The sequence below is a fragment of the Streptomyces sp. QH1-20 genome (genome assembly GCF_041283565.1).
Classification (GTDB): domain Bacteria; phylum Actinomycetota; class Actinomycetes; order Streptomycetales; family Streptomycetaceae; genus Streptomyces; species Streptomyces syringius.
In genome coordinates this window covers 4,407,150-4,519,244 of record NZ_CP166299.1, presented here as the reverse complement: position 1 = coordinate 4,519,244, position 112,095 = coordinate 4,407,150, and the positions used below count along the sequence as shown (strand labels likewise).

Annotated in this window: 109 protein-coding genes and 3 rRNA genes (2 of these 112 running past the window's edge); 40 read left to right on the top strand and 72 right to left on the bottom strand. The window is 70.8% G+C overall.

What is annotated here, in order from left to right; translation table 11 throughout:
* The 4 genes from AB8O64_RS20530 to AB8O64_RS20515 form a co-directional block, all read right to left on the bottom strand.
* Positions 1-435 carry the beginning of a serine hydrolase domain-containing protein gene (locus tag AB8O64_RS20530; RefSeq protein WP_370420521.1) on the bottom strand. The gene continues 759 nt to the left of window position 1, outside the view, so the window shows 435 of its 1,194 coding nt (coding positions 1-435); its start codon is at positions 433-435; the stop codon falls past the left edge of the window.
* A gap of 155 nt (positions 436-590) precedes the next feature.
* Positions 591-1,253 (bottom strand): response regulator, encoded by a 663-nt coding sequence (locus AB8O64_RS20525; protein WP_370420519.1) that lies wholly within the window; start codon positions 1,251-1,253, stop codon positions 591-593.
* Positions 1,250-2,437, bottom strand: coding sequence for a sensor histidine kinase (locus tag AB8O64_RS20520; RefSeq protein ID WP_370420517.1), 1,188 nt, complete (start codon positions 2,435-2,437; stop codon positions 1,250-1,252). The genes AB8O64_RS20525 and AB8O64_RS20520 overlap by 4 nt, the downstream gene beginning before the upstream one ends.
* Entirely contained in the window at positions 2,431-2,988 is a 558-nt protein-coding gene (locus AB8O64_RS20515) for a GNAT family N-acetyltransferase (protein ID WP_370420515.1), read from the bottom strand. Before AB8O64_RS20515 ends, AB8O64_RS20520 begins: the two co-directional genes overlap by 7 nt.
* 183 nt (positions 2,989-3,171) lie before the next feature.
* Between AB8O64_RS20515 and AB8O64_RS20510 the strand changes: the two genes are divergently transcribed.
* The gene (locus AB8O64_RS20510) at positions 3,172-4,146 is read left to right on the top strand and encodes a hydroxyacid dehydrogenase (RefSeq protein WP_370423908.1); all 975 of its coding nucleotides are present in this window, start codon (positions 3,172-3,174) and stop codon (positions 4,144-4,146) included.
* 72 nt (positions 4,147-4,218) lie between these two features.
* Here AB8O64_RS20510 and rrf read toward each other — a convergent pair.
* From rrf to AB8O64_RS20485, 5 genes are all read right to left on the bottom strand, one after another.
* A 5S ribosomal RNA gene (gene rrf, locus AB8O64_RS20505) occupies positions 4,219-4,335 on the bottom strand.
* 73 nt (positions 4,336-4,408) lie between these two features.
* Positions 4,409-7,532, bottom strand: a 23S ribosomal RNA gene (locus AB8O64_RS20500).
* A gap of 280 nt (positions 7,533-7,812) precedes the next feature.
* Positions 7,813-9,336 (bottom strand): 16S ribosomal RNA (locus AB8O64_RS20495).
* The 16S, 23S and 5S rRNA genes sit together here, the layout of an rRNA operon.
* A 699-nt stretch (positions 9,337-10,035) precedes the next feature.
* Positions 10,036-10,536 carry a hypothetical protein gene (locus tag AB8O64_RS20490; RefSeq protein ID WP_370420513.1) on the bottom strand — a complete coding sequence of 167 codons (501 nt, stop codon included), beginning with the start codon at positions 10,534-10,536 and terminating at the stop codon, positions 10,036-10,038.
* A 57-nt stretch (positions 10,537-10,593) separates the two neighbouring features.
* The gene (locus AB8O64_RS20485; RefSeq protein ID WP_370420511.1) at positions 10,594-10,920 is read right to left on the bottom strand and encodes an SH3 domain-containing protein; all 327 of its coding nucleotides are present in this window, start codon (positions 10,918-10,920) and stop codon (positions 10,594-10,596) included.
* A 178-nt stretch (positions 10,921-11,098) separates the two neighbouring features.
* Here AB8O64_RS20485 and AB8O64_RS20480 point away from each other — a divergent pair, with 178 nt between their 5' ends.
* On the top strand, positions 11,099-13,294 hold the full coding sequence (locus tag AB8O64_RS20480; RefSeq protein WP_370420509.1) for a PQQ-binding-like beta-propeller repeat protein: 2,196 nt from the start codon (positions 11,099-11,101) through the stop codon (positions 13,292-13,294).
* Between the two features lie 40 nt (positions 13,295-13,334).
* On the opposite strand, the gene ilvD is transcribed toward AB8O64_RS20480, so the two are convergent.
* The 4 genes from ilvD to AB8O64_RS20460 all read right to left on the bottom strand — a co-directional run bounded on the left by ilvD (position 13,335) and on the right by AB8O64_RS20460 (position 17,767).
* Positions 13,335-15,185: a dihydroxy-acid dehydratase gene (gene ilvD / locus AB8O64_RS20475; RefSeq protein WP_370420507.1), complete on the bottom strand. Its 1,851-nt coding sequence runs from the start codon at positions 15,183-15,185 to the stop codon at positions 13,335-13,337.
* Between the two features lie 181 nt (positions 15,186-15,366).
* Complete coding sequence (locus tag AB8O64_RS20470; RefSeq protein WP_370420506.1) at positions 15,367-15,990, bottom strand: TetR family transcriptional regulator; 624 nt, start codon at positions 15,988-15,990, stop codon at positions 15,367-15,369.
* The gene (locus AB8O64_RS20465) at positions 15,987-16,811 is read right to left on the bottom strand and encodes a sugar phosphate isomerase/epimerase (protein WP_130878251.1); all 825 of its coding nucleotides are present in this window, start codon (positions 16,809-16,811) and stop codon (positions 15,987-15,989) included. Before AB8O64_RS20465 ends, AB8O64_RS20470 begins: the two co-directional genes overlap by 4 nt.
* A gap of 23 nt (positions 16,812-16,834) precedes the next feature.
* Positions 16,835-17,767 carry a Ppx/GppA family phosphatase gene (locus AB8O64_RS20460; RefSeq protein ID WP_370420504.1) on the bottom strand — a complete coding sequence of 311 codons (933 nt, stop codon included), beginning with the start codon at positions 17,765-17,767 and terminating at the stop codon, positions 16,835-16,837.
* Between the two features lie 44 nt (positions 17,768-17,811).
* Between AB8O64_RS20460 and AB8O64_RS20455 the strand changes: the two genes are divergently transcribed.
* On the top strand, positions 17,812-18,672 hold the full coding sequence (locus AB8O64_RS20455) for a hypothetical protein (RefSeq protein WP_370420502.1): 861 nt from the start codon (positions 17,812-17,814) through the stop codon (positions 18,670-18,672).
* Between the two features lie 79 nt (positions 18,673-18,751).
* Here AB8O64_RS20455 and AB8O64_RS20450 read toward each other — a convergent pair whose 3' ends face one another.
* Complete coding sequence (locus AB8O64_RS20450; protein ID WP_361934923.1) at positions 18,752-20,356, bottom strand: sigma-70 family RNA polymerase sigma factor; 1,605 nt, start codon at positions 20,354-20,356, stop codon at positions 18,752-18,754.
* Between the two features lie 232 nt (positions 20,357-20,588).
* Between AB8O64_RS20450 and radA the strand changes: the two genes are divergently transcribed.
* Both radA and disA read left to right on the top strand, forming a co-directional pair.
* Entirely contained in the window at positions 20,589-22,004 is a 1,416-nt protein-coding gene (radA, locus tag AB8O64_RS20445; protein ID WP_184739292.1) for a DNA repair protein RadA, read from the top strand.
* A 126-nt stretch (positions 22,005-22,130) separates the two neighbouring features.
* Positions 22,131-23,255 (top strand): DNA integrity scanning diadenylate cyclase DisA, encoded by a 1,125-nt coding sequence (gene disA / locus AB8O64_RS20440; RefSeq protein ID WP_184739290.1) that lies wholly within the window; start codon positions 22,131-22,133, stop codon positions 23,253-23,255.
* A gap of 132 nt (positions 23,256-23,387) precedes the next feature.
* Here disA and AB8O64_RS20435 read toward each other — a convergent pair whose 3' ends face one another.
* A complete protein-coding gene (locus AB8O64_RS20435) occupies positions 23,388-24,209 on the bottom strand; it encodes a hypothetical protein (RefSeq protein WP_370420500.1) in 822 nt (273 codons plus the stop codon).
* Between the two features lie 215 nt (positions 24,210-24,424).
* On the opposite strand from AB8O64_RS20435, the gene AB8O64_RS20430 reads away from it, so the two are divergent.
* On the top strand, positions 24,425-25,012 hold the full coding sequence (locus tag AB8O64_RS20430) for a phosphatase PAP2 family protein (RefSeq protein WP_370420499.1): 588 nt from the start codon (positions 24,425-24,427) through the stop codon (positions 25,010-25,012).
* A gap of 53 nt (positions 25,013-25,065) precedes the next feature.
* Here the strand turns inward: AB8O64_RS20430 and AB8O64_RS20425 are convergent, their stop codons facing one another.
* From AB8O64_RS20425 to AB8O64_RS20415, 3 genes are all read right to left on the bottom strand, one after another.
* Positions 25,066-25,545: a pyridoxamine 5'-phosphate oxidase family protein gene (locus tag AB8O64_RS20425; protein WP_370420498.1), complete on the bottom strand. Its 480-nt coding sequence runs from the start codon at positions 25,543-25,545 to the stop codon at positions 25,066-25,068.
* An 84-nt stretch (positions 25,546-25,629) separates the two neighbouring features.
* Positions 25,630-26,292 (bottom strand): response regulator, encoded by a 663-nt coding sequence (locus AB8O64_RS20420; protein WP_370420497.1) that lies wholly within the window; start codon positions 26,290-26,292, stop codon positions 25,630-25,632.
* Positions 26,289-28,073 (bottom strand): sensor histidine kinase, encoded by a 1,785-nt coding sequence (locus AB8O64_RS20415; RefSeq protein ID WP_370420496.1) that lies wholly within the window; start codon positions 28,071-28,073, stop codon positions 26,289-26,291. The genes AB8O64_RS20420 and AB8O64_RS20415 overlap by 4 nt, the downstream gene beginning before the upstream one ends.
* A gap of 109 nt (positions 28,074-28,182) precedes the next feature.
* On the opposite strand from AB8O64_RS20415, the gene AB8O64_RS20410 reads away from it, so the two are divergent.
* From AB8O64_RS20410 to cseC, 5 genes are all read left to right on the top strand, one after another.
* Positions 28,183-29,076, top strand: coding sequence for an A/G-specific adenine glycosylase (locus AB8O64_RS20410; RefSeq protein ID WP_370420495.1), 894 nt, complete (start codon positions 28,183-28,185; stop codon positions 29,074-29,076).
* Between the two features lie 231 nt (positions 29,077-29,307).
* Entirely contained in the window at positions 29,308-29,856 is a 549-nt protein-coding gene (locus tag AB8O64_RS20405) for a SigE family RNA polymerase sigma factor (protein ID WP_130878261.1), read from the top strand.
* Positions 29,844-30,503, top strand: coding sequence for a hypothetical protein (locus AB8O64_RS20400; protein ID WP_370420493.1), 660 nt, complete (start codon positions 29,844-29,846; stop codon positions 30,501-30,503). Before AB8O64_RS20405 ends, AB8O64_RS20400 begins: the two co-directional genes overlap by 13 nt.
* A 7-nt stretch (positions 30,504-30,510) precedes the next feature.
* Positions 30,511-31,218 (top strand): two-component system response regulator CseB, encoded by a 708-nt coding sequence (gene cseB / locus AB8O64_RS20395; RefSeq protein WP_370420491.1) that lies wholly within the window; start codon positions 30,511-30,513, stop codon positions 31,216-31,218.
* Positions 31,219-31,341: 123 nt separating this feature from the next.
* A complete protein-coding gene (cseC, locus tag AB8O64_RS20390) occupies positions 31,342-32,640 on the top strand; it encodes a two-component system sensor histidine kinase CseC (protein WP_130878263.1) in 1,299 nt (432 codons plus the stop codon).
* A 21-nt stretch (positions 32,641-32,661) separates the two neighbouring features.
* On the opposite strand, the gene AB8O64_RS20385 is transcribed toward cseC, so the two are convergent.
* Positions 32,662-33,123, bottom strand: coding sequence for a VOC family protein (locus AB8O64_RS20385; RefSeq protein ID WP_370420489.1), 462 nt, complete (start codon positions 33,121-33,123; stop codon positions 32,662-32,664).
* A gap of 225 nt (positions 33,124-33,348) precedes the next feature.
* The gene (locus tag AB8O64_RS20380; protein WP_361934906.1) at positions 33,349-34,098 is read right to left on the bottom strand and encodes a M23 family metallopeptidase; all 750 of its coding nucleotides are present in this window, start codon (positions 34,096-34,098) and stop codon (positions 33,349-33,351) included.
* A gap of 436 nt (positions 34,099-34,534) precedes the next feature.
* Here AB8O64_RS20380 and AB8O64_RS20375 point away from each other — a divergent pair, with 436 nt between their 5' ends.
* Together AB8O64_RS20375 and AB8O64_RS20370 are read left to right on the top strand one after the other, a co-directional pair.
* Positions 34,535-34,870 carry a trypco2 family protein gene (locus AB8O64_RS20375; protein WP_370420488.1) on the top strand — a complete coding sequence of 112 codons (336 nt, stop codon included), beginning with the start codon at positions 34,535-34,537 and terminating at the stop codon, positions 34,868-34,870.
* 9 nt (positions 34,871-34,879) lie between these two features.
* Positions 34,880-37,891, top strand: coding sequence for an NACHT domain-containing protein (locus AB8O64_RS20370; RefSeq protein ID WP_370420487.1), 3,012 nt, complete (start codon positions 34,880-34,882; stop codon positions 37,889-37,891).
* An 88-nt stretch (positions 37,892-37,979) separates the two neighbouring features.
* On the opposite strand, the gene AB8O64_RS20365 is transcribed toward AB8O64_RS20370, so the two are convergent.
* A complete protein-coding gene (locus AB8O64_RS20365) occupies positions 37,980-40,505 on the bottom strand; it encodes an ATP-dependent Clp protease ATP-binding subunit (RefSeq protein ID WP_130878268.1) in 2,526 nt (841 codons plus the stop codon).
* Between the two features lie 499 nt (positions 40,506-41,004).
* Between AB8O64_RS20365 and AB8O64_RS20360 the strand changes: the two genes are divergently transcribed.
* Positions 41,005-41,691: an SCO3374 family protein gene (locus AB8O64_RS20360; RefSeq protein ID WP_365380725.1), complete on the top strand. Its 687-nt coding sequence runs from the start codon at positions 41,005-41,007 to the stop codon at positions 41,689-41,691.
* On the opposite strand, the gene AB8O64_RS20355 is transcribed toward AB8O64_RS20360, so the two are convergent.
* The 11 genes from AB8O64_RS20355 to AB8O64_RS20305 all read right to left on the bottom strand — a co-directional run bounded on the left by AB8O64_RS20355 (position 41,622) and on the right by AB8O64_RS20305 (position 50,379).
* Positions 41,622-41,960, bottom strand: a complete 339-nt coding sequence (locus AB8O64_RS20355) for an Lsr2 family protein (RefSeq protein WP_130878269.1) — start codon at positions 41,958-41,960, stop codon at positions 41,622-41,624. The genes AB8O64_RS20360 and AB8O64_RS20355 overlap by 70 nt on opposite strands.
* Before the next feature lie 162 nt (positions 41,961-42,122).
* Positions 42,123-42,659, bottom strand: coding sequence for an amino-acid N-acetyltransferase (locus tag AB8O64_RS20350; protein ID WP_184739267.1), 537 nt, complete (start codon positions 42,657-42,659; stop codon positions 42,123-42,125).
* 9 nt (positions 42,660-42,668) lie between these two features.
* A complete protein-coding gene (locus tag AB8O64_RS20345) occupies positions 42,669-43,064 on the bottom strand; it encodes a BlaI/MecI/CopY family transcriptional regulator (protein WP_130878271.1) in 396 nt (131 codons plus the stop codon).
* 140 nt (positions 43,065-43,204) lie between these two features.
* Positions 43,205-43,384 (bottom strand): hypothetical protein, encoded by a 180-nt coding sequence (locus AB8O64_RS20340; protein WP_356458336.1) that lies wholly within the window; start codon positions 43,382-43,384, stop codon positions 43,205-43,207.
* 66 nt (positions 43,385-43,450) lie between these two features.
* Entirely contained in the window at positions 43,451-44,170 is a 720-nt protein-coding gene (locus tag AB8O64_RS20335; protein WP_370420484.1) for a hypothetical protein, read from the bottom strand.
* Between the two features lie 112 nt (positions 44,171-44,282).
* Positions 44,283-44,945, bottom strand: coding sequence for a hypothetical protein (locus AB8O64_RS20330; protein ID WP_370420482.1), 663 nt, complete (start codon positions 44,943-44,945; stop codon positions 44,283-44,285).
* 140 nt (positions 44,946-45,085) lie between these two features.
* On the bottom strand, positions 45,086-45,883 hold the full coding sequence (locus AB8O64_RS20325) for a type III pantothenate kinase (RefSeq protein ID WP_130878275.1): 798 nt from the start codon (positions 45,881-45,883) through the stop codon (positions 45,086-45,088).
* Entirely contained in the window at positions 45,883-46,899 is a 1,017-nt protein-coding gene (gene nadC / locus AB8O64_RS20320; protein WP_370420481.1) for a carboxylating nicotinate-nucleotide diphosphorylase, read from the bottom strand. Before nadC ends, AB8O64_RS20325 begins: the two co-directional genes overlap by 1 nt.
* On the bottom strand, positions 46,896-48,599 hold the full coding sequence (locus AB8O64_RS20315) for an L-aspartate oxidase (RefSeq protein WP_370420480.1): 1,704 nt from the start codon (positions 48,597-48,599) through the stop codon (positions 46,896-46,898). Before AB8O64_RS20315 ends, nadC begins: the two co-directional genes overlap by 4 nt.
* Positions 48,596-49,462, bottom strand: a complete 867-nt coding sequence (gene panC, locus AB8O64_RS20310) for a pantoate--beta-alanine ligase (RefSeq protein ID WP_370420479.1) — start codon at positions 49,460-49,462, stop codon at positions 48,596-48,598. The genes AB8O64_RS20315 and panC overlap by 4 nt, the downstream gene beginning before the upstream one ends.
* Positions 49,459-50,379: a Rossmann-like and DUF2520 domain-containing protein gene (locus AB8O64_RS20305; protein WP_130878279.1), complete on the bottom strand. Its 921-nt coding sequence runs from the start codon at positions 50,377-50,379 to the stop codon at positions 49,459-49,461. The genes panC and AB8O64_RS20305 overlap by 4 nt, the downstream gene beginning before the upstream one ends.
* A gap of 179 nt (positions 50,380-50,558) precedes the next feature.
* On the opposite strand from AB8O64_RS20305, the gene AB8O64_RS20300 reads away from it, so the two are divergent.
* A complete protein-coding gene (locus tag AB8O64_RS20300; RefSeq protein ID WP_370420477.1) occupies positions 50,559-51,740 on the top strand; it encodes a low specificity L-threonine aldolase in 1,182 nt (393 codons plus the stop codon).
* Here the strand turns inward: AB8O64_RS20300 and AB8O64_RS20295 are convergent.
* Complete coding sequence (locus AB8O64_RS20295; RefSeq protein WP_370420476.1) at positions 51,660-51,989, bottom strand: hypothetical protein; 330 nt, start codon at positions 51,987-51,989, stop codon at positions 51,660-51,662. The two genes, AB8O64_RS20300 and AB8O64_RS20295, sit on opposite strands and share 81 nt — an antisense overlap.
* 99 nt (positions 51,990-52,088) lie before the next feature.
* Between AB8O64_RS20295 and AB8O64_RS20290 the strand changes: the two genes are divergently transcribed.
* From AB8O64_RS20290 to AB8O64_RS20280, 3 genes are all read left to right on the top strand, one after another.
* On the top strand, positions 52,089-53,177 hold the full coding sequence (locus tag AB8O64_RS20290) for a DUF5937 family protein (RefSeq protein WP_370420475.1): 1,089 nt from the start codon (positions 52,089-52,091) through the stop codon (positions 53,175-53,177).
* Between the two features lie 221 nt (positions 53,178-53,398).
* Positions 53,399-54,163, top strand: coding sequence for an SDR family NAD(P)-dependent oxidoreductase (locus AB8O64_RS20285; protein WP_130878282.1), 765 nt, complete (start codon positions 53,399-53,401; stop codon positions 54,161-54,163).
* 97 nt (positions 54,164-54,260) lie between these two features.
* Complete coding sequence (locus AB8O64_RS20280; protein ID WP_370420473.1) at positions 54,261-54,950, top strand: TetR/AcrR family transcriptional regulator; 690 nt, start codon at positions 54,261-54,263, stop codon at positions 54,948-54,950.
* Positions 54,951-55,001: 51 nt separating this feature from the next.
* Here AB8O64_RS20280 and AB8O64_RS20275 read toward each other — a convergent pair whose 3' ends face one another.
* Positions 55,002-55,418 carry a winged helix-turn-helix transcriptional regulator gene (locus tag AB8O64_RS20275; protein ID WP_370420472.1) on the bottom strand — a complete coding sequence of 139 codons (417 nt, stop codon included), beginning with the start codon at positions 55,416-55,418 and terminating at the stop codon, positions 55,002-55,004.
* A 266-nt stretch (positions 55,419-55,684) separates the two neighbouring features.
* Between AB8O64_RS20275 and AB8O64_RS20270 the strand changes: the two genes are divergently transcribed.
* The 7 genes from AB8O64_RS20270 to AB8O64_RS20240 all read left to right on the top strand — a co-directional run bounded on the left by AB8O64_RS20270 (position 55,685) and on the right by AB8O64_RS20240 (position 63,018).
* Positions 55,685-56,785: a DUF4097 domain-containing protein gene (locus AB8O64_RS20270; protein ID WP_370420471.1), complete on the top strand. Its 1,101-nt coding sequence runs from the start codon at positions 55,685-55,687 to the stop codon at positions 56,783-56,785.
* Between the two features lie 72 nt (positions 56,786-56,857).
* Positions 56,858-57,631: an SDR family NAD(P)-dependent oxidoreductase gene (locus AB8O64_RS20265; RefSeq protein WP_370420469.1), complete on the top strand. Its 774-nt coding sequence runs from the start codon at positions 56,858-56,860 to the stop codon at positions 57,629-57,631.
* 296 nt (positions 57,632-57,927) lie between these two features.
* A complete protein-coding gene (locus AB8O64_RS20260) occupies positions 57,928-59,103 on the top strand; it encodes a type III polyketide synthase (protein ID WP_356458311.1) in 1,176 nt (391 codons plus the stop codon).
* A gap of 137 nt (positions 59,104-59,240) precedes the next feature.
* The gene (locus tag AB8O64_RS20255; protein WP_356458309.1) at positions 59,241-59,987 is read left to right on the top strand and encodes an NADPH-dependent FMN reductase; all 747 of its coding nucleotides are present in this window, start codon (positions 59,241-59,243) and stop codon (positions 59,985-59,987) included.
* A 66-nt stretch (positions 59,988-60,053) separates the two neighbouring features.
* A complete protein-coding gene (locus AB8O64_RS20250; protein ID WP_370420467.1) occupies positions 60,054-60,743 on the top strand; it encodes an O-methyltransferase in 690 nt (229 codons plus the stop codon).
* 95 nt (positions 60,744-60,838) lie between these two features.
* Positions 60,839-61,822 carry a carbohydrate kinase family protein gene (locus AB8O64_RS20245; RefSeq protein ID WP_370420466.1) on the top strand — a complete coding sequence of 328 codons (984 nt, stop codon included), beginning with the start codon at positions 60,839-60,841 and terminating at the stop codon, positions 61,820-61,822.
* A 50-nt stretch (positions 61,823-61,872) separates the two neighbouring features.
* On the top strand, positions 61,873-63,018 hold the full coding sequence (locus AB8O64_RS20240) for an acyl-CoA dehydrogenase family protein (RefSeq protein WP_370420464.1): 1,146 nt from the start codon (positions 61,873-61,875) through the stop codon (positions 63,016-63,018).
* Between the two features lie 139 nt (positions 63,019-63,157).
* Here the strand turns inward: AB8O64_RS20240 and AB8O64_RS20235 are convergent, their stop codons facing one another.
* Together AB8O64_RS20235 and AB8O64_RS20230 are read right to left on the bottom strand one after the other, a co-directional pair.
* Complete coding sequence (locus AB8O64_RS20235; protein WP_370420462.1) at positions 63,158-63,832, bottom strand: response regulator; 675 nt, start codon at positions 63,830-63,832, stop codon at positions 63,158-63,160.
* Between the two features lie 77 nt (positions 63,833-63,909).
* The gene (locus AB8O64_RS20230) at positions 63,910-65,106 is read right to left on the bottom strand and encodes a sensor histidine kinase (protein WP_370420460.1); all 1,197 of its coding nucleotides are present in this window, start codon (positions 65,104-65,106) and stop codon (positions 63,910-63,912) included.
* A 121-nt stretch (positions 65,107-65,227) separates the two neighbouring features.
* Between AB8O64_RS20230 and AB8O64_RS20225 the strand changes: the two genes are divergently transcribed.
* Complete coding sequence (locus AB8O64_RS20225) at positions 65,228-66,229, top strand: SAM-dependent methyltransferase (RefSeq protein ID WP_370420459.1); 1,002 nt, start codon at positions 65,228-65,230, stop codon at positions 66,227-66,229.
* 85 nt (positions 66,230-66,314) lie between these two features.
* Positions 66,315-67,466 carry an NADH-quinone oxidoreductase subunit D gene (locus AB8O64_RS20220; RefSeq protein ID WP_130878294.1) on the top strand — a complete coding sequence of 384 codons (1,152 nt, stop codon included), beginning with the start codon at positions 66,315-66,317 and terminating at the stop codon, positions 67,464-67,466.
* Between the two features lie 82 nt (positions 67,467-67,548).
* On the opposite strand, the gene AB8O64_RS20215 is transcribed toward AB8O64_RS20220, so the two are convergent.
* The 4 genes from AB8O64_RS20215 to AB8O64_RS20200 all read right to left on the bottom strand — a co-directional run bounded on the left by AB8O64_RS20215 (position 67,549) and on the right by AB8O64_RS20200 (position 71,343).
* Positions 67,549-68,646 carry a hypothetical protein gene (locus tag AB8O64_RS20215; RefSeq protein WP_370420458.1) on the bottom strand — a complete coding sequence of 366 codons (1,098 nt, stop codon included), beginning with the start codon at positions 68,644-68,646 and terminating at the stop codon, positions 67,549-67,551.
* A 185-nt stretch (positions 68,647-68,831) separates the two neighbouring features.
* Positions 68,832-69,812 carry an ABC transporter substrate-binding protein gene (locus tag AB8O64_RS20210; RefSeq protein ID WP_370420456.1) on the bottom strand — a complete coding sequence of 327 codons (981 nt, stop codon included), beginning with the start codon at positions 69,810-69,812 and terminating at the stop codon, positions 68,832-68,834.
* 95 nt (positions 69,813-69,907) lie between these two features.
* On the bottom strand, positions 69,908-70,654 hold the full coding sequence (locus AB8O64_RS20205) for an ABC transporter permease (RefSeq protein ID WP_370420454.1): 747 nt from the start codon (positions 70,652-70,654) through the stop codon (positions 69,908-69,910).
* Positions 70,654-71,343, bottom strand: a complete 690-nt coding sequence (locus AB8O64_RS20200; protein ID WP_209516008.1) for an ABC transporter permease — start codon at positions 71,341-71,343, stop codon at positions 70,654-70,656. The genes AB8O64_RS20205 and AB8O64_RS20200 overlap by 1 nt, the downstream gene beginning before the upstream one ends.
* 129 nt (positions 71,344-71,472) lie before the next feature.
* On the opposite strand from AB8O64_RS20200, the gene AB8O64_RS20195 reads away from it, so the two are divergent.
* Entirely contained in the window at positions 71,473-72,642 is a 1,170-nt protein-coding gene (locus AB8O64_RS20195) for an ABC transporter ATP-binding protein (protein ID WP_370420453.1), read from the top strand.
* Between the two features lie 93 nt (positions 72,643-72,735).
* On the opposite strand, the gene AB8O64_RS20190 is transcribed toward AB8O64_RS20195, so the two are convergent.
* The 6 genes from AB8O64_RS20190 to AB8O64_RS20165 all read right to left on the bottom strand — a co-directional run bounded on the left by AB8O64_RS20190 (position 72,736) and on the right by AB8O64_RS20165 (position 77,892).
* Positions 72,736-73,230: a DUF3180 domain-containing protein gene (locus tag AB8O64_RS20190; protein WP_370420451.1), complete on the bottom strand. Its 495-nt coding sequence runs from the start codon at positions 73,228-73,230 to the stop codon at positions 72,736-72,738.
* Positions 73,231-73,283: 53 nt separating this feature from the next.
* A complete protein-coding gene (folK, locus tag AB8O64_RS20185) occupies positions 73,284-73,877 on the bottom strand; it encodes a 2-amino-4-hydroxy-6-hydroxymethyldihydropteridine diphosphokinase (protein ID WP_370420450.1) in 594 nt (197 codons plus the stop codon).
* Positions 73,874-74,233: a dihydroneopterin aldolase gene (gene folB / locus AB8O64_RS20180; protein WP_130878302.1), complete on the bottom strand. Its 360-nt coding sequence runs from the start codon at positions 74,231-74,233 to the stop codon at positions 73,874-73,876. The genes folK and folB overlap by 4 nt, the downstream gene beginning before the upstream one ends.
* Positions 74,234-74,575: 342 nt before the next feature.
* Positions 74,576-75,055, bottom strand: coding sequence for a nuclear transport factor 2 family protein (locus tag AB8O64_RS20175; RefSeq protein WP_370420449.1), 480 nt, complete (start codon positions 75,053-75,055; stop codon positions 74,576-74,578).
* A complete protein-coding gene (gene folP, locus AB8O64_RS20170; RefSeq protein WP_356451518.1) occupies positions 75,052-75,942 on the bottom strand; it encodes a dihydropteroate synthase in 891 nt (296 codons plus the stop codon). Before folP ends, AB8O64_RS20175 begins: the two co-directional genes overlap by 4 nt.
* Before the next feature lie 96 nt (positions 75,943-76,038).
* Positions 76,039-77,892: a phosphatidylglycerol lysyltransferase domain-containing protein gene (locus AB8O64_RS20165; protein ID WP_365211231.1), complete on the bottom strand. Its 1,854-nt coding sequence runs from the start codon at positions 77,890-77,892 to the stop codon at positions 76,039-76,041.
* Between the two features lie 171 nt (positions 77,893-78,063).
* Here AB8O64_RS20165 and AB8O64_RS20160 point away from each other — a divergent pair, with 171 nt between their 5' ends.
* The gene (locus tag AB8O64_RS20160) at positions 78,064-79,173 is read left to right on the top strand and encodes an alpha/beta hydrolase (RefSeq protein WP_370420447.1); all 1,110 of its coding nucleotides are present in this window, start codon (positions 78,064-78,066) and stop codon (positions 79,171-79,173) included.
* Positions 79,174-79,187: 14 nt separating this feature from the next.
* Here the strand turns inward: AB8O64_RS20160 and folE are convergent, their stop codons facing one another.
* The 6 genes from folE to dacB form a co-directional block, all read right to left on the bottom strand.
* Positions 79,188-79,793: a GTP cyclohydrolase I FolE gene (folE, locus tag AB8O64_RS20155; protein ID WP_130878307.1), complete on the bottom strand. Its 606-nt coding sequence runs from the start codon at positions 79,791-79,793 to the stop codon at positions 79,188-79,190.
* Between the two features lie 132 nt (positions 79,794-79,925).
* On the bottom strand, positions 79,926-81,956 hold the full coding sequence (gene ftsH, locus AB8O64_RS20150) for an ATP-dependent zinc metalloprotease FtsH (protein WP_356451552.1): 2,031 nt from the start codon (positions 81,954-81,956) through the stop codon (positions 79,926-79,928).
* Positions 81,957-82,222: 266 nt separating this feature from the next.
* Positions 82,223-82,762, bottom strand: a complete 540-nt coding sequence (gene hpt / locus AB8O64_RS20145) for a hypoxanthine phosphoribosyltransferase (protein WP_130878793.1) — start codon at positions 82,760-82,762, stop codon at positions 82,223-82,225.
* A gap of 89 nt (positions 82,763-82,851) precedes the next feature.
* Positions 82,852-83,868 (bottom strand): tRNA lysidine(34) synthetase TilS, encoded by a 1,017-nt coding sequence (gene tilS, locus AB8O64_RS20140; RefSeq protein ID WP_130878308.1) that lies wholly within the window; start codon positions 83,866-83,868, stop codon positions 82,852-82,854.
* A gap of 187 nt (positions 83,869-84,055) precedes the next feature.
* Positions 84,056-85,192, bottom strand: a complete 1,137-nt coding sequence (locus AB8O64_RS20135; protein WP_370420446.1) for a zinc-dependent metalloprotease — start codon at positions 85,190-85,192, stop codon at positions 84,056-84,058.
* 134 nt (positions 85,193-85,326) lie between these two features.
* Entirely contained in the window at positions 85,327-86,799 is a 1,473-nt protein-coding gene (dacB, locus tag AB8O64_RS20130; protein ID WP_370420444.1) for a D-alanyl-D-alanine carboxypeptidase/D-alanyl-D-alanine-endopeptidase, read from the bottom strand.
* Positions 86,800-86,933: 134 nt separating this feature from the next.
* Here dacB and AB8O64_RS20125 point away from each other — a divergent pair, with 134 nt between their 5' ends.
* A complete protein-coding gene (locus tag AB8O64_RS20125) occupies positions 86,934-87,431 on the top strand; it encodes an inorganic diphosphatase (protein ID WP_130878794.1) in 498 nt (165 codons plus the stop codon).
* Between the two features lie 53 nt (positions 87,432-87,484).
* On the opposite strand, the gene AB8O64_RS20120 is transcribed toward AB8O64_RS20125, so the two are convergent.
* Together AB8O64_RS20120 and AB8O64_RS20115 are read right to left on the bottom strand one after the other, a co-directional pair.
* The gene (locus tag AB8O64_RS20120) at positions 87,485-89,179 is read right to left on the bottom strand and encodes a threonine/serine exporter family protein (protein WP_370420442.1); all 1,695 of its coding nucleotides are present in this window, start codon (positions 89,177-89,179) and stop codon (positions 87,485-87,487) included.
* A gap of 160 nt (positions 89,180-89,339) precedes the next feature.
* Positions 89,340-90,038: a DedA family protein gene (locus AB8O64_RS20115; RefSeq protein WP_130878795.1), complete on the bottom strand. Its 699-nt coding sequence runs from the start codon at positions 90,036-90,038 to the stop codon at positions 89,340-89,342.
* A 222-nt stretch (positions 90,039-90,260) separates the two neighbouring features.
* Here AB8O64_RS20115 and AB8O64_RS20110 point away from each other — a divergent pair, with 222 nt between their 5' ends.
* Entirely contained in the window at positions 90,261-90,623 is a 363-nt protein-coding gene (locus AB8O64_RS20110) for a YbjQ family protein (RefSeq protein ID WP_370420440.1), read from the top strand.
* Positions 90,624-90,759: 136 nt separating this feature from the next.
* Positions 90,760-92,181 carry a glutamate decarboxylase gene (locus AB8O64_RS20105; RefSeq protein WP_370420438.1) on the top strand — a complete coding sequence of 474 codons (1,422 nt, stop codon included), beginning with the start codon at positions 90,760-90,762 and terminating at the stop codon, positions 92,179-92,181.
* Positions 92,182-92,197: 16 nt separating this feature from the next.
* Here AB8O64_RS20105 and AB8O64_RS20100 read toward each other — a convergent pair whose 3' ends face one another.
* The 6 genes from AB8O64_RS20100 to AB8O64_RS20075 form a co-directional block, all read right to left on the bottom strand.
* Positions 92,198-93,022 (bottom strand): ABC transporter permease, encoded by an 825-nt coding sequence (locus AB8O64_RS20100; RefSeq protein ID WP_370420436.1) that lies wholly within the window; start codon positions 93,020-93,022, stop codon positions 92,198-92,200.
* Positions 93,019-94,002, bottom strand: a complete 984-nt coding sequence (locus AB8O64_RS20095; protein WP_370420435.1) for an ATP-binding cassette domain-containing protein — start codon at positions 94,000-94,002, stop codon at positions 93,019-93,021. The genes AB8O64_RS20100 and AB8O64_RS20095 overlap by 4 nt, the downstream gene beginning before the upstream one ends.
* 145 nt (positions 94,003-94,147) lie before the next feature.
* Positions 94,148-94,744, bottom strand: coding sequence for a PadR family transcriptional regulator (locus AB8O64_RS20090; RefSeq protein WP_370420433.1), 597 nt, complete (start codon positions 94,742-94,744; stop codon positions 94,148-94,150).
* A 92-nt stretch (positions 94,745-94,836) separates the two neighbouring features.
* Positions 94,837-95,388, bottom strand: coding sequence for a DinB family protein (locus tag AB8O64_RS20085; protein ID WP_356451497.1), 552 nt, complete (start codon positions 95,386-95,388; stop codon positions 94,837-94,839).
* Positions 95,389-95,533: 145 nt separating this feature from the next.
* The gene (locus AB8O64_RS20080; RefSeq protein WP_370420432.1) at positions 95,534-96,991 is read right to left on the bottom strand and encodes an aldehyde dehydrogenase family protein; all 1,458 of its coding nucleotides are present in this window, start codon (positions 96,989-96,991) and stop codon (positions 95,534-95,536) included.
* A gap of 83 nt (positions 96,992-97,074) precedes the next feature.
* Complete coding sequence (locus tag AB8O64_RS20075; RefSeq protein WP_356451493.1) at positions 97,075-97,938, bottom strand: helix-turn-helix transcriptional regulator; 864 nt, start codon at positions 97,936-97,938, stop codon at positions 97,075-97,077.
* Between the two features lie 310 nt (positions 97,939-98,248).
* Between AB8O64_RS20075 and AB8O64_RS20070 the strand changes: the two genes are divergently transcribed.
* Entirely contained in the window at positions 98,249-98,737 is a 489-nt protein-coding gene (locus tag AB8O64_RS20070; protein WP_370420431.1) for an ATP-binding protein, read from the top strand.
* 47 nt (positions 98,738-98,784) lie between these two features.
* Here AB8O64_RS20070 and AB8O64_RS20065 read toward each other — a convergent pair whose 3' ends face one another.
* The 5 genes from AB8O64_RS20065 to rpmG form a co-directional block, all read right to left on the bottom strand.
* Entirely contained in the window at positions 98,785-99,024 is a 240-nt protein-coding gene (locus tag AB8O64_RS20065) for a DUF397 domain-containing protein (RefSeq protein WP_130878321.1), read from the bottom strand.
* A 129-nt stretch (positions 99,025-99,153) separates the two neighbouring features.
* A complete protein-coding gene (gene rpsR / locus AB8O64_RS20060) occupies positions 99,154-99,402 on the bottom strand; it encodes a 30S ribosomal protein S18 (protein WP_184739198.1) in 249 nt (82 codons plus the stop codon).
* 64 nt (positions 99,403-99,466) lie between these two features.
* Positions 99,467-100,684 (bottom strand): GTP-binding protein, encoded by a 1,218-nt coding sequence (locus AB8O64_RS20055; protein WP_370420429.1) that lies wholly within the window; start codon positions 100,682-100,684, stop codon positions 99,467-99,469.
* Positions 100,681-100,938, bottom strand: coding sequence for a type B 50S ribosomal protein L31 (locus AB8O64_RS20050; RefSeq protein ID WP_130878324.1), 258 nt, complete (start codon positions 100,936-100,938; stop codon positions 100,681-100,683). Before AB8O64_RS20050 ends, AB8O64_RS20055 begins: the two co-directional genes overlap by 4 nt.
* Positions 100,939-100,943: 5 nt before the next feature.
* A complete protein-coding gene (gene rpmG, locus AB8O64_RS20045) occupies positions 100,944-101,108 on the bottom strand; it encodes a 50S ribosomal protein L33 (protein ID WP_130878325.1) in 165 nt (54 codons plus the stop codon).
* Between the two features lie 75 nt (positions 101,109-101,183).
* Between rpmG and rpmB the strand changes: the two genes are divergently transcribed.
* Both rpmB and rpsN read left to right on the top strand, forming a co-directional pair.
* Positions 101,184-101,420, top strand: a complete 237-nt coding sequence (rpmB, locus tag AB8O64_RS20040) for a 50S ribosomal protein L28 (RefSeq protein WP_130878326.1) — start codon at positions 101,184-101,186, stop codon at positions 101,418-101,420.
* A complete protein-coding gene (rpsN, locus tag AB8O64_RS20035) occupies positions 101,420-101,725 on the top strand; it encodes a 30S ribosomal protein S14 (RefSeq protein WP_130878327.1) in 306 nt (101 codons plus the stop codon). Before rpmB ends, rpsN begins: the two co-directional genes overlap by 1 nt.
* A 270-nt stretch (positions 101,726-101,995) precedes the next feature.
* Here rpsN and AB8O64_RS20030 read toward each other — a convergent pair whose 3' ends face one another.
* Entirely contained in the window at positions 101,996-102,496 is a 501-nt protein-coding gene (locus AB8O64_RS20030) for a DUF1203 domain-containing protein (protein WP_370420427.1), read from the bottom strand.
* A gap of 56 nt (positions 102,497-102,552) precedes the next feature.
* Positions 102,553-102,897 carry a UBP-type zinc finger domain-containing protein gene (locus AB8O64_RS20025; RefSeq protein WP_370420426.1) on the bottom strand — a complete coding sequence of 115 codons (345 nt, stop codon included), beginning with the start codon at positions 102,895-102,897 and terminating at the stop codon, positions 102,553-102,555.
* A 90-nt stretch (positions 102,898-102,987) separates the two neighbouring features.
* Here AB8O64_RS20025 and AB8O64_RS20020 point away from each other — a divergent pair, with 90 nt between their 5' ends.
* From AB8O64_RS20020 to AB8O64_RS20010, 3 genes are all read left to right on the top strand, one after another.
* Positions 102,988-104,673: a bifunctional 3'-5' exonuclease/DNA polymerase gene (locus AB8O64_RS20020; RefSeq protein WP_370420425.1), complete on the top strand. Its 1,686-nt coding sequence runs from the start codon at positions 102,988-102,990 to the stop codon at positions 104,671-104,673.
* 197 nt (positions 104,674-104,870) lie between these two features.
* A complete protein-coding gene (locus AB8O64_RS20015) occupies positions 104,871-105,905 on the top strand; it encodes a rod shape-determining protein (RefSeq protein WP_370420423.1) in 1,035 nt (344 codons plus the stop codon).
* Positions 105,906-106,060: 155 nt separating this feature from the next.
* Positions 106,061-106,516, top strand: a complete 456-nt coding sequence (locus tag AB8O64_RS20010) for a tellurite resistance TerB family protein (RefSeq protein ID WP_130878332.1) — start codon at positions 106,061-106,063, stop codon at positions 106,514-106,516.
* A 57-nt stretch (positions 106,517-106,573) separates the two neighbouring features.
* On the opposite strand, the gene AB8O64_RS20005 is transcribed toward AB8O64_RS20010, so the two are convergent.
* The 3 genes from AB8O64_RS20005 to AB8O64_RS19995 form a co-directional block, all read right to left on the bottom strand.
* Positions 106,574-107,671: a type III polyketide synthase gene (locus AB8O64_RS20005; protein WP_356451475.1), complete on the bottom strand. Its 1,098-nt coding sequence runs from the start codon at positions 107,669-107,671 to the stop codon at positions 106,574-106,576.
* A gap of 10 nt (positions 107,672-107,681) precedes the next feature.
* Positions 107,682-107,858: a hypothetical protein gene (locus AB8O64_RS20000; RefSeq protein ID WP_356451473.1), complete on the bottom strand. Its 177-nt coding sequence runs from the start codon at positions 107,856-107,858 to the stop codon at positions 107,682-107,684.
* 258 nt (positions 107,859-108,116) lie between these two features.
* Positions 108,117-109,160 (bottom strand): winged helix DNA-binding domain-containing protein, encoded by a 1,044-nt coding sequence (locus AB8O64_RS19995; protein WP_370420420.1) that lies wholly within the window; start codon positions 109,158-109,160, stop codon positions 108,117-108,119.
* 134 nt (positions 109,161-109,294) lie between these two features.
* On the opposite strand from AB8O64_RS19995, the gene AB8O64_RS19990 reads away from it, so the two are divergent.
* Positions 109,295-110,179 (top strand): cyclopropane-fatty-acyl-phospholipid synthase family protein, encoded by an 885-nt coding sequence (locus AB8O64_RS19990; protein ID WP_370420419.1) that lies wholly within the window; start codon positions 109,295-109,297, stop codon positions 110,177-110,179.
* Between the two features lie 22 nt (positions 110,180-110,201).
* Here AB8O64_RS19990 and AB8O64_RS19985 read toward each other — a convergent pair whose 3' ends face one another.
* Together AB8O64_RS19985 and AB8O64_RS19980 are read right to left on the bottom strand one after the other, a co-directional pair.
* A complete protein-coding gene (locus tag AB8O64_RS19985) occupies positions 110,202-110,720 on the bottom strand; it encodes a GNAT family N-acetyltransferase (RefSeq protein WP_370420418.1) in 519 nt (172 codons plus the stop codon).
* Between the two features lie 95 nt (positions 110,721-110,815).
* Positions 110,816-111,259, bottom strand: coding sequence for an ATP-binding protein (locus tag AB8O64_RS19980; protein ID WP_370420417.1), 444 nt, complete (start codon positions 111,257-111,259; stop codon positions 110,816-110,818).
* Between the two features lie 149 nt (positions 111,260-111,408).
* Between AB8O64_RS19980 and AB8O64_RS19975 the strand changes: the two genes are divergently transcribed.
* Positions 111,409-112,095, top strand: partial view of a Scr1 family TA system antitoxin-like transcriptional regulator gene (locus tag AB8O64_RS19975; RefSeq protein ID WP_370420415.1) — the 5' portion only. It continues 123 nt past the right edge of the window; 687 of the gene's 810 nt are visible here — the first part of the coding sequence; its start codon is at positions 111,409-111,411; its stop codon lies beyond the right edge, outside the window.

Sequence of the window (112,095 nt, the reverse complement as noted above, 5' to 3'; positions counted from 1 at the left end):
TTGGCCGACCCGGATCTCCGGGTAGTGGACGGGCAGCAGACCGGGCAGGTAGTGCTGAACGGTTCCGTCCAGTCTCACCTTGCCCTCGTGCACCAGCTGGAGCACGACCGCGGCCGTGAACGTCTTGGTGATGCTTCCGGCCCGGAAGCGCTCGTCGCCCTTCGGCGCCCGGTGCGTACGGATGTCGGCCTCCCCCGACGTGCCCAGCCACCGGCCGTCCGCGCCGCCCAGCCGGACCTGTGCGGCAGTGGCGTCCGCCGACGGCAGCCCGGCTATCGCCTGCCGCATCGCCTCGGCGTTCGGCGGCACCCGCCCGGCGACCGCAGCGGCCGACCGGGCCGGGGACGGTGAGGACGCGATGGCGGGCGAGATCGTGACGGCGACGCTCATGGCGGCGACCGCGGTCGCGAGGACGGCAATTCCCTTACGGCGCATGGTGAGACTTCCCCAGGTGATCGACAGACGACGGGTGACGCATCGGACGCGTCCCACCCATCCTGAAGATCGGCGCGCCCGCGCGAATCGCCGACGCGAGCGGTCTTACGCCCCACGCCCTCCCCCGCGCGAGGGAGGGAACGCCGCCCCGCCCCTCAGCCACCGCGGGCGATCAGCCCCGTCTCGTACGCGCAGATGACCGCCTGGATCCGGTCCCGCAGCCCGAGCTTCGACAGCACATTGCTCACATGCGTCTTCACCGTGTGCTCACTCACCACCAACTCGGCCGCGATCTCCGCGTTCGACAGCCCCCGCCCCAACAGGACGAGCGTCTCCCGCTCCCGCGCCGTGAGCGCCCCCAGTTCCTCCGACGGACCGGCGGCCGGCACCGCCACCGCCCGCCGCGTGAAGTCGGCGACCAGCCGACGGGCCACCGACGGGGCCAGCAGCGAGTCACCGGCGACGACCACCCGCACCGCGTGCACCAGATCGTCGCGGCGTACGTCCTTGAGCAGGAACCCGCTCGCCCCCGCGTGCAACGCCTCGTACACGTAGTCGTCCTGGTCGAAGGTGGTGAGCATGACGACCTTGCAGTCCGACTCCGAACAGACCGTCCGCGCGGCCTCGATGCCGTCCACGCGCGGCATCCGGATGTCGAGCAGCACCACATCGGGGGCATGCCGCCGCACGGCCTCGACCGCCTCCGCCCCGTCGCCGGCCTCGGCGACCACCTCGATGTCCGGCTGTACCTGCAGGATCATCGCGAAGCCGCTGCGCACCAGTTCCTGGTCGTCGGCCACCACCACACGGATCGTCACGTCCCCACCTCCGCCCCGGAGGAGATCATGAGCGGCAGCCGTACGGCAACGCGGAACCCCACCCCCTGCGGCCCGGGCCCGGAGACGGCCGTTCCGCCGTGTGCGGCGGCCCGCTCCCGGATGCCGATCAGCCCGCGCCCGCTGCCCGCGTACGGACGCGGCACCGCCGCACCCGCACCGTCGTTCTCCACCGTTACGGCGAGGGTCGCGGGCTCCCACACCAGACGCACGGTCACGGACCGGGCATCGGCGTGCTTGAGGACATTGGTCAGCGCCTCCTGCACCACCCGATACACCGTCACCTGCACATCGGGCGACGGCTCCTGAGGCTCGCCCGATACCGCCAGGCTCACCTCCAGTCCCGTCCGCCGCACCTCGTCCACGAGCGCGCCGAGCCCCGCCAGCGTCGGCTGCGGACTGCGCCCGGCATCCGGGTCGTCCTTCAGCACCCCGAGCATCCGGCGCAGCTGTGCCATCGCGTCCCGCCCGGCTCCCGAGATCGCGTCGAAGGCCGCCTCCGCGCGGTCGGGATCGGACCGTACGACGAGGGGCCCGGCCTCCGCCTGAACGATCATCAGGCTCACCGCGTGGGACAGGATGTCGTGCATCTCCCGCGCGATCCTGGCGCGTTCCCACTCGGCAGCCCGCTCGGCCTCCACCACCCGCGCCCGTTCCAGTTCGGCCGCCCGCGCCTCCACGGCCTCGGTGTAGGCCTGTCGGGTACGCGCCAGCACCCCGAGCGCGTACACCATGCTGAACAGGAACAAGGAGAAGAGATGCTCGCGGGCCGTGTTCTCCCGCAGGGCCACACCGAGAGCGATCAACGGCAGGCCCAGGACGATCGTGGTCCGGCGCTGCCACAGCCCCGCCTGCGCGGCGACCGTGAAGATGGCGACGATCGGGCTGTAAGGCAGCGGCTGGCCGGGCCCGTCCACGATCAGGTAGCCGAAGCCCGCCACGGTGATGGCCAGCAGCGACGCGAACGGCGCCCGGGTGCGCCACAGCAGCGGCAGCACCTGGAGCGACGTCAGCCCGTACATGGCCCAGGTGGCGGGCGGCAGGTCCGCCGGGCGCGGCACGACGAAGGGGATCGTCACCGCCGCCTGGACGACGGCGGTGATCACCGCGTCGACGGCCCACGGGCTGGCCCCGCTCAGCCGCCGGCCCAGCGCGCGTCTCAGCACGCCGGACGGGCCAAAGCCAGCTCGTACTCCTTCGCCGAGGGGTCGCCGGGCATGGGAACGACCACCCCGGTCGGCAAGAAGCCCAGCTTCCGGTAGAGCGCCTGGGCGCGCGCGTTGGCCTCGTGCACGTACAGCCGCACACGCTCCGCCCGGGGCTCGGACAGCGCCCACGACCAGTCGAGCGCGGCGCCGAAGAGCGCCTGGGTGAGGCCGGTGCCACGGTGTTCCGGCCGCACGAAGACACCGACGATGTGGGTCTGCGGCACGGTGGCGCCGCCACCGAAACCGCCATCCTCCCCGGGGAGTTCGACCAGGACCGTCACCGTCCCGGCCCACTCGCCGTCCGGGCCCTCGGCGACGAAACCGCAAATGGACTTCCCCTGGGCCGCGCTGTCCGTACGGTCCTTCCAGTACGCGTCGGGCTGGGCGACAGCTCGGTCGTAGGTGTCGAGGAAGGCGATCGGGGCGACGGGATCGGCGAGCGCGGCCAGCCGCAGTTCCTTGACCTTCGCCCATTCACCGGCTCGTACGGTTCTGATGAGGTGCTCCATCCGCCGATGTTCGCCCGTACGAACGACACGGTCAACGAACTTTCGCCCGAATCGGTGTACGCGTTGACGCGCCGGAAGGCCGGTTCTAGCGTCCGTCCGGAAGGAAAGGCGGGGTTGTCTGCCATGAACGATCGTCCAGGGAATCCATCGCCGTTCCCGGCACGGCCGACTGTCGTCATCGCCATGGGAGCGGACGAGGCCGCGGCGTCTTTGCCCGCCGACCTTCGCGCCGAGCTCGGCACCATGGCGAGACTGACGCCCGGGGTACTGACGGGAGACCTCACCGCACCGGAGGAACGTACGGCTCTTGCCGACGCCGAGGTGCTGATCACCGGTTGGGGGACCCCGCCACTCACCGAGGGCGTGCTGGCGTCCGCCCCTCGACTGCGTGCGGTGGTCCATGCCGCGGGGTCCGTCAGGGAACTGGTCAGCTCCGCGGTCTGGAATCGCGGCATCGTCGTTTCCTCGGCCGCCGAAGCGAACGCCGGCCCCGTGGCGGACTACACCTGCGCCGCCATCGTCTTCGCCGCGAAGAAAGCGATTCCCGCAGCCGCCGCCTACGCCACGGGCCCCAAGCCGGTGTTTCTCCACCGTGAGGGCGCTGACGGCCGCACGGTCGGGTTGATCGGCGCCTCCCGTATCGGCCGCCGGGTGCTCACCCGGTTGCGCGCCTCGGACGCGGAATTCCGCATCCTGCTGTACGACCCCTTTGTGTCCGCTGAGGAAGCGGCCGGGCTGGGCGTCGAGCTCGCGGGGGTGGATGAGCTGTGCAGTGCCAGTTCCATCGTGACGGTCCACGCGCCGCTTCTGCCGGAAACGCATCGGCTGCTGAATGCCGAGCGTCTCGCTCTCCTCCCGGACGGCGGCACGGTCATCAATACGGCACGCGGGGCTCTCGTCGATACGGACGCCCTCACCCGGGAATGTCGCACGGGCCGGCTGGACGCCATTCTCGACGTCACGGACCCGGAGCCACTCCCTAGGGGGCACCCGCTGCGCGAGCTGCCGAATGTTCTGCTCACCCCGCATATCGCGGGGGCCCAGGGCAGCGAGGTCCGCCGCCTTGGGGCGTACGCCGTCGAGGAAATCGGGCGGCTGGTGCGGGGGGAAATGCTGCGGGGTCAGGTCCGGGAAGAGGACCTGAGCCGGCTGGCCTGATGATTTTGTCCGGAAACGCAGAATAGCCCCCGCAGGAACCAAATGGCTCCCACAGGGGCTACTCTAAAAATTGTTCGGCGGCGTCCTACTCTCCCACACGGTCCCCCATGCAGTACCATCGGCGCTGAAAGGCTTAGCTTCCGGGTTCGGAATGTAACCGGGCGTTTCCCTAACGCAATGACCACCGAAACTCTATGAAATTAACCAACCGGAACACAACACGGTCGTTACTTCAGAACCTACACAGTGGACGCGAGCAACTGAGGACAAGCCCTCGGCCTATTAGTACCAGTCAGCTCCAACCGTTACCGGTCTTCCACACCTGGCCTATCAACCCAGTCGTCTACTGGGAGCCTTAACCCCTCAAAGGGGGTGGGAATACTCATCTCGAAGCAGGCTTCCCGCTTAGATGCTTTCAGCGGTTATCCCTCCCGAACGTAGCCAACCAGCCATGCCCTTGGCAGGACAACTGGCACACCAGAGGTTCGTCCGTCCCGGTCCTCTCGTACTAGGGACAGCCCTTCTCAATATTCCTACGCGCACAGCGGATAGGGACCGAACTGTCTCACGACGTTCTAAACCCAGCTCGCGTACCGCTTTAATGGGCGAACAGCCCAACCCTTGGGACCGACTCCAGCCCCAGGATGCGACGAGCCGACATCGAGGTGCCAAACCATCCCGTCGATATGGACTCTTGGGGAAGATCAGCCTGTTATCCCCGGGGTACCTTTTATCCGTTGAGCGACGGCGCTTCCACAAGCCACCGCCGGATCACTAGTCCCGACTTTCGTCCCTGCTCGACCCGTCGGTCTCACAGTCAAGCTCCCTTGTGCACTTACACTCAACACCTGATTGCCAACCAGGCTGAGGGAACCTTTGGGCGCCTCCGTTACTCTTTAGGAGGCAACCGCCCCAGTTAAACTACCCACCAGACACTGTCCCTGATCCGGATCACGGACCCAGGTTAGACATCCAGCACGACCAGAGTGGTATTTCAACGACGACTCCACACACACTGGCGTGCATGCTTCACAGTCTCCCACCTATCCTACACAAGCCGAACCGAACACCAATATCAAGCTATAGTAAAGGTCCCGGGGTCTTTCCGTCCTGCTGCGCGAAACGAGCATCTTTACTCGTAGTGCAATTTCACCGGGCCTATGGTTGAGACAGTCGAGAAGTCGTTACGCCATTCGTGCAGGTCGGAACTTACCCGACAAGGAATTTCGCTACCTTAGGATGGTTATAGTTACCACCGCCGTTTACTGGCGCTTAAGTTCTCAGCTTCGCCTGGACGAATCCAAGCTAACCGGTCCCCTTAACGTTCCAGCACCGGGCAGGCGTCAGTCCGTATACATCGCCTTACGGCTTCGCACGGACCTGTGTTTTTAGTAAACAGTCGCTTCTCGCTGGTCTCTGCGGCCACACCCAGCTCAGAGGGTAAACCTCATCACCAGACATGGCCCCCCTTCTCCCGAAGTTACGGGGGCATTTTGCCGAGTTCCTTAACCATAGTTCACCCGAACGCCTCGGTATTCTCTACCTGACCACCTGAGTCGGTTTAGGGTACGGGCCGCCATGAAACTCGCTAGAGGCTTTTCTCGACAGCATAGGATCATCCACTTCACCACAATCGGCTCGGCATCAGGTCTCAGCCTTAACGTGTGACGGATTTGCCTATCACACGGCCTACACCCTTACCCCGGGACTACCACCGCCCGGGCTGGACTACCTTCCTGCGTCACCCCATCGCTTACCTACTACCACCTTGGATCGGCGGCTCCACCACTTTCCTTTCCCCGAAGGGTCCGGAACGGCTTCACGGCCTTAGCATCAATGGATTCGATATTGGGCGTTTCAAAGCGGGTACCGGAATATCAACCGGTTGTCCATCGACTACGCCTGTCGGCCTCGCCTTAGGTCCCGACTTACCCTGGGCAGATCAGCTTGACCCAGGAACCCTTAGTCAATCGGCGCACACGTTTCCCACGTGTGTATCGCTACTCATGCCTGCATTCTCACTCGTGAACCGTCCACAACTCGCTTCCGCGGCTGCTTCACCCGGCACACGACGCTCCCCTACCCATCCACACGGTCGTTGGACCTATTGTATGAATGACACGACTTCGGCGGTACGCTTGAGCCCCGCTACATTGTCGGCGCGGAATCACTTGACCAGTGAGCTATTACGCACTCTTTCAAGGGTGGCTGCTTCTAAGCCAACCTCCTGGTTGTCTCTGCGACTCCACATCCTTTCCCACTTAGCGTACGCTTAGGGGCCTTAGTCGATGCTCTGGGCTGTTTCCCTCTCGACCATGGAGCTTATCCCCCACAGTCTCACTGCCGCGCTCTCACTTACCGGCATTCGGAGTTTGGCTAAGGTCAGTAACCCGGTAGGGCCCATCGCCTATCCAGTGCTCTACCTCCGGCAAGAAACACACGACGCTGCACCTAAATGCATTTCGGGGAGAACCAGCTATCACGGAGTTTGATTGGCCTTTCACCCCTAACCACAGGTCATCCCCCAGGTTTTCAACCCTGGTGGGTTCGGTCCTCCACGAAGTCTTACCTCCGCTTCAACCTGCCCATGGCTAGATCACTCCGCTTCGGGTCTTGGGCGCGCTACTCAATCGCCCTATTCGGACTCGCTTTCGCTACGGCTTCCCCACACGGGTTAACCTCGCAACACACCGCAAACTCGCAGGCTCATTCTTCAAAAGGCACGCAGTCACGACGCACCAAGCAAGCTTGATGCGCGACGCTCCCACGGCTTGTAGGCACACGGTTTCAGGTACTATTTCACTCCGCTCCCGCGGTACTTTTCACCATTCCCTCACGGTACTATCCGCTATCGGTCACCAGGGAATATTTAGGCTTAACGGGTGGTCCCGCCAGATTCACACGGGATTTCTCGGGCCCCGTGCTACTTGGGTGGTTCTCAAGCGAGCCGTACAGATTTCAGCTACGGGGGTCTTACCCTCTACGCCGGACCTTTCGCATGTCCTTCGCCTACCTGTACGGTTTCTGACTCGCCGACCAGCCGGCAGACTGATCAAGAGAACTCCCACAACCCCGCACACGCAACCCCTGCCGGGTATCACACGCATACGGTTTGGCCTCATCCGGTTTCGCTCGCCACTACTCCCGGAATCACGGTTGTTTTCTCTTCCTGCGGGTACTGAGATGTTTCACTTCCCCGCGTTCCCTCCACACTGCCTATGTGTTCAGCAGCGGGTGACAGCCCATGACGACTGCCGGGTTTCCCCATTCGGACACCCCCGGATCAAAGCTCGGTTGACAGCTCCCCGGGGCCTATCGTGGCCTCCCACGTCCTTCATCGGTTCCTGGTGCCAAGGCATCCACCGTGCGCCCTTAAAAACTTGGCCACAGATGCTCGCGTCCACTGTGCAGTTCTCAAGCAACGACCAGCCACCCACCACCCCAACACCAAGGTGTCGAGTTCACTGGGGCCGGCATCGCGAAGGTTCGAAACTTACGTTCCGTACCCTCAGATACCCAACAGCGTGCCCGACCCGACCGATCCGAGATTCACGTTCCACGCCGAAGCAGTACTAGTGACCCAAACCAATCGTGCCGAATAGTCAACGTTCCACCCATGAGCAACCGTGCAGAACATTTGTCTGCAGTCGGCTATGTGCTCCTTAGAAAGGAGGTGATCCAGCCGCACCTTCCGGTACGGCTACCTTGTTACGACTTCGTCCCAATCGCCAGTCCCACCTTCGACGGCTCCCTCCACAAGGGTTGGGCCACCGGCTTCGGGTGTTACCGACTTTCGTGACGTGACGGGCGGTGTGTACAAGGCCCGGGAACGTATTCACCGCAGCAATGCTGATCTGCGATTACTAGCAACTCCAACTTCATGGGGTCGAGTTGCAGACCCCAATCCGAACTGAGACCGGCTTTTTGAGATTCGCTCCACCTCACGGTATCGCAGCTCATTGTACCGGCCATTGTAGCACGTGTGCAGCCCAAGACATAAGGGGCATGATGACTTGACGTCGTCCCCACCTTCCTCCGAGTTGACCCCGGCAGTCTCCTGTGAGTCCCCATCACCCCGAAAGGCATGCTGGCAACACAGAACAAGGGTTGCGCTCGTTGCGGGACTTAACCCAACATCTCACGACACGAGCTGACGACAGCCATGCACCACCTGTATACCGACCACAAGGGGGCGACCATCTCTGGCCGTTTCCGGTATATGTCAAGCCTTGGTAAGGTTCTTCGCGTTGCGTCGAATTAAGCCACATGCTCCGCTGCTTGTGCGGGCCCCCGTCAATTCCTTTGAGTTTTAGCCTTGCGGCCGTACTCCCCAGGCGGGGAACTTAATGCGTTAGCTGCGGCACCGACGACGTGGAATGTCGCCAACACCTAGTTCCCAACGTTTACGGCGTGGACTACCAGGGTATCTAATCCTGTTCGCTCCCCACGCTTTCGCTCCTCAGCGTCAGTAATGGCCCAGAGATCCGCCTTCGCCACCGGTGTTCCTCCTGATATCTGCGCATTTCACCGCTACACCAGGAATTCCGATCTCCCCTACCACACTCTAGCCTGCCCGTATCGAATGCAGACCCGGGGTTAAGCCCCGGGCTTTCACATCCGACGCAACAAGCCGCCTACGAGCTCTTTACGCCCAATAATTCCGGACAACGCTTGCGCCCTACGTATTACCGCGGCTGCTGGCACGTAGTTAGCCGGCGCTTCTTCTGCAGGTACCGTCACTCTCGCTTCTTCCCTGCTGAAAGAGGTTTACAACCCGAAGGCCGTCATCCCTCACGCGGCGTCGCTGCATCAGGCTTTCGCCCATTGTGCAATATTCCCCACTGCTGCCTCCCGTAGGAGTCTGGGCCGTGTCTCAGTCCCAGTGTGGCCGGTCGCCCTCTCAGGCCGGCTACCCGTCGTCGCCTTGGTAGGCCATTACCCCACCAACAAGCTGATAGGCCGCGGGCTCATCCTTCACCGCCGGAGCTTTCCACCCACCCCCATGCGGAGGCAGGTCATATCCGGTATTAGACCCCGTTTCCAGGGCTTGTCCCAGAGTGAAGGGCAGATTGCCCACGTGTTACTCACCCGTTCGCCACTAATCCACCCCGAAAGGCTTCATCGTTCGACTTGCATGTGTTAAGCACGCCGCCAGCGTTCGTCCTGAGCCAGGATCAAACTCTCCGTGAATGTTTACCGGTTATCCGGTGACACTCGCGTTGAGCGGCACAACCAGACGGAATAAGTCCGGTCGTGCACAGCGTCCTCGCTGTGTTGTTGCCCACCAGACCCACAAGGGGACCGGCAGGACTTTCAAAGGAACCGCGTCCCGATCACAAGTGACCGGAGACGGGGTATTTTATAGTCTGGCGTTGACTTTTGGCACGCTGTTGAGTTCTCAAGGAACGGACGCTTCCTTTGTACTCACCCTCTCGGGCTTTCCTCCGGGCGCTTCCCTTCGGTATTTCGTGTTTCCAACCTTACCAGATCCGTTTCCGGTCCTGGCCCCCTGCTGGAGCGGGGTCCCACCGTTTCGCTTTCGCTTTCCGGCGGTTCCGACTCTATCAGATCCTTTTCCGTGCCGTTCCCGGCTCGAATTCGTTTCCGATTCCCCGTCGGCGGGGATTTGTTTCGCGCCTTTCGGCGTGATCACTACTTTACCGGATTCCCCCGGCGGTTCCTAATCGGAACCCGGTCCCGAATTCCGGCATGCCGAAATCGATCCCGTTCAAGGGCCGTGCAGTAGAGATTGCCGCCAGTGAGGCGTGAAGTGCCGCCTCGCCGTCCTCGCGGACGCCGTGGCAACTCGGAGAACTCTACACGAGCCCCGGGGGTGCTTCACCCCGGGTGCGCCCGGCTCCTGGCCGGACTCCGGGCCCGCCTCCTGGCCTAGCTCTTGCGCTTCTTCTTCCGGGCCGCCGGGTTGCCCGTACGGGTCGTGCGGCGGCGCTCGTAGCGGGTGCGCGCCTCCTCGTACTCCTCGCGGTGGAGCCGCTCGCCCGGCGCCTCGCGCAGGGCGCGGAAGAAGTAGGCGAGCAGCGACCCGATGAAGCCGATCATGAGGATGCTTCGCATCGACTTCTCGGCCGCAGGGTCGGCCGCCGGGTCCGGGCGGCGCTGGAAGCCCTCCCAGGTGCGGCGGAAGGCGAGGGCACTGCACACGGCGAAGGCGACGACCACCAGCATGTTGACCAGGTTGCCGACCTCGGCGACGGCCAGGCCCTCGTAGCCGAAGCGGAGGACGAACGCGCTGGCCGCCGCCGCGGCGAGCGCGCCCACGGCGACACCCGCCCTGCGCAGTGCGTAGCCGCCGTCGTGGTCGACCCAGGTCGTCCCGAAGAACCGGATCGGCTCCGGCTGCGGACCCGCTGCCTCGTGCTCATCGCTCATATGTCGATTATCGCCGTCGGCCGGGGACCCGGGCCGGGAGGATCGGAGCCGGAGCCGTCAGCCCGAGCAGCGGACCGCGACGAAGCCGCTGCTGCCGGTCTTCACATAGGCGTCCGACACGTACTGTCCCGGCGCGATGCTGTCCCAGATGTCCGTGGTGCCGCACGGGCCGGAGACCGTCTCGCCGCGGGTCTGGCAGCGGATCGGCACGCTGGAGCCCTGCGGGAGGACCTTGATGAGTTGGCTGGTCGAGCTCGGGCCGCGGCGGACGTTGACCTGGTAGCCCGGGGCGAGCGGGTAGTAGGCCACGGCCGCGGCGGCCTGCACCGAGAGCTCCGCGCTCTCGTCGTTGCCGCTGGTCTCGGTGAATTCCTCGGTGGCCATCCGGCCCTCCCCCGTGCGCGCGTCGAATGTCGTCGGAAAGTCGTCGGAAACTGGGTCCGCCCGTATGTCATGTGCAGGCTAGCAACACGGCTCGGCATGGCTTCCGGGTCTGTGAGGTGCCATCGACTAGGCTCCGGCACGCCGCCTGACGCGGCCGTAATACAACGGGGGTGGGGGAATGCCGCCGCTGCGCATGTCCGGGACGGGCCCGGAAGCGGAGGAGCCGGAGTATGCCGGCCGGTACCGGTTGGAAGGGCGTCTCGGCTCCGGTGGCATGGGCGTGGTGCACCTGGCGCGTTCCGCGTCGGGGCTGCCTCTCGCGGTCAAGGTGGTGCACGCCGAGTACGCGGTGGATCCGGAGTTCAGAGCGCGGTTCCGGCAGGAGGTCGCGGCCGCCCGACGGGTGAGCGGAGCGTTCACCGCGCCGGTCGTGGACGCGGATCCGGACGACGAGCGCCCCTGGATGGCCACCCTCTGCATTCCCGGGCCCACCCTGGCCGAGCGGGTGAAGCGGAACGGACCGTTGAGCCCCGACGAGGTGCGCCGGCTGGCGGCGGGGCTCGCGGAGGCGCTGCGCGACATCCATCGCGCGGGCGTCGTGCACCGCGATCTCAAGCCGAGCAATGTGCTGCTCGCCGAGGACGGGCCGAAGGTGATCGACTTCGGTATCTCCCGGCCGTACGACAGTGAATTGCGCACCGAGACCGGGAAGCTGATCGGGACCCCGCCGTTCATGGCGCCCGAGCAGTTCCAGCGGCCGCGGGAGGTCGGGCCCGCGGCGGATGTGTTCGCGCTGGCCTCGCTGCTGGTCCACGCGGCGACGGGGCGGGGGCCGTTCGAGTCGGAGAGCCCGTACATCGTCGCCTACCAGGTGGTGCACAACGAGCCGGAGCTGGCCGGTGTGCCGGAGGATCTCGTTCCGCTGATTCTCGCGTGCCTGGCGAAGGAGCCCGCCGACCGGCCGACGCCCGACGCAATCATGGCCATGCTGCCGCACGCGTCCCCTTCTTCCCCCTCTATTACCCCCACGCCGTTGCCGCCCCAGGTCCCTGAACAGCGGAACAGCACCCCCGTCCCGGCCGCAGGGCCCGCCGGGCCCATCGATTCCGCGGAGTCCGCCGAAGCGCCGCTCCCCCGCCAGGCCCGGTTCCGCCGGCGGAACCGGTGGATCGCCGCCGCTGCCATGGCCGTCGTGACACTGGCCGCCGTCGGCGGGTACTGGGCGCTGCGCGAGGTGGACGGGCTGCACCGGCCGTCGGAAGCCCGCCCCACGCCGATGGGTGCCGTCTGGCAGCCGTGGGAGACGTCCGTGCGCGAGGACGCGGCGGGGGACGGTGAGGTGCGGGCCGGGTTCTGTGCATACGGGAAGTCGGCCCTGTACTGCTCCGCGCGCGGAGTGTCGGCGGCCCGGATCCGGCCCGGTGACGGCGAGGTGGCCTGGCGACGGGAGGTGGCGGGCGGGTCGGCGCGGCCCGGTGACGGCGCGCCGAGCGCGCCCGTCGTCTCCGGTGGGCTGGTGCACGTGCTGGCGCCGGACGGGCGGCGGCTGTCGGCGCTCGATCCGGCGTCGGGCGAGCCGCGCTGGACGCGGGACGTGTCGGCGTTCCGGGGCCGGGTGTACCACGCGGGCGACACCGTGCTGCTGGTCGCGGCGGACGGAGTGGTCACCGCCGTCGACGGGGCCACGAACAAGGAGCGGTGGCGCCACGGGCTGCCCGGTCACTCCAAGCCCGTCTTCTCCTCGTACGGGACCGGGCCCGCCTATGCCGTCACCCCGTCGCCCGACGGGCGGCGCACGCGGATCGTCGCGCTCGACCCGGTGCGCGGCACGACGCTGTGGCAGCGGACGGCCGACGGCAATCTGACCGCCGTGGGGGCCGGCCCGGGCGGCGTCCTCCATCTCAGTGCCGCCGAAGCCGACACGCGGATTTCCGCGGTCGTCAGCTATGACCCTGCCGCCAAGCGCGAGCGCCGGGTCCCGCTCGGTACGCCGGTGGCCGCCACGAGCGTCGTCGCGCACGGCGGTTCGGTCTATGTGCTGTCCTCGGACGGCGGGCTCACCGCCTTCACCACCACCGTGGGATCGAAACCCTCGGCCCGGCTGTGGCGGCTGGACACCTCCGTCGCCAACGCGTCGGCGCTCGTCGCCGCCGACGACCGGCTGTACTTCTCGGCGGCCGACGGGCGGCTGCTGGCCGTGGACACCGTGCACGGCACGCTGCTCGGACAGACGTCACCCCGCCTGGCCAGGGCCGGGCGGGGTTATCTGGAGCTGCTCCCGGCGCCGGTCGCGGCGGACGGGAAGGTGTTCGGCGCGGCGCCGGACGGGACGGTGTTCGCGGTGGACGCGGGGTCACCGTCCCGGTGGCGGTAGCGGGGCTCGGGGCCGCGGAGCTTCCGGCCGGGGGGACCGGCTAGCCCAGTCGGGAGACGTCTCGGACGGCGCCCTTGTCCGCGCTGGTGGCCATGGCCGCGTAGGCCCGCAGCGCCGCCGAGACCTGGCGCTCGCGGTTCTTCGGGGCGTACCTGCCGCCGAGTGCCTCGCGGCGGGCCGTCAGCTCCTCGTCGTCGACGAGGAGTTCGATCGAGCGGGCCGGGATGTCGATGCGGATCCGGTCGCCGTCGGCGACCAGGGCGATCGTGCCGCCGGAGGCCGCCTCGGGCGAGGCGTGGCCGATGGACAGGCCCGAGGTGCCACCGGAGAAGCGGCCGTCGGTGATCAGGGCGCAGGACTTGCCGAGGCCGCGGCCCTTGAGGAAGGACGTCGGGTACAGCATCTCCTGCATGCCGGGGCCGCCCTTGGGACCCTCGTAGCGGATGACGACGACGTCGCCCTCCTTGATCTCCTTGCGGAGGATCTTGTCGACGGCGTCCTCCTGGGACTCGCAGACAACGGCCGGGCCCTCGAACGTCCAGATCGACTCGTCGACGCCGGCCGTCTTCACGACACAGCCGTCGACGGCCAGGTTGCCCTTGAGGACGGCGAGTCCGCCGTCCTTGGAGTAGGCGTGCTCCGCGTCGCGGATGCAGCCGCCGGCGGCGTCGGTGTCCAGGGAGTCCCAGCGCTCGGACTGCGAGAAGGCGGTCGCGGAGCGGACACAGCCGGGTGCGGCGTGCCACAGCTCGACGGCCTCGGCCGAGGGCGAGCCGCCGCGCACGTCCCAGGTGCCGAGCCAGTCCTTGATGCCGGACGAGTGGACGGTGTGCACGTCCTCGTTCAGCAGGCCGGCGCGGTAGAGCTCGCCGAGGATCGCGGGGATGCCGCCGGCGCGGTGCACGTCCTCCATGTAGTACGTGCCGCCGGGAGCGACGTTGGGCGCGACCTTGGCGAGGCAGGGCACCCGGCGCGAGACCGCGTCGATGTCCTTGAGGTCGTAGTCGAGCCCGGCCTCCTGGGCGGCGGCGAGCAGGTGCAGGATCGTGTTGGTCGAGCCGCCCATGGCGATGTCGAGGGCCATGGCGTTGTCGAAGGCGGCGCGGGTGGCGATGTTGCGCGGCAGGACCGACGCGTCGTCCTGCTCGTAGTAGCGCTTGGTGATCTCGACGACCGTGCGGGCGGCGTTCTCGTACAGCGCCTTGCGGGCGGTGTGGGTGGCGAGGACGGAGCCGTTGCCCGGGAGGGAGAGGCCGATGGCCTCGGTCAGGCAGTTCATGGAGTTGGCCGTGAACATGCCGGAACAGGAGCCGCAGGTCGGGCAGGCGTTCTCCTCGATGCGCAGGACGTCCTCGTCGGAGACGTTCTCGTCGACCGCGTCCACGATGGCGTTGATCAGGTCGAGCTTGCGGACCGTGCCGTCGACGAGGGTGGCCTGGCCGGCCTCCATCGGGCCGCCGGAGACGAAGACGACGGGGATGTTGAGGCGCAGGGCGGCCATCAGCATGCCGGGCGTGATCTTGTCGCAGTTGGAGATGCAGATCAGCGCGTCGGCGCAGTGCGCCTCGACCATGTACTCGACGGAGTCGGCGATCAGGTCGCGGGAGGGCAGGCTGTAGAGCATGCCGGCGTGGCCCATGGCGATGCCGTCGTCGACCGCGATCGTGTTGAACTCGCGGGGCACCGCGCCCGCCGCCAGGATCGCGTCGGAGACGATCCGGCCGACCGGGGCGAGGTGGGTGTGGCCGGGGACGAACTCGGTGAAGGAGTTGGCGACCGCGATGATCGGCTTGCCGATGTCCTCGCTCGCTACGCCCGACGCCCGCATGAGGGCTCGGGCACCCGCCATGTTGCGGCCGTGGGTGACGGTGCGGGACCTCAGCTCGGGCATCCTGCTCCACTCCTCGAAGTGCGTCGGCGCGCGGCATCGCCGGCGCCGGGTCGGCGTCTTCCGAGCCTACGCCCGTGATCCAAGATCCGGACAGGATCTCCGGGATATGAGACACAGAGCTCAGGCCGCGGGCGGGCGCCACCGGCCGGCCGGTGGTCTGGGGCCGTGGCCGTGGCCGCGCTCAGCCCTCGGTCAGATGGCGCTGGACGACCGGGGCCACCATGGCGATGACCTCCTCGAGGTCCGCCGAGGCCAGCGGCTCCACCTTGATCACATGGCGCAGCAGGGTGACGCCCACCAGCTGGGCCGCGGCGAGCTCCGAGCGCAGCCGTGGCTCCGGGACGTCCAGCTCGACCGCGACGCGGGCCGTCAGCCGGACCGTGACGAGGTCGCGGAAGACGGCGGCGGCGGTCTCGTTGGCCACTGCGGACCGGACGATCGCGAGGAGCGGCTCCCGGGTGACGGGGTCCTCCCACACGCCGAGGATGTAGCGGGTCAGCCGCTCCCCGATGGTGTCCAGCCCGCCGACCGCGGCGATGTCCTTCGCCTGGAGCGCGGGCGCGAAGGCCACCTCGACGGCCGCGCCGAAGATCTTCTCCTTCGGGCCGAAGTAGTGGTGGACGAGCGCCGGGTCGACGCCCGCGCCCTTGGCGATGCCCCGGATGGACGCCTTGTCGTAGCCGTGCTCGGCGAACTCGGCGCGGGCGGCGGTGAGGATCCGCTCGCGGGCGCCGGGGCCGTCGCCCGCGTCCGTACGGGCGGGTCTGCCGCGCTTCCTCGGGGCGCCCTCCCGCGCGTCGCTCACAGGCGGGGCACGCGGGTCGGGGAGGCGAGGTGCAAGCGGGTGAAGGCCAGGGCCTCGGCGAGGTCGGCCTCGCGCTCCGCGCTGGACATCGCGCGGCGGGTGTTGACCTCGATCACCACGTGCCCGTCGAAGCCGCTGACCGCGAGCCGTTCCAGCAGCTCGGCGCAGGGCTGCTTGCCTCGGCCGGGCACCAGATGCTCGTCCTTGGCGGAGCCGTTGCCGTCGGCGAGGTGGACGTGGGCGAGCCGGTCGCCCATCCGGTCGATCATCTGGAGGGCGTCCGTGCGGGCGGTGGACGTGTGCGAGAGGTCGACGGTGAAGTGGCGGTAGTCGTCCTTGGTGACGTCCCAGTCGGGCGCGTAGGCGAGCATCTCGCGGTCGCGGTAGCGCCAGGGGTACATGTTCTCGACGGCGAAGCGGACGTCGGTCTCGTCCGCCATCCGCCAGATCCCGCGCACGAAGTCACGGGCGTACGAGCGCTGCCAGCGGAACGGCGGGTGGACGACCACGGTGGTGGCGCCCAGCTTCTCGGCAGCGGCCCGGGCGCGCTGGAGCTTGACCCACGGGTCCGTCGACCAGACGCGCTGGGTGATCAGCAGACAGGGCGCGTGGACGGCCAGGATCGGGACCTGGTGGTAGTCGGAGAGGCGGCGCAGCGCCTCGATGTCCTGGCTGACCGGGTCGGTCCAGACCATGACCTCGACACCGTCGTACCCGACGCGGGCGGCGATCTCGAAGGCCGTCGCCGTCGACTCGGGATAGACCGAGGCCGTGGACAGCGCGACCTTCGCATCCGGGATGCGCACCACTGGCTCTGTCACGGGGAACAGCGTACGACCGCCTCTCACGGGACGGGCAGGTGGTCCAGCCGCCGGAGGATCACTCCTTCGCGCAACGCCCACGGGCAGAGCACCAGCTCTTCCACTCCGAACAGGTCCATCGCCGCCTCGGCGACGAGCGCGCCCGCCAGCAGCTGGGGCGCCCGGCCCTCCGACACGCCGGGCAGCGCGGCGCGCTGTTCGACGGTCATCGAGGCGAGCTTGGGCACCCACTGCTCCAGGGCGCGGCGGCTCAGCGTGCGCTTGACGTAGAGGCCCTCGGTGGAGCGGGCGGCGCCGGCGATGCGGGCGAGCTGTTTGAAGGTCTTCGAGGTGGCGACGATGTGGTCGGGGGCGCCGCGGCGGGAGAAATCGCCGACGATGCGGGCGATCTGGGCCCGTACGTGGCGGCGCAGCGCGCGGACGTCGGTGGGGTCCGGCGGGTCGCCCGGGAGCCAGCCGGCCGTCAGCCGGCCGGCGCCCAGCGGCAGCGAGACGGCCGCGTCGGGCTCCTCGTCCAGGCCCAGCGCTATCTCCAGGGAGCCGCCGCCGATGTCGAGGACGAGGAGTTTGCCCGACGACCAGCCGAACCAGCGGCGGGCGGCGAGGAAGGTCAGGCGGGCCTCCTCGTCGCCGGTCATGACGGGCAGCGTGATGCCGGTCTCCTTCGTCACGCGTGCGAGGACGGCGTCGGCGTTGGGCGCCTCGCGGACCGCGGAGGTGGCGAACGGCAGGACCTCCTCGACGCCCTTGTCCTCGGCGGCCTGCAGGGCGTCCTGGATGACGGCGATCAGGCGGTCTATCCCGGCGTCGCTGATCGCGCCGTGGTCGTCGAGGAGTTCGGCGAGCCGCAGCTCGGTCTTGTGCGAGTGGGCGGGCAGGGGGCGGGCGCCCGGATGCGCGTCCACCACCAGCAGGTGGACCGTATTCGAGCCCACGTCGAGGACACCGAGTCTCATGGCGTGAACGCTACTGCCGCTCTCGGGGCGCTTAGGCTTGAGGGGTGGCGAAGACGAAGAAGGCGAAGCAGGGCAAAGCGCAGGACAAAGCCTCCAAGAAGACCAAGGTCATCGATGTGAAGGCCGAGATCTCGGACGAGGTGGGGCTTGATTTCGCCCGTGCCTGGGTCGAATTCCCCGACCCGGCGGACGACGAGCAGCTCTTCCGGTGCGATCTGACCTGGCTCACCTCTCGCTGGAGCTGCATCTTCGGCAGCGGCTGCCAGGGCATCCAGGCGGGGCGGGCGGCCGACGGCTGCTGCTCGCTGGGCGCGCACTTCTCCGACGAGGACGACGAGAAGCGGGTCGCGGGCCATGTGGCGCGGCTGACGCCGGACATCTGGCAGTTCCACGACGTGGGCACCGACAGTGGTTGGACGCAGCTCGACGAGGACGACGGCGAGCGGCAGACCCGGCGCTGGAACGGCTCGTGCATCTTCCAGAACCGGCCGGGCTTCGCGGGCGGCGCGGGGTGCTCGCTGCACATCCTCGCCCTGAAGGAGGGCCGCGAGCCGCTGGAGACCAAGCCGGACGTGTGCTGGCAGCTGCCGATCCGGCGTACGTACGACTGGATCGACCGGCCGGACGACACGCAGGTGCTCCAGGTCACGATCGGCGAGTACGACCGCCGCGGCTGGGGCCCGGGCGGCCACGACCTGCACTGGTGGTGCACGTCGGCGACGTCCGCGCACGGCGCGGGCGACCCGGTGTACGTGAGCTACGCGCCGGAGCTGACCGAGCTGATGGGCAAGAAGGGGTACGCGCGGCTGGTGGAGCTGTGCGAGGAGCGGCTGTCCTCCCTGCTGCCGATGGCTCCGCACCCGGCGGACGGCGGGCGGACGGCGAAGCTGCCGGACCGCCGCTGACGCGGTTCGCGCTCGCGGGACGGCTCGCCGGTCACATCACGACGTGAACCGCCGATAGGCCCACCCAGCGGACCGCAGGTCAGTTCGTGGCGCTCGGGGACGGCGCCGGGGGCGGGGCGGTCGGGGTCGCGGGCGGCTGGGTCGCGGCGGGGGTCGGCTCGGGGGCGGCGCCGCGCCCCTCGATCGTCACCACGGAACCGCCCGGCGCGACGGCCACCCGCGCCGTCCAGTGCCCCACCGGCTCCCGGTCCTGGTCGACATAGACCGTGACGGTCACCGACTGGCCCGGGGTGAGGACGCCGCCCACCCGGTTCAGCCGCAGCCACGGCGCGTCGGTCGTCATCGACCAGCGCACCGGCTGCCCGCCGTCGGCGGTCAGCGTGATCAGCGTGGTGGCCCCGCTGGGCTGCGCCTCGACCGTCAGCCGACCGGGGCCGTGGCCCGGTCCGGACGGGGCCGGCAGCGGCCGGGTGCTGTCGCCCGGGGCGGGCGATGCCGTGGCGGCGGCCGCCACCGGCACGGGTCTGCCGTCCGGGCCGAGCACCGCGACCGAGACGTCGGAGGCCCGGCGGCGCACGGCCGAACGCGCGTCGGTGGAGGTGTGGGACCGGCCGACCTCCTCGTACGGGATCCGGCCGAGCCCGTCCGTCTCCCGGGCGGAGACCGACGCCGTGTCCTGCCCCTCCCCGATGACCGGCCCCCCTCGGTAGGCGGCCCACAGGGCCAGCACGGGGGCGGCCACGACCGTCGCGACGACCGTCGTCGTCACGGCTCTGCTGCGCAGCCTGCCGCGCCGCGCGGCCCGGTCCTTGGGGGCCAGCGGGAAGCCCTTGCGGTCGAACCGGGGCATCACCCCCGCCGGCGCCGCGCGCTGCGGGCGTGCGGCCAGGGCGCACAGCATGGCGGCGTGCGCCGCCGCGCGCGGTGCCTCGAGCACGGGCAGCGCGGCGGTGGACGCCGACGTCCCCGGCCAGGGGTCGCCCGCGTTGGCCCGCTCGGCCGTCCGCCGGCAGTCGGCGCAGTCGTCGACGTGTCGCACGAGCTCACGCCGCAGCGCGGCCCCCAGCAGCATCTCCGTGTCACCCGCGAACCGCGCGACGACCGGGCAGCGGCCGGACTCCACGACGGCCAGCGCGGTCCGGGTGCGCTCCACCTCGCACGCGGCACTGGACAGCAGTGCCCGGGTCGCGTCGGGGTCCAGCCGCAGCACCACGCCGACCTCGTGGGGGGTGAGGCCGTGGCGGACGGCCAGTTCGAGGGCCTCGCGCTGCTCGGGGGTGGTGCCGGCGGCCTCCGGCCAGGCCAGCAGGGACAGCTCCGCGCGGCGGTGGGCGGCCAGGGACCCCGTCGGGACGGGGTCGGCGACCTTGGCGCCGCGCTCCGCGAGCCTGCGCAGACAGGCCCAGCGCGCCAGGGCGTACATCCAGGGGCGGCGCATCTCCTCGTCGGCGGGGGCCCGGTCGGCGCGCCGCTCGGCGAGGGCGAGCGCCTCGCCGAGCACGGAGGTGGCGGAGTCGTGCTCGCACAGCACGGACAGGCAGTAGGTGAACAACCCGTCCAGGAACGGCTCGTACCGCACGGGCGGCCGCTGCACGAGGGTGTCGTCGACCGCGCGCGGCGCACGGCGGTGTGGATGAAACGCGCCGGTGGCGTACGTAGGGTGCTCGGGGCCGCTGCTTGTCATCCCGGCGACGGTAGGCGGATGACGCACCCTCCCTCGTCCTGCTCGCACAGGTTTAACCCGTTCGGGTGACCATCTCCCTCGAAGGGGGACAGGAACTGTACGTTCCGGCCGGAGTGCCGGAGTGGGAGAGGCCCGGGGTGGGTCGGGGTGGCGATCGGCTGCGTCCGTCCTGTCGGAAGCACTGTCGGGGCACCGCCGGGGGCCTGTCAGTGGGCACCGCTACGGTGACCCCATGGCTGCCCGTACCGCTCGCTCGTCCGCCAAGGACCGGCCCTCCTACCGCTGCACCGAGTGCGGCTGGACCACTGCCAAGTGGCTCGGCCGCTGCCCGGAGTGCCAGGCGTGGGGCACGGTCGAGGAGTACGGCGCGCCCGCCGTGCGCACGACGGCGCCCGGCCGGGTGACCTCCGCCGCGCTGCCCATCGGCCAGGTCGACGGCCGGCAGGCCACCGCGCGCAGCACCGGAGTGGACGAGCTGGACCGCGTGCTGGGCGGCGGGCTGGTGCCCGGCGCGGTGGTGCTGCTCGCGGGCGAGCCCGGCGTCGGCAAGTCCACCCTGCTGCTGGACGTCGCGGCGAAGGCCGCGTCCGACGAGCACCGCACGCTGTATGTGACGGGCGAGGAGTCCGCGAGCCAGGTGCGGATGCGCGCCGACCGCATCGGCGCGCTCTCCGACCACCTCTATCTCGCCGCCGAGACCGATCTGTCCGCCGTCCTCGGCCATCTCGACTCCGTGAAGCCCTCCCTCCTGATCATGGACTCGGTGCAGACCGTGGCCTCCCCCGAGATCGACGGCGCGCCGGGCGGGATGGCTCAGGTGCGCGAGGTGGCGGGTGCCCTGATCCGGGCCTCCAAGGAGCGCGGCATGGCCACCCTCCTGGTCGGCCATGTGACCAAGGACGGCGCGATCGCGGGTCCCCGGCTGCTGGAGCACCTGGTCGATGTCGTGCTGAGCTTCGAGGGCGACCGGCACGCCCGGCTGCGCCTGGTCCGCGGCGTGAAGAACCGCTACGGCGCCACCGACGAGGTCGGCTGCTTCGAGCTGCACGACGAGGGCATCACCGGCCTCGCCGACCCCAGCGGGCTCTTCCTGACCCGGCGCGCCGAGCCCGTTCCCGGCACCTGCCTGACGGTCACCCTGGAGGGCCGCCGCCCGCTGGTGGCCGAGGTGCAGGCCCTGACGGTCGACTCGCAGATCCCCTCGCCCCGCCGCACCACCTCCGGTCTGGAGACCTCGCGGGTGTCGATGATGCTGGCCGTGCTGGAGCAGCGCGGCCGGATCAGCGCCCTCGGCAAGCGCGACATCTACAGCGCCACCGTCGGCGGTGTGAAGCTCTCCGAGCCCGCCGCCGACCTCGCCATCGCGCTCGCCCTGGCCAGCGCCGCCAGCGACTCCCCGCTGCCGAAGAACCTGGTGGCCATCGGTGAGGTGGGGCTCGCGGGCGAGGTCCGGCGTGTCACGGGCGTGCAGCGCCGCCTGGCCGAAGCCGCCCGCCTCGGTTTCACCCACGCCCTCGTGCCCTCCGACCCGGGGAAGATCCCGGCCGGTATGAAGGTTTTGGAGGTCGCGGACATAGGTGATGCGCTTCGGGTGCTGCCCAAGCGGGTACGCCGGGAGAGCCGGCGGGAGGCCGATGCGGACGCCTGACCGGAGGAGCCCTCTCTAATAGGCTGGGCGCCAGTAGACTTTGCCCTGGTCTCGCCCGTACGTACGCACGTACGCGACAGCCAGGGCGGCCTGCGGCACCGATGACCTTGCGACCGGAGGAGTGCAGTGGCAGCCAACGACCGGGCATCGGGCCCCGGCAAGGCCGGGGGAAGCTCCGGTGCTGACGGTCTGATGCGCGCTTCGCTGAGCGCCGTCGCGCCCGGCACGGCTCTTCGGGACGGCCTGGAGCGCATCCTTCGCGGCAATACCGGCGGGCTCCTCGTCCTGGGCATGGACAAGACCGTCGAATCGATGTGTACGGGCGGATTCGTCCTCGATGTGGAGTTCTCCGCCACCCGGCTGCGCGAGCTGTGCAAGCTGGACGGCGCGCTGATCGTCGACAAGGACATCACCAAGATCGTGCGGGCGGGCGTGCAGCTCGTCCCCGATGCCTCGATCCCCACCGAGGAGACCGGCACCCGGCACCGCACCGCGCAGCGCGTGTCCATCCAGTGCGGTTACCCCGTCATCTCCGTCAGCCAGTCGATGCGGCTGATCGCGCTGTACGTGGGCGGTGAGCGCCGGGTCCTGGAGGAGTCGGGCGCGATCCTCTCCCGCGCCAACCAGGCGCTGGCCACCCTGGAGCGCTACAAGCTCCGTCTCGACGAGGTGGCCGGCACGCTCTCCGCTCTGGAGATCGAGGATCTGGTCACCGTCCGCGATGTCACGGCGGTCTCCCAGCGGCTGGAGCTGGTCCGCCGTATCGCCACGGAGATCGCGGAGTATGTGATCGAGCTGGGCACCGACGGCCGTCTGCTCTCGCTCCAGCTGGAGGAGTTGATCGCGGGCGTCGAGCCGGAGCGCGACCTGGTCGTGCGGGACTACGTCCCGGAGCCGACCGCCAAGCGCACCCGCACGGTCCCGGAGGCGCTCTCCGAGCTGGACTCCCTCAGCCACGCCGAGCTGCTCGAACTGCCCATCGTCGCGCGTGCCCTGGGTTACAGCGGCTCCCCCGAGACGCTGGACTCCGCGGTCTCCCCGCGCGGCTACCGTCTGCTGGCCAAGGTGCCGCGGCTGCCCGGTGCGATCATCGACCGGCTCGTCGAGCACTTCGGCGGGCTCCAGAAGCTGCTCGCCGCGAGCGTGGACGACCTCCAGACGGTCGACGGCGTCGGCGAGGCCCGCGCCCGCTCGGTCCGCGAGGGGCTGTCCCGGCTCGCCGAGTCCTCGATCCTCGAGCGGTACGTATAGCGGTCGCGTCCGGACCGTTCGCTTCGTCCGACGACTACGGCCGGGCCCCTCTTCGCGAGGGGCCCGGCCGTAGTCGTCTGTCCGCGCCTTGGATCACGCCTTCCGATCAGGCATTCCTGTCAGCCTTTCCGATCAGGCTTTCTCCAGCGTGAAGTTCACCGTCTCGGTGACCCCCGCGATCTTGACCTCGACCTTGTAGGTACCGGGTTCGGCGGTCGGGGAGCCGGACGGCGTCGCGCAGCGCGGGGCGCTGCGCTTGCGGTCCCACTCCAGCGTGCTCTTGATCTCGCCCGACCCGGGGAGCTCCAGCAGCACGGGCGCACCGCTCCTGGCGCAGTCATCGGACGCCCAGACGTGGTCGCTGCCCTCGGACTTCACAATCTTGAGGTTGGCCGCGGCCGATCCGAAGTCGACCTTGCAGGCGGAGTTGCCGGTGTTCTTCACGACGAACTCGAACTTCGGCTTCTCGTCGGGCTTGTAGGCGTCCTTCACGCTGCGCACGCTCACCTGTACGGATCCTGACGCACAGTCGGGCAGGTTGGAGCCGGCCGGAACGGCCTTGCCGTCGCCGGTGCCCAGTCCACCGCCGCCACCGGAGCCTCCGGAACCCCCGGGGCCTCCCGCGCCGCCGCCGGTGCCCGTGCCGGCACTGCCGGAACTTCCCGCTCCGCCGTGGTCGCCGCCGCCGGATCCGCCGTTGCCCGATTCATCGCGGCCACCCGGCCGTTGGCTGATATGCGGCCCCGAGGGGGTGGGTCCGGGCGTGATGGTGGTGTCGCCGGGACCCTTGCCGTTCGACCCATTGGACCGGTCGCCGTCGGAGCCGCCACCACCTCCGAGGACGGCCCACAGCACCAGCAGCACGAGAAGGCCGAGCAGGCCAAGCGCAACTGCCCTCCGCCGCCAGTAGATGGAGGAGGGAAGCGGCCCGATCGGATTGCGCAGAGATCCCACGCGAAGACTCTACGAGAGATCGGCCAGGGCACCAGCCAGTACCCGCCGTAGGAGTGCAGACTTTTCTCATCATCTACCCGGTTCCGCGCACCGCCATACGCGCATCGGCGCCCCCCGCACAGCGGAGAACGGCCGCGCCACCCGACGAAGGTCAGGTGATGGCCCTGCCGATGGGCCGATGTGCCGGGTCCCCCGTCGTTCATAACGTCCCCACCATGGACGACGATCTCTATCGCGATATCACCGAGCACGCCCGCAGCACCCCGGAGTGGGTCCACTCCCTCGCGGAAGTCGGCACGGAGGCCGGACTGTTGTTGCTGATGGCGGTGGCCGTCGGCATCTGGTGGCGGGCCAGGCGTGGCGGGGCGCGCGGGGTGGCGCTCGCGGCACTCGTACCGGTCACCACGGCGGTCGCGTACGCCGTGAGCGAGGTGGTGAAGAGCCTCGTCGAGGAGGTCAGGCCGTGCCGGGCGGTGTCCGGGGCCGCCGCGTCCCTCGCCACCTGCCCGGCGCCCGACGACTGGTCGTTCCCCAGCAACCACGCCACCCTCGCGGCCGCCCTGGCCACCGGGATCGCGGTCGCCCGCCGGGTGATGGCGTGGCTGGTGCTGCCGTTGGCGGTGCTGGTCGCCTTCTCCCGGGTCTTCCTGGGCGTGCACTATCCGCACGACGTGGCGGTGGGCCTCGCGCTCGGCGCCGCCGTCGCACTGCTGGGCGCCCGGCTGCTCACGCGCCGGGGCACGGCCCTGGTGGAACGGGCCCGGGCGGGAACGGGCCCGTGGAGCGTCCTGGTCAAAGGGTGACAAGGGGCGCCACAGGTTGCCCAGGTGACCGGCGCGTCCGACCGGACGCGCCGTCAGGCTCCGGCAGGGGTCGGCCACTCCGTCTTGTGGCCGAAGCCCTGACCGTTGTCGACCAGGCGCAGCCAGTCGGGGCGCAGCTCCCACAGGTCCTCGCGCTCCATCGCCTGCCGGAGCTGCTCGGTCTGCTCGACGTACGGGAAGCGGGTCCTGAACGCCTGCCACGCGGCCTCGCGCTCGGCGCCCTCCAGACGGCGGCAGACGCCCCGGCCCTGAATTCCGGTCAGGGTCACCCAGTCCTGGTGGTCGCGCTGGGCGGTGAAGGCGACACGCGTCTCGCCGCCGCTCAGTGCACGGCCGTGCCGGGTGGTGGCGGAGGTGACGAACACCAGCGCGGGCGCGGACTCCTCGGCGGGCGCGTAGAGCACGGCGCACGCCTGCGGGCCGTCCTCGTCGGTGTACGCCAGGGTCATGGTCGTGTGGGCGTCGAGCGCGGCGAGGAGCTCCAGCGAGGGGCGGGAGTGAGTTTCGGTCATGATCCCCATTCCACCCCGATCGGCCCGGGGGTACCAGCCGGGTACCGGCCAGGGGCCGGGCGGTGGGACCGAGGGAGTGGCCGGTCAGCCCTCGGTCACCAGCCCGGCCTCGTAGGCGACGATCGCCGCCTGGACGCGGTTGCCGACCTCCAGGTGGTTCAGGATCGCGCTCACGTACCCCTTGACCGTGCCCTCGACGAGGTGCAGCCGCCGGGCGATGCCCGCGTTGGACAGCCCGGCCCCCACCAGGGCGAGGACGTCCCGCTCGCGTGCGGTGAGCCCGGCGGTCCGGGCGCGGGCGGCAGCGCCGCGCGTCAGCCGTTCGCCGCCCAGCTCGGCGATGACGTGCCGGGCCACCTTCGGGGAGAGGTACGCGCCGCCGTCGGCGACGGCGCGGACGCCGGCCATCAGTTCGTACGGGTCCCCGGACTTGAGGAGGAATCCGGTGGCCCCGCCGCCGAGAGCACGGGAGACGTACGCGTCCTCGGAGAAGGTGGTGAGGATGGCGACGGCCGTGCCGGGGGTGGTGCGGCGGATCTCCTCGCACGCGGCGAGCCCGTCCAGGCGCGGCATCCGGATGTCGAGGAGCGCCACGTCGGGCCGGTGCGCGCGCACCGCCTCGACGGCCTCACGGCCGTCCGCCGCCTCGGCGACCACGTCGATGCCCGGGTCGGCGGCGAGGATGGCCCGTACGCCTGCCCGGATCATGGTCTCGTCGTCCGCGATCAGCACCCTGATCGTCGTCATCTCACCGACTCCTTCGCTTCCTGCTGTACGACTTCCCGCTGTACGCCGTCCCGCTGTACGACACCGGGTCCTCCGGCCCGGGGGACGGCGTGCTTCGACACGAGGCGGCCGTCGCGGAAGCAGAGCCGGAAGTGGTCGACGCTGACGAAGAGCTCGCCGGTCGACCGGTAGTAGCGGCACTGCGCGCCGGGCGGCGGGGGCACGGGGGCCCGATCGGCCGGTGGATCGGTGACGGTCAGATCCGGCAGGACGGGCTCCACGTCCGCGTAGGGCGCGCCGACGCGCAGTCCCGCGTAGGCGGCGGGCGTCAGCACGGAGTGCGTCTTGATGTAGGCGTACCAGCCGAAGGCGCCCGCCACGAACAGGGCGGCGGCGCCACCCGCGACGGCGAAGGGCACGACGACGCGTCGGCGTGCCGCGCGGCGGGCCCGGGCGAACGCGTGGCCGTCGCCCGTGTCGCCGAGGGCGGCGGTCTCCCCGCCCCCGGCGGGCGTGTGAGGCAGCCGCGCCACCACCCGGAAGCCGCCCTCGTGCGGCCCCGCGACGCACTCGCCTCCGGCGAGGGCGGCCCGTTCCCGCAGACCGATCAGCCCGGTGCCTGACGGCGTCGCGGCGGGGGCTGCGTCCGGCGTCGGGCCGTCCGGGGCCGCCGGGCCGTTCACGACCGTCACCACGGTCTCGTGCGGGCCACGCTCGACCGTCACCTCGACCTCCGCGCCCGGCGCGTGCTTGGCCGCGTTGGTCAGGGCCTCCTGCACCACCCGGTACGCGGCACGCTCCGCCATGGTCGGAGCACCGGAAGTGCCCTGCCGGGCACCGGCCCCAGCCCCCGGCACCCCGCCGTCCCCGGAAGTCGCGCGCAAGCGGACACGCAGGCCCGAGGTCGCCGCCCGCTCGACGAGGGCGGGGATCGTCTCGTCCGCCGGGACGAGCGGGGCCGTGGACGGGGTGGGACCGGTTCCGGGCCCCGGGCCGGGTTCGGGGTCGCGGAGGACGCCGATGATGTCGTGCAGGCGGTCCGTCGCGGCGGCAGCCGCTTCGCGGAGGTCCGCGGCCGCCGTGCGGTGGGCGGGGTCGAGGCCGGGGGCGACCTGGAGGGCGCCGGCCCGCAGGGCGATCAGACTCAGCTCGTGACCGAGGGAGTCGTGCATGTCGCGGGCGATGCGGGCCCGCTCACGCAGCCGGGCGCGGTCCGCGACGATCTCCTGCTCGCGCTCCAGCTGGGCCGCACGGCTCCAGCCCGCGGCCACCAGCTCGCGGTACTGGCGCCGGTAGCGGCCGGTCAGCCAGGGGAAGACCGCGCCGAACAGCAGCGTGCCGATCAGAACCAGCCATTCGATCACCGGATCGGCGCCCCGGAGGAGCACGAGCGCGGTACCCACCGCGGCGATTCCCGCGAAGGCCAGCTGGGCCGGGCGCGGCGCCGCCGAGCGACGGCCCAGCAGATAGCCGAGGACCGACAGCGCGGGCCCGTACGAGAGCGTGAAGAGGGACGGCGAGGCGGCGAGACCCAGGCCCGCGGCGAGGAGGAGAGCCAGCACGGGCCGTACCCGCGACACGGCGGCGGCCACGCCGAGCACGCCCAGGGCGCCCGCCTGCCGCCACCAGGACTGCGGCTCGGTCAGGCCGAGCCAGGCGGTGCCGAGCGCGGGCACGGCGAGCCCCGCCCACAGCAGGGCGCCCCGCAGGACCCGCCCGGCCGGTACGGCCCGCGCCGATGCCAAAAGCCGCCCGCCCACCGTCGGAAACCGCCCCGTCCGCGGGGTCGTCGTGCCTCTCACCGCTCGACGGTACAAGCGTCCGTCCATGGCGCGCCCCTGTCGAAAGTCAGGTGTTCGGGGCCCGGCGCGTTTCGCCGTCGTACGCGCCCGTGCCAGGATCGGTGACGCCATGACTGCCATGCCCCAGACGCCCACCGTCCTGCACGCCCCCGTCATCGACTGGTTCGACGAGCACGCCCGCGATCTGCCGTGGCGCCGCCCGGAGGCCGGGCCGTGGGGGGTGATGGTCAGCGAGTTCATGCTCCAGCAGACCCCCGTCAGCCGGGTCCTGCCGGTCTACGAGCAGTGGCTCGCCCGCTGGCCGCGCCCCGCCGACCTGGCCGCCGAGCCGCCCGGTGAGGCGGTGCGCGCCTGGGGCCGGCTCGGCTATCCCCGGCGCGCGCTGCGGCTGCACGGCGCGGCGGCGGCGATCACGGAGCGGCACGACGGCGAGGTGCCGCGCGATCACGCCAAGCTGCTGGCGCTGCCGGGCGTCGGCGAGTACACGGCGGCCGCCGTGGCGTCCTTCGCTTACGGGCAGCGGCACGCGGTCCTCGACACCAACGTCCGCCGGGTCTTCGCCCGAGCGGTGAGCGGTGCGCAGTACCCGCCGAACGCCACCACGGCCGCCGAGCGCAAGCTCGCCCGCACGCTGCTCCCCGAGGAGGAGCCGGTCGCCGCGCGCTGGGCCGCCGCGACGATGGAGCTGGGCGCGCTGGTCTGCACCGCCCGGACCCCCTCCTGCACCCGCTGCCCGATCGCCGGGCGCTGCGCCTGGAAGGCCGCCGGTTCGCCCGCTCACGACGGCCCGCCGCGGCGCGGCCAGACCTACGCAGGTACGGACCGGCAGGTGCGCGGCAAGCTGCTGGCGGTGCTGCGCGAGGCGGTCGGGCCGGTGCCGCAGTCGGCGCTCGACGTGGTGTGGGACGAGCCCGTGCAGCGGGCCCGCGCGCTGGACGGGCTCGTCGCCGACGGCCTGGTCGAGCCGCTCGCCGACGGGACCTACCGGCTGCCGCTGACGTAGCCGGACCCGCAGCCCCGCCGGTTGCCTTTGTTTCGACGCTGTGTGTTCGTTTCGCCCTGCGAAACGGACAGAGCCGCTCTTTCCTCCCCGCTGTTACACAACCTATGGGTAGCTGTGCACCAGTCGAAGGGCTGCTGCACATCACGCCGCAACAGCGTCTCCGTAGCGTCCTACTCGTGCTGGAGGACCACCAGCGTGACGTGGGGACGCAAGCGGAATGGAGGCTGCGAGATGGCCAGCAGCGGCAAGGTTCTGGACTTCGAAGAGTACGTGCGCAACCGTCAGGACGCCCTCCTGCGCAGCGCCCGCCGTCTCGTGCCGGACCCCATCGACGCGCAGGACCTCCTCCAGACCGCCCTGGTGCGCACCTACGGCCGCTGGGAAGGCATAGCGGACAAGTCGCTGGCCGACGCCTACCTCCGACGTGTCATGATCAACACTCGTACGGAGTGGTGGCGCGCCCGGAAGCTCGACGAGGTGCCCACGGAGCAGCTCCCCGACGCCCGCGTCGAGGACGGCACCGAGCAGCACGCCGATCGCGCCCTGCTGATGGACATCCTCGGAGTCCTGGCACCCAAGCAGCGCAGTGTGGTCGTGCTGCGACACTGGGAGCAGATGAGCACCGAGGAGACCGCGGAGGCGCTCGGCATGTCGACCGGCACGGTCAAGAGCACGCTGCACCGGGCCCTGGCGCGACTGCGCCAGGAGCTGGAGAGCCGTGATCTGGACTTCCACGCCCTCGAACGCAGCGAGCGGGGGCAGGAACGGTGCGCGGCCTGAAAAAGGCGGCTCCCCTCAAGCCGGCACTGATCACCGGCGGCGCGGTCGCGGGAATGGCCGCCGTCGCCGGTCTTCTGCTTGCCGGCTGCGACGCGAGCAGTCAGGGCGTACGGAAAGAGGGACCGGCCCAGAGCCAGTCCGCGGCGAAAGCCACCCGTATGCCTCCGGCGTCGGCCACTCCCACCCAGGAGAAGGTCGACGCCGTCAAGCTGATCAAGGGCGATCCCAAGATCGGCGACCAGATCAAGAAGAACCTCAAGCCGTGTGTGAAGAACCAGTACCCGGTCGACATCACCTACGGGAAGCTGACCGACGGCCCCCGTTCCGACCTCGTGGTGAACATTCTGACCTGCGGTGACGGCATCGGCATCGGTTCGTATGTGTACCGTGCCAAGGGCGACGGGTACGAGAACGTGTTCGTGGCCGAGCAGCCGCCCGTCTACGCCGAGATCGACCGCCGCGACCTCCGGGTCACCAAGCAGGTCTACGGCCCCGGTGACGCGGTGTGCTGCGCGTCCGGCGAAGATGTCGTGACGTACCACTGGTCGGGCAAGGAGTTCCGCGAGACCGGCCGCACGCACACCGACTACAGCAAGACGGGGAACGACGGCAAGGCCGATCTCCCGAGCGAAGGAACGGAGGGCTGAGAGCGGCGTGGGCGATACGCATGTGCTCTTCGTCGAGGACGACGACGTCATCCGCGAGGCCACCCAGCTGGCGCTGGAGCGCGACGGCTTCGAGGTGACCGCGGTACCCGACGGGCTGACGGGGCTGGAGAGATTCCGGGAGCGTCAGCCGGACATCGCGTTGCTGGACGTCATGGTCCCGGGCCTGGACGGCGTGAGCCTGTGCCGCCGGATCCGTGACGAGTCCACCGTGCCCGTGATCATGCTCTCCGCCCGCGCGGACTCCATCGACGTCGTGCTCGGCCTGGAGGCCGGCGCCGACGACTATGTGACCAAGCCCTTCGACGGCGCCGTGCTCGTCGCCCGGATACGGGCCGTGCTGCGCCGCTTCGGCCACGCCAGCGGGCCGAACGGCAGCGCCGGGGCCGAGACGCCCGACACCATCGAGGGCGGCGTGCTGCGCTTCGGTGACCTGGAGGTCGACACGGAGGGCATGGAGGTCCGCAAGGCCGGTCTGCCCGTCGCGCTGACCCCGACCGAGATGCGGCTGCTGCTGGAGTTCTCGGCCGCGCCCGGCACCGTGCTCTCCCGGGACCGGCTGCTGGAGCGGGTCTGGGACTACGGCTGGGGCGGGGACACCCGCGTGGTGGACGTGCACGTACAGCGGCTGCGGGGCAAGATCGGCCAGGACCGGATCGAGACGGTCCGTGGTTTCGGCTACAAGCTCAGAGGCTGAGCGCCAGGTGGTGAACCCCCGCATGGCGAAGGACATGATCGCGCACGGCACGATCACCGTCGCAGCTGTGTTCGATTGCAATCCGGCGTGCGCCGCTCCCGCGGCCGGGGCCACGGTCACGCCGTGGTGAAGCTCGCCCTCCGCAGCGGGCTGCGCTGGAAGGTCAGCCTGGCCATCGCCGGCGTCGGCGCCCTGGTGGCCGTCGCGCTGAGCCTCGTCGTGCACAACGCGGCCCGCGTCTCCATGCTCGACAACAGCCGCGACGTGATGGACGAGCGGGTCCAGGTCGCCCAGCGCTTCTACGAGACCACCGGCCGGCTGATGCTCCGCGCGAAGCTGGACGACCCCGCGCTGCCCAAGCAGCTGCGCGACGCCGCCGACATCGGGCTGCGCGCCACCTACCTCCAGGACTCCGGCGACGGCGCCCCCGAGGTGTGGGCCTCCGTGCCGCTGCGCAACGGCAAGGTCCTCTCGATCCACACCCGGTTCAAGGACCGCTTCGACATCCTCGACGACCTCGACAAGGCGCTGATCGTCGGCTCGGTCTCCGTCGTTCTCGGCGGCTGCGCGCTGGGCATCCTCGTGGGCGGCCAGCTCTCACGACGGCTGCGCAAGGCCGCGACCGCCGCCCGCAAGCTCGCCGACGGCGACCCGGACGTCCGCGTCCGCGAGGCCATCGGCGGCCGGGTGCGCGACGAGACCGACGACCTCGCCCGCGCGGTCGACGGGATGGCCGAGGCCCTCCAGGACCGGCTGGAGGCCGAGCGGCGCGTCACCGCCGACATCGCGCACGAGCTGCGCACCCCCGTCACCGGCCTGCTCACGGCGGCCGAGCTGCTGCCGCCGGGCCGCCCCACCGAGCTCGTACGGGACCGGGCCCAGGCCATGCGCACGCTGGTGGAGGACGTCCTGGAGGTCGCCCGGCTGGACGGCTTCGCGGAGCGGGCGGAGATGCAGGAGATCGAGCTCGGCGAGTTCGTGCTCCGACGGGTGCGGGCCGCGGCCCCGGACGCGACGGTCAAGGTCGTCCGCGACGCCTACGTCTCCACCGACCCGCGCCGCCTGGAGCGGATCCTCGGCAATCTGCTGGCCAACGCCGCCAAGCACGGCAAGGCACCCTTCGAGGTCACGGTCGAGGGCCGCGTCCTGCGGGTCCGCGACCACGGCCCCGGCTTCCCCGAGGAGCTGCTGCGGGAGGGCCCGAGCCGCTTCCGCACGGGCAGCAAGGACCGCGCGGGCAAGGGCCACGGCCTGGGTCTGACCATCGCGGCCGGCCAGGCCCGCGTCCTCGGCGCGCGCCTCACCTTCCGCAACGCGGACCCGACGGCGGAGGGCGACGGAGGCGCGGTCGCCGTGCTCTGGCTGCCCGAGTCGTCACCGACGGCGACCGGCAGCTTCCCGATCATCCAGGTCCCGGACTAGACACTCCCGGCGTCGGACCCGCTACATCGGGTCCACGCACTCGCCCCAGTCCTTGTCGAGGTCCAGCCGCTCGCTGCGCTCGGTCAGGGAGAACCAGTTGCCCGAGTCGTCCCGCAGGATCGCCTCGGTGCCGTACGGGCGCACCTGCGGCTCCTGCAGGAACTCGACGCCCTTGGCCTTGAACGTCTTGTAGTCGCGGCCGATGTCGTCGGTGCTCAGCACCCCCGCGCCCAGGATCCCCTTGGAGACCAGCGCCTTCAGCGCCTCCCCCGACTCGGCGTCCATGACGGGCGGTCCGGGGACCATCAGCGTCAGCTCCACGTCGGGCTGGTCCTGGGCGCCGACCGTGAGCCAGCGCATGCCCTTGTCGCCGCCCATGGTCATATCGGTACGGACCTCGAGGCCGAGCTTGTCCGTGTAGAACTCCTTCGCCCGGTCCTGGTCGAGGACCCAGACGGTGGTGATGGCGATTCCCTTGATCATGGTGTGCTCCCGGGGTCTGCGTCCCTCCCCCACACCGTAGGCACGGGCGGCGCCGGTCTGCTTCCCCAGAATTCCGGCGGGATTTCCGCGACGGGCATACGACCGGGATATCCCCGGAGTACGACCGGGATATTCGGCGGACACGGCACGGGCCCCCGAGCCGGTGGTGTCCGGCTCGGGGGCCCGTGGTCCCCGCAGTGTGTGGTTATGCAATATCCGCCTGGATCAGAGGTTCCCGCCGTGGGCCTTCAGGAAGGCCACCGGCTCGACGGCGGTGCCGTAGTTCGGGGTCGTACGGATCTCGAAGTGCAGGTGCGGGCCGGACGAATTGCCGGTGGAGCCCGACAGACCGATCTGCTGGCCGGTGGTCACGGTCTGGCCGACCGAGACCTTCACCTGCGAGAGGTGCGCGTACTGCGAGTAGGTGTTGTTGTCGTGCTTGATCACAATGGCGTTGCCGTACGCCGGGCCGTCGCCGCCGCCGTTCGGGCCGGCCTTCACGACCGTACCGCCGTGCACGGCCATCACGGACGTACCGGTGCCGACGACCAGGTCCTGGCCGCTGTGCTTGTTCGCCCACATGCTGCCGGCCTTGCCGAACGGCTGGCCGACCTGGTAGCTGGCGACCGGCGCGACCCAGGCGTCGATGCTCTTACGGGCGGCCTCGGCCTGCTTACGGGAAGCCTCGGCCTTCTTACGGGCGTCGGCGGCGCGCTTCGCGGCGTCCTGCTGGGCCTTCGCCTTCTCCTTGGCGGCGACCTTCAGCTGCGTCTCGGCCTGCGCGTTCAGCGCGTCGTCCAGGGCCGCGACGGAGGCGAAGGCCGGAAGCTGTGCCTGAGCGGAGGTCGTGTCCGCGGCGAGCGCCGCGCCGGTGCCCAGCGCGACCGAGGCACCGAGACCGACAGCCACGACGACGGCGGTACGGGCACGGAGACGGGTCTTACTGGAATTACGGAAAGTGGTGTGCTTCGACATGTGAAACCTCCAGGCATGAATAGGTCCCGGCTGCGGACCGGGATCGCCATACCTTGGTAACCCGCATTCGCCGCCCAGCCAAGGGCGGCCTCTACTAGCGAATGCCGTAGCGGGGAGCAGGGTGATCTCCGCCTTGTGCGGGGGCATGTCGAGCGGAAATAAAGGATTTCGGGGGGCGGCATTTCTACTAACCGGCTCAGTATGTGACCCACGCCCTATGGGCCGTATCACCGCGAATGGACTTAAGGCCATACCGGTTTTGGGACCTAGGTCCCGGCGCCATTCCGCGTTTCCGTACGCACCAATGGCACCAGCAGCCCCTTGGGCTCACTCACGTCACAGCCCCGCTCGTTCCCGCAGGCCGATGCCCGCCCCGGCGGTACGCTCCCGGGCAGCGGCCGCGGCACGCGCGGCCCATCTGCCGGGGGGCACCACGATGAACGACGACATCGAGCTGGCGGACGCGGTCGAAGCGGTCCGCGCCGGCCTCACCGAGGCCGCCGCCCGGGGCACGGGCCGGGACCTGGGCTTCGACGTCGGCGAGGTCTCGATGGAGTTCACCGTCGAGATCCGCAAGGACGCCAAGGGCAAGGGCGGCGTGAAGGCCTGGGTCGTCAGCGCGGACGCGGAGGCGTCCCGCGGCTCGACCCGCACCCACAAGGTCGCCTTCACCCTGACCCCGAAGGACAGGCGCACGGGCGAGGGCTGGAAGGTCGGCAACGACCGCCCGGCGGGGGTGTCGCGGTTCGGCTCCGCCGATCAGCAGCGTTAGGGCGGCACCATGCCCGTGCGCTCGGTGGAGGACCGGCTCGTGGCGGTCCTGGGGCGGCAGCAGGGCAGCGGGGTACTGCTGACCCCACGACTCGTGCTGACCAGCGCCCACGTCATAGGGCCCGAACCGGCCGAGGTCACAATCCTCACCCTGGACGGGAGACAGCCGGTGAGCTGTGACGTCCTGTGGGTGAGGCACCCCGACGGCTGTGATGCCGCCCTCCTCAAGACCCGGCACGCCGTCGCGCGCGAGGGTGACCTCGCCGCGTTGCGCTGGGGCGAGATCGTCACCCGAGAGCCGGTGCACGGGTGTCAGGCGCTGGGCTTTCCCCAGGTACAGCGCTTCGGCGACGACGAGCTGGAAGCCGTCCAGATCCCGGGCACACTCGTGCCGCTGTCGGGCCGATTACGCGGCCGGTACGTACTCCGCAGTGATCACCACCCGCCCTCGTCCCACGGGGACGGCTCCCCATGGGCGGGACTGTCGGGCGGCCCGGTCGTCATCGGTCAGCTCCTTGTCGGCATCGCGGCCGAGGATCCGATGGGCTGGGACCACTCCTCCGTCGACGCCGTCCCGCTGGCCTCGGTCATGAACGACGCGGGCTTCAGAGCCGCCCTGCTGGACCACTGGCCGGACGCCCCGGCACTGGAGCAGATCCACTCCCCCTTCCCCGAGGACATCGCCTACGAGGAGCGGTACGCCAAGGCGGTCAAGGCCCGCTACGGCCGCCTGGAGATCTTCGGCCTGGACGACCTCGGCACCAACGAGAACAGCTGGGACCTGGACACCGCCTATCTGAGCCTGGAGGCCAGGGCGCCTCGCCGTGCCCTCGACGGCGAGCACGTCCGCCCCGAGACCCAGCGCGTCGAGGACCTCCTCGCCTCCAGACCCCGGACCGTGTTGCGCGGCGAGGCAGGCGCCGGGAAGACCACTCTGGTGTGGTGGCTGGCCTCCCACGCCGCCTGCCGCACCCTGCCCGCGAAGCTGAGCGCGCTCAACGGCCTGATCCCCTTCGTCGTCCCCATGCGCAGCCTCGCGGCACAAGGCACCGTGACGCCCACCCCGGACCGGCTGCCCACCATCGCCCAGCTCCCCGTGGAGGACCCGCCGCGCGGCTGGGCCGGACGCGCGCTGGAGTCCGGCCGCGCCCTCCTGCTCGTCGACGGCCTGGACGAGCTTCCCCAGCCCGACCGCGCCCCCGCCCGCAGATGGCTTGCCGAGCTGTTACGGCTCCACCCCGGGACCCGCTGCCTGGTCACCGTGCGGCCGCTCGCCGTCGGGGATTTCTGGCTGGAGTCGGAGGGCTTCGAAGAGCTCTTGCTGCTCCCGATGAGCGACACCGACATCCAGGCCTTCGTCGCCGCCTGGCATCAGGCCGCCCGGCTGGAGTGCGGGCGCTTCACCGACGCGGCGCACGCCCGGCGGCAACGCAGCCGGCTCGATTCCCTGGCGCGCGACCTCACCCAGGAATTCGAGCGCAACGCCACTCTGCGCGACCTGGCCCGTACGCCCCTGCTGTGCGCCGTCATCTGCGCCCTGCACCGCCGCCGCAGCGGACTGCTGCCCCGCACCCGGTGGGATCTCTACCGCGCCGCGCTGGCCATGCTCCTCGGCAGCCGCGATGACTACCGCCGCATCCACAAGCCGGAAGGCATCACCCTCACAGTCAATGACGGCCAGCAGCTGCTCCAGCGCATCGCCGTGTGGCTCGTCCGCAACGGCCGGGTGGAACTCTCCCGCGACCAGGCTGTACGCCAGCTGGAGCTGGCCATGGGCGGCCTACGGCACGTGCGTGAGCAGGGTTCGGCGGACCAGGTACTGACGCATCTGCTCAACCGCAGCGGGCTGCTTCAGGAGCGGACGACGGATGCCATCCAATTCATTCATCGCACGTTCCAGGACTACCTCGCGGCGAAGGAATTCCAGGACAACGACAGCCTGGACGAATTGCTGGGCCACGCGGCCGAGGAACAGTGGCAGGACGTCATCCGGCTCGTGATCGGGCACTGCGGGCGCAGCGAGGCCCGGCGGGTCATCTCAGGGCTGCTGACAGCGGCGGACGAGGCATCCGATCCGGAGGCGGAATGGCCGCTCCGCACGCTCGCCGCCGCGTGTGCGATCGGCTCGGCGTATGTGGACGACGAGCTGCATGACGCGGTGTGGGGCGGGCTCCAGGTGCTGGGGCCGCCACGTAATGGGCGGGAGGTCGGCTTTCTGGCGTCTCTGGGCCCGGAGGTGCTGCCGATCCTCCCGGAGCCGGACGGACTGGACACCGATCAGGCGTACCTCGTTACGGCGCTTCTGGGCCGGCTGGGGGACTCGGCTATTCCGCTGCTGAGTCGCTACGGGAAGCACAGCTCGAAGAAAGTCCGGAAGCTGGTCGCCGGCAGTTGGGGGGTTCAGCACACTCGGCGATACGCGACGGAAGTCCTCGCCGCGATGCAGCTCGATGACATGCGGCTGCGCATCTCCCTCCCAGAAGAGCTTTCCGAACTGCATCGCCTCGGGCCGATCGCATCACTGCAGATCGAGGAGTACCACAGCTCGGCCGACCTACGCCGGGGCCTGGAAGGACGTGAGGTGCGTGAGCTGTGGCTGAGCGGGAACCCCGCCCTGCGAGACCTGGACTTTCTTCGAGACCACCCGGAGGTCGAGAACCTGTCCGTTATTGGCTGTCCCCGGTTGGGGGACACCTCGGCGCTGTCGGGACTGACATCTCCATCGCTGCGGCTGGTTATGGACAGCACTGGCCTGGGTGCCGTCGTCTCGGAGGGAGAGGAATTGCCACAGGTCACCGATCTCGGTCTCAGCCTCCTCGACAATCCCACGGTGAACGAACAAATGCTCCAGATCTTCCCCAACCTGGCCTTGCTGCGCCTGATGGTGGACGGATCGCTGGACCTGTCCCCTCTACGAGAGGCGCGGACGCTGCGGCTGGAGGTGGGAAGCCCCCTTCTCGGCGGCAAGCTGAAAATCCTCGGCGCCGAGCACTTCGGCGGCCGGCTGCAGATCATCACCTGACCACCCCAAAACAAAACCGGCCCCGGAACCGATCGAACGGTTCCGGGGCCGGCCCTGCTGTTCACGCTGCCTCAAGGGCAGCTACCACTTACGCGTCCTTCGAGAGGTTCGGACCCGCACCACCGGTGGCGGACTCGATCGGCGGGGTGTCCGGCAGGGCTGCCTTCTCCTCGCCGCGGAAGGTGAACTTCTTCTCTTCACCCTCACCCTCGGTGCCGACGACCACGATGTGGCCGGGGCGCAGCTCACCGAAGAGGATCTTCTCCGAGAGGATGTCCTCGATCTCGCGCTGGATCGTGCGGCGCAGCGGGCGGGCGCCCAGGATCGGGTCGTAGCCCTTCTTCGCCAGCAGCGACTTGGCCTCGGAGCTGAGCTCGATGCCCATGTCGCGGTCGCGGAGACGCTCGTCCACCTTGGCGACCATCAGGTCGACGATCTGGATGATGTCTTCCTCGGTCAGCTGGTGGAAGACCACCGTGTCGTCGACACGGTTGAGGAACTCGGGCCGGAAGTGCTGCTTGAGCTCTTCGTTGACCTTGGCCTTCATCCGCTCGTACCCGGTCTTGACGTCGCCCTGGGCGGCGAAGCCCAGGTTGAAGCCCTTGGAGATGTCCCGGGTGCCGAGGTTCGTCGTCATGATGATGACGGTGTTCTTGAAGTCGACCACGCGGCCCTGGGAATCGGTCAGGCGACCGTCCTCCAGGATCTGCAGCAGCGAGTTGAAGATATCCGGGTGGGCCTTCTCGACCTCGTCGAAGAGGACGACGGAGAACGGCTTGCGGCGCACCTTCTCGGTGAGCTGGCCGCCCTCTTCGTAACCCACGTATCCGGGCGGGGAACCGAAGAGCCGGGAGACGGTGTGCTTCTCGCTGAACTCCGACATGTCGAGGGAGATCAGCGCGTCCTCGTCACCGAAGAGGAATTCGGCGAGCGTCTTGGACAGCTCCGTCTTACCGACACCGGACGGGCCCGCGAAGATGAACGAGCCGCCGGGGCGCTTCGGGTCCTTGAGGCCCGCACGCGTGCGTCGGATCGCCTGGGAGAGCGCCTTGATGGCGTCCTTCTGGCCGATGACGCGCTTGTGCAGCTCGTCCTCCATGCGCAGCAGGCGGGAGGACTCCTCCTCCGTGAGCTTGAAGACCGGGATACCGGTGGCCGTGGCCAGGACCTCGGCGATGAGCTCGCCGTCGACCTCGGCGACGACGTCCATGTCGCCGGCCTTCCACTCCTTCTCGCGCTTCGCCTTCGCGGCGAGGAGCTGCTTCTCCTTGTCGCGGAGGGAGGCGGCCTTCTCGAAGTCCTGCGAGTCGATCGCGGACTCCTTGTCCCGGCGCACGTCGGCGATCTTCTCGTCGAACTCGCGGAGGTCCGGCGGCGCGGTCATCCGGCGGATGCGCATGCGGGAGCCGGCCTCGTCGATCAGGTCGATCGCCTTGTCCGGCAGGAAGCGGTCGGAGATGTAGCGGTCGGCCAGCTGGGCGGCCTGGACCAGGGCCTCGTCCGTGATGGAGACGCGGTGGTGCGCCTCGTAACGGTCGCGGAGGCCCTTGAGGATCTCGATGGTGTGCGGCAGCGACGGCTCCGCGACCTGGATGGGCTGGAAGCGGCGCTCGAGGGCCGCGTCCTTCTCCAGGTGCTTGCGGTACTCGTCGAGCGTGGTGGCACCGATGGTCTGCAGCTCGCCCCGGGCCAGCATGGGCTTGAGGATGCTCGCGGCGTCGATCGCGCCCTCGGCGGCGCCCGCACCCACCAGGGTGTGCAGCTCGTCGATGAACAGGATGATGTCGCCGCGGGTGCGGATCTCCTTGAGGACCTTCTTCAGGCGCTCTTCGAAGTCACCGCGGTAGCGGGAGCCGGCGACCAGGGCACCGAGGTCGAGGGTGTAGAGGTGCTTGTCCTTGAGGGTCTCGGGCACCTCGCCCTTGACGATGGCCTGGGCCAGGCCTTCGACGACCGCCGTCTTGCCGACGCCGGGCTCGCCGATGAGGACCGGGTTGTTCTTCGTACGGCGGGAGAGCACCTGCATGACCCGCTCGATCTCCTTCTCGCGCCCGATGACCGGGTCGAGCTTGGATTCGCGAGCGGCCTGCGTCAGGTTGCGGCCGAACTGGTCCAGGACGAGCGAGGTCGAGGGCGTGCCCTCGGCCGGGCCGCCGGCGGTGGCGGCCTCCTTGCCCTGGTAGCCGGAGAGCAGCTGGATGACCTGCTGCCGCACCCGGTTCAGATCGGCGCCCAGCTTGACCAGGACCTGGGCGGCGACGCCCTCGCCCTCGCGGATCAGGCCGAGCAGGATGTGCTCCGTACCGATGTAGTTGTGGCCGAGCTGAAGGGCCTCGCGGAGCGAGAGCTCCAGGACCTTCTTGGCACGGGGAGTGAAGGGAATGTGACCGGACGGAGCCTGCTGGCCCTGCCCGATGATCTCCTCCACCTGCTGGCGGACCGCCTCGAGCGAAATCCCGAGGCTCTCCAGGGCCTTAGCGGCGACACCCTCACCCTCGTGGATCAGGCCCAGGAGGATGTGCTCGGTGCCGATGTAGTTGTGGTTGAGCATCCGGGCTTCTTCCTGAGCCAGGACGACAACCCGCCGCGCGCGGTCGGTGAACCTCTCGAACATCGTTAATCGCTCCTCAGAGCGGTCAGGCAGTTAGGGGTCGGTCCCCTCCCTGTCCTTCCGCATGCTAGTCCCGCAGGACGGGACAGCTCATTCCAACTGCCGACATCCGTCCGGATCACCCCGCGTCGGCGGGGAAACCTGCTGCCGAACAGCCGACAACTCCTCCAACCCGATGGTGGGAGACGATGTTCCCGCAGGCCAGGCATATACGCCCACCATCACTACGCCGATGGCGAACGCGCGCCCGGGCCGACACGCCCGCCCGCAGCCCGACCGCCACCCCGGCGACCCGCTCCGCGCGCCGTTATATCGCCTCTCCCCACGGGGAATGTCTTACCCGCGAGCACTGACACTCCATGCCGCGCAGGCCCATCCCATCCGCTACGGGCGAACACCCTCGCACCGCGCGGAGTCTTTATGCGCCCCGCCGGCCCTATACGCAGCGTGCCCAACTATCCACCCTGCGTAACCTCTTGGGGTTTCCACAGTTGCTTCAGTCATGACCGTTGCCCTCCCGCGCCCCTGCGGATCCCTGGACGCCTCGCACCAGGTGGAGGCCTCATACCCATGGTGCCAGTGGCGCCAGTGGTACGAGCACCAGATGGGCTGGCCCACGCTGGGCGGGCGGCCCCTGGAATTGCTCACCGGGGTGCGCTTCGACGTCCTCGAGCTGCCCGCCGACGCCGGTTTCGCGGTGCTCGGCCGGGTCCCGCGCACCGGGCCGGTCGCGTTCGACGGACAGGCCCGGAAAATGCGGTTCCTGACCGCCGCGGGCAGTGCGGACGAATTGCCGGCGCTGCTCGACTGGCTGGAGTGGGGCGGGGTGGCCCTGGAGCTGACCGCGCTGGGGCCGGGCGGCCGGATGGCCGCGCCGGCGCCCGTCGGCGGTGGCCGGGGGCGCTGCGGACGGCTGGGGCCGTCCGGCTCGCGGGAGGCCGTTTGGGTACGGCCTCCCGAGCCGGGGTGCGAGGTCGAGCCGACGCTGCCGGTGACCGGCCTCGGGGGCGATGGGGGCGCCCCCGATCTCGTACGGCTCGTGAGCGCGGCGGCCACGGAGTGCCACCGGACCCGATTGCTGCGTGCCGGAAAGGCGCGCAGGGATCAGCCGACGGGAAATCAGCCGTTGGCCTTCTCGTACGCCTCACGGATGTCGGCGGGGACGCGGCCGCGGTCGTTGACGTTGTAGCCGTTCTCCTTGGCCCACGCGCGGATCTTCGCGGTGTCCTGGCTGCCGCCGGCGGCACCGGCGCGCACCTTGCTGCGACCGGCCGCGGCGCGGCCACCCGTGCGACGACCGCTCTTGGTGAACGGCTCCAGCAGCCCACGGAGCTTGTCCGCGTTCGCAGTCGTGAGGTCGATCTCGTAGGTCTTGCCGTCGAGCGCGAACGTCACGGTCTCGTCCGCCTCGCCACCGTCGAGGTCATCAACAAGAAGGACCTGAACCTTCTGTGCCACGGGGAATCCTTTCAGCAGTGGAAAAGGGATTACGAGGGAATAGCAAACCGCCTTTCTCGAAAAAACACAAACCCCCCGGGAAGGTTCAGCCCGCCTTCCGCGTGGGAACCATGGCTTCCGGAGGCATGTGATAGGGGCGCGATTCGGACATAGGGCCCGCGATCACAGATGCAGAAGCATCCGGCTGTTGCCAAGGGTGTTCGGCTTCACCCGTTCGAGACCCAGGAACTCGGCAACGCCCTCGTCATAGGAACGCAGCAGCTCGCTGTAGACATCACCGTCCACCGGTGTCTCACCGATCTCCACGAAGCCGTGCTTCGTGAAGAAGTCGACTTCGAAGGTGAGGCAGAAAATGCGGCGCACGCCCAGCCAGCGCGCCGTCTGCAGGAGCTTGTCCAGAACGAAGTGCCCGACTCCGCCGCCCCGGACCGCCGGATCCACGGCAAGAGTGCGGACCTCGGCAAGGTCTTCCCACATCACATGCAGCGCACCGCAGCCGATGACCGTGCCGTCCTCGTCCCGCTCCGCGACCCAGAACTCCTGGATGTCCTCGTAAAGCGTCACCGTGGCTTTGTCGAGCAGGATGCGCTCACGGGCGTAGAGGTTGATGAGCCGGCGCACGGCCGGGACATCGCTGGTCCGGGCCCGGCGGACGGTGACGACTTTAGATAGGGCGGCCTTGGCCGAAGGAGTAGACACAGCCGGACGCTATCGCTCCTCGGCCGTCGGTCCGTCCCCGGGCCCGTCCAGTTGCACGATGCGGATGGCGTCCCGCAGTGCTTCGCGTTGTTCGGCCGACATCATGCCGAAGAAGGCGACGAGAGCGGCCGCGGGGTTGTCGCTGACGGACCAGGCTTCGTTCATCAGTGCGGCCGAGTAGGCGGCACGGTTGGAGACCGCCTCATATCGATAGGCGCGCCCTTCGGCTTCCCGGCGCACCCAGCCCTTCTGATACAGGTTGTCCATTACGGTCATCACCGTCGTGTAGGCGATGGACCGTTCCTGCCGAAGGTCTTCCAGGACTTCTCGAACAGTGACCGGTCGGTTCCACTCCCACACGCGCGTCATGACGGCGTCTTCCAGATCACCCAGGCGTCGAACCACAAGTGAATAATAGTGGCAGATGTCTTGAATGCCGGTTTATCTGGGCGGCGCGAAGGCAGCAAAAAGGGCGTGCGGCCCGAGAATTGTCCTCTCGGGCCGCACGCCCCTCACGGGTGCGTCGGGCGCCTCTCGGCGGCCGGTCAGACGCCGGTGCCCTCGGGCGCCTGTCGAACACCTTCGGCGCGGGCGAGCGCGGCGTCGACGAGAGCGTCTTCCTTGCCCTTGTTCGCCCCGCCCTGACTCTTGATGATCGTCATGATCAGCGCGGTGAAAGCGACCGCCATCACCACGGGCGGGACCAGCGCGGACACATAGTCCATGGCCGTCGGCTCCTTCTGAATCCGGATTCTGCGGTTGCTGAACGACGGATCCAGATTACGCGCGCGTCAGGCGGGACGGGCCTCCGGGGCCGGTGACGCGGACGGCGGGGCGGGCTTGCGGCGCGGCGGGAAGACCTCGCCGGGGGTCGGCACCGGGCGGTCGGGCCGGGGGCCGGTGGGCGGCTTGCCGGGCGGCGCGGGCTTCCGGTCGGGCTTGGCCGCGGGCTTCGGTTTGGGCTCCGGCGCGTCGGCCCCCGAGGCCCGGCCGCCGGCGACGGCAAGCAGGCGGGCGCGCCCGCGCGAGGGCTCCGGGGCCCGCTGGGCGGGCGCCGAGGCGGCTGCGCGGCCGGCCAGCCGTGCCCGCACGGACAGCTCGGCCAGGCGCTCGCAGCGGTGCAGCAGGGCGCGGCGGCGGTCGGTCTCGGCGTCGCCGGACGGGACCGCGCACAGGGCGCGGAGCGCCGCGAGGTCCTCCGCGCCGGGCCGGTAGCCCGCCGAGAGGGCGTCCTGGAGCCGTTCCGCGTAGCCGGGCGCGGCGCCCGGCAGGGCGGCGCGGTAGCGGGCGAGGTCGGCGAGGAGGAAGGCGCGCAGCCTGCCGCCTTCCCGGGCCGCCTCGTCCACGGCTTCCACGAGGCGGAGGCAGTCGCGCACCTCCTCGTCCCGCTCGGGACCGGGGCGCCGGGGTGCGGACTGGGGCTGGAGGGCGATGGCGAGGGCACGGCGCAGCACGCGCAGCTCGTCCGCGCTGAACGCCATGCCGCCGCGGGTTCCATAGGGCGTGGGCATGCGCCGACTTTAAGTGCTAAGCGGACAATTTTCGCTTAGCTTAATATTCCGGGCGTGGCATGAAGGGGGCCGGAGCCCGTTCCCGCCCGGTGCGGTGCGCGATCGCGGCGGATCAGCGCCGGCGGCGCGCCACGCCCAGGGCGATGACGGCCGCCGAGAAGGCGGTGCCCGAGGTGGTGGCGAGGAGCAGCGTCCTGGAGGGGGCCGCGTCGGCCGTGGAGGCCGGAGACCTCGGGGCGGGGTCGACCACCTCGACCCGGATGGGTGCGGAGTCGTTCTCCGGGTCCGGGTCGCGGGGCGGGCAGCCGTCGCGGTCGACGATCTCCACGCGGCCCTCGGCGCCCTCGACCTTCTTGTCGATGCGGACGTGGAAACGCAGCGTCTCGCGGTCCCCCGCCGGGAAGTCGTCGCCTATCGCGCAGATGTAGCTGGGCCCGCCCTCGGACCGGTCCTTCTCCGTGCACGGGTGCGCGCCGCCGTCGGCCGGTGTGGCCAGCGAGGTGATGGTGGTGCCTTCCGGGGCCGTCACCTCGTACGCCCCCGGGTCGTGCCCGGCGCGCCCGTCGGCCTCCCGGGCGGCCGGGCCGCCGTTGCGCACGCCCAGCTCGACCTCGACGGTCTGGCCGACCCGGCCCGCGACGGGCTGGGCGATGGCCTGGTAGTCGACGAGGCGCGTCGCCTCCTCGGCCTGGGCCCGGGCGGCGGCCAGCCCGAGGCCGGCCGCCAGCACCGCGGCGGCCGCCACCGCCCGCCGCAGTGTCCGTTTCGAGCCCATACGCCCTCGCCCATCCCTGTCGCACGATCATGTTCCGTGCCTGTCAGGACAGTTGGGGCGACCGGTTGGTTGCCTCGGATCGTGTGGTGTGCAACTTACCCGGCGGGCGGCCCTTCAGGAGGCCAGATGGGGCCTTGGGTCTACGCCCGGGAGACGTTGCGCTCGTACACCAGCCGCAGACCGATGAGCGTGAGCCACGGCTCGTGTTCGTCGATGACGGACGCCTCGCCGAGCACCAGGGGCGCCAGCCCGCCGGTGGCGATGACGGTGACGTCGTCCGGGTCGTCGGCCAGCTCGCGCGCCATGCGGTTGACGACGCCGTCGACCTGGCCCGCGAAGCCGTAGAGGATGCCGGACTGCATGGCCTCGACGGTGTTCTTGCCGATGATGTTGCGCGGGCGGGCCAGCTCGATCTTGCGGAGCTGGGCGCCCTTGACGCCCAGCGCCTCGACGGAGATCTCGATGCCCGGGGCGATCACCCCGCCCACGTACTCGCCGCGCGCGCTGACCGCGTCGAACGTGGTGGCCGTGCCGAAGTCGACGACGACGCAGGGGCCGCCGTACAGCTCGACGGCGGCGACCGCGTTGACGATGCGGTCCGCGCCGACCTCCTTGGGGTGGTCCATCAGGATCGGCACACCGGTCTTCACGCCCGGCTCGACCAGGATGGCGGGCACGTCGCCGTAGTAGCGGCGGGTCACCTCGCGCAGCTCGTGCAGGACGGAGGGGACCGTGGAGCAGATGGCGATGCCCTCGATCCCGTCGCCGAGCTCCTCGCCGAGCAGCGGGTGCATGCCCATCAAGCCCTGGAGCAGCACGGCCAGTTCGTCCGCGGTGCGCCGGGCGTCGGTCGAGATGCGCCAGTGCTCGACGATGTCCTCGCCGTCGAACAGGCCGAGGACGGTGTGGGAGTTGCCCGCGTCGATGGTGAGGAGCATCAGACGGCTTCTTCCCGGAGGTCCAGGCCGATGTCGAGGATCGGCGAGGAGTGGGTGAGCGCGCCGACGGCGAGGTAGTCGACGCCCGTCGCCGCGTACGCGCGGGCGTTGTCGAGGGTGAGGCGGCCGGAGGACTCCAGCTTCGCCCGGCCGGCGACGAGTTCGACGGCCTCGCGGGTCTGCTCGGGGGTGAAGTTGTCGAGCAGGATCAGGTCCGCGCCCTCGGCGAGGACCGGCGGGATCTGGTCGAGCCGGTCCACCTCGACCTCGATCGGCACGTCGGGGAACTCGGCCCGTACGGCCCGGAAGGCCTCGGCGATACCACCGGCGGCGACGACGTGGTTGTCCTTGACGAGGGCCGCGTCCGACAGCGACATGCGGTGGTTGACGCCGCCGCCGCAGCGCACCGCGTACTTCTCCAGGGCGCGCAGGCCGACGGTGGTCTTGCGGGTGTCGCGGACGGCGGCGCCGGTGCCCTCCAGGGCGTCGGCCCACGCGCGGGTCGCGGTGGCGATGCCGGACAGCCGGCACATGAGGTTGAGCGCGCTGCGCTCGCCGGTGAGCAGGTCGCGGGTGCGGGTCCGCACGCTCAGCAGCTTCTGGCCCGCCGTCACCCGGTCGCCGTCCTCGACGTGCCGCTCGACCTCGAACTCCTCGGTGCAGACCACGGAGAGGATCGCCTCGGCGATGCGCAGTCCGGCGACCGTGCCGGGCTCGCGGGCGGTGAAGTCGCCGGTGGCGACGGCGTCGGCGGGGACGGTCGCGAAGGTCGTGACGTCCTTGCCGCCGTCGAGGTCCTCCTCGATGGCCAGGTGGGCGATGTCCTCGATCTGCAGCGGGTTCAGACCCGCGTCGGCGAGGAGCTGCGCGAGCTGCGGGTCGAGGCCGCACTCCATGGCATCGCCGTCGTACTCCTCGCCGCCGCAGCCGCAGGCGTCCCCGCAGCCGCCGGTGGGCGCCGCGGATTCCTCGCCGGGCCGGCCGATCTGGTGCAGGGGGATCTCGGGGGTGCTCACGCGGTTCTCCTTGGGGCAGCGGGCGTGACAAGCGGGCTGACGGGCGGGAAGGCGGCCGTTTCCGTCGTGGAGACCGCCAGGGTACGGTCCGGGCGCAGCGTCACCAGGAGGTGGCGGGACCAGCTGCTGTCGTCGCGGTCGGGGCGGTCCTCACGCCAGTGGCAGCCGCGGGTCTCCTCGCGGCGCAGGGCGGCGGCGACCAGGACCCGGGCGACGAGCAGCAGATTGGTGGTCTCCCAGGCCTCGGTGCCGGGCACGTCCTGCCCGCTGACCTCGGTGTCGATCCGCGCCAGCCGGGTGGCGGCCTGCTGCAGGCTGTCGGCGGAGCGGAGGACTCCGGCGCCCGCGGTCATGATGCGCTGGATCTCGATACGGGCGGACGGGGCCACGAGGAACGTCGCCGGGCTCTCGGCCGCCGCCGTCCGCGCGTCCCAGTGGGGCAGGGCGTCCGGCGCCGTCGTGGCGATGTCCGCGGCGATGCGCTCCGCGAAGACCAGCCCTTCCAGCAGGGAGTTGGACGCCAGCCGGTTCGCGCCGTGCACGCCCGTGCAGGCGACCTCGCCGCAGGCGTAGAGGCCTTCGATCGTGGTGCGGCCGTGCAGGTCGGTGCGGACTCCGCCGGAGGCGTAGTGCGCGGCGGGGGCGACCGGGATCGGCTCGGTCACCGGGTCGATGCCGTGGGCGCGGCAGGCGGCGAGGATGGTGGGGAAGCGGCTCGCCCACATCTCGGCGCCGAAGTGCCGGCCGTCGAGGTACATGTGCTCGGCGCCCGTCTCCCGCATGCGGCGCATGATGCCCTTGGCGACGATGTCGCGGGGGGCCAGCTCGGCCAGCTCGTGGGCGCCGACCATGAAGCGGTGGCCGTCCGCGTCCACGAGGTGGGCGCCCTCGCCGCGCACGGCCTCGGAGACCAGGGGCTGCTGGCCCTCGGCGTCGGGGCCGAGCCAGAGCACGGTGGGGTGGAACTGGACGAACTCGAGGTCGGATACCTCGGCCCCGGCGCGCAGGGCGAGCGCGACGCCGTCGCCGGTGGAGACGGCGGGGTTGGTGGTCGCGGAGAACACCTGGCCCATGCCGCCGGTGGCGAGCACCACGGCCTTGGCCCGGACCGCGCCGACGCCGTCGTGCCGGCCCTCGCCCATGACGTGCAGCGAGACGCCCGCCGCCCGGCCCTCGGGGTCCTTGAGGAGGTCGAGGACGAGGGCGTTCTCGACGGTCTCTATCCCGGCGTCCCGGACGGCCTGGACGAGGGCCCGGGAGATCTCGGCGCCGGTCGCGTCGCCGCCCGCGTGGGCGATGCGGCGGCGGTGGTGGCCGCCCTCGCGGGTCAGCAGGATCTCGCCGGTGTCGTCGTCGGTGTCGAAGGTGGCGCCGGTGGCGATGAGGCGGCGCACCGCGTCGGGGCCTTCGGTGACCAGCGTCCGTACGGCCTCCTCGGAGCAGAGCCCGGCGCCGGCGACGAGGGTGTCGTCGAGGTGCTGCTCGGGGGTGTCCCCCTCGCCGAGGGCGGCCGCGATGCCGCCCTGCGCCCAGCGTGTGGAGCCGTCGTCGAGGCGGGCCTTGGTGACGACGGTGACCTTCGCGCCGGCGGCGGCGCAGCGCAGCGCGACGGTGAGCCCGGCGACGCCGGAGCCGATGACGACGACGTCGGCGTCGACCGCCCAGCCGGGGCCGGGCGCGTGGAGTCGTATGCCGGTCATCGCTGCGCTCCGAGGTACAGGGGGATGTTGTCGATCAGGCGGGTGGTGCCGACGCGGGCGGCGACGGCGAGGACGGTCTCGCCCGTGTGGTCGTCGGGGACCTCGGTGAAGTCCGAGGGGTCGACCAGGGCGAGGTAGTCGAGGAGCAGCGGCGGCTGCGAGCGGGCGGCCCGGTCGAGGACCGCTCGGGCCGCGTCCCGGACGGCCGCCGGGCCGGCCTCGACGGCCTCGGCGCCTGTGAGCAGGGCGCGGGAGAGCTCCAGCGCCGTGGCGCGGTCGGCCTCGGACAGATAGCGGTTGCGGCTCGACAGCGCGAGGTGGTCGTCCTCGCGGACCGTGGGCACGCCGACGATCTCGACGGGGAAGTTGAGGTCGCGGGCCATGCGGCGGATCAGCGCGAGCTGCTGGGCGTCCTTCTGCCCGAAGAGCGCCACGTCCGGCCCGGTGAGGTGCAGGAGCTTGGCCACGACGGTGAGCATGCCGTCGAAGTGCCCGGGGCGCGAGGCGCCTTCGAGGCGCTCGCCCATGGGGCCGGCGGTGATCCGCACCTGGGGCTCGCCGCCGGGGTAGACCTCTTCGACGGCGGGGGCGAAGACGGCGTCGGCGCCGGCCCGCCCGGCGAGCTCGACATCGGCGTCCAGGGTGCGGGGGTAGCGGTCGAGGTCCTCGCCGGCGCCGAACTGCAGCGGATTGACGAAGACCGTGACGACGACCTGGCCCGCCGGGCCCACCAGCTCGCGGGCCGAACGGATCAGGGTGGCGTGGCCTTCGTGCAGGGCGCCCATCGTCATGACGACGGCGCGGCGGCCCTCGCGCGGGAGGGCGTGCAGCTCCTCGGCGGTGCGCGGGATTCGGGTGGTCACTGCTTGCCTCCGTCCGCGAGGACGCCGAGCAGGTCCTCCGCCAGTTCCGGCTTGAGCAGGCCGTGCGCGAGGGCACGGTCCGCGGTCGTACGGGCCATGGCCAGGTATCCGGCGACGGCCTGCGGCGCGTGCGCGCGCAATTCGGCCACGTGGGCGGCGACGGTGCCCGCGTCGCCGCGCGCCACCGGGCCGGTGAGCGCGGCGTCGCCGCTGCGCAGGGCGTTGTCGAGGGCGGCGCCGAGCAGCGGGCCGAGCATCCGGGCGGGGGCGGCGACCCCGGCGGTGCCCAGCAGCTCCATGGACTGGGCCACGAGGGTGACGAGGTGGTTCGCGCCGATCGCGAGGGCCGCGTGATAGAGCGGGCGGGCGGCCTCCTCGATCCATTCGGGCTCGCCGCCCATCTCGATGACCAGGGCCTCGGCGGCCAGCCGCAGCTCCGCGGGCGCGGTGACGCCGAAGGAGCAGCCGGCGAGGCGCTCGACGTCGACCGGGGTGCCGGTGAAGGTCATGGCCGGGTGCAGGGCGAGCGGCAGGGCACCGGCCCGCCGGGCCGGGTCGAGGACGGCGACGCCGTGCCGGCCGGAGGTGTGCACGATGAGCTGCCCGGGGCGGACGGCCCCGGTCTCGGCGAGGCCGGAGACCAGGCCGGGGAGCGCGTCGTCCGGCACGGTGAGCAGCACCAGCTCCGCGCGCGCGAGGACTTCGGCGGGCGGGACCAGCGGCACGTCGGGCAGCAGGGCGGCGGCCCGGCGCACGGAGGCGTCGGAGACTCCGGAGACGGCGACCGGGCGGTGCCCGGCGAGCCGGAGCGCGGCGGCGAGGGCGGGGCCGACCCGGCCGGCACCGACGACGCCGACGGTGAGCCGGGCGGGGCGGTCCTGCGGGCTCTGGTGCTCCGAGGAGTGGTGTGCGTTCACGCGGCGGTGGCCTTCCGTTCCAGTCCGCGGGGGGTACCGGACGATTCCTTCGTCATGCTACGCGAGAGTGCGCGGACGCCTTCTGGGCATCACGGGCCCTGTGGACAAGGTGGCGGGCGGCATGCGCACCCTGTGGATAACTCATGGCCGGTGTCGGGCCCGTGCGTCATGATCGGGACATGGCTGACGAGAACGATCAGACGGACGGCGCCCGCGACGACGGTGTGCGGGAGGTGAGCCGCGACCGCAGGCTGGCAGCGCTGCGCGGCTCCGAGCGGGTCCTTTCGGAGAGCCCCTTCGCCCGTACGCTCGGCGAGCGGCTGGCCCTGCTGACCGCCGAGGCCCCCGGCGTGTACGACCTGGACGGCCGGCTGGACGCCTACGGCGACGGGATCGTCGCCCACTTGGAGGCGCGCACCGCGGAGCTGCTCGGCATGGAGGCCGCGGCGTTCTTCCCCACCGGGACGATGGCCCAGCAGGTGGCGCTGCGGTGCTGGGCGGGCCGTACGGGCAACGACGTCGTGGCACTGCACCCGCTGTCGCACCTGGAGAAGCACGAGCGCAAGGCGTACATGGTGCTGAGCGGCCTGCGCCCGGTGCACCCCACGGACGAGCCGCGGATGCCGACGGCCGCGGAGGTGCGCGAGCTGGACGAGCCCTTCGGGACGCTCTCCCTGGAGCTGCCGCTGCGCGAGCCGGGCTTCGTGCTTCCCACCTGGGAGGAGCTGACGGCGGTGGTCGAGGCCGCCCGCGAGCGGGACGCGGTGGTCCACTTCGACGGGGCCCGGCTCTGGGAGTGCGCACCGCACTTCGGGGTCGGCCTGGCGGACATCGCCGCTCTCGCGGACTCGGTCTATGTGTCGTTCTACAAGTCGCTCGACGGTATCGCCGGGGCGGCCCTGGCGGGACCCGCGTCGATGATCGAGGAGGCGAAGGCGTGGCGGCACCGGTACGGCGGCCAGGTCGCCCAGCAGTGGCCGACGGTCCTCGCCGCGCTGGCCGGGCTGGACCGCGAGCTGCCGCGGCTGCCGTCGTATGTGGCGCACGCGAAAGTCGTCGCGAAGGCGCTGGACGAGGCGTTCCGCGCGGCGCGGGTGCCGTGGTTCCGCGTCAATCCGGGGGTGCCGCACACCCATCAGTTCCAGGTGTGGCTGCCGTATCCGCCGGAGGTCCTGGAAGAGGCGGGGGTGCGGCTCGCGGAGGAGACCCGCACCACCCTTTTCAACCGCTGGTTCCCGGGTGAGGTACCCGGCCTGTCCGTCACCGAGGTCACCGTCGCCTCATCCGCACTGAGCTGGACGGCCGACGACATCGGAGCGGCTGTCGGCGCTCTCCTGGACCGCGTCGCGGCGGACGGCTGACGGGGAGAGCGCGGGGGTACGGACGGGGGCGGCTCCGGTGGTGCGCGCGGCGGGCCGCAGCAGTCGGAGCAGCGCCGCCCAACGGGCGCGGCGGGTCGCGGTGTTCGCGTCGACGACCGCCTGGAACTCCCGCCAGGTGCGGAATTCCCGGACGGCCTGCCAGTCGCCTCGGCCTGGGGCCGGCGGTGCGGGCTCGCCGAGCTGGGCGGCGCGGAAGAGGTCGAGCATGTGCTGCTGAGTGGCGTTCATGGGCATCACCATTGCGCCGGTCCCGGACCGTCGGCGCATGGATTGACGAGGACCGTCAATCGACGGCTCGACCTGCGAGAAGAGAGGCACGATGAGCGCATGAGCGTGGACATCGACATCACCGGTCTGCCCCCCGAGCGCATTCGGTTCAGCCCGTCTCCGCTGGCGGAGCTGGGCGCGATGCTGCACGCCCTGTCCGAGCCCGGCCACCATCCGGGGCTGCACCCCTGGGCCACCGCCACGGCCTCCTCCCTCAAGCCGGATCTCGCCGACCGGCTGACCGAGGCCGACTTCCTGTGGCGCTCCTCGCGCTCGGACATCCTGCTGCCGGCCGTCCCCCGGGCCACGCTCGCCGAGGAGTTGGACGACCTCGACCGGATGGACGACGAGACGTTCACCTCCGCGGCGTTCGAGATCACCTGCACGTCCGGCTACGAGCAGGGCCTGCCCTCCCCGCTGGTCGACGCGGGTCAGCGGGCGCGGGTCCGTGAGCTCTCCGCGGCCCGCGGGCCGCGCCAGGCGGAGTTCACCGACCGCATGCTGGAGAACCCGCGCGCCCTGCGCGCCTGGCTGCGGCGCCTGCTGGAGGACTGCGAGCAGGCATTCTTCGGCGACAACTGGCAGCGCGTCCGGGTCCAACTCGCGGCCGACGCCCGCCACAAGGCGGATCTGCTGCAACGCAAGGGCCTGGCGGAAGCCCTGGCCGCGGTGTCCCCCGCGGTCTCCCTCTCCCAGGGCGAGGACCGGACCCGCATCGTCGTCGACAAGCTGGCGAGCGGCCGGACGACGGCCTACGGGCAAGGGGTCACGTTCCTGCCGACCGCCTTCGGCTGGCCGCACCTGTTCGTCGTGCACCGCTCCGGCTGGCAGCCGGTGATCCAGTACCCCGTGGCCAGCACGGAGCTGCCCCAGCTCACAGCCCCGCAGCTGGTCCAGGAACGCCTGGAGGCCCTCGCCCACCCGGTACGCATGCGCCTGTGCCGCACGCTGGCCCGCGGCCCGCACACCACGGGTGAGCTGGCCGCTGCGTATGGGCTGACACCGCCTGAGGTGTCTCGGCACATAGCGGTATTGAAGAAGGCGGGGTTGCTGAGTACGCGGCGGCGGGGGCGGTATGTGTTGCATCAGCTGGACTTGACGCTGGTCGCTCGACTGGGAAGCGACTTCTTGGAGACGGTTCTCCGCTGATCCGCTGCGCGGGGCTTTGACCGTTGCCAGGTGCGGGTCCGCTGCCGCTGGCGTGGGGTGGTGTCCGCTGCGCGCCAGCGGCAACGGCGCCGCAAAGAGGCAAAGCCTCACGCAGTGAACCTTGTATCGAAGGGCAGCCCTCCGATACCCTCGCGGGAGGCGATCGGAGGGTAACCCTCCGATGTAATTCTTCGCCACGAACCCACTCAGGAGCACCAACCATGAGCAACCGCCTCCTCGAAGGCCGTACAGCGCTCGTCACCGGCGCCAGCCGCGGGATCGGCGCCGCGTGCGCCCTCGCGCTCGGCCACAGCGGAGCGTCCGTCGTCGTCAACTACCTCCGCAACGAGCAGGCGGCGTCGGACGTGGTCCAGCTGATCGAGGCCGAGGGCTCGAAGGCCGTCGCCGTGCAGGGCGACGTCTGTGACCCCGAGGGTGCGATCCACGTGGCGGACCAGGCCGCCGCGATGCTCGGTGACATCGACATCCTCGTGTGCAACGCCGCCGGTCCCGGCGCCGTGACGCACGGGTCGACCATCGAGTCGGCCGCGCAGATCGAGGAGCGCGTACGGACACAGTTACGCGCCACCCTCCAGATGTGCCGCCTGGTCGTGCCCGGCATGCGCGAACGCGGCGCGGGAAGCATCGTGTTCATCGGTTCCACCGAGTCCCGCAGCAGCGCGCCCGCCATCCCCGAGATCGCCATCGCCAAGGCCGCGCAGGACGCGCTGATGCGCTCGCTCGCCGCCGAGGTCGGGCCCTACGGCATCCGCGTGAACACCATCGCCCCCGGCCTCGTCCCCACCGACGGCAGCGCCGAGGCGATGCGGCCGGAGCTCGTCGCGGCCATCGAGAGCAACACCGCCCTGCGCCGGCTCGCACAGCCCGGGGACGTGGGTGACGCGGTCGTGGCGTTCGCCAGCGATCTGACCCGGCACATCACCGGCGCATATGTGCCGGTGGACGGCGGCCAGGCCTCGCACTGACCCGGCTCACCGGGCGCCCACGGCGCCCACCGCACCCACGGTAGAGTCGATGATCGGAGGAAGTCCCTCCGAAGTTCGACCAGGGGGTGCAGGCGCGATGGCCACGGCGCACGGCTCGGAGACGGCACAGCAGAGCGGCCCGCGGTTCCGCGCGGAGGCGCGGCGACGGATCATCGACGCCGCGAAGCAGGTCTTCCAGGAGAAGGGTCCCGAGGCGCCGCTGGAGATGGTGGCCCGGCGCGGCGGCGTCGGCATCGCCACGCTCTACCGGCGCTTCGCCACCCGTGAGGACCTGCTGCGCGAGGTCTGCCTCGACGTCATGCGCGAGGTGACGCACGAGGTGGCCGAGGCCACGGAGCAGGAACCGGACGCCTGGGGAGCGCTGACCCGGGTCCTGCACCACTGCGTCACCACGCACGCGGCCGGAATGCTGCCGGTCGCCGCGGGCCGGTTCGTGAAGACCGACGAGGTCCTGCGCACCAGGACCGAGTACGTGGACGCACTGAACGGCCTGCTCGACCGGGCCCGCGCCGAGGGCTCGCTGCGGGCGGAGGTCAACCACGTCGACATCCTGCTCGTCCTCTCGCTGATCTCCCGGCCGCTGCCGGGCATCGAGGCCGAGCTGGGGCAGCAACTCGCCCACCGGTATCTGCGGCTGCTCATCCAGGGCCTCGCGGCCCCGGAGTCGGGCCGGGCGGCGGGCCCCCGGCTCGACCAGCAGGCGCTGGACGCCCTGTGGAACGGCGGCGACATCGGTGGCGCGACGGAGGACGGCGGGCGCGGCTGAAAAGCGCCCCGGCCTGCGCCGGCCCCGGTACGTGCACCCGCGGTCACGCCCTCACGCCTCCCTGGGAGCGCCCTCCACCGGAGCCGTCACCCACCAGCGCGCCAGCTCGTCGACGCTGCGCAGCAGCTCGCGGCCGCGCCGGGTGAGGCCGTAGCGCACCCGCACCGGCGAGCGTTCGGTGTCGACCATGCGGTCGACCAGCCGCGCGCCCTCCAGACGCCGCAGTACGCGCGTGAGCTGCTTGCGCTCCACTCCCGTGGCGCGGCCCAGCTCCGCGTGCCCGCGGCCCTGCGACCAGAGTTCCACCAGGACCGTCAGGTCCCACTTCCCCGAGATGATGCCGATGACGGCCCGGGCGGACGACACGTCCGGTAAGCCGCCGACGTCCCCGGAGGCCGCCTCCGTCGCGCCGCGCCGCGGCCCCTCGCCGCGCCACGGCGCCTCCCCCGAGGCCCCCGTGCCGGTCATGGTCGCCCCTCCCGTCTCGACAGATTTCTGCGTGATCGAGATTGCCTGTTCGTGTCGCATTCTGATCATTCAACACGTCACGAACGCCCGGTTACCGCTGGCGTCGGTTTTGCCAACTCTTGATGCATCAGCACTGGTCAGAGCCATTTTTCAAGCCAGATCGGCGCAGACTCCCCTTGTTCGGAGGGTTTTCCTCCGATACTGTGAGGGCATGGTTCGGAGGGATGCCCTCCGATCAGTTCGGACTCGTGAATGAGGAAAAGGTCATGGTGGCGTTAGGCACCGGTGTCGTGCGGCGAGAGGTCTTCTCCTGCGTGCGGCCGGTTCGGTTGGATGTCGAGCTGGGCTCGGGCGGGATCCGCGCCCGGCTGGCCGAAGGGCCGGAGCTCGTCGTCGAGGTGCGGCCGGAACCCCGTGGGTACGGGCACGGGGCGTGGCCCGCCGAGCCCGACGGCTCGCCGCGCGGTGACGCCTGGGGCTGGCAGCCCGAATACGACTGGCAGCCGGGCCGGATGCCGCAGGCCCCGTCCGTGCCCGGAGTGCCGCCCGTGCCGTCGCCGTACGGTCATGGGTGGGGCGCGGGTCAGGGTCCGCACGGTCCGATCCCGCCCGGCCACGGCTATGTGCCCGGCTTCGGCACCGTTCCGCCCGGCCACGGCTACGTCCCCGGCCACGGCCTCGTCCCCTCCGCACCCGGAACATCATCCGTACCCGGGACGGCACCCGCCACCGAAGCCGTGCCCGCCGCCGGGGCGCCGGCGTTCACCGACCCCGGTCTCGACGCCATCGAGATCTCCTTCTCCCCCGAGGCCGGGCTGCGCGTCGCGCTCCCCCACGGCCACCCGCTGTGGGCCACCGCGCTCACCGTCGACATCACCGCCCCCGCGCTCTCCCACCCGCACCTGCGCACCGGCAGCGGCTTCGTCTCCGTCACGGGGACCGCCGCCACCGCGCACCTGCGCACCGGGGCCGGCTCCCTCGATCTGCAGCGGGCCGAGGGCGAGGCCGAGCTGGACACCGGCACCGGCAGCGTCTGTGCCGGACGGCTGGCGGGCGCCGCGCGCCTGCGCACCGGCAGTGGTTCCATCGACGTGGGCACGGTCGAGGGCGAGGTCTCCGCGCACACCGGCACCGGGCGGATCTCGGTCGGCTCCCTGGCCGCGGGAAGCCTCGAAGCCGTCACCACCTCCGGAGAGATCCGCGTCGGCGTCTGTGACGGCGTGACCCCCGATGTGGACGCCCATTCCGGGGCCGGCGGGGTGCGCGACGACCTGTCGGACGGCTCCGCGCCGCGGACGGGCGCGCCGCGCGTACGGCTGCGGGCCCGCACCGGCTCCGGCCGGGTCTGGATCACCCGCGCCGTCTGACGCCCCGCAGGTGCCCCTTCCCGACCGCCCCCTCAGGCCTTTCACCAGGGCCGAGAGATCAGGAGTCCTCACGTGAACACAGATGCCGGCCGCCTCCTGGCGGGTCGCACCGCGCTGGTGACCGGCGGCAGCCGCGGGATCGGGGCCGCCACGGCCCGGGCCCTCGGCCGCGCCGGTGCCTCGGTGGCCGTCAACTACCTCCGCAACGAACAGGCCGCCAAGGACGTCGTCCGGGACATCGAGCAGGAGCACTCCAAGGCCGTCGCCGTGCAGGGCGACGTCTGCGACCCGGACGCCGCCGCGGAACTCGTCTGGCAGGCCACCGAGCTGCTCGGCGACATCGACGTCCTCGTGTGCAACGCCATCGGCGGCGGACCGGTCTTCCGCGGCACGGCCCTGGACTCCGGCTTCGAGATCCAGTCCCGGGTGGACGGCCAGCTGCGCGCGACCTTGAACGTGTGCCGGCTGGTCGGCGCGGCCATGCGGCAGCGGCGCGGCGGCAGCATCGTCTTCGTCGGCTCCAGCGAATCCCGCAGCGGCGCGCCCGAGGTGGCGGACATCGCCGTGGCCAAGGCCGCGCAGGACGCCCTGATGCGGGTGCTCGCCGCCGAACTGGGCCCCGACGGCGTGCGGGTGAACACCGTCGCGCCCGGCCTCGTGCCCACCGACGGCAGCGCGCCCACCCGGCGCCTGCCCGTCGTCGCCGCCATCGAGGCCGTCACCCCGCTGCGCCGGATCGCCCAGGCCGAGGACGTGGCCGACGCCATCGTCGCCCTGTCCAGCGATCTGTGCCGGCACATCACCGGCGCCCATCTGCCCGTGGACGGGGGCCAGATCATGCACTGACCCGACCACGGACCATGAACCGCCCCTGTCGTGTGTGCCACCCCCGTGCGCCGCGGCAGGGGCTCCCCCACACCCCTCACCCGACTCACGAAAGCCGACGATCACCGCGACCGAGGGGCCGAGCACCGAGCCGCGATATCGCCATGCCCTTTTCCGGGAAGGAAATTCAAACCATGATGTGAAAACACTGACGCTCTCTTTATGCAGCCGGACGCAGTCCCCACCGGAAGGGGGCAGTCCGTGCCACGTAGGGGCATCATCTCCCCTCTTGCGGCGCCCGTTTGGCATTTGTTTGCATGCTGCACGTGCTCACCGCACCTCACCCCGGTGAGGTGTCATCCGTGCGCTCGTCCCAACGGGTTAAGGAGACAGCCTTGGCGACCATCTGCCGTCCGGCGATCGCGGTTCCGGAAAACGTCATCACCATGGACGAAACTCTCGACATGGCGCGGCGCGTGTATTCCGGGAGCCCGCACCTGCCGCTCGCGCTACGTCTCATCACCAACACCGGCGTACGTAAACGCCACATCGTCCAGCCGCTCGAACGCACCCTTCAGCACCCCGGGTTCGAGATACGCAACAAAATCTACGAACGCGAGGCGAAACGCCGTGTCCCGCCCGTCGTCCAGCAGGCCCTCGCCAATGCCGAGCTGACCGCCCGCGACGTCGACGCGATCATCTATGTGTCGTGCACGGGCTTCATGATGCCCTCGATGACGGCCTGGCTGATCAACTCCATGGGATTCCGCTCCGACACCCGCCAGATCCCGATCGCCCAGCTCGGCTGCGCGGCCGGCGCCGCCGCCATCAACCGCGCGCACGACTTCTGCGTCGCCCATCCGCGCGCGAACGTCCTCATCGTGGCCTGCGAGTTCTGCTCCCTGTGCTACCAGCCGTCGGACGGCGACGTCGGCTCCCTGCTCTCCGACGGCCTGTTCGGCGACGCCGTGGCGGCGACCGTGGTCCGCGGCGAGGGCGGCACCGGCGTGCGGCTGCAGCGCAACGCCGCCTATCTCATCCCGGACACCGAGGACTGGATCTCCTACGACGTGAAGGACACGGGCTTCCATTTCCGGCTCGACAAGCGCGTGCCCGGCACGATGGAGCCGCTCGCCCCCGTCCTCCGCGAGATCTCCGGGCAGCACGGCTGGGACGTACAGGGCCTCGATTTCTACATCATCCACGCGGGCGGCCCGCGCATCCTGGACGACCTCTGCAAATACCTCGGCGTCGCTCCCGAGGAATTCAGGTTCAGCCGGAGCACCCTCACCGAATACGGGAACATCGCCAGCGCCGTGGTCCTGGACTCACTGGCCCGCATGTTCGACGAGAACGAAGTGACGGACGGCGCGCGCGGGATGATCGCCGGCTTCGGTCCCGGCATCACGGCCGAGGTGTCACTGGGCCAATGGACCGCGGGCGGGACGGAATTCGAGTTCGAGGAGGCCTTCTCCGAGGTGGTACCGGCCTGAGCGCCGGGCGTTCCCCTAATTCCGCCGCCGTACCGCCGATATCCGACGGACGACCGCCCGTCCGGCGTGTCCGGTCCGCGATATCCACCGGCGTACGGCCGGCGCGCAAGGACACCACCGCACGGAAAGGCCGCCGCATGTCCCGCATCCTCGCCATCTCCGGGTCCCTGCGCCGGGGCTCGTACAACACCCGTCTGCTCAAGGCCCTGCAGCCGCTGGCCCCCGAGGGCATGGAGCTGGAGATCTTCGACGGGCTCGCCGACGTCCCGGTCTACAACGAGGACCTGGACGTCGACCCGGCGCCGCCGGCCGTGACCCGGCTGCGCGAGGCGATCCGGCAGGCCGACGGCATCGTGATCGCCACCCCCGAGTACAACAACACCATCCCCGGCGTGCTCAAGAACGCCATCGACTGGGCTTCCCGCCCGCACGCCCGGGGCCCGCTCCGCGGCAAGGCCGTCTGTGTCCTCGTCGCCACCCTCGGCCGCCTCAACGGCTTCCGCTGCCTCAGCGACACCAACCGGATCCTGAGCGGCATGGGCAATCTGGTCATCTCCGAGCCGGAGGCCGTGGTCTCCTCCGCGCCCAGCACGCTCGTCGTCGAACCCGACGGTTCGGTGCGGCTCACCGACCCGATGGCCGCCGCGCTCATCACCATCCAGCTCGAAGCACTGGCCGACGCCGTCAAGACGGACGCGGCCGGCCAACTGCGCGACGCGGTGCTGCGCAACCAACCCATGCTGAATCGGGTGCAGTTCTACCCCTTCGTCGTGCGGGCGCTCGGCGAGGGAGCCACCGACGAGGCCATCATCGAGCGCCTCTCCGGGGCCAATATCGACGCCCGGACCGCGACCGCCTGGATCACCGAGGCCCGCGCGGCGTAACGGCACCGCCGACGCCCGCACCCCTCACCCGTCACACCCCCACCACCTTCGAAGGGCTCTTCTCCCATGCCGAACACGGCACAGCTCCCCGGCCTGACCGACCCCGCCGTCCGCACGGTCCTGGACCGGCTGTTCACCGAGGCGTCGGGGGACGACGCCAAGACCCCCCGCGTGGCCGGCACCCTCACCGGCTGGCAGGGCACGCCCTCGGCCGACGAGCTGCGGCAGCTCACCGATCTGGCCGGCGATGCCCTGCTGCCGGTGCCGCCGGAGGTCGGGACGTTCCTCTACCAGCTGGTCCGCGCCACCGGCGCGACCACCGTCGTCGAGTACGGCACCTCCTACGGCATCTCCACCATCCACCTGGCCGCGGCCGTCCGCGACAACGGCGGCGGCAAGGTCTACGGTTCCGAGCTCAGCGAGGCCAAGGCCGCGCTCGCCACCGCGAACATCGCCGAGGCCGGTCTGTCGGAGTACGCGGAGGTCCGCGTCGGCGACGCCCGCGAGACCCTGCCCTCCGTCCCCGGCCCCATCGGTCTGCTCCTCCTCGACGGCTGGACACCGCTGTTCCTCGACGTGCTGCGCCTGCTGGAGCCGAAGCTGACCACCGGCTCGGTCGTCGTCGCCGACGACACGAACCTCTTCCCGGAGAAGCTGAAGGAGTTCTTCGGCCACGTGCGCACCGCCGGGAACGGCTACACCTCCCTGCCGCTGCCCCTCGGCGACGGACTCGAGATCTCCGTCCGTACGCACTGACGGACGGCAGCCGGCCGGAGAGTCCCGCCAACCCCCATCCGCGGAGCTCTCCGGCCCCGCGCCGAACCCACCCACACCACCGCCACGGGGCCCCGATGCGTACCGCCGTCACCGGATCGATCGCCACCGACCACCTGATGACCTTCCCGGGCCGGATCACCGAGCAGCTGCTGCCGGACGCGCTCGCCAGCGTCTCGCTGTCGTTCCTCGTCGACACGCTCGACGTCCGCTACGGCGGGGTCGCCGCCAACATCGCGTACGGGCTGGCCCTGCTGGGCCGCTCCCCCGCGCTCGTCGGCGCCGCGGGCGCCGCCGACTTCGAGGAGTACGGCGCCCGGCTGCGCGCGGTGGGCGTCGACACCGCTTCCGTACGGCTGTCCGCCACCCGGCACACCTCCCGCTTCCTGTGCACCACCGATCTGGACGGCAACCAGATCGCCGCCTTCTACGCGGGCGCGATGACCGAGGCCGCCGACATCGAACTGGCCGCCACCGCCCGCAGGCTGGGCGGCCTGGACATCGTCCTCGTCGGGGCCGACGACCCGCGCGCCATGCTGCGGCACACCCGCGCCTGCCGCGCGCTGGGCATCGGCCACGCCGCCGACCCCTCCCAGCAGCTCGCCCGCCTCGACGGCCAAGAGGTCCGTGAACTGATCGACGGCGCGACCTATTTGTTCACCAACGCCTACGAACACGCCCTGCTGCTGGAGAAGTCCGGCTGGACCCACGACCAGGTCCTCGGCCGCGTCGGCACCTGGATCACCACCCTCGGCGAGCAGGGCAGCCGCGTCGAGCGCCCCGGCGAGGCGGCGGTCACGATCGCGGCCGTGCCGGCCGGGCACGTCGCCGACCCGACCGGTGCGGGCGACGCCTACCGCGCCGGATTCCTCGCGGCCCTGGCCACCGGCGGCGATCCCGTACGGGCCGCGCGGGCCGGATCCGCGCTGGCGTCCCTCGCCCTGACCGAGGTGGGGACGCAGACCTACGCGTTCGACCCGGCCCGCTGCGCGGACGCCCTCACCGCCGCCTACGGGCCGCTGACCGCCGCGACCGTGCTCGCCGCCCTGACCGGCCGCTGACCACGGGGCACGCGCGCCGCACCCCCGACAGACCAGGAGAGACACCCCCGATGAACACCCCGCACGACGACGTCGCGTACGACGTCCACAACGTCCACGAAACGGACCTGTCCGTCGCGGCCCACAAGGCACGGGACATCGCCGCGGCCCACGCCGAGGCCGCAGACACCGAGCGCGAACTGCGGCCGGAGGTCCTGCGCGCCCTCGTGACGGCCGGCTTCCCCCGGCACTTCGTGCCGCGCCGGTGGGGCGGCGGCGGGGGCGGGTTCCTGGAGATCACCGACGCGATCATGACGGTGGCGGAGGGCTGCGCCTCCGCCGGCTGGTGCGCCTCGATCCTCGCCTACGGAAGCCGGGTCGCCGCCTTCCTGCCCGAGGAGGGACAGCGCGATCTGTGGTCGGGCGGCCCGGACACCGTCATCGCGTCGTCCATGCTGCCCGTGGGCCGCCCCGAGGCCGCCACCGGCGGCTGGCGGCTGTCCGGGCGCTGGCCGTACACCAGCGCGGCCGGTCACGCCGAGTGGGCCCTGGTGGCGGGCCCGGCCGGGCCCCCGGAGCCGGACGGCACCCCCCGGAACCTGTTCTTCGCGCTGCCGCGCGAGGCGTTCACCGTCGAGACCACGTGGGACACGCTCGGCATGCGCGGCACCGGCAGCCACACGCTCGTCGCGGACGACGTCTTCGTGCCCGACCACCGCACCTTCCCCATGAGCGACGTCAGCACCAAGTCCCTGGACGGCCGTCCCGTCGTCCCGCTGCGCTCCATCGCGGGAATGACGTTCGCGCCGCCCGTACTCGGGGCCGCGCAGGGCGCGATGGAGATCGCCGGCCGGCAACTCCTCGGCGAGGACGACACGGTGACGCCCGACCGGCTCGGCCTGGTGCGCGCCGCGGGCGACGTGGAGCTGGCCCGGCTGCTGGTGGAGCGGGTCGCCCGGGACGCGGACGGCACGGCGGCCGTACCGCGCCCCGACTGGCCGTCCTGGTCGCCGTGGGACTGCGCCCGGGCGGCGGAACTCGCGACGGAGGCCGTCGACCGCCTCATGTCCGCCGCCGGTACCCGCGGCTTCTCGCAGAGCCATCCCTTCCAGCGCGCCTGGCGGGACGTCCACACCGCCGCCAGCCACGTCCGTCTGCGACCCGAACCGGCGGCGGCCGCGTGGCTCTCCGGGATGCGGGTTGCCTATCGGCTCTGAGGCTACGAGGAGCGCACCTCCGCTGCGCGGCGGTGTCCTCAATCGCCGGACGGGCTGATTTCAGCCCGTCCGGCGATTGAGGACGCGCCCGCAGGGCGCCCGCCGCCGCAGGCGGCAAGACGGCCCGCAGTCGGCACGACTAGGCGGTGCCCCCACCAGCCCGTACGAGACCGCTCTCGTACGCCAGCACCACCACCTGCACCCGGTCCCGCAGCCCCAGCTTCGTGAGGATGCGGCCCACGTGCGTCTTCACCGTCGCCTCGGAGAGCACCAGCCGCGCCGCGATCTCGCCGTTGGACAGCCCCTGGGCCACCAGCAGCATCACTTCGCGCTCACGGCCCGTCAGCCGGTCCAGCTCCGCGCTCGACGGCTCGCCCGCCGCGCTCGGCAGCATCGGCGTGAAGCGGTCCAGCAGCCGTCGCGTGGTGCTGGGCGCGACGACCGCGTCCCCGCTGTGCACCGCGCGGATCGCGCCCAGCAGCTCGGCCGGCGGCACGTCCTTGAGCATGAAGCCGCTGGCGCCGACCTTGAGCGCGGAGAAGGCGTACTCGTCGAGGTCGAAGGTGGTCAGGATCAGCACCTTCGGCGCTCCCTCCTGCCCGCAGATCCGGCGGGTCGCCTCCACCCCGTCCATCCGCGGCATACGCACGTCCATCAGCACCACGTCGACGTCGGTCCCGCGCAGCACCTCCAGGGCCTCGGCGCCGTCCCCGGCCTCGGCGACGACGTCCATGTCCGGCTGGGCTGCCAGCACCATGCGGAATCCGGTGCGCAGCAGCACCTGATCGTCGACGAGCATCACGCGGATCGACATGCGGGGGTCCCTTTCCTCGGCGCGCGTACGAGCGGCACGCGCGTCCTTCCATACTCCGTGAACGAATGCGGCCGTGATCAGCGGCCCGCCCTGATCGGCAGCAGCACGCTGATCCGGAAGCCGCCGCCCGCCCGGGGGCCCGCGTCGAGCGTGCCCCCGACCATGCCCACGCGCTCGCGCATGCCGATCATCCCGTGCCCCATGCCGTCCGCACCGCCCTCCTCGTACAGCTCGTGCTGCGCGCCGCGGCCGTCGTCCTCGACGAGCAGGCCCAACCCGTCGTCGAAGTAGGTGAGCCGCACGCTCGCGGCCGCGTCGGGACCGCCGTGCTTACGGGTGTTGGTGAGGGCTTCCTGCACGATGCGGTACGCGGTGAGCTCCACGCCGCTGGGCAGCGGCCGGGGCGAGCCCTCGATGCGGAAGTCCACCGGCAGGCCCGCGTTGCGCACCTGCTCGACGAGGTCGCCGATCTGCTCCACGTCCGGCTGCGGGACGTACTCGCCGCCCTCGCCGCCCTCGTCGGTGCGCAGCACGCCCAGCAGCCGGCGCATCTCGGCCAGGGCCTGGCGGCCGGTGCCGGAGATCGTCTCCAGTGCCTGCTTGGCCTGCTCCGGCGAGGCGTCCAGGACGTAGGCGGCGCCGTCCGCCTGGACGACCATGACCGAGACGTTGTGCGCCACGACGTCGTGCAGCTCGCGGGCGATCCGCGCCCGCTCGGCGACCACGGCCATCCGCGACTGCTGCTCGCGCTCCTTCTCCAGGCGCGCGGCGCGCTCCTCGAGCTGGGCCCAGTAGGCGCGGCGGGTGCGGATCGAGTCGCCCAGCACCCAGGCGAGGACGAAGGGAACGGTGAGGAACACCGTCTGGATGACCTCGCTCGACAGGCTCCCCTCGTAGGTGCTCCAGCGGATCGTGGCGAGCGCGGGGGCGACGAGTGCGCCGATCAGGGCGTACCGGGACGCCCAGCGGGTGTTGCCGGACGCGACCGTGTAGATGATCACGAGCATGGCGAAGTCGGCCGGGTTCTGGGAGACGTCCAGGGCGAGCTGGGCCACCCCGGCGGCCGTCGCCAGGAGGAGCATCTTCTCCGGCGCGCGGCGGCGCAGCGCGATCACGAGGCACAGCGCGGCGTAGATGAGGATCTCCGCGATCACGGGGCCCCCGCCCGGCCCGCCCGACGAGGACGAGATCGCGATCAGGCCGAGCAGCAGGACGGCCCAGAAGCTGTCCACACCCGTCGGGTGCCTGCGGAGGAAGTCGTAGAGGCGCTGCACGTCACCCAGCGTAGGCACGCGGAGTACGTGCCGGGGTCAACCGGACGATCGATCCCTGTACGTCCCGCCTACTCCGCAAGGTGGAGGCGAGGTGACCGCCGAGGGCGCATAGCGTGTGCGTATGGCACAGGGAACGAGAACCTGGCGGACGGCGGCGGAGACCGCCCTGTACGGGCCCGACGGCTTCTACCGGCGCCCCGAGGGCCCCGCCGGGCACTTCCGTACCTCCGTCCACGCCTCGCCGCTCTACGCGGGGGCCGTCGCCCGGCTGCTGGGCCGGGTCGACGCGGCGCTCGGGCATCCGGCGGAGCTGGCGCTGACCGATGTCGGGGCCGGGCGCGGCGAGCTGCTCACCGGGGTGCTGGCGCAGGTGCCGCCGGAACTCGCGGCGCGGCTGCGCCCGTACGCCGTCGAACGGGCGGCGCGGCCGCCGGGGCTCGACGAGCGGATCACCTGGCTGAGTGACCTGCCGGAGGGCGTGGAGGGCCTGCTGTTCGCCAACGAGTGGCTGGACAACGTGCCGCTCGACGTCGCCGAGGCGGACGCGGAGGGCACGCCGCGCCAGGTGCTCGTGCAGCCGGACGGCGAGGAGCTGCTCGGCGACCCCGTCGAGGGCGAGGACGCCGCCTGGCTCGCCCGCTGGTGGCCGCTGGAGGGCGCGCCCCCCGGCTCCCGCGCGGAGATCGGCCACCCGCGCGACGCCGCCTGGGCACGGGCGGTCCGCAGCCTGCGGGCCGGGCTGGCGGTGGCGGTGGACTACACGCACGGCCGGGACCACCGGCCGCCCTTCGGCACCCTGACGGGCTTCCGCGAGGGCCGCGAGGTGCGGCCGGTGCCGGACGGCTCGTGCGACATCACCGCGCACGTCGCACTGGACGCCTGCGCGGGTGAGGACGGCACGCTGCTGACCCAGCGCCAGGCCCTGACGGCGCTCGGCGTCGACGGCCGCAGGCCGCCGCTGGCGCTCGCCTCCACCGACCCGGCGGCGTACGTCCGGGCGCTGGGCGCGGCGGGCGAGGCGGCGGAGCTGGTGGCCCCGGCGGGGCTGGGCGCCTTCGGCTGGCTGCTGCACCCGGTGGGCGGAGCCTGCGCGGGGCTGCCGGCGGAGCTGGCGGCGGGGTGAGCGACGGGGGTGTGCGGCGGGGTGTGCGGGCCGCCCCGGGCGCCCCGGACCGCCGCACGCGCGCGTGACTGACAAACTACTCCCCATGGCCCCAACCTCTGAGACCACAGTCGGCATCGGCGGCGCGGCGGAAAGCACCGACATGGTGCTCAACATCGGCCCGCAGCACCCGTCCACGCACGGCGTGCTGCGGCTGCGGCTCGTCCTCGACGGGGAGCGGATCCAGCACGCCGAGCCGGTCATCGGCTATATGCACCGGGGCGCGGAGAAGCTGTTCGAGGCGCGCGACTACCGGCAGATCATCATGCTGGCCAACCGCCACGACTGGCTGTCCGCCTTCTCCAACGAGCTGGGGGTCGTCCTCGCCGTCGAGCGGATGCTCGGCATGGAGGTGCCCGAGCGGGCCGTGTGGACGCGCACGCTGCTCGCCGAGCTGAACCGGGTCCTCAACCATCTGATGTTCCTCGGCTCCTACCCCCTGGAGCTGGGCGGCATCACGCCCGTCTTCCACGCCTTCCGCGAGCGCGAGGAGCTCCAGACGGTGATGGAGGAGGTCTCGGGCGGCCGGATGCACTACATGTTCAACCGCGTCGGCGGTCTGAAGGAGGACCTGCCCGCGGGCTGGCTCGGCCGGGCCCGGCACGCGGTCGCCGAGGTCCGCTCGCGGATGGACGTCTACGACCGGCTGGTGCTCGGCAACGAGATCTTCCGGGCCCGTACCCGCGGTGTCGGTGTCCTGTCGCGCGAGGCCGTGCACGCGTACGGGGTCAGCGGGCCCATCGCCCGCGCCTCCGGTGTGGACTTCGATCTGCGGCGCGACGAGCCGTACCTCGCGTACGGGGAGCTCCAGGACACGCTGAAGGTCGTCACGCGCCAGGACGGCGACTGCCTGGCCCGCTTCGAGTGCCTGCTGGAGCAGACCCACAATTCTCTGGACCTGGCGGACGCGTGCCTGGACCGGATGGAGGGGCTGCCGCCGGGCCCGATCAACCAGCGGCTGCCCAAGGTGCTCAAGGCGCCGGAGGGCTCGACCTACGCGTGGACCGAGAACCCGCTCGGGCTCAACGGCTACTACCTGGTGTCCAAGGGCGAGAAGACGCCGTACCGGCTCAAGCTGCGCTCGGCCTCGTTCAACAACATCCAGGCGCTGGTGGAGCTGCTGCCGGGCACGCTGGTCGCCGACATGGTCGCGATCCTGGGCTCGCTGTTCTTCGTGGTGGGCGACATCGATAAGTAGCGAAAAGAAGGGCGGGGGCCTCTGACGTGCCGTTCGGCACGTCAGAGGCCCCCGCCCTTCTTTTCCGTCGCTCGCGCCGCCGTCAGATCGCGCTGCGCAGCCCGGCGACGTCGATCTGCTCGGTCTCGTCGTGCGCCGTCAGATCGATGACCGAACCGTCGGCCGCGGTCCGCGGCTCGCCGTCCTCGGTCTCGTCCTCGGCCTCGGCGTCGGCGGGGTCGGGGTCGGAGTTGGAGTTGGAGTCGGTTTCGGTGTTTTCGATGTCGGTATCGGTGTCGAGATCGGGCACGGCCGTGGCCTCGGCCGCCTGGGCGCGCTCCCGCTCGGCGAGGGCCTCCTCGCCGACGACGTCCGCGAGGTCCTCCTCCTCGACGGGGCGCGCCGGCAGGGCCGGCATCCCCTGGGTGCCGAAGAAGTCGAAGCCGCCTTGCGCCCGGGACGCGGTGCGCGCGGGCGCCTGGGGCAGTACGGCCGCCGCGGCGGGCACCGTGCGCTGGTCGCGCACGACACCGCCCGTGCCGGGCCTGGGAGCGGGCATGAGGCCGGGCGTGCCGGGCCCCGGCTTCCCCGGACCACCCGGCTTCCGCCCGGGCTGGGGGGCCTTGACCGCCTTGGGGTCGGCGGCGTTCGCCGGCTTCTCGGCCTTCTCCAGGGCCTTGGGCGCGGGAACCGCGGCCGCGGGCACGTCCGGGGTCTCGGCGGCGGCCCGCTGCGCGGCACCGTTGCGCTCCAGGTTGCGCAGCGCGTCGGCGGCCTTGATGTAGGCGGCGGCAGCGTTCTGCCGGGCCGACGCCGCGGCCTCCAGCTCCTTGGCGGCCGGCGCGGCCGAGCCCTTGGTGAGCAGCCGCTGGCGCTCCAGGACCCCGGCCCGCTCGGTCTCGGCGGTGGCGTACCGGCGCAGCAGGTCCGCGTGCTCGGTGCGCAGCCGGGCCAGCTCGGACCGCTTGGCGCGGAGCTTGGTCTCCAGCCTGGTGCGCAGGAGGCGCGACTCCTCGAGATCCGTCTCCAGCTCGGCTATGCGCTCCTCGGTCTTCCACTCGTCGCGCACCCGGGCCGCGGTGAGCTGGGCGACGCGCTTGCCGGCGGAACGGTCCCAGCGGCGCATCAGTACGGCGCCGACCACAGAGGCGGCGGCCGCGGCCGCCGCGAGACTGCGGATGAGGACCGTTTCTCCGACCACCCAGGCACCGGCGGCGCAGGCGACCGATGTCGCGGCGACCGTCGATGAGGGAAGGAGCCTGTGCAGGGGCGGCGAATGGCGGTGGCGTCCTCGTGGCATGGCCTGAAACTTACCGTGCGACGCCCGAAGAGTGTGACCCCACCACCAAACTCTTCCCTTGATCTTACTTCGCCCCTCCTTCCCGGCTACTTCGTGAGCAGGCCCTTGTCCTTGAGGTAGCGCGCGGCGACATCCGCGGGCTTCAGGCGCTCCGCGTCGACCTTCTTGTTGAGTTCGGTGAGATCGGCCGTGGTCAGCACCCTGCTGAGCTTCCCGAGCGCGTCCGCGATCTTCTGCGAACCGGCCTTCTCCGCATTCACCACCGGCAGTACGTTGTCGGCGTTCTGGAGCTTCTTGTCGTCCTCGAGGAGAACAAGGCCGAACTGTTCGAGGGTGGCGTCCGTGGTGGTGGTGAGGACCATCTGGTCCTTGCCGTCCTTGACCGCCTGCTTGGCCTGGGTGCTGCCGACCTCCAGCGGGTCGATACCGGTGACGTCGATGCCGTAGGTCTTCTCCAGACCCGGCTGGCAGAAGGGCCGCTGCGCGCATTCGTCGCCCGCCGCGAGCTTGATCTTCTGCTTCGATTTCCCCAGGTCGGAAAGGGTCTTGAGGTCGTGCTTCGCGGCAAAGTCCCGGCTCACGGCGAAGGCGTTCTGATCGACCGCCCGGCCGGGGTCGAGCACCTTCAGTCCGCGCGGCTCGGCGAGTTTCCGAAGAGCCTTCACGGTGGCGTCGGCATCGGCCGAGGCGACCGGGGCGGCGTCCTTACCGTTCTGCTTCTTGTTCAGGAATTCGGCGAGCGTCGCCGCATACTCCGGGACCACGTCGATCTGGCCCTTCTCCAGGGCCGGTTCATACAGCTCGCGGGCGTCGACCGTCTTGATCCGCGTCGAATATCCGGCGTCCTTGAGCAGCCCCGCGTATATCTCCGCGAGCAGCTTGGACGCGGTGAAGGACGCGGATCCGATCACCAGTGAGCCCTGGCCCGGCTTGGCCGAACCACCACCCCCGCCGGACTTCTCCAGACTGTCGCCGCCACAGGCGGCCAGGCCCGCGGCCAGGGCGGTGGCACCGGCCACGGCCAGCAGGGCACGGGTGGTCCGCGCGGGGCGCGAGGTCCAGCTCATGGGGCACTCCATCCACTTCGGCCGAACGTCCACCGGGGCGGACGCGCGGGTGATCAGACGTCAGAACGGCAGCATCGCAGGGGCGCGGCGCCGTGTCAGGCGGGATTCCCCACCGGGGCCGGCCCCTCGGCGGGGGCCGCCGGGCCGTGGCCGCCGGTCTTCCGGTCCGCTATGCGCGTACGGCGGCGGCGCGGGTCCAGCAGCCGCTCCACGGCCACGAACGCCCCCTCCACCAGCAGGGCGAGCGCGGCCACCAGCAGCGCCCCGGACACCACCTGCGCGGTGTCGGTGAGCCGGAAACCGGCGGTGATGATCCGGCCGAGACCACCGCCGCCGGGCAGCGCGGCCAGCGTGGTGGTGGCCACGACCTGTACGGCCGCGGTCCGGACACCGGTGAGGATCAGCGGGAAGGCGAGCGGCAGCTCGACCCGGCCGATCAGCTGGCGGCCCGTCATGCCCATTCCGCGCGCCGCCTCGACCACGTCCCGGTCGACCTCGCGCATGCCCACGTACGCGTTGGTCAGCAGCGGCGGGATGGCGAACAGCACCAGCGCGATGATCGTGGGCCATGACCCGTGCGTACCGAGCGGGCTGAGGAGCAGCAGCACCAGCACCGCGAAGGTGGGAACCGCGCGGCCCGCGTTGGAGATGTTCACCGCGAGCGCGCCGCCCTTGCCCACATGGCCCAGCAGCACGGCGACGGGCAGGGCGATGGCGCAGGAGATCGCCAGGCACACCACGGTCAGGAACAGATGCTCGCCGAAGCGGTGCCAGACGCCGTCCGCGCCGGACCAGTGCGTGCCGGTGGACAGCCACGTCCAGGTGTTCGCGATGACACTCATCAGGCCGCCGCCTTCTTCCGCTTACCGGCCCGCGCCCAGGGCGTCAGCAGCCGCTGCACGAGCAGCAGGGCGAGGTCCGCGAGGACCGCGAGGGCCACGCACAGCGCCGATGCGGTGAGCACCTGCGCCTTGAAGAAGCTGTGCATGCCCTCGTAGATGAGATTGCCCAGACCGCCGTAGCCGATGATCGCGCCGACGGTGGTCAGCGAGACCGTGGAGACCGTGGTGATCCGCAGACCCGCCATCAGGGCGGGCAGCGCGAGGGGGAGCTCGACCCCGAACAGCAGCCGCACCGGCCCGTATCCCATGCCGCGGGCGGCCTCCCGGGCCTCCTCCGGCACCGAGGCGAGCCCGGCCAGGATGTTCCGCACGAGGATCGTCAGCGAATAGAGCACCAGGCCCGTCACCACGACCGCCACCGACAGCCCGAAGACCGGCACCAGCAGCGAGAACATCGCCAGCGAGGGGACGGTGTAGAGAATCGTGGTCAGCCCGAGCACCGGCCCCGCCACGCCACGCCATCTGCGGGCCAGCAGGGCCAGCGGAAAGGCGACGAGCAGCCCGATGGCGACCGACGCGAGCGTGATCCCGACATGCTGGAGAGTGGCGTCGGTCAACTCCTGACCACGGGTGCGCACATATTCGCCGCAGATCCACTCATTGGTGATCAGACAGTTCTGCCCCGCCATCCGCCCTCACCTCCCCCTGGCCCTTGACACTCGGTTACTGGCGACCCTAACCCCGCGCACTGACATTCGACTGCGGCCGCCACACAACGGCAACAATGTCCGTCAGGAGTACGGCCAGAATGGGGAAGCATGATCCGCTTCGAGCACGTCACCAAGCGCTACGCCGATGGCACGACCGCCGTGGACGACCTGTCGTTCGAGGTGGCGGAGGGCGAGCTGGTCACGCTCGTCGGGCCCTCCGGCTGCGGCAAGACCACCACGATGAAGATGGTCAACCGGCTGATCGAGCCGACCAGCGGCCATATCCACCTCGACGGCGAGGACATCGCCACGGTCGACCCCGTGGAGCTGCGCCGCCGCATCGGCTACGTCATCCAGCAGGTCGGCCTCTTCCCGCACAAGACCGTGCTGGACAACACCGCGACCGTCCCGCACCTGCTGGGCTGGCAGCGCAAGAAGGCCCGTGCCCGCGCGGCCGAGCTGCTGGACCTCGTCGGCCTCGACCCGTCCGTCTACGGCGACCGCTACCCCGATCAGCTCTCCGGCGGGCAGCGCCAGCGGGTCGGCGTGGCGCGCGCCCTGGCCGCCGACCCGCCCGTCCTCCTGATGGACGAACCCTTCGGCGCGGTCGACCCGGTCGTCCGCGAGCACCTGCAGAACGAGTTCCTGCGGCTGCAGTCCCAGGTCCGCAAGACCGTCCTGTTCGTCACGCACGACATCGAGGAGGCCGTCCGGCTCGGTGACCGCATCGCGGTCTACGGCAACGGCCGCATCGAGCAGTTCGACCCGCCGGCGGCGGTCCTCGGCGCCCCCGCCACGCCCTACGTCGCCGACTTCGTCGGGGCCGACCGCGGCCTCAAGCGCCTGTCGGTGACCTCCATCGAGCCCGGCGACCTGGAACAGCCCCCGGTCGTCCACCTCGACGACCGGATCGTCACGGCCGCCGCCCGGCTGGCCGCGGAGGGCGCGCGCTGGGCCGTCGTCCTGGACGACGCGGACCATCTGCACGGCTGGGTCTCCGCCGACGCGCTGACCGGCCCCGCCGACGGCACCGTCCGGCAGCACTCACGGCGCATGGACGCCTGGCTGCCCGTGGGTGCCTCGCTCAAGCAGGCGTTCAGCACGATGCTCCAGCACGACGCCGGGTGGATCGCCGTCCTCGACGGCGAGGAAGCCGACCACTTCCTGGGCGTCCTCACCCCGGCGCGTCTCCACGAGGCGCTGCGACGCTCGATCGACGCGGATGCGCGGGGGGCCGCGCGGGGTGACGTGGAGCTGGAGACGATCCCCGGCCTTTGACGCCCGCACCACCGCTTCGCGGCGGTGTCCTCAAACGCCGGACGGGCTGCGTGTGCAGCCCGTCCGGCGTTTGAGGACAAACACAACCCGCGGCTACGCCGCCTTGGCCGCCGTGCCGCCGTTGTTCTCGTCGTCGTCCTCCGGAAGCTTGCAGACCCGCTCCAGGAAGAAGGCCGCGGCCACCACGCACGCGCCCGCGAGCACGGACGCGCCCGCGTAGATCGCCTGGTCCCGGCGGGCCGGGACCTCCAGGCCGTCGATGAGCAGGAAGACGCCCACCCCGCCGTACATCCCCGCGACCAGCGAGGCGACCAGCGCGCTCGCCTGGCCGAAGACGACCGCGCGGGCGGCCAGCAGCGGGTCGACGCCCTTGGCGCCGGGCCGCCGCTCACGCTGGGCCCGCAGCCGGGAGCGCAGCGAGAAGGCGGTCGCGGCCAGGACGACGGCGATGACCGCCAGCACGATGGGCGCCGCCACCGGCACGCTCGGCAGGGTGCCGACCGAGTCCCACAGCCGGGCGCCCGCCCAGGACAGGATCCCGGCCACCGCGAACAGCCCGACCAGCACACTGACCCGCAGTTGCTTCACTGGGTCGCTCCTCCATGATTCCTCGGCGCACCGGAACTACATGGGCCCAACGGCTACTCGGGCAGTCGAAGTTCCAGGTCGACGCGCGGATTGACGCCGTCCGTGCCGACGCCGGACAGCAGCTCGACGACCGGGCCGCGACCGGGCACCACGGCCTCCGGGTCAACGTCGTACCACGGCACCAGGACAAAAGCGCGCTCATGGGCGCGCGGGTGCGGCAGCGTCAGCAGCGGGTCGTCCGACAGAACGTCCTGATAGCTGACGATGTCGACATCAAGGGTGCGGGGGCCCCAGCGCTCGTCCCGCACCCGCTCGAAGGCCTCCTCGATGGCGTGCCCGCGCTCCAGCAGCGACGCCGGCGGAAGCGTGGTCTTCACCAGCACGACCGCGTTGTAATACGTCGGCTGCGAGTCCGCGTCGACGCCCCAGGGCTGGGTCTCGTACACCGGGGAGACCGCCTTGACCCGCAGGCCCGGGGTGTCCTCCAGCGCGTCGATCGCGCCCTGCAGCGTCTCCAGGCGGTTGCCCAGGTTGCTGCCGAGCGAGATCACCGCCCGCTTGGGGTTGCTCAACGTCACATCGGCGGCGTCCACCTGCTCCACCACGGAGGCGGGCACCGGCTGCACGGTCGGGTCGCTGCTGCTCATACTCGGCTCCGGGTAATCGTGATCGTCACGTCGTCGAACGGCACGGTGATCGGGGCGTCGGGCTTGTGCACGACGACCTCCACCTCCCGTACCGCTTCGTGCTTGAGGCACTGCTGGGCGATGCGCTCGGCCAGCGTCTCGATCAGGTCGACCGGCTCACCTTGCACCACGCCGACGACCTCCTCGGCCACCACGCCGTAGTGCACGGTCTTCGCGAGGTCGTCCGCGTCCGCGGCGGGCCGGGTGTCCAGGCTCAGCACCAGGTCCACGATGAAGGTCTGGCCCTCCTCGCGCTCACGGGGGAACACCCCGTGGTGCCCGCGAGCCTTCAAGCCGCGCAGCGCGACACGATCCACACGAATCACTCCTGCTGGTTGTCGGTGTGCGGGAGCGCGCCGGCCACTGCCGGCACATCGCCCGTCCCCCTGCCTTCGGCCGGGTTACCCATCTTCGAATCTACCTGCGCGCACCGACAGTGCCCGCCCACGGGTGCTATGGACAAGGAGCGCATGCGGTGCTAGCCGACTCCCGCCGCGCTTACCCGATGCCCTCGCGCTCCACCCCTACCCCGCCCGCAAGCAGCTCGAACGAGTGATCACATTCCCCTCACACTGACGCGGCGCCGTGACGGACCCCACGCCCCGCACGTGACGCATGCCACTGGCGCGGCACCCTCCTCGCACGCACCGGCGGCCGGATCACGCCCGCTCCGGACCGCCCGGCTCCTCGTCCTCGTCCTCCTCGTCCTCCCGGCCCGCGAGCACCGGTGAACCGTGGTGGGACCAGACCTTCCAGTCCTCCCCCACCCGCCGGAAGACGTTCGTCGCCACGACCAACTGGCCCACCAGCGGCCCCAGCTCGCCCTCGGTCTCCGCCGGGCCACCGCTGAGGATGTTCTCCGTGCAGGTCACCAGCGCCGTGTCACCGGCCACCGCCACCTCGACATCGGTGAGGAAGAACTGGATGTAGTCGGTGCTCGCCATGATCAGCGCGTACGAGCGGAGCACCTCGCCCCGGCCCCGCAGCACCGGCCACCCCGGGTGCACGCACGAGACGTCGACATCGGGGCTGTCCACCCACAGTCGCTCCATGGCCACCGTGTCGCCGCGCTCCACCGCCTCGTACAGCGCGGTGTTCGCCAGCTCGACCCGCTCGCTGTCCGTACGCGCTGTGCTCACCAGGCCCCCTCGGCGCCGGCCGCGGCCGCTGCGCCCTCTACGGCTCTCGCGACACGGACGGCGTCCGCGCTCGCGCCCACTTCGTGCACCCGTACCGCCCACGCGCCCTCGCGCGCCGCGAGGGCGGAGACGGCGGCCGTCGCCGCGTCCCGCTCGCGGGCCGGCGGCGGGCTGCCCTCGTCCCCGGCCAGTACCCGGCCGAGGAACCGCTTCCGGGAGGCGGCCACCAGCATCGGCAGGTCCAGCTCCCGGCGCAGGTGCGCCAGCCGGGCCACCAGCGCCAGATCGTGCTCGGCGTTCTTCGCGAAGCCCAGCCCCGGGTCCACCACGATCCGCCGGGGGTCGACGCCGCCGTCGACGACGGCCTCCACCCGCTCCCGCAGCTCGGCGAGCACCTCGGCGACCACGTCCCCGTAGACCGCGCGGCTGTTCATGTCGGCGCTGAAGCCGCGCCAGTGCATCACCACGAACGGCACCTCGGCCGCGGCGACCACGGGCACCATCTCCGGGTCGGCGAGCCCGCCGCTCACGTCGTTGACCAGCACCGCACCGGCCGCGACGGCCGCCTCCGCGACCGAGGCCCGCATGGTGTCCACGGACACCACCACGCCCTCGCCCGCCAGACCGCGCACCACCGGGATCACCCGGCGCAGCTCCTCCGCCTCGTCCACCCGCGACGCCCCGGGCCGGGTGGACTCGCCGCCCACGTCGACCAGGTCGGCGCCGCCCGTGACCAGGTCCAGACCCCGCTTGACCGCCGCGGCGGTATCGAACCAGTGGCCGCCGTCGGAGAACGAATCGGGCGTGACGTTGACCACGCCCATCACCGCACAGCGGTCCCACTCCGGCAGCCCGACAGGTCCGAAACGACCGCGCAACGTACTCATGCCACCAGCCTAGGGCGTGCGGCAAAGAGAACGCCCCCTGCCCGAAAGGTCGGACAGGGGGCGTTTTCACGCACTTTTCATTCGGTGCTCACGCGGTCAGGCCGCGCGGGTGACCTCGTTCTGCACGGGGGCGCTGTCCTCGTCCTGCTCGAAGGGCTTCGGCGGCGCCGGGCGGCGGCGCAGCAGCCGCGGCAGCTCCAGGAAGCCCTCCGCCTGCATCATCGCGAAGCCGATGCGCGGCAGGTCGCGGCTGGTCGGGAAGACGATGAAGCGCGGCTCCCAGCGCGGCCGGAACTTCTCGTTGAACTTGTACAGCGACTCGATCTGGAACCAGCGCGAGAGGAAGATCAGCACCGTGCGCTGGATGCGCACCACCGGGCCCGCGCCGAGCTTGCCGCCGCGCTCCAGGGCGGAGCGGAAGAACGCGAAGTTCAGCGACATGCGCTTGATCTTGAGCTCGGGCGCCGCCTGCAGGAAGGCGACGATCAGCAGCTCGTTCATGCCGGGGTCGGCGCTGCGGTCGCGGCGCATGAGCTCCAGCGAGCTGCCCTCCGGGCCCCACGGCACGTAGTGCTGCATGGCCTTGAGGTCACCGAAGGAGACGTCCTCGCCCTCCTCCGGGTCCTTGTGGGCGGTGGCGATGACGGCGTCCAGGTCCTTCGGGTCACCGATCCGGCCCAGCGCCATGGAGAAGCCGCGCTCGTCCTCGGTGTCGCGCCAGGCGTTGGCGGCCTTCTGGACGACCTCGAGCTCCTCGGGGCTCAGGTCCCCGACCCGGCGCACCTTGGTGCTGTAGCCGTTGCGCTCGATGCGCTTGACCATCTGGCGGACGTTGCGCATGGAGCGTCCGGAGAGGCTGAAGTCCGCCACGTCGACGATGGCCTCGTCGCCCATCTCCAGGGCGTCCAGACCGGTCTCACGGGTCCACACCTCACCACCGGTCTCACTGCAGCCGGCGACCGCGGGGGTCCAGGAGTGGCGCTTGGCCAGCTCCATGAACTGCTCTATCGCGCCCGGCCAGGCCTCGACGTCACCGATGGGGTCACCACTGGCGAGCATCACGCCGGAGACGACGCGGTAGGAGACGGCGGCCTTGCCCGACGGCGAGAAGACGACGCTCTTGTCGCGGCGGAGCGCGAAGTGGCCGAGCGAGTCGCGCTCGCCGTGCTTGGCGAGCAGCTCGCGCAGCCGGTCCTCGTCCTCCTCGGTGAGGACGGGCGCCGGGTACGCCGGGCGGAACGCCAGGTACGCCGTGGTGGCCACGGTCAGCAGACCGAGGGCACCGAGGGAGTAGCCGACGGTGTAGTCGACGCCGCCGGTGTAGCGGATCGATCCTTCAAAGCCGAAGAGGCCCCAGATGACGTGCTCGATCTGCTCCAGCACCGGCGGGTCGCCGACCATCTGGTCCGGGTGCGAACCGACGATCACCCAGCCGAGGCCGAAGCTGGCCCCGCCCATGAGCACGAAGTTCGCCACGGCCTTCCAGCGGCTGCGCGGGTCCGGCAGCGCGTTGAAGGAGCTCCGGTGGCGCAGCAGGTACGCGAAGAGCAGCAGCGAGAGGATCGTGCCGGTCGGCGAGTGGCGGTAGATCAGCTGCGCGGCGGCACCGATCGGCAGCACCACGACGGCGGCCAGCCAGGCCCGCTGCTTGGCCCGCTTGAGGCCGTGGGCCAGCATCAGCAGCAGGATGCCGACGACGATGGAACCCGCCGCCGCCAACTGCGTCACCGTGCCGGGCAGCACCTCGGCGAGGGCGTGCACCTTGCTGATGCGGAACCGGGGGATGACCCCGGCCGCGATGTCCGCCAGGCCGATGAGGGCGCCGACCGTACCCACGACGACGGGGACATTCTCGGGCTTGGGCCCTCTGAGGATGCGCGCGAGCCCCGACAGTCGCTTGGCCCCCTCGGGAACCCCATCGGACTTTTTGCCATCTACCCTGACAGACATCTCTTCCCGTCGTCCTGTCGAGTGGACCTGCGCCGTCTGGCGGCAGCGCCCGGACTTTATGCGCCCTGTAGGACGACGGTTTCGGGGTTGAGGTTCCGCCGGGGGCCAAGCCCGGAAAGAAGTAACCATTCCGCGACTCGGGCTTCCGGTCGCTCTGGCAGAAAGCACCTCATGGGTCTCACCAGCATGGCGGTACTGCTGCTGGCCATCTCGGCCGCGGTAGTGCTCTTCGCGTTGACCATTTGGCTCTGGCCCCGTCTGGGCAAGAAGAGCATCGGATCGATCCTCGGCCGCGTCGGCATGATGCTCGCCACGCAGCTGACGCTGTTCGCGGCGATAGGCCTGTGGGCGAACCAGTCCTTCGGCTTCTACGGCTCCTGGGCCGACCTCTTCGGTCAGGTCAAGTCGGAGGGTGTCGTCGTCGACCACAGCGCCACCGGCAAGCGGGTGCAGGTCATCGGCACGCAGGCGGTGAAGGTGCCGCGCGGCGACGTGCCGCGGGTCGGCGGCAAGATCGAGAAGATCAACATCGCGGGCGTCGAGTCGAAGATCAACGGCCCGGCCTACGTCTACCTGCCGCCGGAGTACTTCCAGCCGGAGTACGCGAAGAAGAACTTTCCGGCCTCGGTCGTCCTGACCGGCTACCCGGGCACCTCCGAGGCCCTCATCAAGGGCCTGGACTACCCGGTGCGGGCGCACAAGCTCGCCAAGGCGAAGAAGATGCAGCCCACCATCCTGGTCATGCTGCGGCCGTCCGTGATCGGGCAGCGCGACACCGAATGCATCGACATACCCAACGGCCCCCAGGCCGAGACCTTCTTCACGAAGGATCTCCGCAAGGCGGTCTCCCAGCGGTACCGCGTCGGCGACAAGGCCGCGAACTGGGGCATCATCGGCAACTCGACCGGCGGCTACTGTGCGCTGAAGATAGCCATGCGCCACCCCGAGGCCTACAGCGCCGCCGCCTCGCTCTCCGGCTACTACAAGGCCCTGCAGGACCCCACCACCGGTTCCCTCTTCGGCGGCAGCAAGAAGCTGGAGAACGAGAACAACGTGATGTGGCGGCTGAAGAACACGAAGACCCCGCCGATCTCGGTCCTGGTGACCAGCAGCGAGCAGGGCGAGCACAACTACAAGGACACCCTGAAGTTCATCGAGCTGGCCAAGGACGACGCCCGGGTCTCCTCGATCATCCTCGACAGCGGCGGCCACAACTTCAACACGTGGCGCCGTGAGCTGAACCCCACCCTCCAGTGGATGGGCAGCCGCCTCAGCGCGTAGCGCCCCCGGCCCGCCTAGCGGGCCATGATCAGGCTCATCGCCTCCGCGCGGGTCGCGGGGTCACGCAGCTGGCCCCGCACCGCCGACGTCAGTGTTTTGGCACCGGGCTTCCGGATGCCCCGCATTGACATGCACATGTGCTCGCACTCGATGACCACGACCACACCGCGCGGCTCGAGGATCTCCATCAGCGAGTCGGCGATCTGCGTCGTGAGCCGCTCCTGCACCTGCGGGCGGCGGGCGTAGACGTCCACCAGGCGGGCCAGCTTCGACAGGCCCGTTATCTTCCCGCTCGTCGCCGGGATGTAGCCGACGTGCGCCACGCCGTGGAACGGCACCAGGTGGTGCTCACAGGTGCTGTAGACCTCGATGTCCCGCACCAGCACCATCTCGTCGTGGCCGATGTCGAACGTCGTCGTCAGGACGTCCTCCGGCTCCTGCCACAGGCCCGCGAAGATCTCCTTGTACGCCCGCGCGACGCGCGCCGGCGTCTCGCGCAGGCCCTCCCGGTCCGGGTCCTCCCCGACCGCGATGAGCAGCTCACGGACGGCATTCTCGGCCCGCTTCTCGTCGAATTCTCCGACGGGGCCCTCGATGTCCAGCGTCACCGGGTCGGTCATGGGAGTTGCCTCGTTCTCTCGTACGTTCGCACTGCGCGGCCCGGACATGCGAGATGCCGCACCCCCAGGCTAATAACCTGGGCGGTGCGGCATCCATTCCGGGCCCGTGGGGCACCGGTCACATCCTGCTGGTCAGCTCTCCGGGGTGGCGTTCCCGCCGCCGTAGGAGCGCGGGGCGTCCTCGGGGAGGTCGACCGACTCCACCGGCTGGGCGCCGTTGCTCGGTGCCAGCTCCTTGGGGGAGAGCACCGGCGGGCGGGTCGACGGCGTACGACGCGAGGAACCGGTCCACGCCGGGCGGGCCGGGCGCTTCACGATGTGCTTGAAGACCTCGGCGATCTCCTCCTTGTTCAGCGTCTCCTTCTCCAGGAGGGCCAGAACCAGGTTGTCGAGAACGTCGCGGTTCTCGACGAGGATCTCCCACGCCTCGTTGTGCGCGGTCTCGATGAGCTTCTTGACCTCTTCGTCGACCAGCGCGGCGACCTCTTCGGAGTAGTCGCGCTGGTGCGCCATCTCACGGCCCAGGAACGGCTCGCTGTTGTCCGAGCCGAACTTGATCGCGCCGAGCCGCTCGGTCATGCCGTACTGCGTGACCATCGCGCGGGCCGTGGCGGTGGCCTTCTCGATGTCGTTGGCCGCACCGGTGGTCGGGTCGTGGAAGACCAGCTCCTCGGCCGCGCGGCCGCCCAGCATGTACGCCAGCTGGTCGAGCATCTCGTTGCGCGTGGTGGAGTACTTGTCCTCGTCGGGGAGGACCATGGTGTAGCCGAGCGCGCGGCCGCGGGACAGGATCGTGATCTTGTGCACCGGGTCGGAGTTCGGGGACGCCGCCGCGACCAGGGCGTGACCGCCCTCGTGGTACGCGGTGATCTTCTTTTCCTTGTCGCTCATGATCCGGGTCCGCTTCTGCGGTCCGGCCACGACACGGTCGATCGCCTCGTCCAGCGAGTGGTTGTCGATCAGCTTCTTGTCGCTGCGGGCCGTGAGCAGCGCCGCCTCGTTCAGCACGTTCGACAGGTCGGCACCGGTGAAGCCGGGCGTACGACGGGCGACCGCGCCCAGGTCGACGTCCGGGGCGACCGGCTTGCCCTTCTGGTGGACCTTGAGGATCTCCAGACGGCCCTGCATGTCCGGACGGTCGACGGCGATCTGCCGGTCGAATCGGCCGGGGCGCAGCAGCGCGGGGTCGAGGATGTCGGGGCGGTTCGTGGCGGCGATCAGGATGACGCCGCCCTTCACGTCGAAGCCGTCCATCTCGACCAGGAGCTGGTTGAGGGTCTGCTCGCGCTCGTCGTGACCGCCGCCGAGGCCCGCGCCGCGGTGCCGGCCGACGGCGTCGATCTCGTCGACGAAGACGATGGCCGGGGCGTTGGCCTTGGCCTGCTCGAACAGGTCACGGACCCGGGAGGCACCCACACCGACGAACATCTCGACGAAGTCGGAACCGGAGATCGAGTAGAACGGCACGCCCGCCTCGCCGGCGACGGCGCGCGCGAGCAGCGTCTTGCCCGTACCGGGCGGGCCGTAGAGCAGCACACCCTTCGGGATCTTGGCGCCGACGGCCTGGAACTTCGCCGGCTCCTGGAGGAACTCCTTGATCTCGTGGAGTTCCTCGACCGCCTCGTCGGACCCGGCCACATCGGCGAAGGTCGTCTTCGGGGTGTCCTTGGTGATGAGCTTGGCCTTGGACTTCCCGAAGTTCATGACCCGGGAGCCGCCGCCCTGCATCTGGTTCATCAGGAACAGGAAGACCACGACGATGAGGACGAACGGCAGCAGCGAGAGCAGCACCCCGATGAAGGGGTTCTGCTTCGACGTGGCGATGTTGTACCCGTCGGGCAGCGTGTCCTTGTTGTCGTCATCGGCCTTGGCCTGAAGATCCTTGGAGATCTCGACGCCCTGGTCGCCGATGTAGTTCGCCTGGATCTTGGAACTGCCCTTGACCTTCTGGCCGTCCTTGAGTTCGACCTTGACCTTGTTCTCGTCACCGGTCGTCAGCTCGGCCGATTTCACCAGGTTCTTGTCGATCGCGTTGACGACCTGACTGGTGTCCACCGACTTGTAGCCGCCGGACGAGCCGACGACCTGCATCAACACGACCACGGCGAGGACGGCCAGCACGATCCACATGACCGGCCCACGGAAGTAGCGCTTCACGTCCATCCATACGGGGCGCAAGCGCCCCGTCCCTCCTGCCACAGTGAGGCACGGCCGCCCCTGATCGGGGTGCCTGTGCGTACGGTGTTCTGCTCGACCTTGCAGTGCTTGAAAAAGAATGCTTGAAAAGACTGACCTTCGGACGGTACCCCAGCATTGTCACCCGACGCTGCCGGAGACGGTCAACCAAACCGTCTTCGCATGCTCCAACGGCGGGAACCGTCGGTCGGTTCCCGCCCGCCGGAGAGGGGCCCGGCCCGGGGCCGGATGGCTCAGCCGCCGTAGACGTGCGGCGCGAGCGTGCCCACGAAGGGCAGGTTGCGGTACTTCTCCGCGAAGTCGAGGCCGTAACCGACGACGAACTCGTTGGGAATGTCGAAGCCGACCCACTTGACGTCGATGGCGACCTTGGCCGCCTCCGGCTTGCGCAGCAGGGTGACGACCTTGAGGGACGCCGGCTCGCGCGAGCCCAGGTTCGACAGCAGCCACGACAGCGTCAGGCCGGAGTCGATGATGTCCTCGACGATCAGGACGTGCTTGCCCTTGATGTCGGTGTCGAGGTCCTTGAGGATCCGGACCACGCCGGAGGACTGCGTGCCCGCGCCGTACGAGGACACGGCCATCCAGTCCATGGTCACGGGCGTCGACAGCGCACGCGCCAGGTCCGCCATGACCATCACGGCGCCCTTGAGGACACCGACGATCAGCAGGTCCTTGCCCGCGTACTCCGCGTCGATCTCCGCCGCCAGCTCGGCCAGCTTCGCGTCGATCTCTTCCTTGGTGATGAGCACCGACTTGAGGTCGGTGCCCATGTCCTTGTCGTCCACCCGCGCCACTCCGCTTGTTTAGGCTCATCCGGCTCATCCGAGGCGAGCCGAGGCTCGTTCGCTGCTCGTTCGAATCAGCCCTGCCGGAGCACCAGTCTGCCACCCTGCCTGCGAACCGCGACGCGCCCGGGCAGGTTGATGGCCCCCTGGCCGCGCCAACCGGTGATCAGACGGTCGACTTCCTCGATGTGCCGGGCGAAGAGCGAACCGGCCGGGGAGCCCGCCGAAATGGCCGCGCGGCGCAGCACACGGCGGCGGACCGCGGGGGGCAGCCGGTAGAGCTTCGCGGCCTCCAGGGCGCCCGTCTCGTCGCGTACGGAGGGCTCCACGTCGGCGGCCCAGGCGTCGAGGGCGTCCGCGTCGTCCCGGGAGAGCCGGGCGGTACGGGCGAGGGCCTCGACGACGCCCTTGCCGAGCGCCTTCTCCAGGACGGGCAGCGCCTCGTGACGGACCCGGGAGCGGGTGTACGCCGGGTCCTCGTTGTGCGGGTCGTCCCAGACGGGGAGCGACTGGACCATGCAGGCCTTGCGGGCGGTCTGCCGGTCCAGACCGAGGAAGGGCCTGCGGTAGCGGCCGCCGGCGCCGGAGGCGACGGCCATGCCGGACAGCGAGCGGATGCCCGAGCCGCGGGCGAGCCCGAGCAGCACGGTCTCCGCCTGGTCGTCGCGGGTGTGGCCGAGGAGGACCGCGGCGGCGCCGTGGCGCTCCGCGACGGCGTCCAGGGCGGCGTAGCGGGCGTCACGGGCGGCGGCCTCGGGGCCGCCCTCCCTGCCCACGGTGACCGTCACGGCCTCGACGGGGTCGAGACCGAAGGCGGCGAGACGGCTGACGACCTCCGCGGCGCGGAGGTCCGAGCCGTGCTGGAGGCCGTGGTCGACGGTGACCCCGCCGGCCCGGACCCCGAGCCTCGGGGCCTCGAAGGCGAGGGCGGAGGCGAGCGCCATGGAGTCGGCGCCGCCGGAGCAGGCGACGAGGACGAGCGGCCGGCGGTCCCCGGAGGGCACGGCGGCGGGCGGAGCGAGGGTGAGGACGTCGTGGAGTACGCGGCGGACCGCCAGGCGTATCGCGGCGACCGCGGGATGTGGACCCATGTCCCTGTGTCCAATCGTTCCAATGGAGGGGGTTCGGAGCTGTACGAGCTTCGAGCATCAGTCACGCTGTGTGCGTCGATGGTGACAGAAGCGAGCCTTTACCCGAGCATCGCACGCCCACCCTTGGCTCACGGTCCCTCGGACGGGTGATTACGGGGGCGTTCATCCCACAGGGGGCGTGTTCGAATTACTTCTCGGATTTACGGTGCACTCGCGTGACCCAGTCCGCGGGTTTGGCGATCTCCGCCTTGGTCGGGAGCGTGTTGGGTGAAGTCCATACCCGGTTGAAACCGTCCATACCGACCTCGTCGACCACGGCCCGCACGAAGCGCTCACCGTCGCGGTACTGCCGGAGTTTCGCATCCAGTCCGAGCAGCTTGCGAAGCGCCGCGTCCAGCCGGCCGGCACCGCGCGCCCGCCGCTGCTGGAACTTCTCCCGGATCTCCGTCACCGACGGCACGACCTGCGGCCCCACGCCGTCCATCACGTAGTCGGCGTGCCCCTCCAGCAAGGACATCACGGCCGTCAGCCGGGCCAGGATCTCCCGCTGCGCGGGCGTCTGGACCAGATCCACGATGCTGGGCGCCCCGGTGTCCTCGCCCTCCGGCCGCCCGCCCGCCAGCGACTGGGCGGCCTCGCGCAGCCGCTCCAGCAGCGTCGCCGGGTCGACCTCGGTCTCCCCCAGGAACGACTGGATCTCGCCCTCGATATGGGCGCGCAGCCAGGGCACGGCCGTGAACTGCGTCCGGTGCGTCTCCTCGTGCAGGCACACCCACAGCCGGAAATCGTGCGGGTCCACTTCGAGCTCGCGCTCGACGTGGACGATGTTCGGCGCGACGAGCAGCAGCCTTCCGCCTCCGGCGCCGGCACCGGGGAGATCACCCGTGCCCGGGGCGAACGTCTCGTACTGGCCTAGCACCCGGGACGCCAGGAACGACAGCAGCATCCCCAGCTCGACACCGGTCACCTTGCCGCCGACGGCGCCGAGCACGGCCGTGCTCGTGCCGCTGCGGCGGTCCTGCATCTTCTCCAGCAGCGGCCCGAGGATCGCCCGGAACCCCTCGACGTTCGCCTTGATCCACCCGGCCCGGTCCACGACGAGCACGGGGGTGTCACCCGCGAAGGCGTCACCCTCCTTGACCGGTGGTGCCATTCGCGTGAACGCGCGAACGTGCCCCTCCGACGCCTTCGCGTGCCGCCGCAGCTCCGCGACGATCGCCCGCGCCTCGTCCCGGCTCACGTCCGGCCCCGGCCGCACGAGCCGGGTCGCGGTCGCCACCGCGAGCTTCCAGTCGACCATCTCCGCACCACCGAGGCTTGTCATGTCTTTCACCGTACGTGCTGCGCACGGCTGGCGGTTGGGAGATACGGGTCCCAGTCCCGGCCTGCTTTTCCGCGCAGCGGGAAACGCGGCCGCACCCGGCAACGGTCAAGCCCCCGCGCAGCGGACACGCAACGTCAACGACAACCGCACCCCGCGACGGCAGTCGCAAGGCGGTCCAGGGCCCTCTGCGCCCCGTCAGGGTCACCCGTGCCGGAGGTCAGGAACGCGAAGGCCAGCAACCGGCCATCCGCGTCCACGGCCGTTCCCGCCAGGGAGTTCACCCCCGTCAGCGTGCCTGTCTTCGCACGCACCGTGCCGCGCCCGGCCTCGTCCGCGTAACGCGAGCGCAGCGTCCCGCTGAAGCCCGCCACCGGCAAGCCCGTCAGGACCGGGCGCAGCTCGGGATGGCCGGGGTCCGCCGCGCGGGCGAGGAGCCGGGAGAGGAGGGCCGCCGAGACCTGGTCGGCGCGGTCGAGGCCGCTGCCGTCGGCGATGCGGGCGCCGGACATGGGGAGGCCCAGCTTGGTCAGGCGGTCGGTGACGGCCTTCGCGGCGCCCTCGAAACTCGCCGGTTGGCCGGAGGCGAGCGCGGTCTGGCGGGCGAGGGCCTCGGCGATGTCGTTGTCGCTGTTGGTGAGGGACCGCTCGACCAGGGCGGACAGCGGCGGTGAGGAGACCACGGCGATACGTTCCGCCTTCGCCGGTGCCGAGCCGCCGGACGGGTCGCCGTCGATCTCGACGCCTCGCTCGCGCAGCAGGGAGGCGAACTCGCCCGCCGCGTCGGCTGCCGGATCCGCGCTGCGCTCGGCGGGGCCGCGGTCGGAGTCGTCCTGGCGGCCCTCGTCGACCATGAGCGCGCTCATGGGGGCGATGTTCTCGTTCGGGCCGATGACGTGCTGCGTGGGCCCGGAGTAGCGGGAGGTGTCGTACGTGAGCTTGGTGCGGGCGGTGCCGCGTGCCTTGAGGGCGCGGGCCGTGGCGTCCGCCAGCGTCCGCAGGCTGGCGTCGGCCGTGCCCTGCCGGGCCGTGAGGGTCGGGTCGCCACCGCCGACGAGCACGATGCCGTCCTTGCCCGTCACCACGGTCGTGTCGATGCGGTGGTCGGGTCCGAGCGCGGAGAGCGCGGCGGCCGCCGTGGCCAGCTTGACCGTGGAGGCGGGGGTGTAGGCGGTGTCCTGGTCGGCACCGTAGAGCTGCTCGCCGGTGGCGACGTCGACGACGGAGGCCGAGCGGTCGGGGCCCAGCCCCTCGTCCTCCAGCAGCGGCTTCAGCGTGTCGGTCAGCCCCTCCCGGGTGGGGGCCGGGGCGGCGGCGCGGCCGGACTTTCCGCCCCTGGCGCCGGGCTGCCCGTCGAGGGGGGCGAGGACCGGGGCCGCGAGGGGATGGCGGGGCCCGGCGTGACGCTCGCCACCCGTCGTCGGTACCGCGGCGGCACGGGCCCGCTCGGCCTTACGCTGACCCGAGTCCCAAGGGCCGGCGGCCGCCACCGCGCCGGTCGCGACCACGAGGCCCGTCACGGCGGAGGCCGCGACGAACCGCACGGTCCGGCGCTGCTCCCGTGGGGCGTTCCGCCACCACCTGAACTGCCACGTTCTGGCCTCAGGCACGACGGACCAGCCCCTTTCGCCACCACACACCTGCGTGAGGGACACTTAATCACTGCGCTTCACCGAGAGCACGGCACCCGCACCCGGTAGCGCGAAGCACCCAGACGCATGTGTTGATCATGAAGGAGCCACCCGTGGAGTTCGACGTCACCATCGAGATCCCGAAGGGTTCGCGGAACAAGTACGAGGTGGACCACGAGACCGGTCGCATCCGTCTGGACCGCCGACTCTTCACCTCGACCAGCTACCCGGCCGACTACGGCTTCGTCGAGAACACCCTCGGTGAGGACGGCGACCCGCTGGACGCCCTCGTCATCCTGGACGAGCCCACCTTCCCGGGCTGCCTCATCAAGTGCCGCGCCATCGGCATGTTCCGCATGACGGACGAGGCCGGCGGCGACGACAAGCTGCTCTGCGTCCCCGCGTCGGACCCGCGCGTGGAGCACCTGCGCGACATCCACCACGTGTCGGAGTTCGACCGCCTGGAGATCCAGCACTTCTTCGAGGTCTACAAGGACCTCGAGCCCGGCAAGTCCGTCGAGGGCGCCGACTGGGTCGGCCGCGCCGAGGCCGAGGCCGAGATCGAGGCCTCGTACAAGCGCCTCGAGGCCGCGGGTGGCTCGCACCACTGAGTGTGCTGACCTGGCGCCGGACGGGCTGATCGCAGCCCGTCCGGCGTTCTGGGTTAGAACCCCCTCGTCCGCTTAGCCGCACGGCGCCCCGGCGCCGGCGGGCCCGGGACCTTGAGGAAGAGCCGGGCGATCTCGGAGCCCAGGTTCACCCCGATGGCGATGGCCAGGGCGAGCGCGGCGGCCCTCGTGAGGCTGGCGATGCCGGCGTTCAGCTCGTTCTTCGCGAAGTTCAGCAGCGCGAAGTACGTGGCACTACCGGGCAGCAGCGGGCCGATGGCCGCCGTCACGTACGGCAGCGCGGACGCGTAGCGGTAGCGGGACAGCAACTGGCCGAAGAGGCCGACGACCCCGGCGGCGATGGCCGTGGCGGGCACCGGGTCCATCCCGGCCGTGTCGGCGAGGGCCGCGTAGATGACCCAGGCGACGCCGCCGTTGACCGTGGCCCACAGCACGGTGTGACGTTCCTGCTGGAGCAGTACCGCGAAGGAGAGGGCCAGCAGCATCGCCGCGATGATCTGGATGAGGGGCCGCTCCACGTGCTCCAGCGCGGCCTCGGGGTCGAGTGTCCCCGCGCCGCCGAGGTGCACGCCTCCGTAGAGGACCATCAGCACGCCGCAGACGATGCCCGCGATGAGGTAGCCGACCTCCAGCAATCGGGCGGCGGCGGTGATGTAGTAGCCGGTCAGGCCGTCCTGGACGCCCGCGACGAGTGCCCGCCCGGGGATCAGGGCGAACAGCCCACCGGTGATCACCGCGGACGCCTGGACGTCCGGGTGGCTGGCACTGATCGCGACACCTATCGCGGCGGGCGGCATCGCCGCCGCGACGAACTGGTAGAACTCCGGCAGTCCGCGCCCCGAGGCCAGCCAGGCCAGCCGGTCGCCGAGCACCGCTCCGGCCGCCGCCGCGAGGAAGACCACGAGCCCGCCGCCGACGAGCATGGACGCGGCGCCCGCGAGCAGCCCGGAGGAGACGGTGAGCCCCCAGCCCGGGTAGGGGTGGCGGTTGCGGCGGATCTCGGCGAGACGGCCGTAGGACTCCTCCAGGGTGAGCCCCTGGGACGTGATGTCGTGGACGAGCCGGAAGACGGCGGAGAGCCGGTTGTAGTCGGTGCCGCGACGGCGGACCGTGCGGTTGGCCGTGACCGGGTCGTCGACGAGGGACGGCTGGTAGCTCACGGTCAGCAGGGTGAACGTGACGGTCGGCTCGCAGCGGTCGAGCCCGTAGGCGTGCGCGACGCCGAACATCGCGGCCTCGACGTCCTCGGCGCCCTCGCCGCCGGCGAGCAGCAGCTCGCCGATGCGCAGGGTCAGGTCGAGCACGCGCGGGACGGCGGGTCCGGCCTCGTCGGCCTTCCCGGGCCGCTCGGGGGCCGGCCGCTCCCCCACCGGCATGCGCAGCATGGTGCGCATGCGGTCCTGCCAGGGCACTTCCTTGGTGAGGTTGACCTTGGGCACGCCGTAGGGCGGTGTGAAGGCCGCGTACGGCGTCCCCTGGGTCGTGCTCGGCCCGGCGGTGCCCGGGGGCAGGGTGAAGGCCGAGCCCTCGGGCTCGCTCTCCGGCTCGGGGGCGACGCCCTCGGGCACGGCGAACTCGGAAGTGGGGTGCTCGTCCTCCGGCGGTGCCGGCAGGGGTACGCCCAGCGGCGGGGTGAAGGCGCTGTGCGCCTCGTCGGACTGCGGCTTGCGGTCCTCGCCCGCCTCCGCGTCCGAGGCGCTGCTGCTGCCCCACTGCCGATCCGCCACCACACTGCTCCTCGTACGCCCGCCCTGTTACGGCCACCATGCACGATCAGTGACGCGTGTGCCCAGTGGGGGTCCGCACATGCGAACGAAAGCGCCCCACTGCGGTCGCGACCTGGGTCGGGACCGCAGCGGGGCGGTGTCGGCGGAAGGGTGCCGGCGGGGGTCAGCGCTTGGCGTGACGGCCGCGCTGGGCCGGCGGACGGCCGTCTTCGGGGCCGCCGCCGAGGGCCGGGGCGGCCTTCTTCGCCTGGGAGCGGGCACGCAGGAACTCGATGGCGATCGGGACGACCGAGATCAGCACGATCGCGATCAGGATCGCCTCGATGTTCGTCTTCACGAACGCGACGTTGCCGAGCGCGGCGCCCAGCAGCGTGACACCGGCGCCCCACAGGCAGCCGCCGATGATGTTGAAGATCAGGAAGGAGCGGTAGTTCATCCGGACGACGCCCGCGATGATCGGCGTGAACGTCCGGATCACCGGCACGAAGCGGGCCAGCACCAGGGACTTCGGCCCGTACTTCTCGAAGAAGTCGTGGGCCTTCTCGACGTTCTCCTGTTTGAAGATCTTCGAGTCGGGGCGCTTGAAGAGCGCCGGGCCGACCTTCCGGCCGAAGAGATAGCCCGCCTGGTCACCGAGGACGGCGGCGAGCACGATGAGCAGACAGACCAGCCACAGCGGCTTGTCCAGCGTGCCCGCCGTGACCAGCAGGCCGGTCGTGAACAGGAGCGAGTCTCCCGGCAGGAAGAAGCCGATGAGCAGGCCCGACTCGGCAAAGACGATGGCCAGCACGCCGTAGAGGCCGAACTCACCGATCAGGTAGTCCGGGTCCAGCCACTGGGGGCCGAGCGCGAGGGTGGTCATGGGGGTCACGGGGACAGGCTCCTGGGTCGAGGCGCAGGCTCGTGCGAGGCCCGGGCACAGGCGGGGGGAGGCGTGTGTGCGGCCCCAAGTTATCAACGCCACCGCCCGGCTCCTGGTTCCAGAGGGTTGCCGGGGCGGTACACCCGGTCGGCGCAACGTTCCGGGCCCGGCGTGCGTCTCGGTCAACATCCGGCAAAACTGCACAACACGGAGGTGGAAGCGATGGGCATCGAGGATTTCGGTGGCGGTCAGAGCCAGTCCGATGTGCTGGTGGTCACGACGAACGACGTGCCCGGCTACCGGGTCGACAAGGTCATCGGCGAGGTCTTCGGCCTCACGGTCCGCTCCCGGCACGTCGGCAGCCAGATCGGCGCGGGCCTGAAATCCCTGATCGGCGGCGAGCTCAAGGGCCTGACCAAGACCCTGGTCGAGACCCGTAACCAGGCGATGGAGCGCCTGGTCGAGCAGGCCAGGGCCCGCGGCGCCAACGCGGTGCTGATGTTCCGCTTCGATGTGACGGAAGCGGCGGACGTCGGCACGGAGGTCTGCGCGTACGGCACGGCAGTGGTGATCTCACAAGTATGAGCCTGATCGCATAGGAGGCGACCCCGGCCCGATCAAGCCCGTCCGGCGATTGAGGACCGGGGTCCGGGGCAGAGCCCCGGTGACGAGCTCCCTGGTCCGCCCCCTTAGACCGCACAGTGAGGGGCACGCGCAGACCATGGCACTGCACAAAGGCACGGACGACCGGGCGGACGCCTCCCCGCGGGGCTTCTCCGTCAACCCCTTCTACGGCGAGGCCGACCCGCTCGGCGGCATGGCGTCGGAGCCACCGCGCGACGCCATGCCCGACGGGCCGATGCCCCCGCACTCCGCCTATCAGTTCGTCCATGACGAGCTGATGCTCGACGGCAATTCCCGGCTCAACCTGGCGACCTTCGTCACCACCTGGATGGAGCCCCAGGCCGGTGTGCTGATGGCCGAGTGCCGGGACAAGAACATGATCGACAAGGATGAGTACCCGCGCACCGCGGAGCTGGAGAAGCGCTGTGTGCGGATGCTCGCCGATCTCTGGCACGCGCCCGACCCGGCGTCGGCCGTCGGCTGCTCGACCACCGGGTCGAGCGAGGCGTGCATGCTCGCCGGGATGGCCTTCAAGCGGCGGTGGGCGCTCGCGAACGCGGACCGCTATCGGTCGGGCGGTGCCCGGCCCAATCTCGTGATGGGCGCGAACGTCCAGGTCTGCTGGGAGAAGTTCTGCAATTTCTGGGAGGTCGAGGCGCGGCTGCTGCCCATGGAGGGCGACCGCTTCCACCTCGACCCCGCCGGGGCCGCGGCGCTCTGCGACGAGAACACCATCGGGGTCGTCACCGTGCTCGGCTCGACCTTCGACGGGTCCTACGAGCCGGTGGCCGACATCTGCGCGGCGCTGGACGATCTCCAGGAGCGCACAGGCCTGGACATCCCGGTCCATGTGGACGGCGCGTCGGGCGCGATGGTCGCGCCGTTCCTCGACGAGGAGCTGGTGTGGGACTTCCGGCTGCCGCGCGTCGCGTCGATCAACACCTCCGGGCACAAGTACGGGCTGGTCTACCCGGGCGTGGGCTGGGCGCTGTGGCGGGACGCCGCCGCGCTGCCCGAGGAGCTGGTGTTCCGGGTCAATTACCTGGGCGGGGACATGCCGACCTTCGCGCTGAACTTCTCCCGGCCGGGCGCGCAGGTCGCCGCGCAGTACTACACCTTCCTGCGGCTGGGCCGGGAGGGCTACCGGGCGGTGCAGCGCAACACCCGTGAGGTGGCCCGCACACTGGCCGACGGGATCGAGGCGCTCGGTGACTTCCGGCTGCTGACGCGCGGCGACGAACTGCCCGTCTTCGCGTTCACGACGGCCGACGGCGTCACGAACTACGACGTCTTCGACGTGTCGCGGCGGCTGCGGGAGCGCGGCTGGCTGGTGCCCGCGTACACCTTCCCGGCGAACCGGGAGGACCTGTCGGTGCTGCGCGTCGTCTGCCGCAACGGCTTCTCGCTCGATCTCGCCGAGCTGTTCCTCGCCGACCTGGGCGCCCTCCTGCCGGAGCTGCGGCGACAGCCGGGACCGCTGGACCGGCCCCAGGCCGTCGCCACCGCCTTCCATCACTGAGCGGTCACCGGTCCCCTTACCGCCCCAGCCCCCGGTAGCGCCGCAGGGCGAGCGGCAGGAAGACCGCGAGCAGGAGCAGCGGCCAGGCCACCGCCATCGACAGGGCGTGCTGGGCCGCCCAGGAGCCGCCGTCCGCGCCGGGGCTGCCGAAGAGCTCCCGGACGGCGGCGGCCGTGGCCGACATCGGGTTCCACTCGGCGATGGCGCCGAGCCAGCCGGGCATGGTCTCGGCGGACGCGAAGACGTTGGAGAGGAAGCCGACGGGCCAGATGAGGATCTGTACGGCCTGGACGAGTTCGGGCTTGCCCGCCACCATCGCCAGGTGGATGCCGAGCCACAGCATCGCGAACCGCAGCAGGAGCAGCAGCCCCACCGCGTGGAGGGCGTTGCCGAGGCCGTCGTGCCAGCGCCAGCCCATCAGCAGCCCGACGCCGATCATCGCGAGCAGGCTGAGCACCGACTGGAGCATGTCCAGGACGCTGCGGCCGACGAGGACGGCGGAGGGAGCCATCGGCAGGGACCGGAAGCGGTCGATGACGCCCTTGTTGAGGTCCTGGGTGACGGCGACCATCGTGCCCTCCAGGCCGAAGGCCATGGTCAGCGCGAGCATGCCGGGGACCAGGAAATCCTTGTAGTCGCCACCGCCCGGGACGGTCATGCCGCCGCCGAGGAAGTAGGCGAACATCAGCAGCATCATGACCGGGAAGGCGAGGCCGACGAGCACCTGGACGGGCTGCCGGGCCCACTGCGCGAGGCCGCGCCGGGTCATGGTCCAGGAGTCGGCGAGGACCCAGGCCGAGGGGTGTACCGGCGCGGGGACGTGAACGGGGACGTGGGTCATGCGGCCGCTCCTTCCTTCGCTGCGGCGTCGGCCGGTGCCGCGCCGGTGACGTGCAGGAACACCTCGTCGAGCGTCGGGCGGCGCAGCGCGATGTCCGCCGCCTCGATGCCGGCCGCCGCCAGGGCCCGGACGGTCTCGGTCAGTGCGGCCATCCGGTCGGTGACCGGCGCGCTGACCATCCGGCGGTCGGGGTCGGTGGTGACCGTCGCCGCGCGGGCGGCCATGGCCACGACGGCCCCGGCGTCGGCCAGCCGGCCGGCGTCGCGCACGACGACGTCGATGCGGTCACCGCCGAGCCGGGCCTTGAGCTCGTCGGCGGTGCCCGCCGCGATGACCTTGCCGGTGTCGACGACGGAGATCCGGTCGGCGAGCTGGTCGGCCTCCTCCAGGTATTGGGTGGTCAGCAGCACGGTGGTGCCGCCGCCGACCAGGGAGCGCACCGATTCCCACACCTCGGTGCGGCCGCGCGGATCGAGGCCGGTGGTGGGCTCGTCGAGGAAGAGCACCTCGGGGGCCAGGATCAGCGCGGCGGCGAGGTCGAGGCGGCGGCGCATGCCGCCGCTGTAGCGGCCGACGGGCTTGCGCCCGGCGTCGGCCAGGTCGAACCGCTCCAGCAGTTCTTCGGCGCGGGCGGCGGCCCGGCGGGCCCCCAGGTGATAGAGCCTGCCGAACATGTCGAGGTTCTGACGGCCGCTCAACTCCTCGTCCACGGCGGCGTGCTGGCCGAGCAGGCCGATGCGCCGGCGCACCTCGTCGGGCCGGCTCTGTACGTCGCGCCCTGCCACCTCGGCCCGGCCGGCGTCGGGACGCACCAGGGTGGCGAGGATGCGGACGGCTGTGGTCTTGCCGGCCCCGTTGGGCCCGAGCAGCCCGTGGACGGTGCCGCGCGGGACGGTGAGGTCCAGGCCGTCGAGGGCGTGTTTCTTTCCGTAGGTCTTCCGCAGTCCTTCGACAACGATCGCGTGATCGGTGTCAGTCAATGCGCTCTCCTCCGTATCGGTAGTCAAACTTGACTACGCTCGGGCGAAACTACTCCCCGCGCCCGCGCTAGTCAAACTTGATCACTGAGTTTCGTCAGTGCGACCCGGTCCCGCCCGGGCGCTCAGTGCGCTTCCGGCCGCCGGGTCATTGCTCCCCGCTGGTGACGATGCCCTTCCACTGATCGCCCTCGTCCGCCATGACGTAGGCGCCGCCCTCCAGGCGCTCGATCAGTCCGCGGGTCCACTCCGCCCCGCTCTGCGCGGTGTGCACCCACATGCCCATGATCTCGCCGATGTGGCCCCAGTCCTGGCCCACGTCCGGGGTCCAGTGCCGGCCGATCTCGGACCGCCACGACTCCAGCGACTCCACCCGCTGCTTCAGCAGCGCGATGGCCTCGGCGCGCGGCAGGTCGACGATGAATCCGACGCCCGCGCTGAGGACGTCGACCTTCTGGTCGTAGGAGGAGAGGGCTTCGCGCAACAGCGTGAAGTACTCCTCCTCGCCCTTCCCTGTCAGCTCGTACTCCGTCCGCGGGGGCCCGCCGACCTCGCTCGGGGCGACGTCGTGCGCGATCAACAGCCCTTGCTTGGCCATCTGCTTGAGCGCGTGGTAGATCGATCCGGGCTTGGCGTTGGACCACTCGTGCGCGCCCCAGAACTCCAGGTCGTTGCGCACCTGATAGCCGTGGGCGCGCCCGTGCTGGCGCACCGCCCCCAGCACCAACAGCCGGATCGCCGACATCGTCTTTCCTCATTCCACCCGGTCGTGCCCGTACCGCGGCACACCTGCGCGGCACTGAAGCCAGCCTAGGCGGAACAGGTCCCCCGCCCGGCTCAGCCCTGGCCCGCCGCCCCCTGCGCCTCGGCCACCAGCTCGAAGGCGGTCTTGCCGTCGAGGGACTCGCGGATGACGTCCGCGTGGCCCGCGTGCCGGCCGATCTCCTCCACCAGGTGGAGCAGCAGCCAGCGCAGCGACACCCGCGACGACGGCGGGTACCAGGGGGCGTCCGGCAGCGGGAAGGTTTGCTCCAGGCTGTCGGCAGAACGGATGAACCGCTCGGTCTCCTCGGCCACCCTGTCCCAGTAGGCGAGCGTTCCCTCGACGCTCTCGCTCTCGGTCAGCCGGAAGCTGTCCGCCCAGGTCGACTCGTCCCGCTCGACCTCGGGCGGCAACTGCTGGGCCAGCCGCACCCAGGTGTGCTCGGTCTCGGCGACGTGCTTCAGCAGGCCGCCGAGCGACAGCTCGCTCGCGCTGGGCGTGGCCGTCGCCTGCTCCTTGCCGAGGCCGAGGAGCGCCCGGCGCAGACCGCCGCGCTGGGCCTCCACGAACGCCAGCAGGGTGCCGCGCTCGTCGGCGGGGTTCTTCTCGATCACGTGCGTAACCATGGGGTCCTGCCTTTCGGGCCGTCGTCTCGCGCCGCTCTCTCGCGATGCCTCAAAAGTAGGACCCCATGCGGTCAACTTCTGTCCTCAACCCGCACGCGTCCGCAAACGGATCCGGACGCCACGCGGATCAGAACGACCGGAACGGTCAGAAGGGGAACTGGCTGCGCCCGTGCTGGACCGAGATCCACTTGGTGGTGGTGAAGGCGTCGACCACTGCCTCGCCGTTCAGCCGCCCCACACCCGAGTGCTTCTCGCCGCCGAAGGGCACGATCGGCTCGTCGTGGACCGTGCCGTCGTTGACGTGGATCATGCCGCTGTCGATGCGCTTGGCCACCCGCACACCCCGCTCGACATCACCGGTGTGCACGGCGCCGCTCAGCCCGTACGGGGTGTCGTTGGCGATCCGCACCGCCTCCTCCTCGCCGTCGAACGGGATGATCAGCACGACCGGGCCGAAGATCTCCTGCCCCAGCACCGGCGAGTCGGCCGCGAGGCCGGTCAGCACCGACGGCGCGACGAGCGTGCCGTCGGACGTGCCGTGCAGCAGGGCGGTGGCGCCGTCGGCGATGGTCTGCTCCACGAGGGTGGTGATGCCCTCGGCCTGGCCGGCGTTGATGAGCGGGCCGATGTGGGTGGCCGGGTCGGCGGGGTCGCCGACCTTCAGGGTCTTGACCTTGGCGACGAACTTCTCGGTGAACTCGGCCTCGACCGACCGGTCCACCAGCACCCGGTTGGCGGCCATGCAGACCTGCCCCTGGTGGATGAAGCGGCTGAAGACGGCCGCGTCGACGGCGTAGTCGAGGTCGGCGTCGTCGAGGACGATCAGGGCGCTGTTGCCGCCGAGTTCGAGGATCGTGCGCTTGAAGTGCGAGGCCGCGACGGTGGCGACGTGCCGGCCGACCCGGTCGGAGCCGGTGAAGGAGATGACCTTCGGCACGGGGTGCTCGATGAGCGCGTCGCCGATCTCGGCGATGTCGGTGACGACGACATTGAGCAGCCCGGGCGGCAGCCCGGCCTCCTCGAAGACCTTGGCGACCAGTCCGCCGCCGCATATGGGGGTGTTCTGGTGCGGCTTGAGGACGACGGCGTTGCCGAGCGCGAGCGCCGGGGCGACGGACTTGATCGACAGTAAGAAGGGGAAGTTGAACGGGCTGATCACCCCGACCACGCCGACCGGCACCCGGTAGAGACGGTTCTCCTTGGTGTCGTCCGGGGAGGGCAGGACACGCCCCTCGGGCAGCAGCGCGAGGTGCAGCGACTCGCGCAGGAACTCCCGGACCAGCCGGAGCTCGAAGGCCACCTTGACGGCCGTGCCGCCGACCTCGGCTGTGATCGCCTCGGTCAGCACCTCCTCACGCTCGTCGATGATCCGCAGCGCCCGCTCGAAGACGAGCCGGCGGGTGTACGGATTGGTGGCCGCCCAGGCGGGCTGGGCGCGCTCGGCGGCACGGTACGCCTGGTCGATCTCGGTCACGCTGGCGATGGCGATGGAGGCGAGCTTCTCGCCGTCGTACGGATTGAAGTCGACGATGTCCCAGGAGCCACTGCCGGCCCGCCACTCGCCGTCGATGTACTGGAACGCCAACTCGTCGAAGTAGGACATGCGCCATCCTGTCTGCGGACCGGGGCGCCCGTGACGCCCGTTCGAGGTGCGGCCTCCTGATGGAACGTCATCGTACTGATGTGTCAGACGAGTTGTAGGAGGCGCCTCAAGAGGTCCCTGCTGTGGGAGGGGGAGAGACTGTCGTCGTGCAGCCGCTCCATCACCCGCGCGTACTGCGCCACTTCCTCGGCCTTGTCGACATAGAGCGCGCTGGTGAGCTGCTCCAGATACACCACGTCCGAGAGGTCCGACTCGGGGAAGCGCAGCATGGTGAAGGCGCCGCTCTCCCCCGCGTGCCCACCGTGCGCGAAGGGCATCACCTGGAGCGTGACGTTGGCCTGCTCCGATATGTCGATGAGGTGCTGCAGCTGCTCGCGCATGACCTCAGGGCCACCGTACGGGCGGTGCAGCGCCGCCTCGTCCAGCACGGCGTGGAAAACGGGGGCGCGCTCGGAGAAGAGGAGCTTCTGGCGCTCCATGCGCAGCGAGACGCGGCGCTCGACCTCCGCCTCGTGGGCCTCGGGCTGGCCGCGCACGACGACGGCGTGGGCGTAGCCCTCGGTCTGGAGCAGGCCGTGCACGAACTGCACCTCGTAGATCCCTATGTACGAGGCGGCGCCCTCCAGCCCGACGTACGTCTGGAACCACCCGGGGAGCACATCGCCGTAGCTGTGCCACCACCCGGCGACGTTGGCCTCGCGGGCGAGGCCCAGCAGGGCCTCGCGCTCCGCGTCGTCCGTGACCCCGTAGAGCGTGAGGAGGTCCTCCACGTCACGCGCCTTGAAGCTCACCCGGCCCAACTCCATACGGCTGATCTTCGACTCGGACGCACGGATCGAGTACCCGGCTGCCTCGCGCGTGATGCCGCGTGACTCACGCAGCCTCCTGAGCTGTGAGCCCAGGAGTATGCGGCGCACCACGGAACCGCTCGACTCGCTCGTGGCCATCTCTGCGACCCTTCCTGTCCCGGCCTGACGTTTCCGCACCCTTCTGAGGGCGACCCCCGTTCCCCCGGCGCCGAAGTCTGCCACCTTCAGGCTTCGTTGAGTGCCCATCCGGTTACCGAGACCGGACTCGTACCGGAGTCGGCCAGTACACATCGCCTGGAGGGCGCAGGAAAATTGGGCACCAAACCCCCTGTGCGCCCCCAAAACCCCCGCGTGCACGTGCATCTGCCCTTGCATCCGCCGTGCGCATTGGGAACGATGGTCCTCGCACACGTGCACGTCACGTCCACGAATGCCAGGAGTGCCTCGGATGGGTACCGAAGGATCGACTGTGCTCTCTCCGCTGTGGCGAGGGCTTCCCGCGATCGACTCATCCGCCGTCTCCAATTCGGCGTCCTGTGCGCTGCCACCACGGTTCGAAGCGGTCAGAACGGCTCGGAAGTTCACCAGGACCACGCTGCACCAGTGGGACCTGCACGGACTGTTCGACGATGTCGCGCTGGTCGTCTCGGAGTTGGTGACCAACTCCATGCGGTACGCCCTGCCGGACGACCGTGGTCACGGGGGGTACGAACCGCCGGTGCGGCTGCATCTGATGCGCTGGACGTCGCGGCTGGTGTGCGCGGTGCGCGACCCGAGCGAGGAGGGCCCGGTCGCGAGCCAGGCCGCGGCCGCCGACGAGCGCGGCCGGGGCCTGTTCCTGGTGGAGTCCTTCAGCGACGGCTGGGGCTGGCACCCATTGGCCGGCGCCCTGCACGGCAAGGTCGTGTGGGCGCTGTTCCGCCTGCCACGCGACTGACGCGTGCGACCGCGCCCGACGGGGAGTGCGGTCGCACACGAGGGGCGTCAGTCGCGTGCCAGGTGGTCGAATTCGCCGTCCTTGACCCCCAGCAGCATGGCCTCGATCTCGGCCGGCGTATAGACGAGCGCGGGGCCGTCCGGGAAGCGGGAATTCCGCATGGCGATCCCGCCCTCCGGCAGCTTCGCGAACTCCACGCATGAGCCCTGGGAGTTGGAATGCCGGCTCTTCTGCCAGACGACATCTTCGATGTCCGATGCGGCCATGCCGTTGTACGCCTGGGGCACTGGACTCTCCCGGAGAGTTGCAGGGGCATCCCCGGCCGCGGATTCGGGGATGACAACTGCTCCGGATCATAGCCGCGTTCATGTGCTTCTGCATGAGCCGATGCACGTGCACGCAGGGTGTTCCCGCCGCTACTTCGCGGCAGAGGAAGAGGAATACGGCAGCAGGGCCATCTCCCGGGCGTTTTTGATCGCCCGGGACAGTTGCCGCTGCTGCTGGGCGGTGACACGGCTCACGCGCCGGCTGCGGATCTTTCCGCGGTCCGAAATGAACTTCCGCAGCAGATCGACGTCCTTGTAGTCGATGTACGTGATCCCCGCGGCGTCCAGGGGATTGGGCCGAGGCTTGAGGTTCTTGCGGTGCTCGGGGCGGCGAGCCATGGGCGAGGTCCCTTTCTGGGGGTTCGGGAATGGGCAGGGTGGAGAAAAGGCTCGGTGGAGCGGATCAGCAGACCGGGTCGAGGAGTTCATCGAAGGCGTGCGACAGCCGTCGCCACTCCTCCGGTCCCGCCTCGTATTCCGCGTCCGTGAGCAGGCACGACTCCAGCAGGGACGTCAGCCCGTCGGCGTCGAGCCCCGGCGAGGTGAAGGTGAGGTGCTGGGTGCGGTCGCCGTGCTCGGGGTGCCAGTCCAGCGAGGCGGCCACCCGGCGGGTGGCGGGCACCATCTCCCAGGCGGCGTCCGGCAGGGCGGCGAGCCACGGCCCGACGTCCTCCACCAGCAGCGCACCGCCCGCCGCCTCCCACGACAGCAGCGTGTCGGGCCGGTCGGCGAGCCAGAACCGCCCCCGGCTGCGGGCCGCGGCACAGCTCAGGTCCTCCAGCGCCGCGTACAGCCGCCCGGGATGGAAGGGCCTGCGCCGCTGCCATACGAGCGTGGCGACGCCGTCCGTGTCGGCGGTCTGCGGCAGCAGCGCGCACGCCGGGTGCTGCCGGGCGGCGGCCGCCTCCACGTCGAAGCCGGCGACGGCGGCGGCTGCCAGCTCCACCGAGTCGATCTGTATCTGCCGTGCGGCGGGCGCGAGTTGGGTGAGCAGCGCGAAGTCGGCGGCGTCGGCGGGCCCGACATCCTCCCCTTCCGTCACCCGGTTCGCGTCGGCGGCGGGAGCCTTCGGCTCCCCCTCGCCGTCCTCCGTCAGCGCGAGCACGGAGACGTACTCCAGCTGGCGCGCGAAGGTGTCGGCCACCGTGCGCTGGTCGCTCGCCGCGGCCGCGAGCCCGAACTCCGCGAGGTCGTCACCACACCCCAGGTAGGGCAGGACGAGGGCGGGGTCGACGGCCGTGAACACTCCGGTCAGCCGGACGTCGTCGCCGCCACAGGCCACGACGACCTCCGCCATGGCCCGGGGCTCGACGGAGTCCCACAGCTCGACGACGGCGAGCCGGCAGTCCCCGGCGCGGGCGAGCCGCTCCAGCTCCGGCATCAGATCCTCGCGCAGGGCACAGCACGCGCAGTCGTTGACCAGCGGCGTCTCATCCTCGTCCCGGATTCCGGAGACGTCCCGGACCGTGCGGCGGACCGTCCCCTCCGCGGCCGTCGCCAGGTCGTGGTGGAGCGCGACACTGCCCGGCGCGGTGCGCAGGAGCCGGTCGACGGTGGCCCGCCGGGCGTCGGCGTGCAGTCCGCCGACCAGCACCACGGACAGCGGGTGCGGCGCGGTCATCGGCGGCCCTCGCGCTTGCCGTAGCGCCGCTCGAAGCGCTCCACGCGGCCGGCGGTGTCCATCACCCGGGCGGTGCCGGTGTAGAAGGGGTGGCTCGCCGAGGAGATCTCGACGTCGATGACGGGATAGGTGTTGCCGTCCTCCCACTCGACCGTCTTGTCGCTGGTGGCGGTGGAACGGGTGAGGAAGGCGTAGTTCGCGGCCCGGTCACGGAAGACGACGGGCCCGTAGGCGGGGTGGATTCCGGGCTTCATGGCGCTCAGCGCTCCTCTCGGAAGGTGACGTGCCGGCCGACGACCGGGTCGTACTTCCGCAGTTCCAGGCGGTCGGGGTCATTACGGCGGTTCTTGCGGGTGACGTAGGTGAATCCGGTGCCGGCGGTGGACCGGAGCTTGATGACGGGGCGTAGCTCGTTGCGGGCCATACGGGCTACTATACAGAAATGGTTTCCATTTTCATTAGGCCCCAGGGGGCCGCCCGAGGACCGGAGGTCTGACCCATGTCCGCCCACTGCCAACTCACCGGCCGCAAGCCCGGCTTCGGCAACTCCATCTCCCACTCGCACCGGCGCACCAGCCGCCGCTTCGACCCCAACATCCAGCGCAAGCGCTACTGGCTCGCCAGCGAGGGCCGTCATGTGCGGCTCACGCTGAGCGCGAAGGGCCTCAAGACCGTCGACGTGATCGGCATCGAGGCCGCCGTCGCCCGTATCCGTGCCCGTGGGGGTCGTGTCTGATGGCGAAGAAGAGCAAGATCGCGAAGAACGAACAGCGCCGTCTGACGGTCGCCCGCTACGCGGCCCGTCGAGCCCTGCTCAAGACGGTCATCCGCAATCCGCACACGCCGGAGGAGGAGCGACTGGCGGCCCAGGGCGAGCTGCGACGCCAGCCGCGCGACGCGAGTGCCACCCGCGTACGGAACAGGGACTCGGTTGACGGACGTCCGCGCGGATACCTGCGCACGTTCGGGCTGTCCCGGGTGAATCTGCGCGAGCAGGCACACGCGGGGTACCTGCCGGGAGTGCGCAAGTCGAGCTGGTAGCACGCCCGGTGGGGCCCGCCCCGGCGGGGGCGGGAGCCATGCGCGCATGAGGCGCGTCGGGCAGTCGGGCCCGATGACGCCTGGGCCGCAGGGGATCGGCGCCGACCCGCCACGGCGGGACGGGGCCGGGCCCTGGTCGGTCCACCCACAGATTCCCGCGGCCCTGAGGATCACGACCTGGGGATCGTGCCCTGGGGGTCACGACCTGAGGATCACGACTTGGGGGTCACGCCCTGAGGATCGCGTCCCCCGCGGATCAGGAGCCGCGGATCAGGACCTGCGGATCTCGACCATGAAGCACCCGAACTCCACCGCGCGGACGTGCACCAGCGCCACCTCGGGGTCCGCGAGGACGTCGCGGAGGATGCCGTCCACCTCCGCCGCCCGCTCCCGGGGGATCTCGACCAGGGTTCCGCCGAGGATCCGGCCGTCCCGGCCGTACGCGCGCAGCACCCGGCGCGCGCCGTGCATCCCAACCGGGTAGCCGGGGCCCGAGGTCTGGCCGGCGCACTCCTCGGCGTGGATGAAGACGGGCCCGCGCTCGTCGTACGGGCCGGGCTGGGCGCCCGTTTCGGCCGCCCAGCGGCGCAGGGGCGCGTAGGAGACCAGCAGGATCCGCTCGCCCGGCTCGCTGTGCCGCAGGCAGCAGCGCAAGGGGGCGCCGCCTTCCGGGTCGGTCAGGGGCTGCCTGGTCTCACCGGCATCGTCCCGTGCGCGGAGCTGTCGCAAGACGGCCGGGGCGATGGCCCGGGCCTCATAGGTCGTGTCCATGAGCTCAGCATCCGCAAGCCCCGCGGCCGCTCGCTGGCGGTCATCGGACGTCGAGGTCAGCGACCGCCGCCCGTCGGCAGCAGCAACAGCTGGTCGGCGTAGCACCACGCCCAGTCCTCGCCCGGTTCGAAGGAACGGGCGACATCGTGGCCGCTCTCCCCACGCGCGTGCGCGCTCGCGTGCCGGTTGGGGGAACTGTCGCAGCAGCCCACATGACCGCAGGCGAGACACTCGCGCAGGTGCAGCCAGCTCCCTCCGGTGCGCAGACAGTCCTCGCAGCCTTCCGTGCTGCTCGGCGTCACCTCGCGGACCTCGCCCAGGTGGGCGCAGTCCCGCTGGGTGGGTTTCCCCTCGACGTCCGCGGCGACCTGCCAGTCCTTCGACTCACTCGGCTCGCTCATGGTTTCGAGCGTAGGCCGGACGGCGGGTCGTCGCACGGCGGAGCACGAGGTCAAGGGCCGTTGTCAGACCCCCCTGGCAGACTCACGGACGTGAGATGGGCGGTGGCAGAGGCGGGCGACGGGGGTGTTCGTCTCTGCCCGCTCGACCCTGCGGGCACACCGGCCGGACCGGTGGAATCCGCCCCCGATCTGGCCGCCGCCGTGCGCGCCCGGCCGGATGTGCAGCGGTGGGTGTGGCGGTCCACGGCCGAGGCGTATCCGCAGCTGCTCGCCGCGGGCGTCCACGTCCCGCGGTGCTACGACGTGGAGGCCGCCGAGGCGCTGCTGACCGGCCACGCCGAAGGCCAGTCGGGCCAGCCCCGCTCACTGGCGGCGGCCTGGGCGCGGCTGCGCGGCCTGCCCGTGCCCGCCGATCCGCCCGCCCGCGCGGCCGGTGGCCAGCCGTCCCTCTTCGAGCCGGGCCCGGTCCCGCTGCCCGCGGGCATCGAGCACCTGGACGCGCTCCTGGAGGTCTACGCCGGACAGCAGGCCCGCACGGCCGCCACCGAGCACCCCGGCAGGATGCGGCTGCTGATCGCCGCCGAGTCGGCGGGGACGCTGGTCGCCGCCGAGATGAACCGCACAGGCGTGCCCTGGCGGGCCGATGTGCACCGCGCGCTGCTGACGGAGCTGCTCGGCGAGCGCCTGCCCGGCGGTCTGGAGCCCCGGCGGCTGACGGAGCTGGCGGAGGAGATCTCGCGGGCCTTCGGGGGCGGCGTGCGGGTCAGGCCCGATCTGCCGGCCGACATCGTCAAGGCCTTCGCCCGCGAGGGGATCACCCTGTCGTCCACCCGCGCCTGGGAGCTCAAGGGCATCGACCACCCGGCCGTCGAGCCGCTGCTGCGGTACAAGAAGCTCTACCGCCTGCACACCGCCCACGGCTGGACCTGGCTCCAGACGTGGGTGCGCGAGGGGCGGTTCCGCGCGGAGTACATCCCGAGCGGCGCGGTCTCCGGCCGCTGGACGACGAACGGCGGGGGCGCGCTCCAGATCCCGAAGGTCATCCGGCGCGCGGTCGTCGCCGACCCCGGCTGGCGGCTCGTCGTCGCCGACGCCGATCAGATGGAACCGCGGATCCTGGCCGCCGTCTCCCGCGACCCGGGGCTGATGGAAGTGGCGGCCGACGAGCGGGATCTGTACGCCGCCCTGTCCGACCGGGCGTTCTCCGGCGACCGCGAGCGGGCCAAGCTCGCGCTGCTCGGCGCGGTCTACGGCCAGACCTCGGGCGACGGCCTCAAGCACCTCGCCGATCTGCGCCGCCGCTTCCCCGCCGCCGTCGCGTACGTCGACGACGCGGCGAGGGCGGGCGAGGCGGGCCGACTCGTACGGACCTGGCTCGGCCGCACCTGCCCGCCGGCCTCGTCGGCCGCGCCCGAGGAGGCGGGCCTTCCCCAGGAGACCGCCGATCCGGGGGAGGGCGGCGGCTACGGCAGCACCCCGGCCGGCCGCGCCCGGGGCCGCTTCACCCGGAACTTCGTCGTCCAGGGCAGCGCCGCCGACTGGGCCCTCGTCCTGCTCGCCGCGCTCCGCCAGGAGCTCAGGAACCTCCGGGCCGAACTGGTGTTCTTCCAGCACGACGAGGTCATCGTGCACTGCCCCGAGGAGGAGGCGGAGGCCGTCACCGCGGCCATCCGCACCGCCTCGGACCGCGCCGGGGACGTCGTCTTCGACGGCACCCCGGTCCGCTTCCCCTTCACCACGGCGGTCGTGGAGTGCTACGCGGACGCGAAGGGATAGCAGCCCCGCCCCGCGAGCCCCGTCCGCCGCTCGGCTCCCTCGCCCGATCGGACCACGCCACTCCCCAGACCCTGACAGGACGTCGACCCGTGCGGCGCATCCCAACGGGCGCTTCGGCACGACGCCGCGCACGATGACGGCAGAGCCCGCCGTGCGCGGCGGCACGCAACCCGTCGGCCCCTTGGGGAGGACCTGCCATGACGCTCGGCCTTGAGCAGCTGCGCCGCTGCAATGTCGCCGTGGATCTCGGTGCGGCCAGAACGCGCGTCTACCTCAAGGACACCGGCCTGGTCGTGGACGAGCCGAGCATCGTCGCGCTCAACACCCACACGGGCTCGCTGATCGCGGTCGGCTCCCTCGCCGACGGCATGGCGGGCCGCACCCCCAAGCACATCCGCGTCGTGCGGCCCATCTCGGGCGGCACGGTCGTCGACATCGACATGGCCCAGCGGATGCTGCGCCACCTCGTGAGCCAGAAGCTGCGCAAGGCCTGGCGGCGCAGCCCCGTGCTGCGCGCCGCCGTCTGCATTCCGCACGACTCCGACCCACTCGCGCAGCGCGCGGCCGTCGAGACGCTGACGGGGCTCGGCGCGCGCCGGGTCGAGCTGGTCGACACCCTCATCGCCGCCGCCGTCGGCTGCGGGCTGCCGGTCGAGCAGCCCGAGGCGTCGATGATCGTGGTGTGCGGGGCGGCGTCGACGCAGGTGGCGGTGTTGTCGCTGGGGTCGATCGTGGCCGCCGAGAAGGTGCTCGTGGGCGGGGACGCCATCGACTACGCGGTGGTCCAGCACGTACGCAACCAGCACGAGCTGATGCTGCCGACCCAGGGCCTGCACCCGTTGCACCTGGCGCTGCGCGCGATCCCGTCGCCGGAGAGCACGGAGGTGCGCGGCCGGGACGTGGCGACGGGGCTGTCCCGGACGGTCCGGGTGAACACGGCCCATGTCCGCGAGGCGATCAACACCCCGCTCACCGCCGTGCTCGACGCCATCGGCCGGGTGCTGCGCGAGTGCCCGCCGGACCTGGTGGCGGACCTCGGGGTGCGGGGCCTGACGCTCGCGGGCGGCAGCGCGGTGCTGCCCGGCCTGGACTCCATGATCAGGACCGGTACCGGGATGCCCGTGGAGATCGCCAAGGACCCTGACGTGTGCGCGGTGGTCGGATTGGGCGCGATGCTGGAGGGCAAGGTCGAGCCGCTGCACCTGGACCCGCTGGAAGTCGACCTGTCCTGATCCCTTCTGCCTCCTCCCGCCCCCTTCCCTTCCCCGAAGGCGGGTTGGCCGTAAATCGACGGTGCCATAAATCCAAAGCGCCACATTGGGAACTTCTTTACCGCCCGGAACAGTTCTCTCCTGTGCACCCCTATTTGTTCACGAGGAGATGGCACATGGCGCTCTGGGACCGGCTCAAGGACTCGGCCACCACGATGCAGGGCCAGCTGATGGCGAAGAAGAACGACCTCAAGAGCGGGGCGTTCCGTGACGCGAGCATGGCGATGTGCGCACTGGTGGCGGCCGCTGACGGTTCGATCGACGCGTCCGAGCGGCAGCGGGTCGCAGCACTCATCGCCACCAACGATGTGCTGAAGAACTTCCCGGCCGACGATTTGCAGGCACGTTTCAACGACTACTGCCAGAAGCTGACGGTCGATTTCGACTTCGGCAAGGTCAGCGTCATGCAGACCATCGGCAAGGTGCAGAAGAAGCCGGTGGAGGCGCGTGCCGTCGTCCAGATCGGCATTGTCATCGGCGGTGCCGACGGCGACTTCGACAAGACCGAGCAGGCCGTTGTCCGCGAGGTCTGCTTCGCGCTGGGCATCAACCCGGCGGAATTCGATCTCTGAGATACGCGTGCGCGCCAGGGGACCGGGCCGGGCCCGGTCCCCTGGCGGCCGTCGTGACTACACCGGCATCGTCACTGCCTCGCGCACCGCCGGCTCCCGCTCCTTGCCCCGGTCGGACCAGGTCCCCAGGGCGATCTCGGCGGTGATGCCGGGGCCGAAGCCCGCGATGATGCCCCGGGCGTCGTGGTCGGCGCCGCCGTCCTCGAAGAGCCGGTCGAGGGCGTCGAAGATGACCGCGCTGGCGATATTGCCGCGCTCGGTCAGCGTGGCCCGGCTGTAGCGGAACATCGTCGGCTCCAGGTCCAGGATCTTGCACAGGTCGTCCAGGATCCGCGGCCCGCCCGCGTGCACGATGTAGAAGTCCAGCCCGGAGACGTCCCAGTCGTAGGGCGCCGCCATGTCCCGCATCGCGGGGGCGAGCATGGACATCGTGCCGGGCACGCGCTTGTCCAGCAGGAAGTGGAAGCCGGTGTCCCGGACCCCGTAGGAGATCCACTCCTCGGTGTCGGGCACGAGGTGCGAGCCGTTGCACTCCAGGCTCACTCCCGTGCCGCCACGGCCGCGCACCACGGCGGCGGCGATACCGTCCCCGAAGAGCCCGTTCGACAGCAGCGTCCCGACCGCGAGGTCCGTCGGCTGATAGCAGAGCGAGCAGAACTCACAGCAGACGATCAGCACGTTCGCCTCGGGATAGGCGATGCAGAAGTCATGGGCGCGGTTGATGGCCGCCCCGCCGGCGGCACAGCCCAGCTGGGCGATGGGCAGCTGGCGGGTGTCGCTGCGGAAGTCCATGTTGTTGATGAGCCAGGCGGTCATCGACGGCATCATGAAGCCGGTGCACGAGACGTACGCGATCATGTCGATGTCGCGGACGTCGAGCTCGGCGTTGGCCAAAGCCCGTCGGACGACCTCGGGGACGCGCGCCTTCGCCTCCTCCTCGTAGAGGGCGTTGCGCGCGGTGAACCCCGGATGTTTCAGGGTTTCCTCGATCGGCTGCACGAGATGGCGGGTTTGCACGCCGGTATTGCCGATGAGTCTGAGGGCGAGATCGAGCTGGGGGTGCCCCGCGTGCAGCGTACGGGCCAGCTCCAGGGTCTCGTCCCTGGTGATCACATGCTCCGGAACGGCGATGGCCGGTCTGCAGAGGGTTGCCACGGAGATCCTCCTACCAGGCGACCGGCGGGGTGAGCGTGAGCGGACGACGCCGGATCGATACGGGAATCCACTGCACCTCCCCCACCGGCACGACCAGCCGCGGTTCAGGGGAACGGGTGAGCGGTGTGTCACCGGCGACCTGACGGGGCGGGGAGAAAGGGGTGCGCACGACGTCCGTAATGGTCATCGCAGTACTCCCCTCACGCCCAGGGCCCCGCCGATGGCGCGCCAGCCTATTTCTGACCATCCCGCAATGAACGCCGCGCCACACATGAGAAGCCGCAGTTCACCCGGATAGTGGATTTTTCGGAAAGGTTCGAGCAGGGAGCGCCAGATCGTCGTACGAAGTGCTGTGCGATGCGGGGCGGCGGGGCCGCGCGATTGCGGCGTCTCAGCCGCTCCCGACCGCTCCCGGCGGAATCCGCGCGCCCCCGCTTGCGCCCGCCTACGCCCGCGCGAGGAACCGGTCGATGTCCGCGGCCTCCGCCGCGACCCCGTCCTCGACCCCGGCGGACAGTGCGCCGAACGGGCTGACCATCACCCCGGCCGACCCCTTCACACCACAGCTCCAGGTGCCGACGGCCCAGCCGTCGACGACGATGGACGCACGGATCTGCCCACCGCCGGGCCACACCTGCCCCTCGTGCGCGGCCGGCACGGACAGCTCCCTGCTGCGGTACGCGGTCAGGTAGTTGTCGTAGGCGGGCAGCAGCCGCACGTCGCCTTCCTCGGCAGCGTCCTCGCCTTCCGCGTCGGGCCGGTCGGACGTGGCCGCCGCCCAGGCGCGCTTGGCCGCCGACAGCGGCAGGCCGGACCAGGTGGCGAAGTCCTGGGCCTCGGACGGCCCGTGCCCCGCGCGGTAGCGGCGGGCCAGTTCGACGACGGCGGCCTCGCCCTCCCAGGGCTGCCGCCCGTCGGCGGGCAGCCACGCGTCGAGCAGCGCGAAGCGGGCCTTGGCGGCCGGGCCGTCACCCTCCGGGCCGTAACAGATCTGCCCGGCGAGGGCGGAGCGGCGGATGAGGTGGAAGGCCGCCTGCCCTTGCGTGGGGACGCCGATCGTCGCGAGCCGCTCGGTGAGTTCGGCCCGGGTGAGCGGGCCGTCGGCGGCGATCGCGAGACCGATGAGACGCTCGGCGCGGGCGCACAGCTTGGGATCGAGGCCGAGTTCACGCAGTCGCCGTTCCCCCGACCGGAGGAACACCGGACCGAGGAGATCCAGCAGCCAACGCACGTCGGAGGCGGCGACGAGGTGCAGCGTGCCGCGCATGAACCAGCCGCGCACCGCCGCCCGGTCCTCCACCGCCCACCGCACGTCCCCGGCGGTCAGCCCGGTGGACCGGGCCCGCACCCCGAGCGCGTCCGACGCCGGGTCCTGGGCCTGCACACCGACGACCCGCTCCAGCACTTCGACCACACCGCCGCAGCGGACACCACCCCCGATGGCCTGGGCTCGGGCTCGCTGCGCGCGGATGTGTCGCTGTTCTGCCACGACTCGGCAGACTAGACCGGATCGCGCCCAACCCCTACGCACCCGGCACTACGGAGGGATAACCTCCGTTACTGTCACGCCCTGTACCTGTATGGATTCGCACCCGGACGACCGACCGAGCGAGGACGACAGCCATGAGCAACGAGAGCACGCAGAGCGGCCGGAACACGACGGCCGCCGCGAACGCCGCGAACGCCGCTGAAGCGGCCCGCCGCTATTACGACACCGGTGACGTCGACGCCTTCTACGACGCGGTCTGGGGCGGCGAGGACATCCACACCGGCATCTACGCCCATGAGCACGAACCGGTGGCGAAGGCCTCCCGGCGCACGGTCGAGAAGGCGGCCGACAAGGTCGCCGACCGCCTGGGCCCGGGCAGGACGGTGCTGGACCTGGGCTCCGGGTACGGCGGCCCCACCCGCTACCTGGCGGAACGCTTCAGGGGCCAGGTCGTGGCCCTCAACATCAGCGAGAGCCAGAACGAGCGCCACCGGCGGACCAACGCCGAGCACGGCCTCGACAACCTCATCCAGGTCGTCACCGGCTCCTTCCAGGACATCCCGTTCCCCGATGCCCACTTCGACGTCGTGTGGTCCCAGGAAGCCTTCTGCCACAGCGGCGACCGCGAAACGCTCCTCCGGGAGGCCACCCGCGTCCTCAAGCCGGGTGGCGACCTGGTGTTCACGGACATCATGGCGACGGATGACACCCCTGCGGAGGCACTGCGCCCTGTCGTGGCCCGCCTGGAGGTGGCCGCCCTCGCGACTCCGTCCTTCTACCGCGAGCAGCTTCTCAAACTCGGTTTGCGGGAGGTCGAGTTCGACGACCGGAGTGAGCAGTTGCTCACCCACTATCTCCGTCTGACCGAAGAGACCAGCCGCCGGGCGGCGGAGCTCCAGGACGTGATCAGCCCCGCGTACGTGAAGAGCCTCCTGGAGAACCTGCCCCTCTGGGTCGACGCCTGCCGGAACAACCACCTCCGCTGGGGCATCTTCCACGCACACCGCCCGGAGGCGTGAGGCCGCCGCCCGGCAACTGGACTTAGAGAGCTACTGGATCAGCCGCCGTGACGACGTACCGGGCTGTTTCCGCGTCACTGCCGACGCGCCGCAGCCCGGCCTTCTCCAGTACCCGGACCGAGGCCGGGTTCGCCAGCTCCACGTTGGCGTACACGGTGTCCACGCCGGGCGCGGCCAGAACGAACCCCGCCAGCGCCCGGGTGGCCTCGGCGGCGTAACCGCGCCCCCGCCGGGACGGCACGATCCCGTACCCGACCTCGATGGCCCGATCGGTGGGCGGCCAGAACAGCCCTATGGCACCGACCACCAGGCCGGTCTCGCGCTCGACGATCTGCCGCTGGCCGTACGTCTCCGGCAGGCATTCCGGGTGCTCGGACATGAAGCCGGCGATGCCACGGTCGCCCTCGGCGGGGAAATCCTCCGCCCAGTGAAGAAGCCGACGGTCGTCGAGGACGGCGGACAACTCATCGGTGGACCACTGCCGCAGTACGAGGCGCTCGGTGGTCAGGTCAGTACCGGTCAGTGAGAAAGAGAAAGACACGCGACACTCCTGTTGGGTTCAAGGGCATGCTGATGAAGGGCGTCGGCGCCAGCCATATTCATCAACCTCCCTTGCCGCAGCAGTGATCACGCACTTCACGTGTGGTCGGAGCCTAGCAAGACCCCCAGTTCGAACCACACGGTTTTTCCGATGCCGTAAGCCCGGGGATGCACGTCCCAGGCATCCGCCAGCGATGCCACCAGCACCAGACCACGGCCGTCCTCGTCGTCCCGCGCAGCGAGCTTCAGACGGGGCAGGTCGCGGCTCGCATCGGACACCTCGACGCGCAGCCTGTCTGCGAGCAGCACACAGCGCGTACCGATCACTCTGCCAGGAGGCACGCGCGCGTGGACGCAGGCATTCGTCATCAGCTCGCTGAGCAGCAACACAGCCGTCCATGTCGTCTCGTCCGGGATTCCCCACAAACGGGACTGCTCCCGCAGGAGCACCCGGGAATGCCCGACGCTGCGCGGCGTGCGCGGCAGCAGCCATTCGGTGTCCTTCGGTGTGACGGTACGGGCGGTCGGTGGCACGGCCATGGGTGAGGGTTCCTTGCTGTCTCACTCGGGAGCGGGAGAGTTCTGCGGTATTGGCTCAACCCTCCTGGCCTCGCATTAACGTCGTGCAGTAGCGACTTAGGTACGGACGGTTGTGTACCTGATCGCCTACCTGGAAGGGCGGGGTGCCAATGACTGGCGAGACCTCTCAGCCACCGACGGCGTGGCGATACTGCGGAAATCAGATCAAGCTCTGGCGGACGCAGGCTGGGATCAGCCGCGAGGAGCTCGGTAAGGAAGCGGGGTACGAGTACGAGAGCGTGAAGTCGATGGAGCAGGGTCGGCGACGGCCGACGGTGAGGCTGCTCGAGGTCGCGGATGAGATGTGCGGGGCGCGGGGGTTGCTGCTCGCGGCGCGCGACTACTTGCAGCCGGAGAGAGTCCTCTCCCACACCCAGGACTACATGCAGTACGAGGCCGAGGCGATCGCCTACAGCGGGTACCACCCTCTGCTCATACCGGGCCTGCTTCAGACCGAGCAGACGATGCGGGCACTATTCAACTGCCACTGGCCACCTGTGGACGACGAGACCGTCGAACAGCGGGTAGCGCAACGTCAGGAGCGCCAGTTGAAGCTGGCCACACCGACCAAAACGTTCGACTTCATCATCGGCGAATCCGCCGTGCGGAACACGCTCGACGACCGCGCGTCACACAAACGTCAGCTGCGTCATCTTCTTGAGGTGAGCGAGCGGCGCAATGTGACCATCCTGGTCATGCCGACCGAGGGCGCCCATCCTGGGCTGAACGGCTCGCTCGTCCTACTGGAGACACCAGAGCACGAGCGTCTCGCCTATGAGGAGGCCCAGCGAACGAAA

Coding starts and splice junctions, on each gene's coding strand:
- AB8O64_RS20515 (WP_370420515.1), bottom strand. CDS start 2,988: ATGGAGCACCTCATCAGAACCGTACGAGCCGGTGAATGGGCGAAGGTC.
- AB8O64_RS20510 (WP_370423908.1), top strand. CDS start 3,172: ATGGGAGCGGACGAGGCCGCGGCGTCTTTGCCCGCCGACCTTCGCGCC.
- AB8O64_RS20490 (WP_370420513.1), bottom strand. CDS start 10,536: ATGAGCGATGAGCACGAGGCAGCGGGTCCGCAGCCGGAGCCGATCCGG.
- AB8O64_RS20485 (WP_370420511.1), bottom strand. CDS start 10,920: ATGGCCACCGAGGAATTCACCGAGACCAGCGGCAACGACGAGAGCGCG.
- AB8O64_RS20480 (WP_370420509.1), top strand. CDS start 11,099: ATGCCGCCGCTGCGCATGTCCGGGACGGGCCCGGAAGCGGAGGAGCCG.
- ilvD (WP_370420507.1), bottom strand. CDS start 15,185: ATGCCCGAGCTGAGGTCCCGCACCGTCACCCACGGCCGCAACATGGCG.
- AB8O64_RS20460 (WP_370420504.1), bottom strand. CDS start 17,767: ATGAGACTCGGTGTCCTCGACGTGGGCTCGAATACGGTCCACCTGCTG.
- AB8O64_RS20450 (WP_361934923.1), bottom strand. CDS start 20,356: ATGACAAGCAGCGGCCCCGAGCACCCTACGTACGCCACCGGCGCGTTT.
- radA (WP_184739292.1), top strand. CDS start 20,589: ATGGCTGCCCGTACCGCTCGCTCGTCCGCCAAGGACCGGCCCTCCTAC.
- AB8O64_RS20430 (WP_370420499.1), top strand. CDS start 24,425: ATGGACGACGATCTCTATCGCGATATCACCGAGCACGCCCGCAGCACC.
- AB8O64_RS20425 (WP_370420498.1), bottom strand. CDS start 25,545: ATGACCGAAACTCACTCCCGCCCCTCGCTGGAGCTCCTCGCCGCGCTC.
- AB8O64_RS20420 (WP_370420497.1), bottom strand. CDS start 26,292: ATGACGACGATCAGGGTGCTGATCGCGGACGACGAGACCATGATCCGG.
- AB8O64_RS20410 (WP_370420495.1), top strand. CDS start 28,183: ATGACTGCCATGCCCCAGACGCCCACCGTCCTGCACGCCCCCGTCATC.
- AB8O64_RS20405 (WP_130878261.1), top strand. CDS start 29,308: ATGGCCAGCAGCGGCAAGGTTCTGGACTTCGAAGAGTACGTGCGCAAC.
- AB8O64_RS20385 (WP_370420489.1), bottom strand. CDS start 33,123: ATGATCAAGGGAATCGCCATCACCACCGTCTGGGTCCTCGACCAGGAC.
- AB8O64_RS20380 (WP_361934906.1), bottom strand. CDS start 34,098: ATGTCGAAGCACACCACTTTCCGTAATTCCAGTAAGACCCGTCTCCGT.
- AB8O64_RS20375 (WP_370420488.1), top strand. CDS start 34,535: ATGAACGACGACATCGAGCTGGCGGACGCGGTCGAAGCGGTCCGCGCC.
- AB8O64_RS20370 (WP_370420487.1), top strand. CDS start 34,880: ATGCCCGTGCGCTCGGTGGAGGACCGGCTCGTGGCGGTCCTGGGGCGG.
- AB8O64_RS20365 (WP_130878268.1), bottom strand. CDS start 40,505: ATGTTCGAGAGGTTCACCGACCGCGCGCGGCGGGTTGTCGTCCTGGCT.
- AB8O64_RS20360 (WP_365380725.1), top strand. CDS start 41,005: ATGACCGTTGCCCTCCCGCGCCCCTGCGGATCCCTGGACGCCTCGCAC.
- AB8O64_RS20340 (WP_356458336.1), bottom strand. CDS start 43,384: ATGGACTATGTGTCCGCGCTGGTCCCGCCCGTGGTGATGGCGGTCGCT.
- AB8O64_RS20335 (WP_370420484.1), bottom strand. CDS start 44,170: ATGCCCACGCCCTATGGAACCCGCGGCGGCATGGCGTTCAGCGCGGAC.
- AB8O64_RS20330 (WP_370420482.1), bottom strand. CDS start 44,945: ATGGGCTCGAAACGGACACTGCGGCGGGCGGTGGCGGCCGCCGCGGTG.
- AB8O64_RS20325 (WP_130878275.1), bottom strand. CDS start 45,883: ATGCTCCTCACCATCGACGCGGGCAACTCCCACACCGTCCTCGGCCTG.
- AB8O64_RS20315 (WP_370420480.1), bottom strand. CDS start 48,599: ATGACCGGCATACGACTCCACGCGCCCGGCCCCGGCTGGGCGGTCGAC.
- AB8O64_RS20300 (WP_370420477.1), top strand. CDS start 50,559: ATGGCTGACGAGAACGATCAGACGGACGGCGCCCGCGACGACGGTGTG.
- AB8O64_RS20295 (WP_370420476.1), bottom strand. CDS start 51,989: ATGAACGCCACTCAGCAGCACATGCTCGACCTCTTCCGCGCCGCCCAG.
- AB8O64_RS20290 (WP_370420475.1), top strand. CDS start 52,089: ATGAGCGTGGACATCGACATCACCGGTCTGCCCCCCGAGCGCATTCGG.
- AB8O64_RS20285 (WP_130878282.1), top strand. CDS start 53,399: ATGAGCAACCGCCTCCTCGAAGGCCGTACAGCGCTCGTCACCGGCGCC.
- AB8O64_RS20280 (WP_370420473.1), top strand. CDS start 54,261: ATGGCCACGGCGCACGGCTCGGAGACGGCACAGCAGAGCGGCCCGCGG.
- AB8O64_RS20275 (WP_370420472.1), bottom strand. CDS start 55,418: ATGACCGGCACGGGGGCCTCGGGGGAGGCGCCGTGGCGCGGCGAGGGG.
- AB8O64_RS20270 (WP_370420471.1), top strand. CDS start 55,685: ATGGTGGCGTTAGGCACCGGTGTCGTGCGGCGAGAGGTCTTCTCCTGC.
- AB8O64_RS20260 (WP_356458311.1), top strand. CDS start 57,928: ATGCTGCACGTGCTCACCGCACCTCACCCCGGTGAGGTGTCATCCGTG.
- AB8O64_RS20255 (WP_356458309.1), top strand. CDS start 59,241: ATGTCCCGCATCCTCGCCATCTCCGGGTCCCTGCGCCGGGGCTCGTAC.
- AB8O64_RS20250 (WP_370420467.1), top strand. CDS start 60,054: ATGCCGAACACGGCACAGCTCCCCGGCCTGACCGACCCCGCCGTCCGC.
- AB8O64_RS20245 (WP_370420466.1), top strand. CDS start 60,839: ATGCGTACCGCCGTCACCGGATCGATCGCCACCGACCACCTGATGACC.
- AB8O64_RS20240 (WP_370420464.1), top strand. CDS start 61,873: ATGAACACCCCGCACGACGACGTCGCGTACGACGTCCACAACGTCCAC.
- AB8O64_RS20235 (WP_370420462.1), bottom strand. CDS start 63,832: ATGTCGATCCGCGTGATGCTCGTCGACGATCAGGTGCTGCTGCGCACC.
- AB8O64_RS20225 (WP_370420459.1), top strand. CDS start 65,228: ATGGCACAGGGAACGAGAACCTGGCGGACGGCGGCGGAGACCGCCCTG.
- AB8O64_RS20220 (WP_130878294.1), top strand. CDS start 66,315: ATGGCCCCAACCTCTGAGACCACAGTCGGCATCGGCGGCGCGGCGGAA.
- AB8O64_RS20210 (WP_370420456.1), bottom strand. CDS start 69,812: ATGAGCTGGACCTCGCGCCCCGCGCGGACCACCCGTGCCCTGCTGGCC.
- AB8O64_RS20205 (WP_370420454.1), bottom strand. CDS start 70,654: ATGAGTGTCATCGCGAACACCTGGACGTGGCTGTCCACCGGCACGCAC.
- AB8O64_RS20200 (WP_209516008.1), bottom strand. CDS start 71,343: ATGGCGGGGCAGAACTGTCTGATCACCAATGAGTGGATCTGCGGCGAA.
- AB8O64_RS20195 (WP_370420453.1), top strand. CDS start 71,473: ATGATCCGCTTCGAGCACGTCACCAAGCGCTACGCCGATGGCACGACC.
- folK (WP_370420450.1), bottom strand. CDS start 73,877: ATGAGCAGCAGCGACCCGACCGTGCAGCCGGTGCCCGCCTCCGTGGTG.
- folP (WP_356451518.1), bottom strand. CDS start 75,942: ATGAGTACGTTGCGCGGTCGTTTCGGACCTGTCGGGCTGCCGGAGTGG.
- AB8O64_RS20165 (WP_365211231.1), bottom strand. CDS start 77,892: ATGTCTGTCAGGGTAGATGGCAAAAAGTCCGATGGGGTTCCCGAGGGG.
- AB8O64_RS20160 (WP_370420447.1), top strand. CDS start 78,064: ATGGGTCTCACCAGCATGGCGGTACTGCTGCTGGCCATCTCGGCCGCG.
- folE (WP_130878307.1), bottom strand. CDS start 79,793: ATGACCGACCCGGTGACGCTGGACATCGAGGGCCCCGTCGGAGAATTC.
- ftsH (WP_356451552.1), bottom strand. CDS start 81,956: ATGGACGTGAAGCGCTACTTCCGTGGGCCGGTCATGTGGATCGTGCTG.
- hpt (WP_130878793.1), bottom strand. CDS start 82,762: ATGGGCACCGACCTCAAGTCGGTGCTCATCACCAAGGAAGAGATCGAC.
- tilS (WP_130878308.1), bottom strand. CDS start 83,868: ATGGGTCCACATCCCGCGGTCGCCGCGATACGCCTGGCGGTCCGCCGC.
- AB8O64_RS20135 (WP_370420446.1), bottom strand. CDS start 85,192: ATGACAAGCCTCGGTGGTGCGGAGATGGTCGACTGGAAGCTCGCGGTG.
- AB8O64_RS20115 (WP_130878795.1), bottom strand. CDS start 90,038: ATGACCACCCTCGCGCTCGGCCCCCAGTGGCTGGACCCGGACTACCTG.
- AB8O64_RS20110 (WP_370420440.1), top strand. CDS start 90,261: ATGGGCATCGAGGATTTCGGTGGCGGTCAGAGCCAGTCCGATGTGCTG.
- AB8O64_RS20105 (WP_370420438.1), top strand. CDS start 90,760: ATGGCACTGCACAAAGGCACGGACGACCGGGCGGACGCCTCCCCGCGG.
- AB8O64_RS20100 (WP_370420436.1), bottom strand. CDS start 93,022: ATGACCCACGTCCCCGTTCACGTCCCCGCGCCGGTACACCCCTCGGCC.
- AB8O64_RS20090 (WP_370420433.1), bottom strand. CDS start 94,744: ATGTCGGCGATCCGGCTGTTGGTGCTGGGGGCGGTGCGCCAGCACGGG.
- AB8O64_RS20085 (WP_356451497.1), bottom strand. CDS start 95,388: ATGGTTACGCACGTGATCGAGAAGAACCCCGCCGACGAGCGCGGCACC.
- AB8O64_RS20080 (WP_370420432.1), bottom strand. CDS start 96,991: ATGTCCTACTTCGACGAGTTGGCGTTCCAGTACATCGACGGCGAGTGG.
- AB8O64_RS20075 (WP_356451493.1), bottom strand. CDS start 97,938: ATGGCCACGAGCGAGTCGAGCGGTTCCGTGGTGCGCCGCATACTCCTG.
- AB8O64_RS20070 (WP_370420431.1), top strand. CDS start 98,249: ATGGGTACCGAAGGATCGACTGTGCTCTCTCCGCTGTGGCGAGGGCTT.
- rpsR (WP_184739198.1), bottom strand. CDS start 99,402: ATGGCTCGCCGCCCCGAGCACCGCAAGAACCTCAAGCCTCGGCCCAAT.
- AB8O64_RS20055 (WP_370420429.1), bottom strand. CDS start 100,684: ATGACCGCGCCGCACCCGCTGTCCGTGGTGCTGGTCGGCGGACTGCAC.
- AB8O64_RS20050 (WP_130878324.1), bottom strand. CDS start 100,938: ATGAAGCCCGGAATCCACCCCGCCTACGGGCCCGTCGTCTTCCGTGAC.
- rpmG (WP_130878325.1), bottom strand. CDS start 101,108: ATGGCCCGCAACGAGCTACGCCCCGTCATCAAGCTCCGGTCCACCGCC.
- rpmB (WP_130878326.1), top strand. CDS start 101,184: ATGTCCGCCCACTGCCAACTCACCGGCCGCAAGCCCGGCTTCGGCAAC.
- rpsN (WP_130878327.1), top strand. CDS start 101,420: ATGGCGAAGAAGAGCAAGATCGCGAAGAACGAACAGCGCCGTCTGACG.
- AB8O64_RS20030 (WP_370420427.1), bottom strand. CDS start 102,496: ATGGACACGACCTATGAGGCCCGGGCCATCGCCCCGGCCGTCTTGCGA.
- AB8O64_RS20025 (WP_370420426.1), bottom strand. CDS start 102,897: ATGAGCGAGCCGAGTGAGTCGAAGGACTGGCAGGTCGCCGCGGACGTC.
- AB8O64_RS20015 (WP_370420423.1), top strand. CDS start 104,871: ATGACGCTCGGCCTTGAGCAGCTGCGCCGCTGCAATGTCGCCGTGGAT.
- AB8O64_RS20010 (WP_130878332.1), top strand. CDS start 106,061: ATGGCGCTCTGGGACCGGCTCAAGGACTCGGCCACCACGATGCAGGGC.
- AB8O64_RS20000 (WP_356451473.1), bottom strand. CDS start 107,858: ATGACCATTACGGACGTCGTGCGCACCCCTTTCTCCCCGCCCCGTCAG.
- AB8O64_RS19990 (WP_370420419.1), top strand. CDS start 109,295: ATGAGCAACGAGAGCACGCAGAGCGGCCGGAACACGACGGCCGCCGCG.
- AB8O64_RS19980 (WP_370420417.1), bottom strand. CDS start 111,259: ATGGCCGTGCCACCGACCGCCCGTACCGTCACACCGAAGGACACCGAA.